General features: G+C 73.9%; 101 protein-coding genes and 4 tRNA genes. 50 read left to right on the top strand and 55 right to left on the bottom strand.

Annotated elements, in window-relative coordinates; genetic code table 11:
* The first annotated feature begins 279 nt into the window (after positions 1–279).
* The 3 genes from JE024_RS22145 to JE024_RS22155 all read left to right on the top strand — a co-directional run bounded on the left by JE024_RS22145 (position 280) and on the right by JE024_RS22155 (position 2,660).
* Positions 280–597 carry a DUF6412 domain-containing protein gene (locus JE024_RS22145; RefSeq protein WP_205375257.1) on the top strand — a complete coding sequence of 106 codons (318 nt, stop codon included), beginning with the start codon at positions 280–282 and terminating at the stop codon, positions 595–597.
* A 215-nt stretch (positions 598–812) separates the two neighbouring features.
* Positions 813–1,553 carry a YidC/Oxa1 family membrane protein insertase gene (locus JE024_RS22150; protein WP_205375258.1) on the top strand — a complete coding sequence of 247 codons (741 nt, stop codon included), beginning with the start codon at positions 813–815 and terminating at the stop codon, positions 1,551–1,553.
* Between the two features lie 240 nt (positions 1,554–1,793).
* A complete protein-coding gene (locus JE024_RS22155; protein ID WP_205375259.1) occupies positions 1,794–2,660 on the top strand; it encodes a fumarylacetoacetate hydrolase family protein in 867 nt (288 codons plus the stop codon).
* A gap of 184 nt (positions 2,661–2,844) precedes the next feature.
* Here JE024_RS22155 and JE024_RS22160 read toward each other — a convergent pair whose 3' ends face one another.
* Both JE024_RS22160 and JE024_RS22165 read right to left on the bottom strand, forming a co-directional pair.
* Positions 2,845–3,408, bottom strand: coding sequence for a heme-degrading domain-containing protein (locus tag JE024_RS22160; protein ID WP_205375260.1), 564 nt, complete (start codon positions 3,406–3,408; stop codon positions 2,845–2,847).
* Entirely contained in the window at positions 3,405–4,493 is a 1,089-nt protein-coding gene (locus JE024_RS22165; protein WP_205375261.1) for a Gfo/Idh/MocA family oxidoreductase, read from the bottom strand. The genes JE024_RS22160 and JE024_RS22165 overlap by 4 nt, the downstream gene beginning before the upstream one ends.
* A 55-nt stretch (positions 4,494–4,548) precedes the next feature.
* Here JE024_RS22165 and JE024_RS22170 point away from each other — a divergent pair, with 55 nt between their 5' ends.
* The 5 genes from JE024_RS22170 to JE024_RS22190 all read left to right on the top strand — a co-directional run bounded on the left by JE024_RS22170 (position 4,549) and on the right by JE024_RS22190 (position 9,448).
* Positions 4,549–6,033: an ROK family transcriptional regulator gene (locus JE024_RS22170; protein ID WP_372449825.1), complete on the top strand. Its 1,485-nt coding sequence runs from the start codon at positions 4,549–4,551 to the stop codon at positions 6,031–6,033.
* Positions 6,034–6,175: 142 nt separating this feature from the next.
* The gene (locus JE024_RS22175) at positions 6,176–7,078 is read left to right on the top strand and encodes a hypothetical protein (protein ID WP_205375263.1); all 903 of its coding nucleotides are present in this window, start codon (positions 6,176–6,178) and stop codon (positions 7,076–7,078) included.
* A 210-nt stretch (positions 7,079–7,288) separates the two neighbouring features.
* Positions 7,289–8,068, top strand: coding sequence for an HAD-IIA family hydrolase (locus JE024_RS22180; protein ID WP_205375264.1), 780 nt, complete (start codon positions 7,289–7,291; stop codon positions 8,066–8,068).
* A gap of 134 nt (positions 8,069–8,202) precedes the next feature.
* Positions 8,203–8,781, top strand: coding sequence for a hypothetical protein (locus JE024_RS22185; RefSeq protein WP_205375265.1), 579 nt, complete (start codon positions 8,203–8,205; stop codon positions 8,779–8,781).
* Between the two features lies 1 nt (position 8,782).
* Positions 8,783–9,448 (top strand): class F sortase, encoded by a 666-nt coding sequence (locus JE024_RS22190; RefSeq protein ID WP_205375266.1) that lies wholly within the window; start codon positions 8,783–8,785, stop codon positions 9,446–9,448.
* A 125-nt stretch (positions 9,449–9,573) separates the two neighbouring features.
* On the opposite strand, the gene JE024_RS22195 is transcribed toward JE024_RS22190, so the two are convergent.
* Positions 9,574–9,647 (bottom strand) — tRNA-Lys (locus JE024_RS22195).
* A 218-nt stretch (positions 9,648–9,865) separates the two neighbouring features.
* Here JE024_RS22195 and JE024_RS22200 point away from each other — a divergent pair.
* From JE024_RS22200 to JE024_RS22225, 6 genes are all read left to right on the top strand, one after another.
* On the top strand, positions 9,866–11,137 hold the full coding sequence (locus JE024_RS22200; protein WP_205376671.1) for a peptidoglycan-binding protein: 1,272 nt from the start codon (positions 9,866–9,868) through the stop codon (positions 11,135–11,137).
* A gap of 189 nt (positions 11,138–11,326) precedes the next feature.
* A complete protein-coding gene (locus tag JE024_RS22205; RefSeq protein WP_205375267.1) occupies positions 11,327–12,487 on the top strand; it encodes an SPFH domain-containing protein in 1,161 nt (386 codons plus the stop codon).
* Positions 12,488–12,605: 118 nt separating this feature from the next.
* Positions 12,606–13,193, top strand: a complete 588-nt coding sequence (locus JE024_RS22210) for a lytic polysaccharide monooxygenase auxiliary activity family 9 protein (RefSeq protein ID WP_205375268.1) — start codon at positions 12,606–12,608, stop codon at positions 13,191–13,193.
* Between the two features lie 154 nt (positions 13,194–13,347).
* Entirely contained in the window at positions 13,348–14,598 is a 1,251-nt protein-coding gene (locus JE024_RS22215; RefSeq protein WP_205375269.1) for a sensor histidine kinase, read from the top strand.
* A complete protein-coding gene (locus JE024_RS22220; RefSeq protein ID WP_205375270.1) occupies positions 14,583–15,233 on the top strand; it encodes a response regulator in 651 nt (216 codons plus the stop codon). Before JE024_RS22215 ends, JE024_RS22220 begins: the two co-directional genes overlap by 16 nt.
* Positions 15,234–15,438: 205 nt before the next feature.
* Positions 15,439–15,930 (top strand): phospholipase, encoded by a 492-nt coding sequence (locus JE024_RS22225; protein WP_205375271.1) that lies wholly within the window; start codon positions 15,439–15,441, stop codon positions 15,928–15,930.
* A gap of 72 nt (positions 15,931–16,002) precedes the next feature.
* On the opposite strand, the gene JE024_RS22230 is transcribed toward JE024_RS22225, so the two are convergent.
* The 6 genes from JE024_RS22230 to ehuB all read right to left on the bottom strand — a co-directional run bounded on the left by JE024_RS22230 (position 16,003) and on the right by ehuB (position 20,142).
* Positions 16,003–16,076, bottom strand: a tRNA-Lys gene (locus JE024_RS22230).
* A 135-nt stretch (positions 16,077–16,211) separates the two neighbouring features.
* Positions 16,212–16,970: an IclR family transcriptional regulator gene (locus JE024_RS22235; RefSeq protein ID WP_205375272.1), complete on the bottom strand. Its 759-nt coding sequence runs from the start codon at positions 16,968–16,970 to the stop codon at positions 16,212–16,214.
* A 167-nt stretch (positions 16,971–17,137) separates the two neighbouring features.
* On the bottom strand, positions 17,138–17,914 hold the full coding sequence (locus JE024_RS22240; RefSeq protein ID WP_205375273.1) for an amino acid ABC transporter ATP-binding protein: 777 nt from the start codon (positions 17,912–17,914) through the stop codon (positions 17,138–17,140).
* Positions 17,904–18,554 (bottom strand): ectoine/hydroxyectoine ABC transporter permease subunit EhuD, encoded by a 651-nt coding sequence (gene ehuD, locus JE024_RS22245; protein WP_205375274.1) that lies wholly within the window; start codon positions 18,552–18,554, stop codon positions 17,904–17,906. The genes JE024_RS22240 and ehuD overlap by 11 nt, the downstream gene beginning before the upstream one ends.
* Positions 18,551–19,288, bottom strand: coding sequence for an ectoine/hydroxyectoine ABC transporter permease subunit EhuC (gene ehuC, locus JE024_RS22250; RefSeq protein ID WP_205375275.1), 738 nt, complete (start codon positions 19,286–19,288; stop codon positions 18,551–18,553). The genes ehuD and ehuC overlap by 4 nt, the downstream gene beginning before the upstream one ends.
* Complete coding sequence (gene ehuB, locus JE024_RS22255; RefSeq protein ID WP_372449826.1) at positions 19,285–20,142, bottom strand: ectoine/hydroxyectoine ABC transporter substrate-binding protein EhuB; 858 nt, start codon at positions 20,140–20,142, stop codon at positions 19,285–19,287. Before ehuB ends, ehuC begins: the two co-directional genes overlap by 4 nt.
* A gap of 431 nt (positions 20,143–20,573) precedes the next feature.
* Here ehuB and JE024_RS22260 point away from each other — a divergent pair, with 431 nt between their 5' ends.
* The 4 genes from JE024_RS22260 (at position 20,574) to JE024_RS22275 (ending at position 25,377) form a co-directional block, all read left to right on the top strand.
* Positions 20,574–21,200, top strand: coding sequence for a hypothetical protein (locus JE024_RS22260; RefSeq protein ID WP_205375276.1), 627 nt, complete (start codon positions 20,574–20,576; stop codon positions 21,198–21,200).
* A gap of 248 nt (positions 21,201–21,448) precedes the next feature.
* Positions 21,449–22,168 (top strand): maleate cis-trans isomerase family protein, encoded by a 720-nt coding sequence (locus tag JE024_RS22265; protein WP_205375277.1) that lies wholly within the window; start codon positions 21,449–21,451, stop codon positions 22,166–22,168.
* Between the two features lie 123 nt (positions 22,169–22,291).
* On the top strand, positions 22,292–23,437 hold the full coding sequence (locus JE024_RS22270; protein ID WP_205375278.1) for an LLM class flavin-dependent oxidoreductase: 1,146 nt from the start codon (positions 22,292–22,294) through the stop codon (positions 23,435–23,437).
* Between the two features lie 257 nt (positions 23,438–23,694).
* Positions 23,695–25,377 carry a glycosyl hydrolase family 18 protein gene (locus tag JE024_RS22275; RefSeq protein WP_372449827.1) on the top strand — a complete coding sequence of 561 codons (1,683 nt, stop codon included), beginning with the start codon at positions 23,695–23,697 and terminating at the stop codon, positions 25,375–25,377.
* 90 nt (positions 25,378–25,467) lie between these two features.
* Here JE024_RS22275 and JE024_RS22280 read toward each other — a convergent pair whose 3' ends face one another.
* Positions 25,468–27,228 (bottom strand): putative bifunctional diguanylate cyclase/phosphodiesterase, encoded by a 1,761-nt coding sequence (locus JE024_RS22280; RefSeq protein ID WP_205375279.1) that lies wholly within the window; start codon positions 27,226–27,228, stop codon positions 25,468–25,470.
* Positions 27,229–27,757: 529 nt separating this feature from the next.
* On the opposite strand from JE024_RS22280, the gene JE024_RS22285 reads away from it, so the two are divergent.
* Positions 27,758–28,966 (top strand): M6 family metalloprotease domain-containing protein, encoded by a 1,209-nt coding sequence (locus tag JE024_RS22285; protein ID WP_205376674.1) that lies wholly within the window; start codon positions 27,758–27,760, stop codon positions 28,964–28,966.
* A gap of 55 nt (positions 28,967–29,021) precedes the next feature.
* On the opposite strand, the gene JE024_RS22290 is transcribed toward JE024_RS22285, so the two are convergent.
* The 7 genes from JE024_RS22290 to JE024_RS22320 form a co-directional block, all read right to left on the bottom strand.
* Positions 29,022–29,095 (bottom strand) — tRNA-Lys (locus JE024_RS22290).
* Positions 29,086–29,727 carry a bifunctional DNA primase/polymerase gene (locus JE024_RS22295; RefSeq protein ID WP_205375280.1) on the bottom strand — a complete coding sequence of 214 codons (642 nt, stop codon included), beginning with the start codon at positions 29,725–29,727 and terminating at the stop codon, positions 29,086–29,088. Before JE024_RS22295 ends, JE024_RS22290 begins: the two co-directional genes overlap by 10 nt.
* Before the next feature lie 200 nt (positions 29,728–29,927).
* Positions 29,928–30,269: a DUF8844 domain-containing protein gene (locus tag JE024_RS22300; RefSeq protein WP_205375281.1), complete on the bottom strand. Its 342-nt coding sequence runs from the start codon at positions 30,267–30,269 to the stop codon at positions 29,928–29,930.
* Between the two features lie 100 nt (positions 30,270–30,369).
* Positions 30,370–31,737 (bottom strand): AAA family ATPase, encoded by a 1,368-nt coding sequence (locus JE024_RS22305; protein WP_205375282.1) that lies wholly within the window; start codon positions 31,735–31,737, stop codon positions 30,370–30,372.
* Positions 31,734–33,323 carry a hypothetical protein gene (locus JE024_RS22310; RefSeq protein WP_205375283.1) on the bottom strand — a complete coding sequence of 530 codons (1,590 nt, stop codon included), beginning with the start codon at positions 33,321–33,323 and terminating at the stop codon, positions 31,734–31,736. The genes JE024_RS22305 and JE024_RS22310 overlap by 4 nt, the downstream gene beginning before the upstream one ends.
* Positions 33,314–34,480 carry a hypothetical protein gene (locus JE024_RS22315; protein ID WP_205375284.1) on the bottom strand — a complete coding sequence of 389 codons (1,167 nt, stop codon included), beginning with the start codon at positions 34,478–34,480 and terminating at the stop codon, positions 33,314–33,316. Before JE024_RS22315 ends, JE024_RS22310 begins: the two co-directional genes overlap by 10 nt.
* Positions 34,410–35,309 (bottom strand): phosphatase PAP2 family protein, encoded by a 900-nt coding sequence (locus tag JE024_RS22320; RefSeq protein ID WP_205375285.1) that lies wholly within the window; start codon positions 35,307–35,309, stop codon positions 34,410–34,412. The genes JE024_RS22315 and JE024_RS22320 overlap by 71 nt, the downstream gene beginning before the upstream one ends.
* A 252-nt stretch (positions 35,310–35,561) precedes the next feature.
* Between JE024_RS22320 and JE024_RS22325 the strand changes: the two genes are divergently transcribed.
* A complete protein-coding gene (locus JE024_RS22325) occupies positions 35,562–36,158 on the top strand; it encodes a histidine phosphatase family protein (RefSeq protein ID WP_205375286.1) in 597 nt (198 codons plus the stop codon).
* A gap of 138 nt (positions 36,159–36,296) precedes the next feature.
* On the opposite strand, the gene JE024_RS22330 is transcribed toward JE024_RS22325, so the two are convergent.
* Complete coding sequence (locus JE024_RS22330; RefSeq protein ID WP_205375287.1) at positions 36,297–37,757, bottom strand: NsdA family TPR-like regulatory protein; 1,461 nt, start codon at positions 37,755–37,757, stop codon at positions 36,297–36,299.
* 343 nt (positions 37,758–38,100) lie between these two features.
* On the opposite strand from JE024_RS22330, the gene JE024_RS22335 reads away from it, so the two are divergent.
* Positions 38,101–38,508 carry a hypothetical protein gene (locus JE024_RS22335; protein WP_205376675.1) on the top strand — a complete coding sequence of 136 codons (408 nt, stop codon included), beginning with the start codon at positions 38,101–38,103 and terminating at the stop codon, positions 38,506–38,508.
* Positions 38,509–38,900: 392 nt separating this feature from the next.
* Positions 38,901–39,764 (top strand): spermidine synthase, encoded by an 864-nt coding sequence (locus tag JE024_RS22340; protein ID WP_205375288.1) that lies wholly within the window; start codon positions 38,901–38,903, stop codon positions 39,762–39,764.
* Positions 39,765–39,780: 16 nt separating this feature from the next.
* Here the strand turns inward: JE024_RS22340 and JE024_RS22345 are convergent, their stop codons facing one another.
* Positions 39,781–40,329 carry a hypothetical protein gene (locus tag JE024_RS22345; RefSeq protein WP_205375289.1) on the bottom strand — a complete coding sequence of 183 codons (549 nt, stop codon included), beginning with the start codon at positions 40,327–40,329 and terminating at the stop codon, positions 39,781–39,783.
* A 79-nt stretch (positions 40,330–40,408) separates the two neighbouring features.
* On the opposite strand from JE024_RS22345, the gene JE024_RS22350 reads away from it, so the two are divergent.
* The 3 genes from JE024_RS22350 (at position 40,409) to JE024_RS22360 (ending at position 44,145) form a co-directional block, all read left to right on the top strand.
* A complete protein-coding gene (locus JE024_RS22350) occupies positions 40,409–41,110 on the top strand; it encodes a response regulator transcription factor (protein WP_205375290.1) in 702 nt (233 codons plus the stop codon).
* Positions 41,107–42,504, top strand: a complete 1,398-nt coding sequence (locus JE024_RS22355) for a sensor histidine kinase (RefSeq protein ID WP_205375291.1) — start codon at positions 41,107–41,109, stop codon at positions 42,502–42,504. The genes JE024_RS22350 and JE024_RS22355 overlap by 4 nt, the downstream gene beginning before the upstream one ends.
* 183 nt (positions 42,505–42,687) lie before the next feature.
* Entirely contained in the window at positions 42,688–44,145 is a 1,458-nt protein-coding gene (locus tag JE024_RS22360; protein ID WP_205375292.1) for a glycoside hydrolase family 18 protein, read from the top strand.
* Positions 44,146–44,228: 83 nt separating this feature from the next.
* Here the strand turns inward: JE024_RS22360 and JE024_RS22365 are convergent, their stop codons facing one another.
* Genes JE024_RS22365 through JE024_RS22375 form a run of 3 tightly spaced genes read right to left on the bottom strand, consistent with a single transcriptional unit; the run spans position 44,229 to position 47,332 of the window.
* Positions 44,229–45,074, bottom strand: coding sequence for a carbohydrate ABC transporter permease (locus tag JE024_RS22365; protein WP_205375293.1), 846 nt, complete (start codon positions 45,072–45,074; stop codon positions 44,229–44,231).
* 11 nt (positions 45,075–45,085) lie between these two features.
* The gene (locus JE024_RS22370) at positions 45,086–46,012 is read right to left on the bottom strand and encodes a carbohydrate ABC transporter permease (protein ID WP_205375294.1); all 927 of its coding nucleotides are present in this window, start codon (positions 46,010–46,012) and stop codon (positions 45,086–45,088) included.
* Positions 46,013–46,015: 3 nt separating this feature from the next.
* Positions 46,016–47,332 (bottom strand): ABC transporter substrate-binding protein, encoded by a 1,317-nt coding sequence (locus JE024_RS22375; protein ID WP_205375295.1) that lies wholly within the window; start codon positions 47,330–47,332, stop codon positions 46,016–46,018.
* Positions 47,333–47,543: 211 nt separating this feature from the next.
* On the opposite strand from JE024_RS22375, the gene JE024_RS22380 reads away from it, so the two are divergent.
* A complete protein-coding gene (locus tag JE024_RS22380; RefSeq protein WP_205375296.1) occupies positions 47,544–48,596 on the top strand; it encodes a LacI family DNA-binding transcriptional regulator in 1,053 nt (350 codons plus the stop codon).
* Positions 48,597–48,676: 80 nt separating this feature from the next.
* On the opposite strand, the gene JE024_RS22385 is transcribed toward JE024_RS22380, so the two are convergent.
* From JE024_RS22385 to JE024_RS22400, 4 genes are all read right to left on the bottom strand, one after another.
* Positions 48,677–48,749, bottom strand: a tRNA-His gene (locus JE024_RS22385).
* A 103-nt stretch (positions 48,750–48,852) separates the two neighbouring features.
* Positions 48,853–49,464, bottom strand: a complete 612-nt coding sequence (gene orn / locus JE024_RS22390) for an oligoribonuclease (RefSeq protein ID WP_205375297.1) — start codon at positions 49,462–49,464, stop codon at positions 48,853–48,855.
* A gap of 172 nt (positions 49,465–49,636) precedes the next feature.
* Positions 49,637–50,839 carry a helix-turn-helix domain-containing protein gene (locus tag JE024_RS22395; RefSeq protein WP_205375298.1) on the bottom strand — a complete coding sequence of 401 codons (1,203 nt, stop codon included), beginning with the start codon at positions 50,837–50,839 and terminating at the stop codon, positions 49,637–49,639.
* Positions 50,840–51,226: 387 nt separating this feature from the next.
* Complete coding sequence (locus JE024_RS22400) at positions 51,227–51,571, bottom strand: hypothetical protein (protein WP_205376779.1); 345 nt, start codon at positions 51,569–51,571, stop codon at positions 51,227–51,229.
* Positions 51,572–51,876: 305 nt separating this feature from the next.
* On the opposite strand from JE024_RS22400, the gene JE024_RS22405 reads away from it, so the two are divergent.
* Together JE024_RS22405 and JE024_RS22410 are read left to right on the top strand one after the other, a co-directional pair.
* On the top strand, positions 51,877–52,398 hold the full coding sequence (locus tag JE024_RS22405; RefSeq protein WP_147986602.1) for a universal stress protein: 522 nt from the start codon (positions 51,877–51,879) through the stop codon (positions 52,396–52,398).
* Positions 52,399–52,760: 362 nt separating this feature from the next.
* Positions 52,761–53,333, top strand: a complete 573-nt coding sequence (locus JE024_RS22410; RefSeq protein ID WP_205375299.1) for a GPR1/FUN34/YaaH family transporter — start codon at positions 52,761–52,763, stop codon at positions 53,331–53,333.
* Positions 53,334–53,432: 99 nt separating this feature from the next.
* Here JE024_RS22410 and glmS read toward each other — a convergent pair whose 3' ends face one another.
* The 3 genes from glmS to JE024_RS22425 all read right to left on the bottom strand — a co-directional run bounded on the left by glmS (position 53,433) and on the right by JE024_RS22425 (position 56,582).
* Positions 53,433–55,250 carry a glutamine--fructose-6-phosphate transaminase (isomerizing) gene (gene glmS, locus JE024_RS22415; protein WP_205375300.1) on the bottom strand — a complete coding sequence of 606 codons (1,818 nt, stop codon included), beginning with the start codon at positions 55,248–55,250 and terminating at the stop codon, positions 53,433–53,435.
* 55 nt (positions 55,251–55,305) lie between these two features.
* A complete protein-coding gene (locus tag JE024_RS22420) occupies positions 55,306–55,584 on the bottom strand; it encodes a hypothetical protein (RefSeq protein ID WP_147986599.1) in 279 nt (92 codons plus the stop codon).
* A 65-nt stretch (positions 55,585–55,649) separates the two neighbouring features.
* On the bottom strand, positions 55,650–56,582 hold the full coding sequence (locus tag JE024_RS22425; protein WP_205375301.1) for a DUF4429 domain-containing protein: 933 nt from the start codon (positions 56,580–56,582) through the stop codon (positions 55,650–55,652).
* A 127-nt stretch (positions 56,583–56,709) separates the two neighbouring features.
* Between JE024_RS22425 and JE024_RS22430 the strand changes: the two genes are divergently transcribed.
* A complete protein-coding gene (locus JE024_RS22430) occupies positions 56,710–58,371 on the top strand; it encodes a beta-N-acetylhexosaminidase (RefSeq protein ID WP_372449828.1) in 1,662 nt (553 codons plus the stop codon).
* A 509-nt stretch (positions 58,372–58,880) separates the two neighbouring features.
* Here JE024_RS22430 and JE024_RS22435 read toward each other — a convergent pair.
* The 10 genes from JE024_RS22435 to JE024_RS22480 all read right to left on the bottom strand — a co-directional run bounded on the left by JE024_RS22435 (position 58,881) and on the right by JE024_RS22480 (position 72,857).
* Positions 58,881–60,665, bottom strand: a complete 1,785-nt coding sequence (locus JE024_RS22435) for an IucA/IucC family protein (protein WP_205375302.1) — start codon at positions 60,663–60,665, stop codon at positions 58,881–58,883.
* A complete protein-coding gene (locus JE024_RS22440) occupies positions 60,662–61,210 on the bottom strand; it encodes a GNAT family N-acetyltransferase (protein WP_205375303.1) in 549 nt (182 codons plus the stop codon). The genes JE024_RS22435 and JE024_RS22440 overlap by 4 nt, the downstream gene beginning before the upstream one ends.
* Positions 61,207–62,499 carry a lysine N(6)-hydroxylase/L-ornithine N(5)-oxygenase family protein gene (locus JE024_RS22445; RefSeq protein ID WP_205375304.1) on the bottom strand — a complete coding sequence of 431 codons (1,293 nt, stop codon included), beginning with the start codon at positions 62,497–62,499 and terminating at the stop codon, positions 61,207–61,209. Before JE024_RS22445 ends, JE024_RS22440 begins: the two co-directional genes overlap by 4 nt.
* The gene (locus JE024_RS22450; protein WP_205375305.1) at positions 62,483–63,925 is read right to left on the bottom strand and encodes a pyridoxal phosphate-dependent decarboxylase family protein; all 1,443 of its coding nucleotides are present in this window, start codon (positions 63,923–63,925) and stop codon (positions 62,483–62,485) included. The genes JE024_RS22445 and JE024_RS22450 overlap by 17 nt, the downstream gene beginning before the upstream one ends.
* Positions 63,926–64,976: 1,051 nt before the next feature.
* Positions 64,977–65,813 (bottom strand): siderophore-interacting protein, encoded by an 837-nt coding sequence (locus JE024_RS22455; RefSeq protein WP_205375306.1) that lies wholly within the window; start codon positions 65,811–65,813, stop codon positions 64,977–64,979.
* Positions 65,814–65,815: 2 nt separating this feature from the next.
* Entirely contained in the window at positions 65,816–66,853 is a 1,038-nt protein-coding gene (locus JE024_RS22460) for an ABC transporter substrate-binding protein (protein ID WP_205375307.1), read from the bottom strand.
* Positions 66,854–67,131: 278 nt separating this feature from the next.
* Positions 67,132–68,292: an acyl-CoA dehydrogenase family protein gene (locus tag JE024_RS22465; RefSeq protein WP_205375308.1), complete on the bottom strand. Its 1,161-nt coding sequence runs from the start codon at positions 68,290–68,292 to the stop codon at positions 67,132–67,134.
* 8 nt (positions 68,293–68,300) lie between these two features.
* Positions 68,301–69,239, bottom strand: coding sequence for a hydroxymethylglutaryl-CoA lyase (locus JE024_RS22470; RefSeq protein WP_205375309.1), 939 nt, complete (start codon positions 69,237–69,239; stop codon positions 68,301–68,303).
* On the bottom strand, positions 69,236–71,221 hold the full coding sequence (locus JE024_RS22475; RefSeq protein ID WP_205376677.1) for an acetyl/propionyl/methylcrotonyl-CoA carboxylase subunit alpha: 1,986 nt from the start codon (positions 71,219–71,221) through the stop codon (positions 69,236–69,238). Before JE024_RS22475 ends, JE024_RS22470 begins: the two co-directional genes overlap by 4 nt.
* A gap of 19 nt (positions 71,222–71,240) precedes the next feature.
* Positions 71,241–72,857, bottom strand: a complete 1,617-nt coding sequence (locus JE024_RS22480) for a carboxyl transferase domain-containing protein (protein ID WP_205375310.1) — start codon at positions 72,855–72,857, stop codon at positions 71,241–71,243.
* 88 nt (positions 72,858–72,945) lie between these two features.
* Here JE024_RS22480 and JE024_RS22485 point away from each other — a divergent pair, with 88 nt between their 5' ends.
* The 5 genes from JE024_RS22485 to JE024_RS22500 all read left to right on the top strand — a co-directional run bounded on the left by JE024_RS22485 (position 72,946) and on the right by JE024_RS22500 (position 77,664).
* Positions 72,946–73,566 carry an SACE_7040 family transcriptional regulator gene (locus JE024_RS22485; protein WP_205375311.1) on the top strand — a complete coding sequence of 207 codons (621 nt, stop codon included), beginning with the start codon at positions 72,946–72,948 and terminating at the stop codon, positions 73,564–73,566.
* Positions 73,567–73,820: 254 nt separating this feature from the next.
* Positions 73,821–74,609, top strand: a complete 789-nt coding sequence (locus JE024_RS22490; RefSeq protein ID WP_205375312.1) for a phosphatase — start codon at positions 73,821–73,823, stop codon at positions 74,607–74,609.
* Positions 74,610–75,645: 1,036 nt separating this feature from the next.
* Positions 75,646–76,056 (top strand): response regulator, encoded by a 411-nt coding sequence (locus JE024_RS41205; RefSeq protein WP_244883029.1) that lies wholly within the window; start codon positions 75,646–75,648, stop codon positions 76,054–76,056.
* Positions 76,044–76,208: a response regulator transcription factor gene (locus JE024_RS41210; RefSeq protein WP_244883030.1), complete on the top strand. Its 165-nt coding sequence runs from the start codon at positions 76,044–76,046 to the stop codon at positions 76,206–76,208. The genes JE024_RS41205 and JE024_RS41210 overlap by 13 nt, the downstream gene beginning before the upstream one ends.
* 430 nt (positions 76,209–76,638) lie before the next feature.
* Positions 76,639–77,664, top strand: a complete 1,026-nt coding sequence (locus tag JE024_RS22500; protein WP_205375313.1) for a sensor histidine kinase — start codon at positions 76,639–76,641, stop codon at positions 77,662–77,664.
* 109 nt (positions 77,665–77,773) lie between these two features.
* On the opposite strand, the gene JE024_RS22505 is transcribed toward JE024_RS22500, so the two are convergent.
* The 3 genes from JE024_RS22505 to JE024_RS22515 form a co-directional block, all read right to left on the bottom strand.
* Complete coding sequence (locus JE024_RS22505; protein WP_205375314.1) at positions 77,774–78,865, bottom strand: cation diffusion facilitator family transporter; 1,092 nt, start codon at positions 78,863–78,865, stop codon at positions 77,774–77,776.
* Between the two features lie 70 nt (positions 78,866–78,935).
* The gene (tesB, locus tag JE024_RS22510) at positions 78,936–79,808 is read right to left on the bottom strand and encodes an acyl-CoA thioesterase II (protein WP_205375315.1); all 873 of its coding nucleotides are present in this window, start codon (positions 79,806–79,808) and stop codon (positions 78,936–78,938) included.
* Between the two features lie 13 nt (positions 79,809–79,821).
* Positions 79,822–80,979, bottom strand: a complete 1,158-nt coding sequence (locus tag JE024_RS22515) for an acyl-CoA dehydrogenase family protein (RefSeq protein ID WP_205375316.1) — start codon at positions 80,977–80,979, stop codon at positions 79,822–79,824.
* A gap of 338 nt (positions 80,980–81,317) precedes the next feature.
* Between JE024_RS22515 and JE024_RS22520 the strand changes: the two genes are divergently transcribed.
* Complete coding sequence (locus tag JE024_RS22520) at positions 81,318–83,129, top strand: FAD-binding dehydrogenase (RefSeq protein WP_205375317.1); 1,812 nt, start codon at positions 81,318–81,320, stop codon at positions 83,127–83,129.
* A gap of 215 nt (positions 83,130–83,344) precedes the next feature.
* Here the strand turns inward: JE024_RS22520 and JE024_RS22525 are convergent, their stop codons facing one another.
* The gene (locus JE024_RS22525) at positions 83,345–83,566 is read right to left on the bottom strand and encodes a DUF397 domain-containing protein (protein WP_205375318.1); all 222 of its coding nucleotides are present in this window, start codon (positions 83,564–83,566) and stop codon (positions 83,345–83,347) included.
* A complete protein-coding gene (locus JE024_RS22530) occupies positions 83,559–84,353 on the bottom strand; it encodes a helix-turn-helix domain-containing protein (protein WP_205375319.1) in 795 nt (264 codons plus the stop codon). Before JE024_RS22530 ends, JE024_RS22525 begins: the two co-directional genes overlap by 8 nt.
* A gap of 135 nt (positions 84,354–84,488) precedes the next feature.
* On the opposite strand from JE024_RS22530, the gene JE024_RS22535 reads away from it, so the two are divergent.
* The 8 genes from JE024_RS22535 (at position 84,489) to JE024_RS22570 (ending at position 90,848) form a co-directional block, all read left to right on the top strand.
* Positions 84,489–84,842, top strand: a complete 354-nt coding sequence (locus tag JE024_RS22535) for a hypothetical protein (protein ID WP_205376780.1) — start codon at positions 84,489–84,491, stop codon at positions 84,840–84,842.
* Positions 84,839–85,177, top strand: a complete 339-nt coding sequence (locus JE024_RS22540; RefSeq protein WP_244883031.1) for a hypothetical protein — start codon at positions 84,839–84,841, stop codon at positions 85,175–85,177. The genes JE024_RS22535 and JE024_RS22540 overlap by 4 nt, the downstream gene beginning before the upstream one ends.
* 102 nt (positions 85,178–85,279) lie before the next feature.
* The gene (locus tag JE024_RS22545; RefSeq protein WP_244883032.1) at positions 85,280–85,906 is read left to right on the top strand and encodes a hypothetical protein; all 627 of its coding nucleotides are present in this window, start codon (positions 85,280–85,282) and stop codon (positions 85,904–85,906) included.
* Positions 85,907–86,093: 187 nt separating this feature from the next.
* The gene (locus JE024_RS22550; RefSeq protein ID WP_205375320.1) at positions 86,094–86,513 is read left to right on the top strand and encodes a hypothetical protein; all 420 of its coding nucleotides are present in this window, start codon (positions 86,094–86,096) and stop codon (positions 86,511–86,513) included.
* Positions 86,514–86,532: 19 nt separating this feature from the next.
* Complete coding sequence (locus tag JE024_RS22555; RefSeq protein ID WP_205375321.1) at positions 86,533–88,890, top strand: hypothetical protein; 2,358 nt, start codon at positions 86,533–86,535, stop codon at positions 88,888–88,890.
* Positions 88,891–89,095: 205 nt separating this feature from the next.
* Positions 89,096–89,572: a hypothetical protein gene (locus JE024_RS22560; RefSeq protein WP_205375322.1), complete on the top strand. Its 477-nt coding sequence runs from the start codon at positions 89,096–89,098 to the stop codon at positions 89,570–89,572.
* Positions 89,573–89,756: 184 nt separating this feature from the next.
* On the top strand, positions 89,757–90,281 hold the full coding sequence (locus JE024_RS22565; protein WP_205375323.1) for a hypothetical protein: 525 nt from the start codon (positions 89,757–89,759) through the stop codon (positions 90,279–90,281).
* Positions 90,282–90,311: 30 nt separating this feature from the next.
* Positions 90,312–90,848, top strand: coding sequence for an MBL fold metallo-hydrolase (locus tag JE024_RS22570; protein WP_244883033.1), 537 nt, complete (start codon positions 90,312–90,314; stop codon positions 90,846–90,848).
* Between the two features lie 12 nt (positions 90,849–90,860).
* Here JE024_RS22570 and JE024_RS22575 read toward each other — a convergent pair whose 3' ends face one another.
* On the bottom strand, positions 90,861–92,291 hold the full coding sequence (locus JE024_RS22575) for a PucR family transcriptional regulator (RefSeq protein ID WP_205375324.1): 1,431 nt from the start codon (positions 92,289–92,291) through the stop codon (positions 90,861–90,863).
* A gap of 132 nt (positions 92,292–92,423) precedes the next feature.
* Between JE024_RS22575 and JE024_RS22580 the strand changes: the two genes are divergently transcribed.
* The 3 genes from JE024_RS22580 (at position 92,424) to JE024_RS22590 (ending at position 96,759) form a co-directional block, all read left to right on the top strand.
* Positions 92,424–93,911 (top strand): sodium:solute symporter family protein, encoded by a 1,488-nt coding sequence (locus JE024_RS22580; protein ID WP_205375325.1) that lies wholly within the window; start codon positions 92,424–92,426, stop codon positions 93,909–93,911.
* A 197-nt stretch (positions 93,912–94,108) separates the two neighbouring features.
* Positions 94,109–95,080 carry an agmatinase gene (gene speB, locus JE024_RS22585; RefSeq protein ID WP_205375326.1) on the top strand — a complete coding sequence of 324 codons (972 nt, stop codon included), beginning with the start codon at positions 94,109–94,111 and terminating at the stop codon, positions 95,078–95,080.
* Positions 95,077–96,759 carry a thiamine pyrophosphate-binding protein gene (locus tag JE024_RS22590; RefSeq protein ID WP_205375327.1) on the top strand — a complete coding sequence of 561 codons (1,683 nt, stop codon included), beginning with the start codon at positions 95,077–95,079 and terminating at the stop codon, positions 96,757–96,759. Before speB ends, JE024_RS22590 begins: the two co-directional genes overlap by 4 nt.
* Before the next feature lie 272 nt (positions 96,760–97,031).
* Here JE024_RS22590 and JE024_RS22595 read toward each other — a convergent pair whose 3' ends face one another.
* From JE024_RS22595 to JE024_RS22625, 7 genes are all read right to left on the bottom strand, one after another.
* Positions 97,032–97,448 (bottom strand): YybH family protein, encoded by a 417-nt coding sequence (locus JE024_RS22595; protein ID WP_205375328.1) that lies wholly within the window; start codon positions 97,446–97,448, stop codon positions 97,032–97,034.
* Between the two features lie 53 nt (positions 97,449–97,501).
* A complete protein-coding gene (locus tag JE024_RS22600; protein WP_205375329.1) occupies positions 97,502–97,945 on the bottom strand; it encodes a DUF4259 domain-containing protein in 444 nt (147 codons plus the stop codon).
* 133 nt (positions 97,946–98,078) lie between these two features.
* Positions 98,079–98,519, bottom strand: a complete 441-nt coding sequence (locus tag JE024_RS22605) for a peptidase inhibitor family I36 protein (RefSeq protein ID WP_205375330.1) — start codon at positions 98,517–98,519, stop codon at positions 98,079–98,081.
* A gap of 312 nt (positions 98,520–98,831) precedes the next feature.
* Complete coding sequence (locus JE024_RS22610) at positions 98,832–99,767, bottom strand: hypothetical protein (protein WP_205375331.1); 936 nt, start codon at positions 99,765–99,767, stop codon at positions 98,832–98,834.
* Between the two features lie 825 nt (positions 99,768–100,592).
* Positions 100,593–101,459, bottom strand: coding sequence for an RICIN domain-containing protein (locus JE024_RS22615; protein WP_205375332.1), 867 nt, complete (start codon positions 101,457–101,459; stop codon positions 100,593–100,595).
* A gap of 202 nt (positions 101,460–101,661) precedes the next feature.
* A complete protein-coding gene (locus JE024_RS22620; protein ID WP_205375333.1) occupies positions 101,662–102,312 on the bottom strand; it encodes a response regulator transcription factor in 651 nt (216 codons plus the stop codon).
* Positions 102,313–102,492: 180 nt separating this feature from the next.
* Positions 102,493–103,698 carry a sensor histidine kinase gene (locus tag JE024_RS22625; protein WP_205375334.1) on the bottom strand — a complete coding sequence of 402 codons (1,206 nt, stop codon included), beginning with the start codon at positions 103,696–103,698 and terminating at the stop codon, positions 102,493–102,495.
* Between the two features lie 108 nt (positions 103,699–103,806).
* Here JE024_RS22625 and JE024_RS22630 point away from each other — a divergent pair, with 108 nt between their 5' ends.
* Positions 103,807–104,742 carry an ABC transporter ATP-binding protein gene (locus JE024_RS22630; protein ID WP_205375335.1) on the top strand — a complete coding sequence of 312 codons (936 nt, stop codon included), beginning with the start codon at positions 103,807–103,809 and terminating at the stop codon, positions 104,740–104,742.
* Positions 104,743–104,745: 3 nt separating this feature from the next.
* The gene (locus JE024_RS22635; RefSeq protein WP_205375336.1) at positions 104,746–105,498 is read left to right on the top strand and encodes an ABC-2 transporter permease; all 753 of its coding nucleotides are present in this window, start codon (positions 104,746–104,748) and stop codon (positions 105,496–105,498) included.
* 118 nt (positions 105,499–105,616) lie between these two features.
* On the opposite strand, the gene JE024_RS22640 is transcribed toward JE024_RS22635, so the two are convergent.
* The 3 genes from JE024_RS22640 to JE024_RS22650 all read right to left on the bottom strand — a co-directional run bounded on the left by JE024_RS22640 (position 105,617) and on the right by JE024_RS22650 (position 108,674).
* Positions 105,617–106,105, bottom strand: coding sequence for a nuclear transport factor 2 family protein (locus JE024_RS22640; protein WP_205375337.1), 489 nt, complete (start codon positions 106,103–106,105; stop codon positions 105,617–105,619).
* Positions 106,106–106,175: 70 nt separating this feature from the next.
* Positions 106,176–108,239, bottom strand: a complete 2,064-nt coding sequence (locus tag JE024_RS22645; RefSeq protein WP_205375338.1) for a TerD family protein — start codon at positions 108,237–108,239, stop codon at positions 106,176–106,178.
* Positions 108,240–108,422: 183 nt separating this feature from the next.
* On the bottom strand, positions 108,423–108,674 hold the full coding sequence (locus JE024_RS22650; RefSeq protein ID WP_244883034.1) for an NUDIX domain-containing protein: 252 nt from the start codon (positions 108,672–108,674) through the stop codon (positions 108,423–108,425).
* 190 nt (positions 108,675–108,864) lie between these two features.
* On the opposite strand from JE024_RS22650, the gene JE024_RS22655 reads away from it, so the two are divergent.
* Both JE024_RS22655 and JE024_RS22660 read left to right on the top strand, forming a co-directional pair.
* Positions 108,865–112,671 (top strand): ABC transporter ATP-binding protein, encoded by a 3,807-nt coding sequence (locus JE024_RS22655; RefSeq protein ID WP_205375339.1) that lies wholly within the window; start codon positions 108,865–108,867, stop codon positions 112,669–112,671.
* A gap of 173 nt (positions 112,672–112,844) precedes the next feature.
* Positions 112,845–113,258: a hypothetical protein gene (locus tag JE024_RS22660; RefSeq protein WP_205375340.1), complete on the top strand. Its 414-nt coding sequence runs from the start codon at positions 112,845–112,847 to the stop codon at positions 113,256–113,258.
* The last annotated feature ends 235 nt before the right edge of the window (positions 113,259–113,493 follow it).

Here is a 113,493-nt window from a genome sequence, read left to right on the forward strand (position 1 = left end):
AAGTTTTTTCGCCGGGGAGGGCGCAGGGGACGCGCGGGGGACGCCGCCGGGGACGTCCCCGGCGACGGCGCGGGGCGTGGGCCGGAGGGCAACCGTTTCGCTGGGCCGTTCGTGTATAACGGCAGAGGGACGAATCCGGGCCGCGGCACCCGCGCGGCGCACTCCGGGCACGCACCCGGACCACGACGCGGCACACGAATCACGCCGCGGCACGGCAACCACGACGCGGCACACCGACCCGGACACCGGGCGCACGACACAGGACGGAGGGCGTACGCGATGTTCAGCGGCACCCCCCGCCTCGCCCGGCTCACCGGGCTGCTGTTCTTCCTCCTCGTCGAGTTCGCCCTGATCGACGGCGACGGCCTCGTCACCGCCGTCGCGCTCGCCGCCACGGCGACCGCCGCCGCCGGTTCCGCGCTCGTCGTCTGCTCGGTCATCAGCGCACGCTGCGCCCCCGCCGTCCCGCGGACCCGGGTCAGAACGGCCCTGCGCGACCGTGAGAAGCGCACCGCCTTCCTCCCGCAGCGCGATCCGGACGCCCGCGGGCGCCGGCGCCCCCGAGCCCCCGGCCGTCTCCTCCTGACGGCTTCGTAGGGAACCGCTCGTTCCGAGCCGGGGGTCCTCCCGACCCCCCCGCCGGCGCCGAGCCGGGAGTCCGGCCGGCCCTCCGCTCGCCCCGAGCCGGGAGTGCCCCGACCCCACCGCACCCGCCCCCTCGGGCCGTCATGCCGCCACGTCACTCAGCGACGTCCTCGTCACTCAGCGACGTCCTCGTTCCCGGCACGACGAGACCCCCGGAGGGCTCACCCATGTCCGTTTTCGCCACGCTGGTCGAGCGGCTCGCCGACCTGCTCCAGCCGCTGTTCGCCGCCTCGGCCACGGCCGCCGCCATCGTCGTCTTCACCGCCCTCGTGCGGCTCGCGGTCCACCCCCTCTCCCGCGCCGCGGCCCGGGGCGCCAAGGCGCGTACCCGGCTCGCGCCGCAGCTCGCGGAGCTGCGCACCAAGCACGGCAAGAATCAGGAGCGCCTGCAGAAGGCGACGATGGAGCTGTACGCGAAGGAGAAGGTGTCGCCGTTCTCCGGCTGCCTGCCCTCGCTGCTCCAGCTCCCGGCGTTCTTCGTGCTCTACCACCTGTTCTCGAACACGAGCATCGGCGGCGAGCCCAACGGGCTCCTGGACCACGACCTCTTCGCCGCCCCGCTCGGCGGGCGCTGGGCGGACGCGCTCGCGGACGGCGGGGTGTTCGGCGGGGCCGGGCTCGTGTACCTGGGGCTGTTCGCGCTGGTCGCGGCGGTGGCCACGTTCAACTTCCGGCGCACCAAGCGGCAGATGGCGGCCGCTCCGGCGCCCACGGGGGACGCGGTGCCCGGGATGGGCGCGATGCTGAAGTTCATGCCGCTGATGTCCTTCGCGACGCTGATCACCGTCGCCGTCGTGCCGCTGGCGGCCGCGCTGTACGTGGTCACCAGCACCACCTGGAGCGCGGTGGAGCGGGTGTTCCTCTACCGGGACATGCCGGTGGCGGGCGCCCTCGCGGCGACGACCTGAGGCAGGGGACGAGCTGAGGTGCCCCGGGGACGGTGGCCCGGGGAGGGTGGCCCAGGGACGGTGGCGCGACGGCTGCGACCCGGGGGCCGCGGCCCTCGAAAGCTACCGACCCGTAAAGGTCCAGGTTGTGAACAGGGTCTTGCGGAGTGGTCGGTGGGCTTGGAGGATCGACCAACCCTCCGATCCTCCGACGGCCGCACCTGTCGGTCCGGGGTCGGCAGCGACCAGGGGAGACAAACGATGAAACTGCTGCGTGTCGGTACGGCGGGCTCCGAGCGCCCCGCACTGCTCGACGGTGACGGCGACCGGGCCACCCTGCGTGACCTGTCCGGACTCGTCCCCGACATCGACGCCGCGCTGCTCGCGGACGGCGCCGCGCTCGACCGGATACGGGCCGCGGCCGCCGCGGGCGAGCTGCCCGAGCTGGACGCCACCGGGCTGCGCGTCGGCCCGCCGCTGGCCCGGGTGGGCAAGGTCGTGTGCATCGGGCTGAACTACCACGGCCATGCGGCGGAGACCGGCGCCGAGCCCCCGGCCGAGCCGGTCGTCTTCCTCAAGGCGGCGGACACGGTCGTGGGCCCGGACGACGTGGTGCTGGTGCCGCGCGGCAGCCGCAAGACCGACTGGGAGGTCGAGCTGGCGGTGGTCATCGGGCGCACCGCCCGCTACATCGCCGACGACGAGGACCCGCTGGCCTACGTGGCCGGGTACGCCGTCTCCCACGACGTCTCCGAGCGCGAGTTCCAGATCGAGCGCGGCGGCACCTGGGACAAGGGCAAGAACTGCGAGACGTTCAACCCGCTGGGCCCCTGGCTGGTGACCGCCGACGAGGTGCCCGACCCGCAGGCCCTCGGCCTGCGGCTGTGGGTGAACGGCGAGCTCAAGCAGGACGGCGGCACGGCCGACCAGATCTTCCCGGTGGCCGAGGTCGTCCGGTACCTCAGCCGCTTCATGACGCTCTACCCGGGCGACGTCGTCAACACGGGCACCCCGGCCGGGGTCGCCATGGGGCAGCCCGAGCCCAAGCCGTACCTGCGCGCCGGCGACGTGGTGGAGCTGGAGATCGACGGGCTCGGCCGCCAGCGCCAGGAGCTCAAGGACGCCTGACCGGGCGGCCCGCCGGGAGCCGAAGCCGACGGCCCCGCCCCGTCCGGGGCGGGGCCGTCGGCGCCGCGGGCTCGGCGCCCGCGGTGTGCCGCCACGCCCTCGGGGCGCTGGGCCGGGGGTGCCGCACGCCCTCAGGACTCAGGGCGCCACGCCCTCAGGTCTCAGGGCCGCCGGCGACGCGGGCTCAGGAGGGCGGGCCCGCGACCCCGCTGCCGCCGTCCTGGTGGGCGGCGAAACGCTCCAGCGCCTCGACCACCATCGCGTGGTCCTCGGCCTGCGGCAGACCGGACACCGTCACACAGCCGATGACGCCGACGCCCTCGACGGCGATCGGGAACGACCCGCCGTGGGCCGCGTACACGTCGGGGTCGAGCCGCGACGACTCCTCGAACGTCGTCCCCTTGGCCCGGTGGCGCGCCCCCACCAGGTACGAGCTGACGCCGTACCGCTCGACGACCCGGCGCTTGCGGTCGATCCAGGCGTCGTTGTCCGCGCTCGATCCGGGCAGCGCGCAGTGGAAGAGCTGCTGCGGGCCGCGGCGGATGTCGATCGCGACCGGCGCCTCGCGCAGATGGCCCATCTCGACCAGCAGGCTGCCGAGCTTCCAGGCGTCGCCGTTCGAGAAGCGGCTCAGGGTCAGGCGGTGTTCCTGCTCCTCGATCTCGGCGACCGAGAGGTGCGCGCCGGGAGCGGACGCCCCGGGAGCGGCGGGGGTGGTGTCGGGGCCGGTGGTGCTGTCGTCGCTCATGCGCTGATCTCCACACTCACGCCGTCCCGCGCGGAACGGCGGGCGGCTTCCAGGACGTCGAGGGCGGCTGCCGCCTCCAGGGCGGTCACCGGCACGGGGCCTTCACCGCGCACGGCGGCGGCGACCGCCGCGTAGTACGCCGGGTAGTCGCCGGGCACGCTCTCGACGGGGGTGCCCCCGCCGGTCACGGGGGACTCCCCGGCGCCGAGACGGCCCCACAGCTCCCGGGGCTCCACACCCCACGGGGCGCCGGCGGCCGGCAGCCGTCCGTCGCGCAGGTCGGCCTCCTGGGGGTCGAGTCCGTACTTCACGTACCCGGCCTTCGAGCCGAGTACCCGGAAACGGGGGCCGAGCTGTGCCGTCGTCGCGCTGACGTACAGATGGGAGCGGACGCCGCCCTCGTGGGTGATGGCGATGAAGGTGTCGTCGTCCGCCGCCGCGCCGGGGCGGCGGACATCGGACTCCGCGTACACCCGGACGGCCGGGCCGAAGAGCGTCAGGGCCTGGTCGACGACATGGCTGCCCAGGTCGTACAGCAGCCCGCCGATCTCGGCCGGGTCGCCCGACTCCCGCCAGCCGCCCTTGGGCTGCGGGCGCCAGCGCTCGAAACGGGACTCGAAGCGCTGGACGTCGCCGAGCTCGCCGTCCGCGACGAGCCGCCGCAGGGTGAGGAAGTCGTTGTCCCAGCGGCGGTTCTGGAAGACGGAGAGCACCTGGCCCCGCTCCTCGGCGAGGGCGGCGAGCTCGCGCGCCTCGGCGGCGGTGCCGGCGAGCGGCTTGTCCACGACCACGGCCAGGCCGGCCCGGAGTGCGGCGGCGGCGATCGGGACGTGTGTCCTGTTCGGCGAGGCGACCACGATCAGGTCCAGGTCACCGGCCCGCTCCCACAGCTCGTCCGGCGACGCGGCGAAGCGGACGCCGTCGCCGAGGGCGGCGCGCGCCTCGGCCCTGCGCTCCTCGCGCGAGGTGACCACCGTGTCGACGACGAGGCCGTCGGTGGTGGAGATCAGCGGTGCGTGGAAGACGGAGCCCGCCAGGCCGTAGCCCACGAGTCCGACGCGGAGGGGGGTGCCGGGACCAGTCATGGGCCCACTTAAGCAACGCTGTTGCCAAAGTGCAAGCGGGCCCGACAATAGGGGGGTGACGCGTCCCGATCCCCATGCCCCGCACGCCCCCGACGCCCCGCCGGCCGCCCGGCGCGCGGCACCGGCGGGCGGAGTCAACCTGCCCGCGCTGCGCAGCCACAACGCGGCGCTCGTGCTCGACCTGCTGCGCGGCGCGGGGGAGGCCGGCATCAGCCGGATCGAGCTGGCGGAGGGCACGGGGCTGACCCCGCAGGCCGTCAGCAAGATCGTCGCCCGGCTGCGGGCCGAGGGCATGGCCGCCGAGGCGGGACGGCGCGCCTCCACCGGCGGCAAGCCGCGCACCGTGCTGCGGCTGGTCCCCTCGGCCGGGTACGCGGTGGGGCTCCACCTGGACCGCGACGAGCTGACGGCCGTCCTCCTCGACCTGGCCGGCACCCGTGTCGCGACCCACCGGGCGCCCCTCGACCTGGGCGCCCCTGCGGCGAGGGTGGTGGCGGCCGCCGCCACCCAGGTCGCGGCGCTCCTCGCCCGTGCGGCCCCGCCCGGGGCGGGGCCGCACGGGGGCGGCGGCAGCCGCGTCCCGGCCGCCCGGCACGCACCGGGCCGAGCCGCCCGGGCGTACGGCGCCCGTGGATCCGGCCACTGCCTCGGCCCGGCACGTGCCCGCCGGACCGACCACTGCCCCGGCCGCCGGCTCGCCCGGCCGTACGGCGCCTGCGGGGTCGGCCGCCGCCCGCACCGGCGCGCGGTGCCCGCGGCACCGGCCGCGGCGCGGACCTCCGGGGGCGCGCCCGCCCCGGCCGCGGACCTGCCCGCCCCCGCACCGCCCGCCCCCGGCGCACACCTGCCCGCCCCCGGCGGGCCCGCCCCGTGGCCGCGGGTGCTCGGGGCCGGGGTGGCGATGCCCGGGCCGCTGGACCACACCCGGGGCGTCCCGCACCGGGTCACCGGGCACCCCCACTGGGACGGCTACCCGCTGCGGGACGCGCTCGCCGCGCGCCTCGGCCTGCCGGTCGTGCTCGACAAGGACACCAACGCCGCCGCCCTCGGTCTCGCGCTGCGCGGCCCGGGCGACTCCTTCGCCTACCTCCACCTCGGCACCGGGCTCGGCGCCGGGCTGGTGCTCGGCGGGGCGCTGCACCGGGGCGCGCGCACCGGGGCGGGGGAGTTCGGGCACCAGGTGCTCCAGCTCGACGGCCCCGTCTGCGGCTGCGGCGAACGCGGCTGCGTCGAGGTGCTGTGCCTGGCCGCCGTCGCCCGCGGCGACGTCGCCGAGGCCGCCCGGGTGCTCGGCACGGCCGCCGGCAACCTCGTCGGGCTGCTCGACATCGACCGGGTGCTGCTCGGCGGACGGGTCGTCGCCGCGGCCGAGGAGGCGTTCGTGCGCGGGGTCGCCGAGGTCGTCGCGCGCCGCGGCCCGGTGCCCGTGGCGCCCGCGCCGGGCGGTCCGCACACGGTCGCCGAGGGGGCGGCGCAACTGGTGCTGGCGCCGGTCTTCGGCCGGGCCCCGGCCGCGCCCGCCGCCGACCCGGCAGGGTGAACTTGTGCCGCCGGGACCGGGGGCGCGCCGCTGTTCGGCCCTACCGCGCCGTTCGCCGACGGTCTGCCGGGGCAACGATGGCAGGGTCCCGGGGGCCACGGTCCGGGTGGCCCGGCAGCACGAGAGCAAGCAAAGGCCACCCATGCGACTGCGCAACGCCCTCGCCCTCACCGCCGGTACGGCGACCACCGCCGTGATCACCGCAGGGGTGCTGGCGCTCCCCGCCCTCGCCGACGACGCCCGCCCGGTGGACGGCCGGGGCTCCGGCGACCAGGGCGTGTCCCGGCCGGCGGACCAGCAGCCGACCTGCGGCAAGGAGTCGGACCCGGAGTTCCCCATCCGGACCCGTGTCCACGGCGGGCCCGCCTCCGTCCGCCCCGGCTCCGGGTTCCAGGGCTGGCGGCTCGACCTCACCAACACCACCCCGGAGCTGTGCCACCACATCCACCCGGTCGTGATCCTCACGGACCGGGCCGGGGCGCTCGCCGCCGACCGGGTCGCCGTCGAGTTCCACGACCCCGACGCGGGGCGCTGGCGTGCGGTCTCCCTGGAGCGGACGGGCGAGGACGAGCTGGTCGGCGCGGTCGACGACGGCTTCCAGGGCTTCGTCGTCCCGGCCGGCCGGACGGTCACCGTCGAGGCCCGGCTCTCGTTCGCCGCGGGCACCGCCCCCGGCGACGTCACCGTCAACACCGCCGTCGTCCAGCGCAAGGGCGACGACGGGGACTGGGTCGGCGAGTCCGGCGACTGGCACCTCGCGGTGACCGGCGCGGCGTCGCCGGGGACGCGTGAGCCCGCGGACCCCGCCCGCCCGACCGGGGCCCCGGAGCCGTCCGGCACGGCGACGGCTGCCGGGACCGCCGAGCCCCCAGGAGCCTCGGAACAGCCGTCGTCCCCGCGACCGCAGGAGCCCGACCGGCCCGACCAGCTCGCCTCCACCGGCTCCGGGACCGCGGCGCGGATCGCCGCCGTCGCCGCCGTGATCGCGGCGGGCGCCGGCATCGTCCTCCTGACGGTCCGCCGCTCCCGCCTCCGCCGCCGCTGAACGGCCCGGCGCTCCCGTCTCCGCCGCCGCTGAAGGGCCCGCCGGAACGCGAGACGGGGAGAGTGGCCGGGGCGCTCCCGGGGCAGTGGATCAGCAGGTGAACGGCGGGGTCGGGATCCGGACTTCCTGACTACGCTGGGGGCCGTCGCCACAGCGCAGTCGCGGCGCCCCCAGCACGCACGCACACATGCACGGCAGGAGTCCGCCCCAATGGCAGAGCGCAAGCCGATCGAATCCTGGCTGACCGACATGGACGGCGTCCTCATCCACGAGGGCGTACCGGTCCCCGGCGCGGACGCCTTCATCAGGAAGCTCCGGGAGACCGGCAAGCCCTTCCTCGTGCTGACGAACAACTCCATCTACACCGCCCGTGATCTGCACGCCCGCCTCGCGCGCATGGGGCTGGACGTCCCGGTGGAGAACATCTGGACCTCCGCGCTGGCCACCGCCCAGTTCCTGGACGACCAGCGGCCCGGCGGCACGGCGTACGTCATCGGCGAGGCCGGGCTGACGACCGCGCTGCACGACATCGGGTACGTGCTCACCGACCACGAGCCGGACTACGTGGTGCTCGGCGAGACCCGCACCTACAGCTTCGAGTCGCTGACCAAGGCGATCCGCCTGATCAACGACGGCGCCCGGTTCATCTGCACCAACCCCGACAACACCGGCCCCTCCACCGAGGGCCCGCTCCCGGCGACCGGTTCGGTGGCCGCGCTGATCACCAAGGCGACCGGCAAGGACCCGTACTTCGCGGGCAAGCCCAACCCCCTGATGATGCGGACCGGGCTCAACGCCATCGGCGCCCACTCCGAGACCAGCGCCATGATCGGCGACCGGATGGACACCGATGTGCTCGCGGGTCTGGAGGCCGGGATGCAGACCTTCCTGGTGCTGACCGGTTCCACCACGCCCGCCCTGGTGGACCGCTACCCCTTCCGGCCGTCCAAGGTCGTGGACTCCATCGCGGATCTCGTCGACCGCATCTGAGCCGCCCGCCCCGCACGGGCCCGACGCCCCGGACCGCTCTGGTCCGGGGCGTTCGCACTGGTCACGGGCGTGTGCCGGCTCCCCGGATGCGGAAACGCGCCGAACGCGTGAGTCTCGGTAGCAGGAGGTTCACGATGTGTGCAGGTTCCCTCGCTCTCCGTACCGCCGGGCTGGTCACCGTGCTCGTGCTGGCGCCCGCGGCGGCCGCCGCCGCCGATGACCGGGCCGTGCTGCTGACGCCGTCGGAGGCCGCCCCGGGCGGTGCGGTCCGCATCGCGGCGGACGGCTGTCCGGGCACGGCGGTGGCCCGCTCGGACGCCTTCGCCGCGGACGCGGAGCTCACCGCGGCCCCCGGGGCGGACGGCCCGGCCGGTGCGGCACGGGTCAGGACCGACGCGCAGGCCGGCACCTTCACCGTGCGTCTCGCCTGCGACGGGCGCCCTCACGCCCGGGCCGAGCTGACCGTCCGGCCCGCGGGGGCCCGCCCCGCCGCGGCCGAACCGGCCGCCCGGGCGCATGCCTCACCGGTGGCGCCGGTGCGCGCGGGCGGCGGCGGAGCCGTGGCGATCGCGGCCCCGGTCGCGGCCGTGGATTCGGAGGACGCGGGCCCGAGCGCGCGGCAGGCCGTGGCCGGCCTGGTGCTCGCCGGTGTCGCCGCGGTGGTGTTCGCCGTCCGGGGCGCCCGCCGCCGCGGCAGGACGAGGTCCGACTGAGATGCGGGCCCTCGCGGGGTCCGTGCGCGGCACCGGGCGTGCCGTGGTCGGCGTGGTCTGGGCGTTCCTCGTCCTCGTGCTGTGGCTGTGGGGCGGCGGCGCGCCCGGCGGAGCGGCCGGCAGCTCGGCCCCGACCACCGGCGACATGGCGGCCGTGGGGCGCCCGCCGGGCGTCCCGATGCCCGCCGCGCACCCGCCGCTCACCGGCGCCCGTCCGCAGCGGGTCGCGGTGCCCGCGCTCGGCATCTCCGCGCCCGTCGTGGTGCGCGGCCTCGACGCCCGGGGCGCAATCGACCCGCCGTCCTACGCGGCGGCCGACCGGGTCGGCTGGTACGGCGCCGGAGCGCGGCCGGGGGAGCCGGGGGCGGCGCTGTTCGTCGGGCACGTCGACACCGACACCCGCCCGGCGGTCTTCTACGACCTCTCCACGGTGCGGCCGGGGGAGCGCATCGAGGTGACGGACGAGGACGGGCGGACGACCGTGTTCACCGTCGACGACGTCCGGGTCCTCGACCGCGACCGGTTCGACGCCCGCCTGGTCTACGGCCCCCGCGAGGCCGGGCGCGCGGAGCTGCGGCTGATCACCTGCGGGGGAGTGTTCGACCGGGCGAGCGGCAGCTACACCGCGAACGTGGTGGTCTCCGCGTATCTCACCGGGGCCGCCTGAGGCCGCCGGCGCGACAAGGGCGCGACACGGCACGACACGGCGCGGGGAGACGAGCGACAACCAGCGGGAACCGGCGAAAACGAGCGAGGCCCTCTCATCGGAATGAGAGGGCCTCGCTCTGTGCGTGCGCCGCCAGGGACTCGAACCCCGGACCCGCTGATTAAGAGTCAGCTGCTCTAACCAACTGAGCTAGCGGCGCCTGCTGACCTGGAGAACTCTACCGGATGCCGAGGGGTGCTCCGCGCACCCCGGAGCGGTGAGCCGCCGCGCCCGGACCGGTCGGATCGTTGTATTTGACTTTTCATCCGTCAAAATGCGTTTTGTCCATGCGATGGAGACACTGCGTTCGTGAAACATCGTCAGAAGATCTTGTCGAGCGTGAACGGCTTGTCGACTGCGAATGGGGAGGCGACGCGTATGGCCCTGCCGGTCTTCGAGGAGTACGAGCCCGACGGCGACTGCGACTGCGCCGGATGTGCCGCACGGCGACGCGCGCTGGCCGCCGGATCCCACCCCTCGGCCCGCGGCTGCCGCCGCGCCCTGGTGGCGGTGACCGCGGCGAGCGCCGTGATCGGCGGCGGGGGAGCGGCGGCTGCCGTCGCCCCCGGGACGGGCGCCGTGCAGGCGCGGCTCCCGGCCGCCGACACCGAGCCGCCGACCGAACAGGGCAGGACCGGCCCGCTGCACGGCCCGTCCGGGAAGCCCGCCGCCGGCGCCCCGCTGCGCAGCACGACCCGCGCCGAGATCATCGACCGGGCCAAGAAGTGGGTCGCCGCGAAGGTGCCGTACAGCATGACCAAGTACTGGAGCGACGGCTACCGGCAGGACTGCTCCGGCTACGTCTCGATGGCGTGGGACCTGCCGGGCAACGAGTGGACCGGCACCCTCGCCTCGTTCGCCGACCGGATCCGGCGGGAGGACCTCCAGCCCGGCGACATCCTGCTCTTCCACAACCCCGCCGACCCGACCTCGGGCTCGCACGTCACGATCTTCGGCGGCTGGACCGACTACACCCACTCGCACTACGTGGCCTACGAGCAGACCAAGCCGCAGACCCGCAAGCAGTCCACGCCCATGGCGTACTGGAACAACTCCGCCTCGTACGTGGCCTACCGCTACAAGGGCCTGACGACCGCGGCCGGCGGCGGCACCAGCACCGCGGACCCCTTCCCGGGGGCGGCCTCCTTCGGGCCGGGCGCGAACAACGCGCAGGTGACCCGGCTCGGGCAGATGCTCGTCGAGCGCGGCGGGCGCCGCTTCTACCGCGAGGGGCCGGGGCCGCGCTGGACGGACGCCGACCGGCGGGCCACCCAGGCGTTCCAGCTCGCCCAGGGCTGGCGGGGCGCCGAGGCCGACGGGCGGCCGGGCCCGCACACCTGGCGGCTGCTGACCGGGAAGACCGGCCGGGACATCCCCGCCGCGACGACCGGCGGCTCCACCGCCCGGCCGGCGTTCCCCGGCGCCGCCCACTTCCGGCCGGGCGCGAACAACGCGCACGTCACCCGGCTCGGCCGGCAGCTCGTGCAGCGCGGATTCGGCAGGCACTACGCCACCGGTCCCGGGCCGCGGTGGACGGAGGCGGACCGGCGCAACGTCCAGGACTTCCAGCGCGCCCTGGGCTGGCGGGGCGCGGAGGCCGACGGTTACCCGGGCCCCGACACCTGGCGGCGGCTCTTCGCCGCCCGCTGACCCACCGGCCGCCCCGCACCCGGGGGACCGGCCCCCGCCCCGCACCCGGCCCCCGTGCCGCGGCCGCCCCGCCCCGCGGGCGGCCCGGAAGCAGGCCGCGCGGCCGGCGGCAGGACCGGCCGGACGCGGAGCCCGGCCGGACGCAGACCCCGGACAGGTACAGAGCAACCGAACGAAAGCCGAGGTGCCATGAACACCACGACGTCGGAGCCGGAGGGCGGCGTCCCGTCCGACCCCCCGCGGCGCCAGATGGTCATCGCGAGCGAGACGACCACGGAGATCCCCGTCCACCTGCTCTTCCGGGACGACGCCGGTCCGCAGACGCTGCCGACGGGGCTGCGGCCCGCCGTGATCTCCCGGCGGCAGGGCACCGGCGAGCAGCCCCGGGTGACCGGCCGCGGCACCCCCGCGGCCACCGCCCCGGAGCGTCCGGCGCCGCCCGTCGACCCCCGGCTCGCGGAGCGGCCGGGCCCGGTGCTGCCCGGCTGGACGGGTCTGGTCGCGGGCGGCTGCTCGCTGGCCGGCATCGGCGCCCTGCTGTGGGGGACCGGCGCGGTGCCCGGGATGGTGGGCCGGGTGCTCGGTGTGACCCCGCCGCCGTACCAGGGCATCGGCATCCTCGTCTGGTGCCTGCTCGCCCTCGGGGTGCTGCTCGCGCTCTTCGGGCTCGGCGGCCTGGGGCTCGGCCGGGTCGGCCACGCCTGGGTGCTCACCCTGTGCGGGGACTACCGCGGCAGCGTGCGGCGGACGGGTCTGGTGTGGGTGAGCCCGCTCGTGCTGCGCCAGCGGATCGAGGTCCGGCTGCGGCACTGGCGGAGCGAGGCGATGCCCGTCCACGACGCCGAGGGCACGGCGCTGCGGGTGACCGTGCTCGTGGTGTGGCGGGTGGAGGACACCGCGCGGGCGGCGCTGGGCGTGGCGAACCACGAGACCTATCTGGCCGAGCAGGTCGAGGCGGCGACCGCGCGGGTGTTCTCGCAGCTCCCGGCCGACGGCTTCGGCGAGGCCGTGCCGACCCTGCGCGACGCCGAGGCCGTGGGGGCCCGGCTGACGAGGACGCTGGCCGCCGAGTGCGCCCCGGCCGGGATCGAGATCTTCACGGCCCAGCCGACGGTGGTCGACTACGCGCCCGAGGTGGCCGACTCGATGCGCCGCAGGAAGGTCGCCGCCATCGACGCCCGGCACCGCGACTCCGTGCTCGCCGCCGTCGTCGACGCGGTCGACGACACCGTCGGCCGGCTGACCGAGCGAGGGCTCGTCGAGGCGGACGACTACGAGCGCAAGGCTCTGGTCAAGGACCTCACCATCGCCTTCTACACCGGTCGGGCGGGCGCCGCAGAGGGTCAGTGATTGGTCTGGACATGTTCAAGTTCCGTCAATACATTGGGACTTGGTCTAGACCGGAAGAAGTGCTACCGCACGCGTGCAGCACGATCAGGAAACCCCCACGTTCTCCCTGGAGCCAAGCATGCGAAAGAAGATAGGCGCGGCCGTCGTCGGCCTCGCAGTGGCGGGCACCACGCTGCTCGCCACCGGCAGCGCGAGCAGCCACGGTTACACCGACTCCCCCATCAGCCGGCAGAAGCTCTGTGCCAACCAGACGGTCACCAACTGCGGCAACATCCAGTGGGAGCCGCAGAGCGTCGAGGGCCCCAAGGGCTTCCCGGCGGCCGGACCGGCCAACGGCCAGATCTGCGCCGGCGGCAACGGCCAGTTCGCCCAGCTCGACAACCCGCGCGGCGGCGCCTGGCCCACCACCAAGGTGAACTCCGGCCAGAACTACACGTTCCGCTGGCAGTTCACCGCGCGCCACCGCACAACGGACTTCAAGTACTACATCACCAAGAACGGCTGGAACCCGAGCAACCCGCTCACCCGGGCCGACCTGGACCCGCAGCCGTTCCTGACCATCCCCTACGGCGGCCAGCAGCCGCCGGCCACCCTGTCCCACTCCGGCAACCTGCCGGCGAAGTCGGGCCGCCACCTGATCCTCGCGGTCTGGACGGTGCACGACACGGCCAACGCGTTCTACGCCTGCTCCGACGTCCAGTTCTGATCCCCGGCCGGACACCGGAGCACGAAGCACAGCGTCCCCGGGCAACACCGACGGGCCCCGGGGGCGCTGCGCCGCGGGGGTGGGGCCTGCCCCACCCCCGCGGCACCCACAGGGCCCATCGCCCCGCCCGCGCGCGCCGCCTAGCGTGTGCGCCATGGACCGAGCGAACACCCTCCTGCGGGCACTGACCAGGCGCGACTTCCTGCTGTCCGCCTGGCCCTGGCGGGCCGCCGGCTATCTGGCGAGCAGTGCCGTCACCGGGGTCCTCGCCCTCACCGGCCTGCTGGTGCTCGCCGGTTTCTCGCTGCTGCTCGTCGGCCTGCCCCTGCTGGTGCTCGCCGGCACCGGTCTCGCCGCCGTCGAACGCCGCAGGCTGCGCCTCGTCGACCCCGAGCCCGCCCCCGGGCCGCACCGCACACCGGGGGAGCCCGGCCTCGCCGCCTGGCTGCGGCTGCGCCTCACCGAGCAGGCGACCTGGCGGGAGTTCGCGTACGGGCTGCTGTACGCGCTCGTGCTCTGGCCGCTCGACGTGCTGGCCGTCGCCGTGGCCGTCGCTCTGCCGCTGGCCGCGACCGCCGCCCCCGTGCAACTCGCCCTGGACGGCGAGGAGGCGCGGGTCGTCAAGACCGTCCTCGTCACCACCTGGCCGGGAGCCCTCGCCGCGGCTGCCGCCGGGCTGGCCCTGCTGTGCCTGCTGCTGTACCCGCTCGCCGTGTTCGCCGGCGCGCGCGCCCAGCTCACGCGGCTGCTGCTCGCCCCGCGCGAGGGCGAACTGCGGGAGCGGCTGGGCGAGGTGACCCGCTCCCGGGCCAGGCTGGTCGCCGCCTTCGAGGCGGAGCGCCGGCGGATCGAGCGCGATCTCCACGACGGCGCCCAGCAGCGGCTCGTCGCCCTCACCATGACCCTCGGCCTGGCCCGCCTCGACGCACCCGAGGGGCCGCTCGCGGACCGGATCGCGGCGGCCCACGAGGAGACCGGACGCGTCCTGGAAGAGCTGCGGGAGCTGATCCGCGGCATCCACCCCCAGGTCCTCGCCGACTACGGCCTCGCCGCCGCCCTCGACGACGCCGCCGACCGCTCCGCCGTCCCCGTCGACACCGACGTCGAACTGCCCCGGCTGGACACCTCGGTGGAGAGCGCCGCCTACTTCGCCGTCTGCGAGGCGCTGACCAACGCGGCCCGGCACGGCGGCGCCCGCCGGATCCGCCTCACCGCCCGCCACACCGGCGCCCTGCTCGCCGTGGACGTCCACGACGACGGCCGCGGCGGAGCCGACCCCCGGGGCGGCTCCGGACTGACCGGGCTCGCCGACCGGCTCGCCGTCCTCGATGGCACACTGACCGTCGACAGCCCGGAGGGCGGGCCGACCCTGCTGAGAGTGGAGATCCCGTGCCGAGCGCGCTGAGGGTGGTCCTGGCCGAGGACGGGGTCCTGCTGCGCGAGGGTCTGACGGCCCTGCTGGAACGGTTCGGCCACCAGGTCGTCGCGGCCGTCGGGGACGCGACCGCGCTGCGCGAGGCGGTCGCCGCCCACGAGCCGGACGTCGTCGTCACCGATGTGCGCATGCCGCCCGGCTTCCAGGACGAGGGGCTGCGCGCGGCGATCGCCCTGCGCGCCGAACGGCCCTCGCTGCCGGTGCTGGTGCTCAGCCAGTACGTCCAGCGGGAGTACGCCGCCGAGTTGCTGGACACCGGCGACGGCACGGGCGTCGGCTACCTGCTCAAGGACCGGGTCGGCCAGGTCGAGGAGTTCGTCGCCGCGCTGGCCCGGGTGGCGGGCGGCGGCACGGTCGTCGACCCTGAGGTCGTCCGGCAGCTCCTGCGGCGCCGGCGCGATCCGCTCGCCGCCCTGACACCGCGTGAGCGCGAGGTGCTGGCGCTGGTCGCCGAGGGCCGGTCCAACGCCGCCGTCGCCCGCGAACTCACCGTCACCGAGGCGGCGGTCGGCAAGCACATCGGCAACATCCTCGCCAAGCTCGGGCTGCCTCCGGCGGAGGACACCCACCGGCGGGTGCTCGCCGTGCTCACCTACCTCCGCTGACACAGGAGCCCCAGAGGCCGGGGCGCGTGCGCGGGGGCGCCCGAAGCCGCGGGGCCGCTCCCGCGGGGCGGGTCGTTCACAACCGATTCACTCTTCCGTCGGTACGAAACCCGTGCAGGACGCGCGTTGAGTCGGCATGCTGTACCCGCCGTGGAAAGACCCCACGGGTGAGCACCAACTCCCCTGCACCGCACGGAGGTTACGCATGCGCCACAGAATGGTCGTCCCCCTCGCCGCCGCCGCGCTCGCGCTGCCCGCCGCGCTGCTCACCGCCGGCAGCGCCCAGGCAGCCCCCGCCGACAAGCCCCAGGTGCTCAGTTCCTGGACGCAGACCAGCGCGTCCAGCTACAACGCCTGGGCGGCCGCTCGTGCCAACCAGGGCGCCTGGAGCGCCTACGGGTTCAACTGGTCGACGGACTACTGCTCCTCGTCGCCCGACAACCCCTTCGGCTTCCCGTTCCAGATGTCCTGTGCCCGCCATGACTTCGGTTACCGCAACTACAAGGCGGCCGGGACCTTCAGCGCCCACAAGTCCCGTCTGGACTCGGCGTTCTACGAGGACCTCAAGCGGGTCTGCGGCCGGTACTCGGGAGCCACCCGCACGTCCTGCAACGGCACCGCGTGGACGTACTACCAGGCCGTGAAGGCGTTCGGCGTCGCCCCCGCCGGCGCGCCCGCCGCCGCGCCCGCGGCGTGACGGCCGGACACTGACGGACCGGGCCGGTACGCGAGCAGGCCCCCCGCTGTCGCGAGGGGCCTGCTTCGTCTGTGCGCCGCCAGGGACTCGAACCCCGGACCCGCTGATTAAGAGTCAGCTGCTCTAACCAACTGAGCTAGCGGCGCGTGACCCACCGGCCGCTCGGCGGCCGACGGGTTAATAGTACCTGGTCCGCGGGGGTGCCATCGACCGGAATGAATCGGACCCCGGGGGCGGGACCAAGTGGGGCGAAAGGCGCGTACCGCCCCCCGCGGAGCTCCCTAGATCGCCAGCGAGAGCACCACCGGCGCCGCCCTGCGGTTGAGCGTGTCCGCGGCCTGGCGCAGGCGGTGGGCGTGCTCGATCGGCAGGGAGAGCGCCAGGCAGCCCACGGCCGAGCCGGCCGTCAGCGGGACGGCCGCGCAGACCGTGCCCACCGCGTACTCCTGGAGGTCCAGGACGGGGACCGTCGGCGGCTGGGAGTCCAGCTTGGAGAAGAGGAGCTGCTCGCTGGTGATCGTCCGCGAGGTGAGCCGGGCGATCTTGTGGCGGGACAGGTGGTCGCGGCGGCCGTTCACGTCGAGCTGGGTGAGCAGGCACTTGCCGACGGCGCTGGCGTGGGCCGCGGAGCGGAAGTCCACCCACTCGTTGACCTTGGGTGTGCGGGGGCCGTCCGCGAACTGGGTGATCTTGACCTCGCCGTCGATGTAACGGCTGATGTAGACGGCGGCGCCCACCGAGTCGCGCAGCTCGGTGAGGGTCTCCTGGAGCTTGGCCTCCAGCGCCTCCTTGCGGGTGACGCCGGAGCCGAGGAGGACCAGGGAGTCCCCGGTCACATAGGCGCCGTCGGAGAGCTGCTCCACGTAGCCCTCACGGCGGAGCATGGCGAGCATCGGGGCGAGATGGCCGGTGGGCAGCCCGGTCTCGCGTGCGATCTGGGCGTCGGTGACTCCGCCACCGTGCTTGGAGACCGTCTCCAGGACTCGCAGGACGTATTGCACCGAATGGAACGGCGCGGTCGGCTCGGGCTTCAGCGCCACGGTTTCCCCCTGTCAGGTTGTGACCGCAAGCTTCCGTACCACGATAGCCGCCAAGGCCCGGCCGAGGGTGGGGTGTTGGCGCAAATGATGTGGCGCCCCAGCGGGCTGCGCTGGGGCGCATCACCATGGCATATGCCCTCGTCATGAATGGTGCGGGGAAGGCGTGGTCAGAGCACCGCGCCGAGGAACTCCCGGGTCCGCGCCTGCTCCGGATCCGAGAAGATTTTTTCCGGCGGACCGGACTCGATGACCTTGCCGGAATCGAACATCAGGACCTCGTCGGAGATGTCCCGCGCGAAGTTCATCTCGTGCGTCACGCAGACCATGGTGATGTCCGTCGTCCGCGCGATGTCCCGCAGCAGGTCCAGCACACCCGCCACCAGTTCGGGGTCGAGTGCCGAGGTCACCTCGTCGAGCAGCAGCACCTGCGGCTCCATCGCCAGCGCGCGGGCGATGGCCACCCGCTGCTGCTGGCCGCCGGAGAGCTGGGAGGGCTTCGCCCCGCAGCGGTCGCCGAGACCGACCAGGTCCAGCAGTTCCTTCGCCCGCGCCTCGGCCTCCTCCTTCGGCCGGCCGAGCACCCGCACCGGGGCCTCGGTGATGTTGCGCAGCACGGACATGTTGGGGAAGAGGTTGAACTGCTGGAAGACCATGCCGATCTTCTTGCGCGCCTCGCGGCGCTCCTTCTCCGGCGCGGGGAACAGTCGCTTCCCGGCCACGGTGATGGTGCCCTCGTCGGGCTTCTCCAGCGTCATCAGCAGACGCAGGATCGTCGTCTTGCCGGAGCCGGACGGGCCGATCAGCGTGACGTGCTTGCCGGGGCGGACGGAGAAGCAGAGGTCGTCCAGGACGGTGTTGTCCCCGAATCTCTTGGTGACGTCGTCGAACCGGATCAGCGGCTCGGCCGCACCGGCGGGTGTGTCGAGGGGCGTGTCAGCGGACAAGGCGGCGCTCCAGGGATCGGACGAGCAGAGAAGCCGGGTAGGCGATGAGGATGAAGGCGATGCCGATCACGGTGAGCGGCTCGGTGTACTGGAACGTCGACGCGCTCTCCAGTCGCGACTGCTGGAGCAGCTCCAGCACGCCGATCGCGGCGAGCAGCGGGGTGTCCTTCAGCATCGCGATGACGTAGTTGCCGAGCGCGGGCGTGATCCGGCGGATCGCCTGCGGCAGGATCACCGCGGACCAGGTGCGGTGGGCGGGCAGGCTCAGGGCCTTGGCCGCCTCCCACTGGCCGCGCGGCACCGCGTCGATGCCGGCCCGGTAGACCTGCGCGGTGTACGTCGAGTAGTGCAGCCCGATCGCGATGGTGCCCGTGGTCAGGGCGGAGAACTGCACACCCCACTCCGGCAGGACGAAGTAGAGGAAGAACAACTGCACCAGGAGGGGGGTGGTGCGGACGAACTCCGTGAAGACGTGCACCGGCCAGCGCACGAAACGGCTCGGCGCCCGGAAGGCGAGGGCCCACACCAGGCCGAGCGAGAACGAGATGAGCGAGCCGAGCACCAGCACCTGGAGGGTGACGAGCACCCCGTCCCAGAAGCGGGGCATGAAGTCGGCCACGGCGGACCAGTCCCACGTCACTTCGACGCACCCCCCGCCACCTCGGTGCCGGCGGCGGACGCGGAGCGGCGGCCGAACACGCCGCCGAACAGCGCCGGTTCCGGCTCGATGCCGATGTTCCGCTTGGTCCTGCGCTCCAGCGCCTTCATCGACCGGGTCACCACCATCGCCAGCACGAAGTAGATCACCAGGCTGATCGTGTAGATCTGGGCGCTCTCCTGGGTGGCGAGCCGCACCAGGTACGCGGCGAACGAGACGTCGCCGACGCCGAGCAGCGACACCAGCGCGGTGCCCTTCAGCAGCTCGACGAGCAGATTGCAGAACGGCGGCATCATCTCGGGCACCGCCTGGGGCAGGAGGATCAGCCGCATCCGCTGCCAGGGCGAGAAGCTGAGCGCGGTGCCCGCCTCACGCTGGGAGCGGGCGACCGAGTTCAGCGCGCCGCGGACGATCTCGGCGCCGTACGCGCCGTAGGAGAGGCCGAGGGCGAGGACGGCCGCCCACATCGGGACGAGCTGCCAGCCCATCAGCGGGGGCACCACGAAGAAGAGCCAGAACATCAGCACCAGGGCCGAGGTGCCGCGGAAGATCTCCGTGTAGAGGCCGGCCAGGAAGCGGACGGCGCGTGAGCGGTGGGTGCGGGCCATGCCGACGGCGAAGGCGGTGACCGCGGCCAGGACGGCGCTGTAGACCAGCAGCTGGACCGTGATCCATATGCCGGGCAGCACCCAGTTCTGCCAGAGTCCGGCTGTCATTTCCTGCACAGCTCCTCGGCGGTCAGGGTGGTCATCTCGGACTCCGTGAAGCCGAACGGCTTCAGGATCCGGAACAACTCGCCGCTCTTCTTCATCTTGTGGATCTCGGTGTTGAACGCGTCGCGCAGCGCGGTGTCGGTGGGGCGGAAGGCGAAGCCTCCGCCGTCGATCTGCTTCTTGCCGTCGACGACCGCCGCGAACGGCTCGGTGGCCTCCGCCCGGCTGCTCTTGCGGACCACCTCGCGGGCGGTCAGCGCGGTGCCGGCGAAGACGTCGACCCGCCCGGACTCGACCGCGTTCAGCCCGGCCACCTGGTCCTGGAGGATCACGATCTCCTTCTCGGGTATGCCGGCGGCGATCGCGTAGCCGATCTCGGCGTAGCCCGTGCCGGTGGCCAGCTTCGCCTTGGCCCGCACCACGTCCTCGTAGCTGCGCAGGTTCTTGGGGTTGCCCTTGCGCACGATGAAGGAGTCGAGCATCTGGTACTCGGGGTCGGCGAAGATGACCTGGGCGCAGCGGTCCTTGTTGATGTACATACCGGCCGAGACCACGTCGAACTGCTGGGAGTTCAGGCCGGGTATGAGGGAGGCGAAGTCGGTGGCGACCGGCTGGACGCTGTCGATGCCCAGGCGCTTGAAGACGACCCGGGCCAGCTCGGGGGCCTCGCCCGTGAACTCCCCCTGTTCGTCCACGTAGCCGTACGGCACCTCACCGGCGATGCCGAGGCGTACCGTCCCCTGGGTCTTCAGCCGGGCGAGGACGTCCCCGGACGGCACCCTGCTGCAGCCCGCCGTGGCGGCGACCGCGAACGCGCCCGCGCCGGCGGTCCCGAGCATCAGGGCACGTCTGCTCATCGATGGTGGTTCTGGTGTTCGAGCCATGGGCGCGCGGCTACCCGGACCGTCCGCGGGTATGCGTGTGCGACGGCCGACCGATATCCGACTGTGTCCTGCGGGCGGGCGCCCGGCAGTGCGGGCGTCCGTCCTCCTCGGCGGCGGCATGCCGGCCGCACGGCACCGCCGTCGGGGCGTGTACCACGCGACGGGCCGTCGAAACGGGCCCGTTGAGGCGTGGCCGGTCCTCGTCCCCGTACGGGCGCGCCCATGTGGCGCCCCGTCACCCGCGCCGGCCGGTCCCGGTCGCCTCCGGGGCGGATCCGGGTCACCGCCGCCGGGGGCCCTGGTACCGGGCGGGGAGCGCCGTGAGACTGGGATCCGGCGGGGCGCGCGGCCGGCGGGCACAGGGCCCCGCCGGCCCGGCCCACGGGGGAGAGGCGGGTCTCGTCATGGCCGGATGGTTCCTCGGTCTGTTCGTCCCGAAGGGCGCCTTCGGGCCGCCGGACGCCGCGGTGCGGACCGCCGGGGCGCTGCGGGGCGTGCTGCTCCTGCTGATCGTGCTCTTCCCCTTCGAGCTCGCCCTGCCCGACTTCACGACGGCCTGGCGCCACGGGCTGACGAGCTTCTACGCGCTCGCGGTCGCGCTGCCGCTCGCCTGTCTGCTGCTGGTGGCCGCGGCGCCCCCGGGGGAGCGGGGGTGGACGGCGCGGTGCGCCGGGCGGCCGCTGGGCTCCCTCGGGGTCGCGGCGGCTGTCGTACTGGCCGCCGTGCTGGCCACCGAGGATCCGGCAAGTCCGTTCGTCGGGGTGATCACCGGGCTCTTCTTCATCGTGGTCCTCGGCCTCGTCCTGCTCGTCGGCTACTACCACCACTTCCGTGCGGCCGACGGCCATCCGCTGCTGCCCGCCCTGGTCGCCCCGTGGCCCGTGTGGGCGGTCGCGCTGGAGGATCCGTCCGGGCCGGGCGCCCTGGCCGTCTACGGCCCCGCCGTGATCACCACGTGCGTCTCCGTCTGGGAGATCACCCATCTCCACCGGCGCGGTCTGCCGCTGACCGCCGGGGCTCCCCGCGCGTAGGGGCGTCCCGGGCCGGGCCGGGCGGGCCCGGGCTGTTTTGCCCGCTGTGCGGCGGGCACGCGCACTCACAGGAGGTGCCGGCCCCGCACGGGAGCGCGGTCTGCGCCAACCAGGTCACGCTGGGGCGGGCCCTGCGCGCCATCGGCGCCACGGCGGCCGGGCCCCAGCAGGCTCTGCTGACGGGCCGTCGGGCCCGTCGGGCGGGCGGCGGCGTCCGCGGCCGGGCCGGAAGGACAGGAGGGCGTGAGATGACGACGGTGGGACTGCTGTACCCGGGGCATGCGGCGGAGGACGACTATCCCCGCATCGAGACACTGCTGACCGGGGTCAACGTGCCGGTGGTGCACACGGAGGCGGGCGAGGACGCGCACACCTCGGACGCGCTGCTGGACAGCGGCTCCGCGGAGCGGCTGGCGGCGGGCGTCGAGGAGCTGCGGCTGTCGGGCGCCGAATCGGTGGTGTGGGCGAGTACCGGCGGGTCGTTCGTCCACGGGTGGGACGGCGCCCACGGGCAGACCCGCGCGCTCGCGGTGACCGCCGGGCTCCCGGCGTCGAGCACGTCGTTCGCGTTCGTGCGCGCGGCCCGCGAGGTCGGGGCCGCCCGGGTGGCGGTGGCCGCCGCCTATCCGGAGGACGTGTCGGAGCAGTTCGCCCAGTTCCTCGGCGGCGCCGGGATCGAGGTGGTCGCGGTGGCGGCGGCCCAGGTCGCCTCGCGCTCCGCGGCGGCGGCGTGGGAGCGGGCGCAGGTGCTGGACCTGGTGCGCCGGGCGGACCACGAGCGGGCCGAGGCGGTGCTGGTGCCGGGCACCGCGCTGCACACGGTGGCGCTGCTGCCGGAGCTGGAGGAGGCGGTGGGCAAGCCGGTGCTCACGGCGAACCAGGTGACCGTCTGGGAGGGGCTGCGGCTGGCGGACCGGCACGGCGCCTGGTCGGACGACCTGGGCACGCTGTTCGCCCGCAAGGACTGAGGTCCGGGCCCGCGGGACGGCCCCGGACGGAGCGTCCGGGGAGAGGGCGGGCGGGCCGGGAATAAACGGAGAGTGCCTCCTGTTGTGCGGCGGAGTACGTACGACCACTCAGGAGGATCACCGGTGAACGCAAGGGACGCGGCAGGCGACGAGATCCGGGGAGTCACGGCCGGCTCCGCACCCGTACCGCTGTCGGTGCTCGACCTGGTCACCGTCGGCAGCGGCCGCACCGCCTCCGACGCCCTGCGCACCAGTGTGGCGCTCGCCCGGCTCGCCGAGAGCCGCGGGTACCACCGGCACTGGGTGGCCGAGCACCACTCGATGCCCGGTGTGGCCTCCTCGTCGCCCGCCGTGATCCTGGCGCACCTCGCCGCCCACACCGAGCGCATCCGCCTCGGCTCGGGCGGCGTGATGCTGCCCAACCACGCCCCGCTGGTGATCGCCGAGCAGTTCGGCACCCTGGAGGCGCTCGCGCCGGGCCGGGTCGACCTCGGTCTGGGCCGCGCGCCCGGCACCGACGGCGCCACCGCGGCGGCGCTGCGCCGCACCGAGAACCTCCACGAGGGCGCGGACGACTTCCCGCAGCAGCTCGCCGAGCTGACCCGCTTCCTCGACGACGACTTCCCCGACGGGCACCCCTACGCGCGGATCCACGCGGTGCCCGGACCGGTGCAGGCGAACGCGCCCGGCGGTGTGCAGTCCCCGGCCCGCCCGCCGATCTGGCTGCTGGGCTCCTCCGGCTTCAGTGCCCGGCTCGCCGGTGTGCTCGGGCTGCCGTTCGCCTTCGCCCATCACTTCTCGGCGCACAACACCGTGCCGGCGCTGGAGCTGTACCGGGAGAGCTTCCGGCCCTCGGCGGTGCTGGACGCGCCCTACGCGCTGATCGGCGTCGCCGCGCTGGCCGCCGAGGACGAGCGGGAGGCCCGCCGGCAGGTGCTGACGGGCGCGCTGTCGATGCTGCATCTGCGCAGCGGCCGGCCGGGGCTGATCCCGACGCCGAAGGAGGCGGAGGCGTACCCGTTCACCGCCATGGAGCGGGAGTTCGCCGACGGCTGGCTGAAGAACATCGTGTACGGCACCCCCGACGCCGTCCGCTCGGGTCTCGACGCGCTGCGCGAGCGCACCGGGGCCGACGAGCTGATGATCACCGCCAACGCCCACGGCGGCGATGTGCGGCTGCGCAGCTACGAGCTGATCGCGGACGCCTACGGGCTTCCGGTGCTCCCGCCGGGGGCGGACAGCTCCGCTCCGGTCGGCCGCGCCGGGTAAAACCTGGGTTTCGGCGGCCCGGGTGGTTCATGCGTCAACCGCCCGGGCCCGGCCCCTTAACTCATCCTTAAACCGCTCGTCACCGCTGTGACGGGCGGTGTTTTTCGTTCAACGCACGTCGCTGACAAGGGGTTTCGCGACCAAAATGGTCTAGTCCTCATTTGGTTCGGACCATTGACGCGGGGTTGGCCGGATCGCTTCACTGCTCCTGCCCGACCGCTCCACCCCCGTTCCGCACACCCCCCCGGAGGCTGCACGTGCGCTCCCGCAGACCGTTGCTCGCGGCATTCACGACCGCCGCGCTCGCCGCAGGCGCCCTGGCCGGATTCGCCGGACTCGGCACCGCGCAGGCGAACGACACCACCCAGGCCGCCGCCTCCTCGGGCGGAATCAAGATCGCCTACTACGACCAGTGGAGCGTCTACGGCAACGCCTTCTACCCGAAGCACCTCGACTCCCGGGGCATCGCCGCCAAGCTCGACGTCATCAACTACTCGTTCGGCAACATCCACCCGACCGACCTGACCTGCTTCATGGCCAACAAGGCGGCGGGGGACGACAACAACCCCAACGCCGGTGACGGCGCGGGCGACTCGTACGCCGACTACCAGAAGTCCTTCGGCGCGGCCGACAGCGTGGACGGCGTCGCGGACACCTGGAACCAGCCGATCACGGGCGTCTTCAACCAGTTCAAGGAACTGAAGGCGAAGCACCCCCACCTGAAGATCAACATCTCGCTGGGCGGCTGGACGTACTCCAAGTACTTCCACGACGCGGCCAAGACGGACGCGAGCCGCAAGAAGCTCGTCTCGTCCTGCATCAAGCAGTACATCCAGGGCGACCTGCCGGTCGAGGGCGGCTTCGGCGGCCCCGGCACCGCTGCCGGGATCTTCGACGGCATCGACATCGACTGGGAGTACCCGGGCTCGTCCGGCGGCCACCTCGGCAACCACTACGGACCCGAGGACAAGCAGAACTTCACGCTGCTGCTCGCCGAGTTCCGCAAGCAGCTCGACGCCTACGGCACGGCCAACGGCGGCAAGAAGTACATGCTGACCGCCGCGCTCCCGGCCGGCCAGGACAAGATCAAGTACCTGGAGACCGACAAGATCGGCGCGTACCTCGACTACGCGAACATCATGACGTACGACATGCACGGCGCCTGGGACGGCGACGGCCCCGCCTACCACCAGTCCCCGCTGTACTCGCCGGCGTCGGACCCGACCGACCCGATCGCCCCCGGCACCGAGAAGTACTCGGTCGACGGCGCCATCGACGCCTACATCGACGGCAACGCGGCCTACGGCATCACCGGCGGCTTCCCGGCGAACAAGCTGACCCTCGGCTACGAGTTCTACTACCGCGGCTGGAAGGGCGTCCCGGCGGCCAACAACGGCCTCGGCGGCAGCGCCACCGGCGGCTCGGCGGCCCGCCCGCTCAGCCAGCAGGCCGGCATCGCCCACTACAAGGAGCTCGGCGGCATCGTCGACAACCCGGCGACCACCTTCTGGGACGACGCGGCCAAGGCCTCGTACTTCTACAAGGACGGCGAGTTCTTCACCGGCCTCGACAAGCGGGCGATCCAGGCCCGCGCCGACTACGCCAAGCAGCGCGGCCTCGGCGGCGCGATGATGTACTCCCTGCTCGGCCTCGACGCGAACACCACCCTGCTCAACGAGATCGTGGCCGCGGTCGGCGGCACGCCCACCACCCCGCCGACGACGACCCCGCCCACCACCCCGCCGCCCACCACGACGCCTCCGACCACCCCGCCGGCCGGCAGCTGCACCGCGGCCGCGTGGGCCAAGGCGACGGCGTACACCGGCAACGCCCAGGTCTCCCACAACGGCCGCACCTGGAAGGCCAAGTGGTGGACCCAGGGCGAGGAGCCCGGAACCACGGGTGAGTGGGGCGTCTGGCAGGACCTCGGAGCCTGCTGACACCGACCCCTGCGCCCCCCACAGGCCACCGCCCCCGCCCGGTAACCAACCCGAGCGGGGGCGGTCGGCATTCGCGCCGCGCGCCGGGCGTCAGCCCGCCGTGGCCGCGTGCCGGGGGAGCCCGCCCAGCATCTCGGTGATCCGCTCCGGCGCCACGGCCCGCGAGTACAGCCACCCCTGGCCGGTGTCGCAGCCGATCCGCCGCAGCCGGGACGCCTGCCCCGAGGTCTCGACGCACTCGGCGGTGACCGTCAGGCCCAGCCGGTGCGCCAGCTCCACCATCGCCTCGACGATCGTCTCGTCGGCCGGGTTCGCGTGCGCCTCGTCCTGGAAGCCCCGCACGAACGTTCCGTCCAGCTTCAGCGCGGAGACCGGCAGCCGGCTGAGGTAGGCCAGGTTGGAGTACCCCGTCCCGAAGTCGTCGATGGCGATCCGCACGCCCATGTCGCTCAGCGCGCGCAGCGTCTGCAGCGGCCGGCCCGCCGAGCCCATCACGGCGGACTCGGTGAGTTCGAGCTGGAGCAGCCGCGGCGGCAGCCCCGTCTCCGCGAGGATCTCCGCCACATCGGCGACCAGGTCCGAGTCCCACACCTGCCGCACCGCCACGTTGACGGACACGAACAGCGGCTCCACCTCCGGGTGGTCGAGCTGCCACCGCCGCGCCTGACGGCACGCCGTGCGCAGCACCCACCGCCCGAGCTGGACGATCGAGCCCTCCTCCTCGGCGATCGCGACGAACCGATTCGGCGTCAGCGTGCCGAACCGCGGATGGTTCCAGCGCACCAGCGCCTCGACGCCCCGGGTCACCTCGTCGGCCAGACCGACGAGCGGCTGGTACTCCAGCGAGAACTCGCCGCGCTCCACGGCCGGCCGGAGGGTGGAGGCCAGCGCCTGACGGGTCATCCGGGTCGCGTTGCGCTCCGGGTCGAACAGGGTCCAGCGCGAACGGCCGTCCTCCTTGGCCCAGTACAGGGTCGTGTCCGCGGCCTGCATCAGGCAGGTGGCGCTGGCGTCCGCCACCGCCCGCTCCACCACACCGATCGACGCGGAGACCGACAGCCGCTCCCCGGCGAGGTCGAACGGCCGCTGGAGCGCGGCGAGCACGGCGCGGGCGAGGTCGGCGAGCTGCTCGGTGCCGGTGGAGTCCTCGACGAGGATCGCGAACTCGTCCCCGCCGAGCCGGGCCACCAGGTGCCCTCCGCCGTGCGTCCCGCCGGCCTCGGCGCACTCGGTCAGCCGCTCCGCGACGGCGGCCAGCAGCCGGTCCCCGACCCGGTGGCCCAGGGTGTCGTTGACCGCCTTGAAGCCGTCCAGGTCCAGGTAGCACAGCCCGATCCGGCCGGTGGCCCCCTCGCCGTACGGCGAGGACTCCAGCGAGGCCGTCAGCCGTTCGAAGAACAGCGCCCGGTTGGGCAGCCGGGTCACCGGGTCGTGCAGTTGCAGATGACGGAGCCTGGCGTGCAGTTCGCGACGGTCGCTGACGTCCGCGACGGTGAGCAGGACGTCACCGGTGTCCGGCACCGGCGCGACGGTGACCTCCGCCCACAGGGTGCGCCCGTCGGGCTGCTTCAGCCGCCGGGTGCAGCGCAGCCGCGCGCGGTCGCCCCGCAGGACCTCGCGGTAGGCGTCCCAGGTGCGGCTGTCGGAGGAGAGGCCCACGAGATCGGCCGCGGGCCGCCGGCGCAGCTCGGCGGGCCGGACGCCGAGCAGGACGCCGAGGGCGTCGTTGGAGCAGACCACGAGTCCTTCGGCGTCCACCACGGCCATGGCGACCTGGGCCGCGTTGAAGGCGGCGCGGTAGTCGCGCAGTTCCGCCGGACTCAGGGCCTGAAGGTGACCGTGGGTAGTCATCGGGCGGAGGCCCTGAGGGACGGAGACGCCCGCGGGCCCTGCTCCGTCGGAGGTTCCGGTCACCGCTCACTCCCGGGATGCGTGTGTCGTACAAGGTCGTACACAAGTGGTCGGGGGATGGTCACCCGAGGCGCTCGGCGGAGAAAAACCGGAAGAAACTCGGGGAAAGTGTGCCGATCATAGAGGCTGCCGAGCCGACCGTTCCAGCGTGCTCCCCCGTCGGGGGCGGGGCATCCGGGGTGCTCGATCGTTTCTGCGCGGGTCATGACCGGGGTCGGTCCCGGCGCGACCGAATGTGACGTTCCGTGAGTCGTCGGAGTGTCGCCGCCGCGCCGCCGTGCCGCGGGTCCGGTCACCCGAGTGGGGCACCGGAACAAGGCGAAACCCTGCAAAACGTCACAAGGTGGGTTGGGCATCCAGCATTGCCGAGCCGGAGGTCCATGTGGAGCGTCAGCAGGCGTCCGACGGAACACCCGAGAGAGTGGAACGGGTGCGCCCGAGCAGTGCCGCCGCCGCGCTCACCTCCCTGATGGCCTTCGCCGCGACCTCCCTCGTCGCCGGTCCCGCGATCGCGGACTCCGCCGCCGGCCCCTGCGCCCTGCCGCGCACCGCCGCCCACCACTCCCTCGGTCTGGACACCTGGAACACCGCCTACCCCAAGCCGGTCGCCGGGCTCGACGCGGTGATGATCTTCCTCTCGTTCCCGGACTCCGTACCGCTGAACACGCCGGAGGAGCTGGCCGCCGACCATTTCCCCGCCACCAGCGACTTCTTCCACCGCGCCTCCTACGGCACGTTCTCGCTGCGCGCCCACCCGCAGACGGAGTGGATCCGGATGCCCGAGGCGTCCGTCACCTACGACATACGGCGTGACTGGGAGCCGGACCGGCGGACCGCCTACCTCAAGGACGCCATCGCGGCCGCCGACGACCGGGTCGACTTCTCCCGCTACGACATCGTCTACCTGGTCGCCGACCCGGACGCCCCCGGCGTCGACTCCGACGCCACCAAGGTCGTCAACTTCGACCGCCCGCTCACCGCCGACGGCACCGACATCCGGCGGGTGGTCACCGTCTTCGAGCGCCACCCCCCGGACCGCAACGTGCTCGCCCACGAGACCGGCCATGTCTTCGACCTGCCCGACCTGTACCACCGCCCGGTGGACGGCGACGGCGACTGGGACACCCATGTCGGCGACTGGGACGTCATGGGCAGCCAGTTCGGGCTCGCCCCCGACCTCTTCGGCTGGCACAAGTGGAAACTCGGCTGGCTCGGCCCCGCCGAGGTCCGCTGCGTCAACGGCGACGTCTCGGCCCGCGTCCCCGCCGGACCGCCGGGCAGCGGGGAGATCGTCACGCTGGAACCGCTCGCCGCCGCGCCCGTGCGCGGCGGCAGCGTCGGTACCCGGCTCGCGGTCGTCCGCACCGGCCCGGACAGCGCCCTCGCCGTCGAGGCGCGCTCCGCCGTCGGCAACGACGAGTACACCTGCACCGAGGGCGTGCTGCTCTACCGGGTGGAGGGCGACTCCGCCTCCGGCGGCGGACCCGTCGAGGTGGTCGACACCCACCCGGAGACCGAGGCGTGCGGGGACCGGTCCGTCTACCCGCCCCTGGCCGACGCGCCGCTGCGGGTGGGGGAGACCTTCACCCTGCGGGGCGACGGCGGCGGGCGCACCCGGGTCGAGGTGGCGGACCGCACGGCGACGGGGGCGTGGACGGTCAAGATCACGACGGAGTGACCCTCGCGCGGACACGAAAAAGCCCCTCGCTCTCGCGAGGGGCTTTCTCCGTCTGTGCGCCGCCAGGGACTCGAACCCCGGACCCGCTGATTAAGAGTCAGCTGCTCTAACCAACTGAGCTAGCGGCGCCTGCTGACGTCGTAGACATTAGCACCCTGATCGGCGGGAGGAAAAATCGATACCCGCACCACGGGGCGTTCATGCGTACGGGCCGCCCTGACGCAGGCCCAGAGCAGTACCTCGGGCCCCGGCAGCCACGGATGGCGGGTGTCCGGCGCCACCAGCCAGCGCGGCGCGGTGCCCGAATCCGAGGGGGTCAGCGGGGGGACCGTCACCGCGTCGCCGGCGCCGTGGCAGATGAGCGGCGGGACGGCGTCGCCCCACTCCTCCCAGTGCAGCAGCGACGGCAGCCGCTGCGCCGTGCCGGGCGTCGCGAAGAGCATCATCCGCCCCCGGTGCATCGCCACCGGGCCGGAGCCCGGGCCCTCGCCCCACAGCCGGTCGAGCATCCGCCGCCCGAAGGTGGAGGGCACGTTCACCACGTCGAAGACGCTGCCGCAGGGGAGCACGGCGGGCGCCGCGGGCCGGTTCTCCCACTGCGCGAGCGCCGAGCGCGGAAACGTCTCTGCGGAGGCGAGCCAGCCCGCCCCCGGTGGGGTCACCGCGGCGGCGTGCTCCTGCCCGGCGTCCGCCTCCTCCCGCAGCAGCGCGAAGATGTCCGTGTCCGTCCTCTGGTCCCGGTCCCGCAGCCATGCGCTCATGTCCACCAGGTGTACCCGGGGTAATGGGACGGTTCCGCAGAGTTCCGGGAAACGGGGACGCGGGGGCCGGCGGAGGAGTAACGTGGACGGCTTTGCCGCCGGGGCCGTCAGAGGGGCCGCGTCCGGGCAGCCGTGTCCCCCGGGAGCTCGTGCCGGCTCGTGCCCTGCGGGGCTGCCGTGTCCTCAGGGGGCCGTGTATCTCAGGAGGCCGTGTCCTTCAGGAGGTCGTGGCCGAAGGCGATCATCTTCTTCGCGTAGTCCTCCGTCCAGCCCGCGCGTTCGCCGATGTCCGCCGGGGTCAGGCGGTCGAAGCGGCGGGGGTCGGCGAGCTGGGCGGCCGCGACGGCCTGGTACTCGGTGGCGCGGTCGGCGGCCGCGCGGAAGGCCAGCGTCAGCTCCGTCGCGCGGGCGAGCAGCTCCCTGGGGTCCTCCATGGACTCCAGGTCGAAGAAGTGCTCGGGGTCGGCGGCGGCCTCGGAGGGCTCGAAGAGCAGCGGGGCCGGCCGCATCCTGCGCTCGGTCGTCCGCTCGGGGTCCGCCATGTCCGTACTCCTCCTCGCGTCACGGTCCGGGGAACGCCCCCGGACCGAAGTCCATTGTCCCGCGCCCCGCAAGAGGGCCCGGGCCGAGCGCCCGGAGGGCCTACGGCCGCCAGGACACCCGGTGCTCGGCCAGATGGGAGAGGACCGCGTGGTTCGCCTCCCAGCCGTCCGGGAACTTGATGGAGACGCCCAGCTGCACCGGCTCCGTCGAAGGGTGCTCGTCCAGCAGCTCGGCGACACCCTCCCGGCACACCACGATGCAGGCGTGCCGGTGGCGGGAGGCCAGCACGCACAGCCGGCCGGTCTCCAGATGGAAGGCCGTGGCGTCGGGGCGGCCCGAGAGCGGGTGCAGGATCACCGTCACGTCGTACTCGCGGCCCTGGAGCCGGTTCGCCGTGTCCACCGTGACGTCCGTGACCCCGAGCCCGGCGAGCGCCGCCCGCACCGCCGCCGCCTGGTCGCGGTGGGCCGTGCCGACGGCGATCCGGCCCGCGGTGAGCGGCGCCGGGTCGGCCGAGAGCTCCGAGTGGGTGACACCGCCCCGGTCCAGCAGCCGCCGCACCACCCGGGCCACCGCCCCGACGGCCTCCGGATCGGTGCGCGGGGTGTGGCGGGCGGGCAGCTCCAGCAGGCCCCAGCCCGCCTCGGCCGCCTCGTCGATGACCCGGTCGGGCCCGGAGCCGTCCGCGGGCACCCCGAAGGAGAGCCGCCGGTCCCCGTGTCCCGTCCCGCTGCGGAACGGCGTGTACGGGTAGAACGCGTCGGACACCAGGGGCGCGGCCGACGCCGGGAGCCGCCAGGAGACCGGCAGCCGGTGCTGCGGAAGGCCGGGGTTGTGCGCGAGGAGCGTGGAGACCGCGCTCGCCGAGGGGTCGTACGACAGGCCCGCCCACTGCTCGGACCCGACGATCGAGAACGGGTCGAGCTGGCCCGGGTCGCCCACGAACAGCGCCCGCTCGAAGAGGCCGGCCACGGCCAGCAGGGCGTCGGAGCGCATCTGGTACGCCTCGTCGACGATGGCGTGGCCCCACGGCTCCACGCCCTGCACATGGGCCCACTTCGCGGCCGTGGAGATGACGATGTCCAGGCCCGCCAGATCGGCCGCCTTCGCCGACGTACGGACGTTGTCCAGGGCGTCGAGCGCCCGGTCGTAGGGGGCGGTCCCGTCGCCCGAGTGGGAGTGCAGCCGCCCGACCGGCAGCTCCGGGTCCTTGGCCGCCAGCCGCAGCACCAGGTCGTCGACCTGGGCGTTGGTCTGGGCGACCACCATCAGCGGGCGCCCGGCCGCGGCCAGCTCCCGGGCGGCGCGCACCACCAGGGTCGACTTGCCCGCGCCCGGGGGCGAGTCGACGACCACGCCCCGGGCGTCGCCGTGCAGGGTGTCGTGCAGGATCCGGTCCGTGGCCCGGCCCGCCTCGGCGGACGGGTCGAACACGGCGGCCTCGGAAGCGGCGGGGGCGGGCGTCACAGCAGGTCCTCCGGGGTGACGGTGTCGGGGCTCTCGGCGGTGTCGGAACGCGGCGGGCCGCCGTGGGTCCACGGCGTCTCCTCGGGGTCGGGCAGCTTGGGGCCGCCCCGCTGGTCGTGCTCGAAGAGCGTCCAGGCGATCCGGTCGCCCTTGGCCGGGACGGAACCCTCGGCCGGCTCCTTCGAGCGGCCCATCCGGTCGGTGAGCCGCAGCACCAGCACGCCCTCCGCCTCGGCCCGGACGAACTCGGCCGTCTGCGGCCTGCCGTCCAGCGAGCGGTAGACCTTCATCCGCTCGCCGAGCTGCGGCCGGTCGTCGGTGGCCACGGTGACCAGCGGGCGGGGCGTCGGCCGCTTCGACTCCGACCAGGCCATCTCGACGTCGAGCACCTCGGCGGTGAACGCCTCGCCCCGCAGCCGGAACGACGCCAGCACCAGCGGGTCGTCCAGCGCCTCCTGGGCGTCGAGCTGGGCCTGGGCCGTCTCCCGGGCGGCGAGCTTCTGCGCGGCCGTCACCGCGTCGTCGCGCCGCGGCTGCGGCGGCTCGCCCGCGCGGACCCGGTCGCGGTGGGCGGTGAACGACCAGCGGTCGCGGGTCCACCGGTCCGCGGCGCGGGCGCCCTCCGGCAGCTCCCGCAGCAGCTCCAGCGAGCGCCACACCGCGTCCCAGGTCGGCCGGAGCTGGGACGCGATCAGCCGCCGGATCTCCCGCTCGGCGCGGTGCAGGTCGCCGAGGCGGTCGTCGGCGCTGGCGCCGTCCTCCGCGGCCGCCAGGAGCTGGCGGGCGCGGTCGAAGCGCTCCGTCGCCGGGGCGAGCAGCCGGTTGTCGAAGGCCGGATCGGTGGCCGGGCCGGCCGGCGGGCACAGCAACTGGCCCTCGGCGTCCCGCGCCAGCTCGGCCCGCAGGGCCGCCTCGGCACCCGACAGACCCGCCGGCGCGTCGACCCAGGCGAGCAGGGCGCCCAGATGCTGGTCCTCCAGCGAGGACTGCCCGGTGGCCCAGTGCCGGTTCAGCAGATCCGTCGCGGCGAGCAGCAGCGAGGACCCCGGGACCCGGGACCGCTCCGCGTAGTGGGTGAACCAGCGGCCGAGCAGCGGCACCCGGGCCGGCGCCGGGTACGGGGTGTCCGGATCCTGCTCGGCGGTGCGCCGGAAACGCATGGAACGGCCCAGCAGCCGGACGTACTCCACGCCCGCCCGGCTGGGCACGACCAACTGCGGCGCGTCGGCGCACAGTTCCACCTCGACCTTGACCCGCTTGCCGGACTCCGGGTCGGTCTCGGAACGCTCGGCGGGCTCGACGTCGTCGGCGTACCCCTCCAGATGCGGCAGGACCGCCTCGGCGAGGTCGGCCAGGAACGCGGAGCGCAGGTCCCGGTCCCGGGGCTGCGGGACGACCAGCAGCCGGGGCTCCGCCGGATCCGTGCCCACCAGGGCGCCCAGCGGGGCACCCGCCTCACCCGCGGTCGTCAGCGGGACGAGCACCAGCGGACGGTCCGACAGCCGGCGGTGCCGGACCGTGGCGAGCGGCTGGGCCCGCCCCGACTCGACCGCCTCCAGCCGCGCGAGGGTCGCGATCAGCGACATGCGGCGCCCTCCCGCTCCCCGGCCTCCCGCGCGGCCGGCACGGCGGCGGCGTGGAGCGCCTCGGCGCGCAGCGCGCCCGCCCTGCGCAGCGCGGCGACCGCCGGATCCCCGGGATCCCCGGCCTCCCCGCGGGCGGCGGCCAGCACGGCGCCGATGGTCGTCAGCCCGCCCAGCTCGCCGCGCACCCCGCGGCCCAGCGCCTCCACGGCGCCCGCCAGCCGGGCCCGCTCCCGGCAGTGGAAGGCCAGCTCGCAGGCGGCCAGGCACTCGGGCGCGTAGGCGTGCGGGACCTGCTCCACGGCGGCCGTCAGCTCGGCGGGCGAGCACGTCTCGACGTCGAAGGTCAGGCCCTCGGGCAGCTCGGCGGCGATGTCCTCGACGCGGGCCAGCCGGGCGAGCTGCCTGCGGGTCACCGCGAGCTGCTTGCGCACGTCCACCACGGACGCGGTGGGCAGGTTGGAGAAGTCCTTGGGGCAGACCAGCAGCACGCTGTGCGCCACCGACGCGCCCGCGGTGCGCTCGGCGACCCGCTCCAGCGCCAGCACGTACACCGCGGCCTGGCGGGCGGCGGCGCCCACCTTCGCCGCGTCCGCCGACGCGTCGATCATCGGGAACGACTTGATCTCGACGACCGTCCACCGGCCGTCGGGGTGCACCACCACCGCGTCGGGCTCCAGATACGCGGGGGAGCCCGCCACCTCCAGCACCAGCAGCGGATGGTCGAGCAGGGTGAATCCCCCCGCCTCGACGGCCTCGCGCAGCGCCAGGGCGGTGCGCGCCGCCCGGCCCTCGGGGCCCGGGGCGGCGAGGTCGGGCACCCGGACCCGGCCCGGGTCGTCCAGACCGAGCAGCCGCATCAGCTCCTTGCCGCCGTCGGCCTTCACCCGGGCCTCGAAGGCGTTGCCCCGCATGAACGCGAACTGCGACTGACCGAGACCGGCGGGCGAACCGAGCGCCGCGGCCAGCGCCGACTTGTCCACACCCGCGCCGTCCAGCAGGGCGCGGCGGCGGCAGCCGGGGTTGGCGGCGAGGGCCGCGAGGGCGCGGGCGTCCAGCGGATGCGGCTGTGCGGCCGGTCCGCGCAGCTCAGCGAGCCGCTGCCTGAGTGCTGTCGTCGGCGCCTTCGGGGGAGGTGCGCTGTCCGGGGATTCGCTCACCCGCGGAAGTCTTGCATCCGCCACCGACAACGGGGGCGGGAACGGCCGCGGGCCGTGGCCCCGGGAAGCCCGTGAGGCCGGTGAAGCGCCGCCCGGCGGCGTCGGCGAGGCGCATGGCGTGCGGCGCGAGCAGCAGCCCGGCGCCCATCACCGCGGCCCCGGCGACGGCGTCGAGGAAGTAGTGGTTGGCGGTGCCCATCACGACGACGGTGGTGAGCAGCGGGTACAGCACGCCGAGGGCCTTCGCGGCGGGCGTGCGCCCGTGGCGCCACAGCATCACACCGCACCACAGCGCCCAGCCGACGTGGAGGCTCGGCATCGCCGCGTACTGGTTGGTCATGCCGCCGAGGCCGCGCGGGGCGCTCGCCTCGCCGCCCCACCAGCCGTAGGAGCTGTACTGGGCCATCGTGTCGACGAAGCCGTGCGCCGCGTCCAGCAGCCGGGGCGGGCAGGTCGGCATCAGCGTGAAGCCGACGAGGCCGAGCAGGGTGGAGACCATCAGCCAGGTGCGGGCGGCCCGGTAGTGCGCGGGCCGGCGGCGGAACAGCCAGACCAGGATCAGGGGGGTGACCAGGTAGTGCAGGGTCGCGTACACGAAGTCGGCGGGTATGCCGATCTCCGGCGTCTCGGTGAAGAGACGGTTCAGCGGATGTTCGGCGTTGAGCGAGAGTGCCTTCTCGGCCCGGAGTATCGCGAGGCCGTTGTCCACCGCCGTCGACACATCGCCCCGTGCCAGCAGGCGTCCGGCGGAGTACGCGGCGTAGACGACGGCGAGCAGCATCAGCTCGGTCCACCATCGGGGCCGGTGGTGCTGTACGGCATGCGGCATCCGGGCGGCTCCGTCTCCGGTCGGTGTCTTCGGTGTCTTCGGTGTTGTCGGTGGTGTCGGTGTCACTGGTGTCGTCTGTCCCCGGTCGGGTTCCCCGTGTGGGACGCGGAGATCGTCCCGCAGGTTGCCTCCTCATGTGGTGCGGGATGATGGAAAAGGACGGCGTCGTGAATTGTGCGCACCCCGCCTCGCGGAGCGGTCCGTGTCCCCGTGACACCCGTGCACCATCGTGAAACCCCAGGAGAACCTTTCATGGCACCGCGGATACTGCTCGCCCGCCACGGCCAGACCGAGTGGTCGCTGAGCGGCCGGCACACCGGCAGGACCGACATCCCGCTGCTGGAGGAGGGCCGCCGCGGCGCCAAGCTGCTGGGCGAGCGGCTGCACCGCGCGCCGTGGTCGGGGCTGGAGGGCGTCGAGGTGCGCACCAGCCCGCTGGTGCGGGCCGCGGAGACCTGCGCGCTCGCCGGGTTCGGCGACCGCGCCGAGCCGTGGGACGCCCTGATGGAGTACGACTACGGCGCCTACGAGGGGATGACCCCGGCCCAGATCCACGCCGAGCGCCCCGGCTGGGTGCTGTGGCACGACGGCGTCCCGGACGGGGAGACCCTCGCCGAGGTGTCCGCCCGCGCGGACGAGGTCGTCGCCTGGGCGCGCTCGGCCGACCGCGACGTGCTCGTCTTCGCGCACGGCCACATCCTGCGCGCGATCGGCGCGCGCTGGCTGGGCCAGGACATCGTCTTCGGCGCGCGCATCCGGCTCGACCCGACCAGCCTGTCGGTCCTGTCGTGGGCGTACGGGGAGCCCGCGGTGGAGCGCTGGAACGACACGGGGCACATGGAGGTCTGAGCGCGGGTGGGGGTGCGGTGCTTCGGCTCGGGCGCTCGGGTGGGTCGGCTCGGGCGCTCGGGTGGTTCGGGTGCTTCGGCGGGGGTGCTCGGGTGCTCGGGTGGTCTGTGCGCTTCGGCGGGGGTGTGCCGAGGGGTGTCAGGCCCGGTGGGCGGCTCCCTCGTAGCGTTCCAGGAACCCGCCGACCCCGGATGCCGCCCGGTGCGGACGCAGCGCCGCCGCGGTGTCGGCGAGCATCGCGTGGATCCGGGACGACCGCACGTGCCCCAGCAGCGCGAGGACCTCGTCGCCGGCGGCCGCCGCCTCGTCGGGCGCGCCCGCCCGGGCGAGGTCGCACGCCAGCTCCGCGCGGTAGAGCGCGAGGTTGCGGGTGAAGCGGTGGTCCTGGAGCGTGGCCGCGCGGCGGGCGTGCCGGGCGGCGCGGGCCCACTCGCCGAGCGCGGACCAGCACTGCGCCTGGAGCGCCTCCAGCTCCGGCTCGGCGAAGAAGGACATCCACTCCGGGTCGGTCCCCGCGGGCCCCCGGGCGAAGTGCCCGTGCGCACGGGCCAGCGACTGCTCGCAGCTCGAACGGTCCCCGAGCCCGGCCCAGCCGCCCGCCTCCCGCAGCGCCAGCAGTGCCAGCAGCCGGGGCGAGCGCACCTCGCGCGCCGCCTGCTGGCCCGCCTGCGCCGTGCGCACCGCCTCCCGGTGCCGGCCGGCGTCCCGGGCCAGGAACGAGCTGTTGCAGAACGCGTGGGCCTCCAGGCCCGGATCGCCTGCGACCCGGGCGGTGGCCAGGGCCTCCGCGTAGTGGGAGCGGGCTTCGTCGAACCGCCCGGAGTCATGGGCCAGCCAGCCCACGGAGATGGCCAGTTCGCCCGCGCCGGCGTGCAGCCGGTGCGCGGTCGACGCGCGGGCCGCGGTGCCCGAGTCGAGCAGCGCGTAGGCGGCGCGCAGCGGCTGCGCGGCCTGCTGATAGAGGCCGTCGCCGCCGTGCCGGTCGTCGAGCAGCCGGATCCGCCGGACGGCCTCCTCGACGGCCGCGACCTCGGCGTCGCCGACGCGGCGCCTGCGCTGGGCGGGCACGGAATCCGGTCCGTGCCCGAGGGCCGCGGCCGCCGTGACGGGGCCGCCGATCATGAACGCGCGACGCAGCACGTCGCTCTCCTCGTCGATGTCGCTGTGGGGGCGGGGGGTGCTGAGGGGCTCGGGAGCGCCGGGGGTGCCGGCGGTGCCGGCGGTGCCGGGGGGCCGGGGAGCGCCGGGGGTGCCGGCGGGCAGGGGGGCGTCGTGGGGGGTGTCCGCCGGAGCCGGTCTGCGGCCCCGGCCGCGGACGTCCTCCCGGGCGGCGAAGCCCAGATCGGTGAGCGTCCGGCCGGGGAACATGTGCAGGAAGACGCGCTCGTAGGCGTAGTTCGGGCAGCGGATCTCACCCGACTCGACCCTGCCGATGTAGCGGGCGTCGCACGAGACCTGCTCCCCGATCTCACGGGCGGCCCGCCGCACGGCCGTCGCGAACTCGCCCGGCGACCGCGAGCCGCGCAGACGGCGGAAGACCGGGTTGGGGTGTGCGGGGCGGGCGCTCGGTGCGCCCGGTGTGCGAGACGACGACGCCATGGCCGTTCCCTCTCTTGTGCAGCCGTGGTCCGGCGGGGCATGAACGTACCTGCTGTGAGAGGCGTCTCACACGCGGTTTGGCAACAAAAGCGGACAACTCGCCGTCGATCTGCCATGAACCGCCATCCTTTGCGGCGGCGTGCCGCCGTAGCCCTTGACGCCGGGCGGCGTTGAACCTCACGGAGGCCCCGTACGTGCCTCTGTACGGGACTCGGCTGAGGAGGGGATCCCAGTGGTGGAGGTCTACGAGGCCGGCGGCGCGCCCGGTGCCGGTGCGGGAGCCGGTGGCGTGGGCTGCTGCGGGGCGGCGGGCGTGGGCCACGCCGCGACGCCCGCGACCACGGTGGGCCACCGGCCCACGGCCGACAGCAGCGTCCCGCCCGCCGCACCCTGCGACCTGGTGACGGTGCCGGCCCGCCAGGGCCTGGAGGCCGTCGACATCCTGCGGCGCGCCCCGGCGGCGCCCGGGGTGGGGCCGGTGCTGCACGACGGGGCGTGCGACACCCTCGGGTTCCTCGTGCCGCCGGGCACGGCCGACGGATGGGACGTGCCGGGCTCGGCCTGCACCCGCACCTCGGGGCGGGGGCTGCGGCTGCCGGGCGTCCCGGCGGAGCCGCCGGTGAGCGGCTCCGGATGGCTGCTCCCGCCGGGGGTGGACCCGGCGGCGGCCCCGGTCACGGACCCGGCGGTGCTGCGGGAGGCGCTGGGGGAGGCCGCGCGGCTGATCGAGGCGGCGGACAGCTGTCGCTGAGGGGGGTTCCTCGCGGGGGCTTTGCGGGGGCTTGTGCAGGTGGGGGCCTCGGCGGTGGGGCTGCCGACCGTCGCGTCGCGCGCACCACGCTGCGCGCGGTGTCCTCGAACGCCGGACGGGCTGGGGATGCCGGGGTCGGCGTTTTTCGGGTGGGGTGCCGGAGGCGGGCTTTCTTGAGCCCCGCCGGCGATTGAGGCGCGGGGTGCGGGGCGGGGCCCCGCCGGTGGGGATGCGTGCGCGGGGCCGGTTGCCGGGTGGTGGTGGCGGCACCACGCTGCGCGCGGTGTCCTCAAACGCCGGACGGGCTGGAGATGCCGGGTCGGCGTTGGCCGGGTGAGGAATGCCGGGCGGGCTGGAAATGTCTGGAGCGCCGGGGTGGGGATAATGGGCGGATGGGCAGGCGGAAGAGGGCGGGGGGCGGGCACGGGGACGCGGTCGTCGAGGTGGTGGACGGCGGGACGGCCGAGCTCGTGGTGGATCCGGAGCGGGCCCGGGCGTGGACGCTGCTGATCGACGGGGCGCCCCAGTCGCACGTGGATCTCGACGACCCCGCGTACCTCTCCTTCGAGTACCAGCGCCGCCTCGGGCACGTGATCGACGTGGTCGCCCCGCCGGGGCGCCCGTTGCGGGTGGTCCACCTCGGCGGGGGCGCCTTCACGCTCGCGCGGTACGTCGCGGCCACCCGGCCCCGGTCGACCCAGCAGGTCGTCGAGCGGGACGAGGCCCTGGTGCGGATGGTGCGCACCCGGCTGCCGCTGGACCCGGCGGCGCGGATACGGGTCCGGACGGCCGACGCGCGGGCCGGGCTCGCGAAGGTGGCCGACGGCTGGGCGGACCTGGTGATCGCGGACGTGTTCAGCGGGGCCCGCACACCGGCGCACCTCACCAGCGGGGAGTTCCTCGCCGAGGTCACCAGGGCGCTGCGCCCCGGCGGCCACTACGCCGCCAACCTCGCCGACGGCCCCCCGCTCGCGCATGTGCGCGCCCAGGTCGCCACCGCGGCGACCGCGTTCGCCCACCTCGCGCTGGCCGCCGATCCGACGGTGCTGCGCGGGCGGCGGTTCGGCAACGCGGTGCTGCTGGCGTCGGACACGGAGCTGCCGGTCGCCGAGCTGACCCGGCGGATCGCCGGCGACCCCTTCGCGGGCCGGGTCGAACACGGGCGCGCGCTGGCCGACTTCACCGGGGGCGCGGCCCCCGTCAGCGACGCGAGCGCCAAGGACTCGCCCGCGCCGCCCGCCGAGGTCTTCAGGTGAGCGGGCCGGCCACGGGTCAGCGTTCGTCGAACTGGACCATCGGGGGATGGTCGTTCCAGGTGCAGAAGACGGAGACCTCGCGCCCTTCCTGAGTGAAGGTCACCCGGATCCAGCTCGGCTGCTTCCACACCTGCATCTGCCAGCCGGACTCCGGTGTGGCGGAGACCAGTTCGGCGGAGCTCGCCCCGATGTCGAACACCACCCGGCCGCCGTCGACGGTGTAGCCCTTGACGTTCCCCGGCGCCGGCGAGGGGGCCGGGGGCGTGGGCGACGGGGGCGGGGCGGGCGTCCTGGACGGGCTCGGGGAGCCGCGGTCGGGCGCGGAGGGCGAAGGCTTCGGCGACGGCGAGGCGCTGGGGCCCGGCGGCGGCCGGTGGGTCGAGGACTGCTGCGGCGGCGCCGGTGAGGCCGTGGCCGTCTGCGCCGTGATGGGCAGCGCCCGGGGCCGGTCGTAGGCCGTTCCAGCCATGACGGTGTGCACTCCCCACCAGGACAGCGTCACCGCGGCGCCGGTGGACAGCGACCACGCGAGTGCATGCACGAGTCCTCTGCTCATCGGGCTCATAGTGCACCACGCCGGCGGTGCGTGTCCCGATCACCCGCCCGGGGGACCGGTGTACTCCGGATGGCGTACGGTGCCGCCCATGGCAAGTGTGCTCGTCGTCGAGGACGACCAGTTCGTGCGCTCCGCCCTCATCCGGCACCTGACCGAGGCATCCCACACGGTGCGGAGCGTCGGCACGGCTCTGGAGGCGCTGCGCGAGGTCGCCCATGTCCGGTTCGACGTGGTCGTGCTGGACCTCGGTCTGCCCGATCTGGACGGGGCCGAGGCCCTGAAGATGCTGCGCGGGATCACCGACGTGCCGGTCATCATCGCGACCGCCCGCGACGACGAGGCGGAGATCGTCCGGCTGCTCAACGACGGCGCCGACGACTACCTCACCAAGCCGTTCTCGGTGGAGCACCTCTCCGCGCGGATGGCGGCGGTGCTGCGCCGCGCCCGCACGGCCGCCGGCGACCTCCCGCCCGGCCGGGGCATCCAGGTCGGCGGGCTGTCCATCGACCCGCTGCGCCGCCAGGCCGAACTGGACGGCGCGCCGCTGGACCTGACCCGCCGGGAGTTCGACCTGCTGGCCTATCTCGCCGGGCGCCCCGGTGTCGTCGTCCCGCGCCGGGAACTGCTCGCCGAGGTGTGGCAGCAGAGCTACGGCGACGACCAGACCATCGACGTCCATCTGAGCTGGCTGCGCCGCAAGCTGGGCGAGACGGCGGCGCGCCCCCGGTATCTGCACACCCTGCGCGGGGTCGGGGTCAAGCTGGAGCCGCCGCACGGACTGCCGTCATGAGGTGGGCGCTGGTCCGGGTGTCCCTCGCGGTCACCGTCATGGTCGTGCTGGCCTTCGCCCTGCCGCTGGGCATGGTCATCAAGGAGATGGCGCGCGACCGCGCGTTCTCCAACGCCGAGCGCCAGGCGGCCACCATCGGGCCCACGCTCACCGTGACCACCGAGCGCAAGATGCTGGAGCGGGCGGTCGAGTCGACCCCCGCGGGCGCCGTCGGGCGGATGGCCGTGCACATCCCCGCCTCCGGCGAACTGGGCAGTGTGCCGCTGGAGATCGGCATCCGCCGGGCCGCCGCCCGTGACCTCGCCACCGTCCAGGCCATCGGCCGCGCCTCGATCACCGAGGTCTCCGGGGGCTCCGCGCTGCTCCAGCCGACCGCCATCGGCACCGGGCAGATCGCGGTCGTCGAGATCTTCGTGCCCGAGGGCGAGGTGTCCAACGGCGTGGGCACCGCCTGGCTGGTGCTGGCCGGCGTCGGACTCGCCCTGATCGTCGGGTCGGTGGCCGTCGCCGACCGGCTCGGCATCCGCATGGTGCAGCCCGCCCAGCGGCTCGCGGGCGCCGCCCACGAACTGGGCGAGGGACGGCTCGGCGCCCGGGTGCCGGAGGAGGGGCCGCCCGAACTGCGGTCCGCCGCCGTCGCGTTCAACTCGATGGCCGACCAGGTGGTGCAGCTCCTCGCCAACGAGCGCGAGCTCGCCGCCGACCTCTCGCACCGGCTGCGCACCCCGCTGACCGTGCTCCGGCTCAACGCCGCGTCGCTCGGCGAGAGCGCCGCCGCCGAGCAGACCCGGGCCGCCGTCGCCCAGTTGGAGCGGGAGGTCGACACCATCATCCGCACGGCCAGGCAGTCCAAGCCGCAGACCTCGGCGACCGGCCCCGGCGCGGGGTGCGACGTCTCCGAGGTGGTCCGCGAGCGCATGGCGTTCTGGTCGGCGCTTGCCGAGGACGAGGGCCGCAAGGTGCGTCTGGCGGGCGTCGACGGCCCCGTGCGCATCCCGGTGGCCCGGCCCGAACTGACCGCCGCGCTCGACGCGCTGCTCGGCAACGTGTTCCGGCACACGGCCGAGGGCACCGCGTTCTCCGTCGACGTCCACAACGGCGACGACGCCGTCATCGTGCTCGTGTCGGACGCCGGACCGGGCATCGCCGACCCCGCCGCCGCCCTCGCGCGCGGCAACAGCGGGGCACGGGTGGGCTCGACGGGCCTCGGGCTGGACATCGTCCGCAGGGTCGCCGAGTCGACCGGCGGGGACGTGCGGATCGGCCGCTCCGTGCTCGGAGGCACCGAGGTGCGCGTCTGGATCGGTCTCGACCCGCGGGAGGCGGCCCGCGGGGACCGCCGCCGGGGGACCCGCGGCGGGGTGCGGCGCAGGCGGAAGACCGCCGCCCGCTGAGCGGCCCGCCGGGCCCCGCCGGGCATCCCGAGCATTCCGCGGAGAAGGATTAATCGCCGCCGATGCCTTCCTTAAGCGCTCCCTAAGGAAACCGGCCGCCGCCCGGGATCGACGGAATGTCCGTTCCCGCCTCGCTAGCGTCTGCGACACCCCCCGGATCCACGACGCAGAGGCAGGCACGCGATGGGCACCACCAGGCACCGGCGCACGACGGTCCGGACCAAGGCGGTCGGCGCGATCGTCGCCGCGGCCGTCGTCGGCGGCGCGGCGTTCGCCCTCGCGGGCACGGCCCAGGCGGCGGCGGTCGGCGCCGCGTACACCAGGACCAGTGCCTGGGACGGCGGCTACACCGGCCAGTACGTGGTGACCAACGAGAGCGGCACCGCCCGCTCCGGCTGGACCCTGGAGTTCGACCTGCCCGCCGGCACCGCCATCGGGTCCCTGTGGAACGGCGAGCACACCGTGGAGGGCCGGCACGTCACCGTGAAGCCCGCGAGCTGGAACGCCCGGCTCGCCCCCGGCGCCTCGGTCACCGTCGGCTTCGTGACCACCTCGGCGGCAACGGCGGCCGACCCGGAGTCCTGCCGCATCGACGGCGCCGCCTGCTCGGCCGGCGGCGGGACGACCCCCGAGCCGACCGGCCGCCCCACCGGGCAGCCCACGACCGCGCCCACCCCCACGCCCACCCCGTCCGCGTCCACGCCCGCCCCCACCGCGACCCCGGCTCCCACGCCGACCGCGCCCGGCGGCGGCGGGCGGTTCGCGCCCTACGTCGACACCTCGCTCCACCCGGCGTACGACCTGCTGGACACCGCCGCGCGGACCGGCGTCGACGAGTTCACCCTCGCCTTCGTCACCTCCGGCGGCGGCTGCGCCCCGCTGTGGGGCGGGGTCACCCCGCTCGGCGAGGACAAGGTCGCCGCGCAGATCCCCGCGCTGCGGGCGAAGGGCGGCGACGTCCGGGTCTCCTTCGGCGGCGCGGCCGGCCGTGAGCTCGCCCTCAACTGCTCCTCGGCCGGGGAGCTGGCCCGGGCGTACGGGGCCGTCGTCGACACCTACCGGCTCACCGAGGTCGACTTCGACGTGGAGGGCGCCGCCCTGTCCGACACCGCGGCCAACACCCGCCGCTCGCAGGCCATCGCCCTGCTCCAGAAGTCCCACCCGGGCCTGGACGTCTCCTTCACCCTGCCCGTCATGCCCGAGGGCCTCACCCAGCCCGGCGTCGACCTGCTCGCCGACGCGAAGCGCTCCGGCGTGCGCGTCGGCGCGGTCAACATCATGGCCATGGACTACGGGCCCGCCTACAGCGGTGACATGGGCGGGTACGCGATCTCCGCGGCGACGGCCACCCAGGCCCAGCTCAAGGGCGTGCTGGGGCTCGGGGACACCGAGGCGTGGCAGACGGTCGCCGTCACCCCGATGATCGGCGTCAACGACGTGGTGACGGAGGTCTTCACCGTCGAGGACGCGGCCGAGCTGGTGCGGTTCGCCGCGTCGAAGGACCTGGCGTGGCTGGCCATGTGGTCCGGCACCCGGGACAAGCAGTGCCCGGAAGGGGCGAAGCCGGCCGCAGACGCGACCTGCAGCTCCGTCCTCCAGGAGCCGCTGGCCTTCACCAAGGCGTTCGCCGCCTACCGGTAGCCCCCTCCGAGCCACCCGCCGCCACCCCCCTCGCGCCCCGGTCGGACCCCCACCCGGCCGGGGCGCGCCCGCGGCCCCGGGCGTCAGCCCTTGACGGCGCCCTGCATGATGCCGCCGACGATCTGCCGGCCGAAGAGCACGAACGCCAGCAGCAGCGGCAGCGTGCCGAGCAGCGCGCCGGCCATGATGACCGACTGGTCGGGCACGTAGCCCCGGCCGAGGCCGGTCAGGGCGACCTGCACCGTCGGATTGCCGCTCTGGGTGAGGGCGACGACGGGCCAGAAGAAGTCGTTCCACGCCATCACGAACGTCAGCATCCCGAGCACCGCCATCGCGGGCCGCGCGGCCGGGAAGACGATGTGCCACACCACCCTCAGGCTGCTCGCCCCGTCCACCCGGGCCGCCTCGATCAGCTCGCCGGGCAGCGCCTCCATCAGGTACTGGCGCATGAAGAACACCCCGAACGCGCTGACCAGGCCCGGCAGGATCACGGCCTGGAGCTGGTCGGTCCAGCGCAGTTCGGCGATCAGCATGTACAGCGGCACCACGCTGAGCTGGGGCGGCACCATCATCGTGCCGACGACCAGGACGAGCAGGGTGTTCTTCAGCCGGAAGCGCAGCTTGGCGAAGGCGAACCCGGCGAGCGTGGCGAACAGCACCGTGCCGGCGGCGGTGCAGGAGGCCACCACCGTCGTGTTGAGGAGGGCGCTGCCCAGGTTGGCGTCCTGCCAGGCGATCTCCAGGTTCCCGAGCAGGTTCCTGCCGAACCACAGCGGCGGCGGGGTCTGGGCGAGGCGGGTGTTGTTGCGGGAGGCGGCGATCGCCGTCCACACCAGCGGGAACAGGGACCCGGCGGTGAACAGGACCAGGACGGCGGTGGCGATCCTGCCGCCGCGCGGACGCCGTCCGGCGCGGGAGGCGTCGGTCATGGTGCGGCCCTTCATGTGCTCTTGCCCAGACGGCGGGCGATCAGCCAGTTCACGGCGCCGACCACCAGCAGGAGGAGGAACATCGCCCAGGCGATGGCCGACGCCCGCCCCAGGTGCAGATTCACCCAGCCCTGCTCGTACAGGTACAGGCCGAGCGTCTGGTACTGGTGGTCCGCGCCGCCCGTCGCGCCGGCGGCGCCGTTGAACAGCAGCGGCTCGCCGAAGAGCTGGGTGGCGCCGATGGTCGAGACGACGCAGGTGAACAGGATCGTGTGGCGCAGCGAGGGCACCGTCACATGCAGGAACTGCCGCAGCCGGGACGCACCGTCGAGCTCGGCCGACTCGTAGAGGTCGCGCGGGATCGCCTGCATCGCGGCGAGGTAGATCAGCGCGTTGTAGCCGGTCCAGCGCCAGATCACGATGGTGGACACGGCGAGCTGCGAGGTCCACTGCCCGTTCTGCCAGTCGACGGCGTCGAACCCGGCGAGCCCGAGGACCCAGTTGATCATTCCGTAGTCACGCCCGAAGAGCAGCGCGAAGACGAGCGTGGCCGCGGCGACCGAGGTCGCGTACGGGGTCAGCACCGCGACCCGGAAGAACGCCGAGCCGCGCAGCCGGTGGTGGAGCAGATGGGCGAGGCCGAGGGCGATCAGCAACTGCGGCACGGTCGACATCAGCCCGATGGTGACCGTGTTGCGCAGCGCGTTCCAGAAGAAGTCGTCGTGCAGCAGGCGGGAGAAGTTGCGCAGCCCGACCCACTCCATCTCGGTCGGCGCGGTCAGCTCCACCCGGTGCAGGGAGGCCCAGCCGGTGTACAGCAGCGGGAAGAGGCCGAAGGCGAGGAAGAACACGAAGAACGGGGCGACGAAGGCGTACGGGCTCCACCTGAGGTCGCGTCGGTGGCGGCGCGAACGCCGCTCGGTGGCATGGCTCGTCACGGGTCACAGGTCCAGGGCGTTGTCGATGGTCTTCACGGCCGCGTCCCAGCCCTGCCGGGGCGTGCGGCCCTTCTGGTCGACCTGGAGCATGCCGACGTCGGACAGGTTCTGCTGGATGATCAGGTCCTTGGGGCCCACGGTCTGCACGGGGACGTCCCGGGCGGCCCGGGAGTAGATCCGGCCGATGGGCGCGTCGCCGAAGTACGGGTGGGTGGCGCCGGCCACGGCCGGCAGGCCGTAGGCCGCGCCCGCGCTCGGGAAGCTGCCGCGTTCGGCGAACAGCCGGGCCTGCTGGGCGGGCGCGGTCAGCCAGGCGGCCAGCTTCGCGGCCTCCCGGGGGTGGGCGCCCGCCTTGGGCACGACGAGGAACGAGCCGCCCCAGTTGCCGGGCCGCGGCGCGGCGGCCACGTCCCACTTGTCCTCGCCGGCCCGGCCCGCCTTGTCCTGGATGTAGCCGAGCATCCACGCCGGGCAGGACACGGTGGCGAACCTGCCGTTGGCGAAGCCCTGGTCCCAGGCCGGGGTGAACTGCTGGAGCCGCGCGGTGAGCCGCTCGCCCGCGAAGGAGGCGGCCAGGTCCCAGGCGTCGCGGACGGCCGGGTTGGTCTTGTAGACGACCTCGCCGTCCTCGTCGTAGAAGCGCACCGGGCTGCTGCCCAGCACCGCGTTGAGCACCCCGGACGCGGAGTCGGTGAAGACGGTGCCCTCCGGCGCGTGCTCGCGGTAGCGCTTCCCCGCCTCCAGGTACTTCGCCCAGTCGCCCGCCCAGAGCCTGCCGACGGCCTCGCGGTCGGTGGGCAGCCCGGCCTTCGCGTACAGGTCCTTGCGGTAGCAGATGCCCTGCGGTCCGATGTCGGTGCCGAGGCCGACCGTCCGCCCGTCGCCGGTGGTGGCCTGGGCCCACTTCCAGTCCAGGAAGTCCGCCCGGCGCACGCCGTCGGTCCGGGACAGGTCCACCAGCCGGTCCGCCTGGGTGGCGGTGATCTCGGCGATGTTGTTGACCTCGACCGCCTGGATGTCGGCGAGGCCGCTGCCGCTGCCGAGGTGGGTCAGGAGCTGGGGGTAGTAGTTCTCGTTCCGCTGGATCGAGGTCTGCCGGATGTGGATGCCGGGGTTCTGGCGCATGTACTCGTCGTAGAGGCCGGCCTCCTGGAGACCGAAGGCGCCGTAGACGCCGACCGTGATCACGGTCTTCCCCTCGGCGTTCCCGCCACCGGTGTGGGCGCGTGCCCGCGGGGGCTCGGCGGGGTCGTCGGCGCAGCCGGACAGGAGTCCGGCGGTGAGTGCGGCGACGGCCACGAGGACGGCGGCCCTGCGCATGCGGCCTCCCCATTTCCTGAACGGTGCTGCGCCCCGGGCCCGGCCCGCGCGTCGGCGGGGGCGGGTGCCACGAGGGGCGGTGATGTACGAACGAACGCGTATGAGTATGTACCGAAAGGTTGGGAGCGCTCCCATTCGTCCCGGCGCGTGGCTCCGCACCCCCGACACGTTATGTTCTCGGCCTGGGAAGTCTGGGGGAGGGGCGGACACGATGGCTGTGACGAACAGGACGGGTCACGCCGGGCGCGGCACCGGCAGGCCCACGCTGGAGCAGGTGGCCGCCCACGCGGGCGTCGGCCGGGGCACGGTCTCGCGGGTGATCAACGGCTCCCCCCGGGTGAGCGAGGAGACCCGCAGTCTGGTCGAGGCGGCCATCGCCGAGCTGGGCTACGTGCCGAACCGGGCGGCCCGCGCCCTCGCCGCGAACCGCACGGACGCCGTCGCGCTGGTGGTGCCCGAGTCGCAGGACCGGTTCTTCTCCGAGCCGTACTTCTCGCACATCGTGCGCGGGGCCGGGGCGGGGCTGGCCGGCACCGGGATGCAGCTCCTGCTGACGCTGGCGCCCCAGGGGCGTGAGCGGGACACGCTGGCCCAGTACCTGGCCGCCGACCGGGTGGACGGCGTGCTGCTCGTCTCCGTGCACGCGGGCGACCCGCTCCCGGACCAGCTCGCAGCGCTGTCGGTGCCGGTGGTGATCAGCGGCCGCCGCTCGGCGGACGAGCCCCTCGCCGCGGTCGACTCCGACAACTTCGAGGGCGCCCGCGAGGCCGTCGCCCATCTCGCCGCCCGGGGCCGGCGCACCGTCGCCACGATCACCGGTCCGCTGGACGTGTACGGCGCGCAGCGCCGGCTGGACGGCTACCGCTCGGCCGTCGCCGGGGCCGGCCTCGACGCCGACCCCCGGCTGACCGCCGAGGCCGACTTCTCCGAGGAGGGCGGGCGCCGGGCCATGCGCGCCCTGCTCGACGGCCGGCCCGACCTGGACGCCGTCTTCGCCGCCTCCGACGTGATGGCGGCCGGCGCCCGCGCCACGCTGCGCGAGGCGGGCCGCCGGGTGCCCGAGGACGTGGCGCTGGTGGGCTTCGACGACTCGGCGGTGGCGCGGCACATGGACCCGCCGCTGACGAGCGTGCGGCAGCCGATCGAGGAGATGGGCCGCACCATGGCGCGGGTGCTGCTCGACGAGATCGCGACGCCGTCGGCCCCGCCGCGGCGTCCGCGGATCGTGCTGCCGACCCGGCTGGTGGTGCGGGAGTCGTCCTGAGGCGCGGCGCCCGGCCGCCCGGGGCGGCCCCGCACGCGTCGAAGGCCGGTCCGCGGTGCGGACCGGCCTTCGACGATCAGGGTGAGTGACGGGACTCGAACCCGCGGCATCCTGGACCACAACCAGGTGCTCTACCAGCTGAGCTACACCCACCATGACCGGTCGTTTTCCCGACCGGCCGAGAAAAAGTGTACAGGCTTCCGAGGGGTGCTCGCGCCACGGTTTCGCCGCGGGGGTCCGAGGGGGCCGGGAGGCCCTACGACGCGGGCTCCGCGGGGAGGACGTGCTTGGCCGCGATGGCCCGGGCGGTCTCGGTGTCCGGGCCGGGCTGGGGCACGAAGACCGCCTCGCGGTAGTAGCGCAGCTCGGCGATGGACTCGCGGATGTCGGCGAGCGCGCGGTGGTTGCCGCTCTTCTCCGGGCTGTTGAAGTAGGCCCTCGGGTACCAGCGGCGCGACAGCTCCTTGATCGAGGAGACGTCGACGATCCGGTAGTGGAGATGGCCCTCCAGGCCGGGCATGTCCCGGGCGAGGAAGCCGCGGTCGGTGCCGACCGAGTTCCCGCAGAGCGGCGCCTTGCCGGGCTCCTTGACGTGCTCGCGGATGTACGCCAGCACCTGGGCCTCCGCGTCGGCGAGCGTGGTGCCGCCCGCGAGCTCGTCGAGGAGGCCGGACGAGGTGTGCATCTGCCGCACCACCTCGGGCATCGTCTCCAGGGCGGCGTCCGGCGGGCGGATCACCACGTCGACACCGTCGCCGAGTACGTTCAGTTCCGAGTCGGTGACCAGCGCGGCCACCTCGATGAGTGCGTCGTCCGTCAGCGAGAGCCCGGTCATCTCGCAGTCGATCCACACCATGCGATCGTTCATGCGCCCTACCTTAGAAGGTGTTCTCCCCGCCCCGACCCGATCCGGCGGGGTGTGTGCGGGGCCGGCGGCCTCTCGCACGGCGCGGCGGGGTGTCTTCCCGCGGGGCCGGACGCGCGACGGGCCGGGGTCCGTGGGACCCCGGCCCGTCATCGAGCTGTGCGCGCGCCGCCGCCTACGGCAGGCTCCGCTGCCCGGGCAGACCCGGACGCAGGTGGCCGCCCGTGTAGTACTCCTGGCCCGGCTTGCCCGGCTCCAGGTGTCCGCCGCCCGGCCCCGGCACTCCCACACCGGCCGGCGTGCGCCGCATGCCGGCCTGGGCCGGCACGACCGCCTCGGCGATCGGCGCGTGGCCCGGGTCGCCCTGCGGCCGCCGCGCCCGGTAGGCCGCCCGGTAGGCGGCCGGGGAGGACCCGAGCTGCCGGCGGAAGTGGCCGCGCAGCGCGACGGGGGAGCGGAAGCCGCAGCGGCCCGCCACCTCGTCGACCGAGTAGTCGGAGGTCTCCAGCAGCCGCTGTGCCTGGAGCACCCGCTGGGTGATCAGCCACTGGAGCGGAGCCGAACCCGTCAGGGAGCGGAACCGGCGGTCGAACGTCCGGCGGCTCATGTAGGCGCGAGCCGCCAGGGTCTCCACGTCGAACTGCTCGTGGAGGTGCTCCAGTGCCCACGAGACCACCTCGGCCAGCGGGTCGGAGCCGATTTCCTCTGGTAAAGACCTGTCGAGGTAGCGCTCCTGACCGCCACTGCGACGCGGGGGGACGACCAGTCTGCGGGCGAGTGCGCCGGCTGCTTCCGTGCCGTGGTCGGTGCGCACTATGTGCAGACAGAGGTCGATGCCCGCCGCGGTGCCCGCCGAGGTGAGGACGTCCCCGTCGTCGACGAACAGCTCACGCGGGTCCACGTGGACGGACGGGTAACGCTTGGCCAGCGTCGGCGCGTACATCCAGTGGGTGGTCGCGGGGCGGCCGTCGAGCAGGCCCGCGGCGGCGAGGACGAACGCCCCCGTGCACAGGCCGACGATGCGGGCGCCCTCCTCGTGTGCCCGGCGCAGCGCTTCGAGCGCCTCGGGCGGTGGCGGCGAGGTGATCGACCGCCAGGCCGGCACCACGACGGTGCCCGCTCTGCTGATCGCCTCCAGGCCGTACGGTGCCGTGAGTTCCAATCCGCCCGTGGTCCTGAGCGGACCCTCCTCGCCACCGCACACCAGCAGGCGGTAGCGGGGAACTCCGGCGTCCTGACGGTCGATTCCGAACACCGAGAGCGGGATGGAACTTTCGAAAATAGGGCCGCCGCTGAACAGCAGCACGGCGACGACCTCCCGGCGCCGGCGGCCGGAGAGTTTCCGTGCTGCCTCCGGTGCGGCGGAGTCCTGACTCATGACGCTAAGCCCCCCTCGAAGTGCGCGTCTCCCCGTTCGTTTCGGGCCTTTCGCTCCTGCACGTTTCCCCTCGGTTCTGCACGAGTCCCCCGGCCTTCGATACCCATGATCGAATCTACTGCGTCCCGTGGCACCCTTGTGGCAAGTTCGGCATGCCCTGCTATGTCGACTTGGCAACTTGGCGCGATGCATTCGATCACGAAGCGTTGCACCCGTGGGGCCCGCAGGGAAGTGGATGGGACGGGCATGGCCCGTCCCCGTACGGCGCGAAACCGGCTCGCGGGCCCGTACTCCCTGGTGGCAAGGGGGTTGACCGGCCCTTTCCGCAAGAGGGCGGTAGGGGCGAGAAGTTGGCTGAAAACCGTCGGTTGTGAGGGTGCGAATCCGTCAGACGTGCGGCGCCCCGCCCGCCCCCCTGCGCGCCCCCTCGCGCGGGTGCGCCCGGGCGGTGTCCTCCCTCTTCCGGGACTGGTGCAGCAGCAGCCGGCAGGCGCACGTCACGGCCGCCAGGCCCAGCCACGCCGTCGCCGCGCCGCCCGCCGACGTCCCGTACGCGGCGAGCGTCACCGGCACCAGCAGGCAGACGAACGCCGCCCAGCGCACCGCGCTTCCCGCGGCCGGGGTGCCCGGCGCACGGCGGGGGCCGGCGGCCGGCGTCCGCGGCGCGGGCCCGCGGGCCGGGGTGACGGGGGCGGGGCGGACCGGGGCGGCGGCGGGCTGACGTGCGGACACTCGGAGCTCCTGGGGCGCGACGGGTGGGCGACCGGCCAAACGACGGGCCCCGCGCCCGGTCACTGTGCGCAGCCGCCGGACAGCGGACAGGAAGCTGCATGGGCCACCTGCCATTGCCAGGGCGGGCGGTGCTCGTGCATGCTCCCTGGAACGCCGTGCATGAGGCAGTGGGACCTGGGCAGGAGAGGAGTGCCGCCGTACCCTTGGGGGTATGAGGCCGGGAAGACGTTTCCCGGACACCGCTCCGTCCCGTCCGCTCCGCACCTTCATTCCCTCACACGAGGACGTTCTTCGCCGAGACATCGATGGCCGGTCACGAGATCCCCGAACCCGCGGACCGCAAGCAGGTCGCCGACCCCCTGTCGGACCTGCGAGCGGCAGAAGAGTCATGTCACTCCTGCGATCCCGCCTTCCAGCACGGAGTAGTCGTCGGCTTCGACGGCTCGACCTCCAGTGAGCGGGCGCTCGCCTACGCCATCGGCATGGCCTGCCGGTCGGGCTCCGGCCTGATCATCGTCCATGTCGCCAACCGGCTGCCGACCACCGTCTGGGCGGGCTGCGAGCCGCCCGTCTTCGTGGACGTCCCGGACCACCGCACCGAGGTGCTCGGTCTCGAACTCGCCTGCGCGGACTACCTGAGCGAGGTCCCCTGGATCCTCGTGGAGCGCGGCGGCGACATCTGCCACGAACTGGAGGAGGTCGGCCGGGAGTACTCGGCCGACGCGATCGTGGTCGGCTCCACGCACGGCCTCGTGGGGCGGATCTTCGGCTCGGTCGCGGGCCGCCTCGCCCGGCGCGCGAAGCGCCCGGTGATCGTCATCCCGTAGCGCACCGCGCCGCGTTCCGCCGTACCGCGTTCCGTGCTGTCGCCGCTGTCGCCGCTGTCGTCGTGCCGCGCTTCCTGCTGCCGCGTTCCGTGTTGCCCTCCGCCGTGCGTCCCCCTGCCGCGCCCCGTGCCCCGCGCCGCCCTCCGCGTACCTCGCGCGCGTGCCGCGGGGTGTCACTCCCGTCCCGTTGCCGCTGTCCCTTCCCGCTGGTGACGGCACGTCAACTCGCCCTGGAAACAGTTGAATCCGGATGCTTCCGCGAGGTTGGTTGTGCGCTTGTGAAGGGTACATATCGGTCGCTGGGTCCACAGCACTTGGCAGCACGGTGCAGCACGACTGCACGGACAGGAAGGGAGCCCGCCGTGGACAACGACGTCTCTGCGGGAAGCGCCGGATCGACCGCGATCCTCGGCCGTCTCGCACTCGGACTGACTCTGCTGGCGTTCGGCGCCGGCGCGACCGGAGTGATCGACAACGTGGGGGCGACCGACGCCGCGGCCCTCGCGACCTGGGTCGGCGGAGTCACCCTCTTCGTCGTCGGACTGCTCGAATTCCGGGCGGGCGACGGCGCGTCGGGGACGGCGTACGCCGGCCTCGGGGCGTTCTGGTTCACCTGGGGCACGGGAGTGGGCTCCGAGGTGTCCGCCGAGGCGGCGGGCCTGTTCCTGCTGCTGTGGGCGCTGCTGGCGCTGACGCTGACGGCCGCCTCGTCGGGCACCGGCGTGCTGGGCCAGGGCGTCTACGGGCTGCTGTGCCTGTCCCTGCTGCTCGGCGGCGCGGCCGCCTTCGCGGGCAACGAGGCGCTCGCGAAGGCGGGCGGCTGGGTCGGCGCCGTCGCGGGCCTGCTGGCCTGGTACGGAGCGACCGCCGCGCTCGCCAAGTGGCCCACGTTCACCGGACGCGCCGCCGGCCGGGGGGTGACGGCCACCGGCTGAGCGGCCTGAGGGCCGGCGCGAGGGGTTGCGCGCCGGCGGCACGGAGAACGCCCCCTGCGTCGAGGCAGGGGGCGTTCTCCGTGTCCGGCCGGTGCCGTCCTACTCGACGGTGACGGACTTCGCCAGGTTGCGCGGCTTGTCGATGTCCCGGCCGAGGGCCAGGGCCGTGTGGTAGGCGAGGAGCTGGAGCGGGATGCCCATCAGGATCGGGTCCAGCTCGTCCTCGTTCTTCGGCACCACGATGGTGTGGTCGGCCTTCTCCTGCTCGCGGTGGGCGACGGCCAGTATCCGGCCGGAGCGGGCCTTGATCTCCTCCATCGCCGCGCGGTTCTTCTCCAGCAGCTCGTCGTCCGGCACGATCGCGACGGTCGGCAGCGCGGGCTCGATCAGGGCGAGCGGGCCGTGCTTGAGCTCGGAGGCGGGGTAGGCCTCGGCGTGGATGTAGGAGATCTCCTTGAGCTTCAGGGAGGCCTCCAGCGCGACCGGGTAGCCGCGCACCCGGCCGATGAACATCATCGACTTGGCGTCCGCGTACTGCTCGGCCAGCTTCTTGATCTCGCCCTCGGTCTCCAGGATCTCGCTGATCTGGCCGGGCAGCTTGCGCAGGCCCTCGATGATCCGGCGGCCCTCGGCGACGGACAGGTCCCGGATGCGGCCGAGGTGCAGGGCGATCAGCGCGAAGGCGACGACCGTGTTGGTGAAGCACTTGGTGGAGACGACGCAGACCTCGGGGCCGGCGTGCACGTACGTGCCGCCGTCCGCCTCGCGGGCGATCGCCGAGCCGACGACGTTGACGACGCCGAGCACCCGGCCGCCCTTGCGCTTGAGCTCCTGGACGGCCGCGAGGACGTCGTAGGTCTCACCGGACTGGGAGACGGCGATGTAGAGGGTGTCCGGGTCCACCACCGGGTTGCGGTAGCGGAACTCGGAGGCCGGCTCGGCGTCCGCGGGGATGCGGGCCAGGGACTCGATGAGCCCGGCGCCGATCAGGCCGGCGTGGTACGAGGTGCCGCAGCCGAGGATCTTCACCCGGCGGATGCCGCGGGCCTCGCGCGGGTCCAGGTTCAGGCCGCCCAGGTGCACGGTGTTGAACCGGTCGTCGATGCGGCCGCGCAGCACGCGGTCGACCGCGTCGGGCTGCTCGCTGATCTCCTTGTGCATGTACGTGTCGTGGCCGCCCATGTCGTAGGAGGCGGCCTCCCACTCCACGGTCTCCGGGGTGGCGGTGGTCGTCGCGCCGGAGGTCGTGTACGTGCGGAAGTCGTCGGCCTTGAGGGTGGCCATCTCGCCGTCGTCGAGGGTGACGATCTGGCGGGTGTGGGCGACCAGGGCGGCGATGTCGGAGGCGACGAACATCTCCTTGTCGCCGATGCCGAGGACGACCGGGGAGCCGTTGCGGGCGACCACGATGCGGTCGGGGAAGTCGGCGTGCATGACGGCGACGCCGTAGGTGCCCTCGATCGCCTTGACGGCCTCGCGGACCTTCTCCTCCAGGGTGGTGGCCTGGGAGCGGGCGATCAGGTGGGTGATGACCTCGGTGTCCGTCTCCGAGAGGAAGACGATGCCGTCGGACTCCAGCTTCGCGCGCAGCTCGGCGGCGTTGTCCACGATGCCGTTGTGGACGACGGCGACCTTGTTGTCGGCGTCGAGGTGCGGGTGCGAGTTGATGTCGCTCGGGGCGCCGTGGGTGGCCCAGCGGGTGTGGGCGATGCCGGTGGTGCCGGAGAAGCGCTTGGGGACGCGGGCCTCCAGGTCGCGGACCCGGCCCTTGGCCTTGACCATCTTCAGCGCGGCGGCCTTGGGGCTGTTGATCACCACGCCCGCCGAGTCGTACCCCCGGTACTCCAGGCGCTGCAGCCCTTCCAGCAGCAGCGGAGCCACGTCACGCTTGCCGATGTAACCGACAATTCCGCACATAGAGTCTTGCCCCTCCGTAGTTCAGTGGTGTGCTCGCCCGCGACGACGGGCCGCGTCAGCCGTAGACCATGCGGCGGAGCTGCCGGAGCGAGAGCTCCGGCGGCGCCACGGCGCGGTGCGGCAGTTCCGCCGCGATGCGCTCGAAGATCTCGGCGTTCACCGCGCCGCCGGACTGGAGCTCGCGGTGGCGGCGGCGGACGAACTCCTCCGTCGTCTCGTCGAAGTACGCCAGCACGTCGAGCACCACCCGGGCCGCTTCGCCGCGCTGGAGCGCGGTGCTGCGCACCAGGTGATCGACGAGGTCGTCGTGGGACGACGGGCGGTGTTCGAGCACCCGTAGATATTGGAGGGAAAGGAGGCGCCTTCGCAAGAATCCTGCCCGATATCGGGCAGGGTGTGTCACATCCTTCGCAGTACGGCCTGTTTCGCGGTGGCGAACTCCTCGTCGGTCAGGATCCCCGCGCTGTACAGCTCGCCCAGTTCGCGCAGTCGGCGCAGCAGGGCGTCGTGATCGTGGCCGCCCTCCTCGCCCGGGGGCGTCGCGGAGGGGCCGGCGGTCACCTGCGCGGCCGGCTCCGGCGCGGGAGCCGGGGGCAGCGCCGCGGCGGCCGCCCCGTTCCCGGACGCCGCGCGCGGGTGCGGCATCCGGGCCACCACGGCCGCGCCGACCAGCGCCATCAGCGGGTCGTTGCGGAAACCCCACAGCTCGACCGCGTACGGGTCGTACTTCGGCTCCTGCCGGCCCGGGCCCGTCCAGGGGCCGCTGAACCGCAGGAAGCCGTTCTCCAGGGAGGCCGAGGGCATCCACTCCACGGCGCTCACCTCGGCCAGCGCCAGGGTGCGCGGGCCGCCCGACAGCTTGGCCTCCTCCGCCTGCCACTTGAACTCCAGCCGGATCCGCTCCCCGTCGAAGGAGACCGTGGCGTCCCCCGCGGAGACGGTGATGGGCACCGCCGGCCCGGGCAGCAGATAGCCGTCGGCGGGCCCCTGGGGCACCTGCTCCAGCAGCAGCGCGGTGCGCACCTCGTCCACCAGGTACTCGGCGACGCCCGAGCGGTCGTTGTCGACCTTCAGCCGGTAGGGGTCCGACGCGTCGTCCAGGCTCCCGCCGGTGATCTGCGCCAGCGGGTCGGCGCCGTCGCGCAGCCGCAGCCGCAGCCGCCCGGCCTTCTTGCCCGGTTCGTAGGAGAGGCCGGCCACCGCCCGCAGCGGGACGCCGATCTCCCCCAGGGTGCGGCGCAGCCTGCTGACGCCCTTGTCGCTGCCGGGCACGATGCGGACCGTGTCGCCGTCGAACGACCAGGTTCCGTCCTTCTGGATGATTTCTGCCACGACGCCGATTGTTCCATCTCTCCCGCGGCAAGTGGTCTGGACCTTGACCGCAGTTGGGGCGCGCGCTACGCATGAGCCGAGACCGGTTGCCGAACGCACGGACGACGCCCCCGCCGAAGGGAACCCTGTGAGTCAGCCCAGACCGAGTGTCCGCGCCCTGAGCCCTCTCCGATCCGCCCGGCCGCCCCGGTTCCCGCGGCTGCTGGCCGCGGTGCTGCTGCTGACCGCCGTCACGGCCTCCGGCGCCTCGGCCGCGGGCGGCCCGGCGGCCGAGGAGCCCGCCGTCCGCCCGCTCGGGCGGATCGTCCCCGTCCCCGCCTCGGTGCGGCCCGGCGGCGCCCCCTTCGCGCTGACGCCCTCGACGCGCATCAGCACCGACGGCTCCCGCCAGGCGCGGGCCGTCGCCGAGCAGCTCGCCCGGGTGCTGCGCCCGTCCACCGGCTACGCGCTGCCCGTCACCGACCGCCCCTCGCCGGGCGCCGTCCGGCTGCGGCTCGACGCCGGGGAACGGGCGCTCGGCGAGGAGGGCTACCGGCTGCACTCCGCGCCCGGCGGTCTGACCCTCACCGCGTACCGCGAGGCCGGCCTCTTCCGCGGCGTGCAGACGCTGCGCCAGCAACTGCCGTCCCGGGTGGAGCGGGACACCGTGCAGCCCGGCCCCTGGCAGGTCGCGGGCGGCACCGTCACGGACACCCCGCGGTTCGCCTGGCGCGGCGCGATGCTCGACGTCTCACGCCACTTCCTGGAGGCCGCGCAGGTCAAGCGCTACATCGACCACATCGCCCTCTACAGGATGAACACCCTGCACCTCCACCTCTCCGACGACCAGGGCTGGCGCATCGCCGTCGACTCCTGGCCGCGCCTCGCGGAGTACGGCGGTTCGACGGAGGTCGGCGGCGGCCCGGGCGGCCACTACACCAAGGCCCAGTACCGCGACATCGTCCGCTACGCGGCGGCCCGGCACATCGAGGTGGTGCCGGAGATCGACCTGCCGGGCCACACCAACGCGGCCCTCGCCTCCTACGCCGAGCTCAACTGCGACGGCGTCGCCCCGCCGCTCTACACGGGCACCTCGGTCGGCTTCAGCTCGCTGTGCGTGCCGAAGGAGGTCACCTACGACTTCGTGGAGGACGTGATCGGCGAGATCGCCGCGCTCACCCCCGGCCGGTACCTGCACATCGGCGGTGACGAGGCGCACTCCACCAGCCACGAGGACTACGCGGCGTTCATGGCGCGGGTGCAGCCCGTGGTCGCGCGCCACGGCAAGACCGTCGTCGGCTGGCACCAGCTCACGGGGGCGACGCCCGCCGAGGGGGCCGTCGCGCAGTACTGGGGACTCGACCGCACGAGCGCGGCGGAGAAGGAGCGGGTGGCCGCGGCGGCCCGGGCCGGCACCCGGCTCGTGCTCTCCCCGGCCGACCGGACCTACCTCGACATGAAGTACGACGAGAACACCCGGCTCGGCCTCTCCTGGGCGGGCTACGTCGAGGTCCGGCGCTCCTACGACTGGGACCCGGGCAGCTATCTGGCGGGAGCGCCCGCGAGCGCGATCGCCGGTGTGGAGGCGCCGCTGTGGACGGAGACCCTCTCCTCGGACGAGGACCTCGACCGGATGGCGTTCCCGCGGCTGCCCGGGGTGGCCGAGCTGGGCTGGTCGCCGGCCCGGGCGCACGACTGGGAGGACTACCGGCTCCGCCTCGCGGCGCAGGGGCCCCGGATGGAGGCGCTCGGCATCGGCTTCCACCGCTCGCCCCAGGTGCCGTGGCCGGCGGCCGGGAGCGGTGACTGACGGGTGCCGGGCGTGGGCGGTGACCGGGGGAGCGGCGCGGTGATTGAGCGGTGCCGGGCGTGGGCGGTGTCCGTGGCCGCCGGAGCGGCGCGGTGATTGAGCGGTGCCGGGCGTGGGCGTGGGCGGTGACCGGGGGAGCGGCGCGGTGATTGAGCGGTGCCGGGCGTGGGCGGTGTCCGTGGCCGCCGGCGCGGCGCGGTGACGGAGGGGCGCCGAAGAGGTACGGGCGCCCCCGGGGACCGTACCCGGGGGCGCCCGTGGCCGATACGGCCCCGCGTCCGGGCCCCGCGGGCTCGCGTACCCGCGGGGGCCCGGACGACGGGGCCCGGGGGCCCGCCGCCGGGCGGCGGCGGGCGGCCCGTGCACCGGACCCGGCGGTCGGGACCATGATCCGCCGGGCCCGGCCGCCCGGTGCCCCGGACCGTACGGCCCGGGGACACGGGAGACCGGACCGTCCCGCGTCCGGTGCGCGGCGGGCGGACCCGCCGGAACCGCACGCGGGACGGCCGTTACGCGGCGAACCGCGCGATCGGGTTCTCCAGGGTGCCGACGAACTGGAGGGCCGCCGACGGGTCGGCCAGGTCCACCATCTGCTGGTTGTTGCGCAGCTGGAGCCGGTTGAGGCAGGACAGCGCGAACTCCCCGGCGAACATGTCGTACTGGGCGAACCTGTCCGCGAGCTGCGGCACCGACTCCTGGTAGCCCCGCACACAGGCGGCGACCGTGCCCCAGAAGGCGTCCTCGTCCATGACGTCCTCGGCGGCGAGCGTGGCGCCGAGGAAGCGCAGGAAGCAGTCGAAGACATCGGTGAAGACGGACAGCAGTTTGGTCTCGTCCGGCACGTCGACCCTGATGCGTTCCACGGCCGGCGGCAGCACCGCGTCCGGGTCCATCACCGCGATCTCCTCGGCGATGTCCTTGAAGATCGCCCGGTCGACCGCGCCCTTCTCGTCGAGGACCAGGATCACGTTCTCGCCGTGCGGCATGAACACCAGGTCGTAGGCGTAGAAGGTGTGCAGCACCGGCAGCAGGTAGGCGTCCAGGTAGCGCCGCAGCCACTCGGCCGGGGTCAGCCCGGAGCCGGCGATCAGCGCGCCCGCGAAGGACGCCCCCTCGTGGTCGGTGTGCAGCAGCGCCGCCATGGTCGTCACCCGCTGCCCCTCGCCGAGCGTGGGGACGGGGCTCTCGCGCCACAGCGCGGCGAGCATCTTGCGGTACGGGGAGTACCGGTCGGTGGCGGCCTCGTACTCCAGGTGCCGGTAGCCGACCGCGGCGCACTCCCGGATGATCGAGAAGCGTGCCGACCTCAGCACGTCGTCCCCGTCGATGAGCTGGGCCAGCCAGTCGTTGATGGCGGGCGTGGCCTCCATGTAGGCGGCCGAGAGGCCCCGCATGAAGCCCATGTTCAGCACGGACATGGCCGTCTTCACATAGTGCTTCGCCGGGTCGCTGGTGTTGAAGAAGGTGCGGATCGACTGCTGTGCGAGATAGGTGTCGTCGCCCGTGCCGAGGTAGACCAGGCGCTGCTGGGCGATCTCGGCGGCGAAGGTGACCGACAGCTTGTTCCACCACTGCCAGGGGTGGACGGGCATCAGCAGGTAGTCGTCCAGGTCCAGGCCCTGGTCGGCGAGGGTCTTGGCGAAGCCGTCGACGCATCCGTCGCCGAGCTCGGCGCGCACGAACGCCTCGTACGCGATGCCCGCGCCCGCGGTGAAGGTGGCCCGGTCGCGGTGGGCGGCGAGCCACACCAGGTGGATGCCGGACGCCGCCTCGGGGGCGTAGGCGTGGTACTCGTCGATGCCGAAGCCCAGCCGGCCGTTGTTGGCGACGAAGCAGGGGTGGCCCTCGGTCATCCCGGTCTCGATCGCCTGGAAGTCCGCCCGCGCCAGTTCGGCGGCGCTGACCTCGGGCTTGGCGGACTTGTACGCGGTGCCGGAGAGGGTGGAGGAGATCTCCTCCAGGTAGACCGGCAGGATCGCGTCGCTCAGACCGAGCGCGCCGCGCATCTCGATGACGAACCGGAGCGCGTCGAGCGGCAGTTCCCCGCCGTCGCGGTGGCGGGTGATCGAGGCGGCCTCCACCTGCCAGTGGTCGAGGGCGTAGCGCTCGGCACGGAAGCGGTACTCGGTCGCGCCGTCGTCGCTGAACACCCGCCAGCCGTCACCGGCCGGTTCCGGGGTCAGCAGCCGTTCGTGGGCGAACTCGGCGAGGGCCTTGCGCACCAACTGGCGGTTGGCGTCGGCCCAGCGGGCCGGGGTGAGGTGGGCGACGGGGCTGAAGGCGGCAGGGTTCATACGGCGACTCCCGTGGCGGCGGCGAACTGGGCGCGGGTGCAGAAGCTCAGCAGGGCCTCCTTCTCGGGTTTGACGATCTTGTCGGCGGCGACGAATCCGACGGCCTCGTTGAGCCGGTGCACGGCCGTGTTGGAGACGTCGGGCTCCACGACCACCCGCCGCGCGGCGGGATCGGCGAACAGCTCCCGCATCACCGCGGTGATCACCGCCAGGGTGAAGCCGCGCACGGGCGTGTCGGTGGGGGCGACCAGGAAGTGCATCCCCACGTCGCCGGGCTCGGGCTCGTACAGGCCGGGGAGCTCCACGTACCGGGGGTCGTAGCTCTCCATCAGGAAGACGGGCTCGCCGTCGTGCAGGCCGATGAAGGCGTGGTGGTGCTCATGGGCGGCGATGCGCATGTACTCGCGCTCGACGTCCTCCAGTTTCGCGTCCTGCATCATCCAGAACGCGGCTTTCGGGTGGGTGACCCAGCGGTGCAGCAGCTCCGCGTCGGCCAGCGGGTCGAGCGGCCGGACGGTGAAGGCGCCGGGGACGGCGGTGCTCATACGGAGAACTCCTGGAAGGCGATGGACTTCTCCACCGCGTAGTACTCGCTGCCGAGCAGCTCGCGGATGATGTACGCGTTGCGGTACGGGCCCATGCCCAGGTCGGGCGAGGTGATCGAGTGGGTGTGCACGCCGGCGTTCTGGAGGAAGATCTCCCGGCCGGCGGTGTCGATCGAGTAGTTGCGGGCCACGTCGAAGCGTCCCTGGCCGTCGAGCCGGATGCGGTCGGCGACCGGCTCCAGGAACTCGGGGGTGGCGTACTTGTAGCCGGTGGCCAGCACCAGGCCCTGGGTGTCCAGGGTGTAGTCCTTGCCCTGCTCCTCCTGCCGCAGGCCGAGGGTGTAGGTGCCGTCCTCGTACGCCACGGTGTGCAGCGCGGAGTTGGTGAGCAGCCGGGTGGACACCGGGCCGGAGAGGTTCTTCTGGTAGAGCAGGTCGAAGATCGCGTCGATCAGCTCCGAGTCGATGCCCTTGAAGAGGCCCTTCTGCTGGGCCTCCAGCCGGTAGCGGGTGGCCTCCGGCAGCGCGTGGAAGTAGTCGATGTACTCCGGGGAGGTCATCTCCAGCGTGAGCTTGGTGTACTCCAGCGGGAAGAACCGCGGCGAACGGGTGACCCAGTTCAGCCGGTAGCCGTGGACGTCGATCTCCGACAGCAGGTCGTAGTAGATCTCGGCGGCGCTCTGGCCGCTGCCCACCAGGGTGATGGAGTCCTTCTTCTGGAGGGACTCCTTGTGCTCCATGTACCGCGAGTTGTGCAGCAGGTCGCCGCCCACGCCCCGGCAGGACTCGGGCAGGTACGGCGGGGTGCCGGTGCCGAGCACGATGCGGCGGGCGGTGAATGCGTCGTCGGCGGTGCGCACCACGTACACCTCGCCCTCGGCGTCGTACTCGACGGAGGTGACGGTCGTGCCGAAGCGGATGCTGCTCAGCTTCGCGGCGGCCCAGCGGCAGTAGTCGTTGTACTCGACGCGCAGCGGATAGAAGTTCTCGCGGATGTAGAACGAGTACAGCCGGCCCTTCTCCTTCAGGTAGTTGAGGAAGGAGTACGGCGAGGTCGGGTCGGCGAGCGTGACCAGGTCCGACATGAACGGCGTCTGGAGGTGGGCGCCGTCGAGGAACATGCCCGAGTGCCACTCGAAGTCCGGCTTGGACTCCAGGAACAGGCCGTTCAGGGTGTCGATCGGCTCGGTCAGGCAGGCGAGGCCGAGATTGAAGGGACCGAGCCCGATCCCGATGAAGTCGTAACTCTCGCGGGCGTGCGTCCCACGGGCGTCAGGAAGCGTGGACAAGGTTCTCTCCAAGGAACTGCTCGGCGTGGCCGGCTATCAGGTCGAGCACGGCGGCGATGTCGCCGGTGGTGGTCTCGGGGTTGAGCAGGGTGAACTTCAGGTACTGGCGGCCCGCCACCTTGGTGCCCGCGACCACGGCCTCGCCGGAGGCGAAGAGGGCCTTGCGGGCGTGCAGGTTGGCCTGGTCGATCAGGACCGGGCTGGTGACGGACTCCGGGATGTAGCGGTAGACCAGGGTGGAGAGCTGGGGCTGGACGACGACGTCGTAGCGCGGGTCGGCGGCGAGCAGCTCCCAGCCGGCGGCCGCCAGGTCGCACACCTCGTCGAAGAGCCCGCCGATGCCCTCGGCGCCCATCACCCGCAGCGTCATCCACAGCTTGAGCGCGTCGAAGCGGCGGGTGGTCTGGAGGGACTTGTCGACCTGGTTGGGGATCTTCTCCTCCAGCGTCCGGCGCGGGTTGAGGTACTCGGCGTGGTAGGTCGCGTGGCGCAGCGTGGCGGCGTCGCGGACCAGCAGCGCGGAGGAACTGACCGGCTGGAAGAAGGACTTGTGGAAGTCGACGGTGACGGAGTCGGCCCGCTCGATGCCGTCGAGGAGACCGCGCCGGGTGGGGGAGACCAGCAGTCCGCAGCCGTAGGCGGCGTCCACGTGCATCCAGGTCTCGTACTGCCGGGCGAGCGCGGCGATCTCGGGCAGCGGGTCGATGGAGCCGAAGTCGGTGGTGCCGGCGGTCGCGACGATCGCCATGGGCACCAGGCCCTCGCTGACGCAGCCCATGAGCTCGGCTTCGAGGGCGACGGTCTGCATGCGCTTGGTGCGGTCGACGGGGACGGAGACGACGGCCTCCGGGCCGAGGCCGAGCAGGGTGGCGGACTTCTGGACGCTGAAGTGGCTGCACTCGGAGGCGAAGATGCGCAGTTTCGACAGGTCGGTGGTCTTCGCCTCCTGGCGGGCGAGCAGCAGCGCCTGGAGGTTGGACTGGGTGCCGCCGGAGGTGAAGACGCCGTCGGCGGCGGGGCCGAGACCGGCGCGGGCGCACGTCCAGTCGATGAGCTTGCGCTCGATCAGGGTGCCGCCGGCGCTCTGGTCCCAGGTGTCCAGCGAGGAGTTGACCGCGGAGAGGACCGCCTCGCCGAGCACGGCGGGGATGACGACCGGGCAGTTGAGGTGGGCGAGGTAGCGCGGGCTGTGGAAGTAGACCGCGTCGCGCAGGTACACCTCCTCCAGCTCGTCGAGGGCGGCGGAGGCGTCCGCGAGCGGGGTGTCCAGGTCGACGGCGGCGACGACCGGGGCGAGCCGGTCGGGGGTGACGCCGGTGAACGGGCGCTGGGTGGAGGCGAGTTTGGCCGCGACGCGCTCGACCCCTTCGGTCACGGAGCGCCGGTAGTGCTCCGCCGTCGTGTCGTTGAGCAGGTGCGAGCGCATGCAATGCCCTCCCGGGTGCGGGGACGTGGTCGCCTCTCGGGGACAGGAGCGGGGGGTGAGGGGCGATTAACTTAGGTTAGCCTAACCTAAGTTCGATCTCGTCTCATCCCCGGGCCGGGGAGGCGGGTGTGCCGTTGTTCACACACCGGGGCACCGGTCAAGTCGGCCCGGGCCGACGGGGGTTGGGCCCGTGGGGCCGCGCCCTGCCGTGGCCCCCGGCCGCCGGGCCGCCCCCGGCGCGCCGCCCCGCAGGCCTTCGGTCGTGCAGGGCGCGCCTGTGCGGCGCACTCCGGAGCCCGCACCCGAGGGGCGGGCGGGCCGGCGCAACCGCGGAGCCGGTTGCACCCGGCCGGGGTGCTCCCGGACGGTCGCACCCGGCCGGGGTGCTCCCGGACGGTCGCGCCCTGCCGGGGTGCTGCCGTACGGCCGCACCTGCTGGTGTGCTGCCGCCCGCCCGCACCCTGCCGGGTCGCTTCGGGACGGCCGCGCCCTGCCGGTTGCGCCCGGCCGGGGTGCTCCCGGACGGTCGCGCCCTGCCGGGGTGCTGCCGTACGGCCGCACCTGCTGGTGTGCTGCCGCCCGCCCGCACCCTGCCGGGTCGCTCCGGGACGGCCGCGCCCTGCCGGTCGCGTCCGCCGGGGTGCTCCCGGATGGCCGCGCTCGGCCGGTCGCGCCTGCCGGGTTGCCCCCGGACGGCCACACCCTGCCGGTTGTGCCCGGAAGGTCGCGTCCGCCGGGGTGCTCCTTGGTCGCGCTCGGCCGGTCGCGCCTGCCGGTTGCGCCCGCTGGCTGCGTCCTGCTGGTTGCGTCCGCCGGGGTGCTCCCGGATGGCTGCGCCCTGCTGGTTGCGTCCGCCGGTTTGCTCCCGGACGGCCGCGCCCTGCCGGTCGCGTCCGCCGGGGTGCCCCCGGACGGCCGCGTCCGGATGGCCGCGCCCGTCGGAGTGCTGCGGGACGGCTGCACCCTGCCCGGTCGCGCCCGCCAGGGCGACACCCCGGCGGGCGCGCCCCCGGGTCGGGCCGGTCGCGCCGTGCGGGCGGGGCGGAGCGGGTCAGTCGGAGTCCGGCTGGGCGCGCAGGCCGTCCTCGGTCAGGCCCTGCTTCCAGTAGCCGACGAAGGTGACCCGCCGCCGGTCGATGCCGCGGTCGTTCACCAGGTGCCGCCGCAGTGCCTTCACGCTGCCCGACTCGCCGGCGATCCAGGCGTACGGGACGCCCTCGGGGAGCTCGGCGGCGGAGACCGCCGCCAGGGCGGACGGCGCGCCCGCGTCCCGGACGAGCCAGGTGATCTCCGCGTCCGCGCGGGTCGCGAGGTCGAGCCGGTCGTCCGCGTGCGGGACCTCCAGCCACACCTTGGCGCGCATGCCCTCCGGCAGCCACTCCAGGATCGCCGCCGCGGCCGGCAGGGCGGTCTCGTCGCCCCACATCAGCACCCAGTCGGTGTCCTCGGGCGGGCGGCAGCGCACCGCCGTGTTGTCGGCGACGGCCGGGCCCAGCACCGTGACCCGGTCGCCCGGGGCGGCGGCGAGCGCCCAGCGGCACGCGGGGCCGCCGTCCTCGTGCACGGCGAAGTCGATGTCCATCTCGCCGTCCGCGGGCCGCTGTTCGCGGACCGTGTACGAGCGCATCACCGCGCGCTCGCCGTCCGGCAGCGCCCGCCAGGCGCCCAGGATCGCGTACATGTCGCCCGCGTCCGTGGGGACGACCGGCGCCGGCTGCCCGGGGTGGGGGAGGAACAGCGACAGGGACTGGTCGCGGCCGCCCGCGGCGAAGCCCGCGAGCTCCTCACCGGTGAAGGTGACCCGGACCAGCGACGGGCCGAGCCGCCGCGTCCGGGCGACCTCGATGCCGAAGAAGCGGAACGGGGCGGTCTCGGCCTGTGTCGTCATGGTCAGGCGACCTTCTTCGCGTTCTCGATCGCCTCGGCCAGGTCCTCCAGCAGCGGGGCGCACTTGGCGTAGGAGTAGACCGGCTCGGTGACCCGGGCGGCGACCTGGCCGGCCTTGACGGCGGGCAGCTGCGCCCAGGTGGGCTTGGCCTTCTTGAGGTCGGCGTCCTGCAGCGTGCCGGTGCGGTTGTCGAGGATGATCAGGTCGGCCTCGTACTTGCCGACGTTCTCCCAGCTCAGCTCCTCGAAGAAGCCCTGCGCGTTCGGCTTGGGCTCGACGAACTTCACGCCCAGCTCCTGGAAGTAGAGCGTGTCGGCGGACATCTTCGGCACCGAGACGTAGAAGAGGTCCTGCGAGCCGGAGCCGATGAGCACCTTGAGCTCGGGCTTGGCCTTCGCCGCCTTGCGCAGCCGCTCGGCGGCGGCCTCGAAGCGGGCCTTGGCGTCGGTGACCTTCTTGTCCTTCAGGTCGGCGCCCAGGGACTCGGCCAGCTCGGCGCGGCGGGCGAGCGCCTGCGGCATGGTGGTCTCGGCGGCCCACAGGGCGACGCTCGGGGCGAGGCCGAGGATCTTGTCCTTGGACTCGTCCGGCACGTACCAGAGGGCGCCCTTCTGCCACATGTCGGTGATCAGCAGCTCGGGCGCGAGACCCGCGTACTTCTCGACGTTGAACTCTCCCCAGACGTTGCCGAGGATCTCCAGCTTGTCGATGTTCATGTCGCCGGCCTGCACATCGGCCTTGCCGTCGGCGGTCTTGGTCGGGCCGAACACGCCCTTGACCTGGATGCCGTAGTCGTACAGGGCGGCGGCGGTGCCGGTGAACGCCACGATGTTCTTCGGGACGGACTTCTGCTCGGCGGTCTGGCCGCGGTCGTCCTTGAAGCTCCACGGGCCCGACGACTTGGCGGCGCCGGTGTCCGTGCCGCCGCCCTCCTTGGCGTCGTCCTTGCCGCACGCGGCGAGCGCGACGCCCAGCCCGAGGGCGCCGCCGGCGGCGAGCAGGCCGCGGCGAGTGAGGTGGGAAGCTCGGGCGTTGGGCATGATGGTGTCCGCTTTCGTGCGTGCTGTTCCGGCCAGGGGGCCAGGTCCGAACGTAGGTTAGCCTAACCTCAGTGTCTGTCCAGGGGTTGGCCCCCGCCGTCCTCGGTGACCTGGCGTGATCTTGGCCACCCGCCCCGCCCGGCACCGCGGCGCGCCGGAGCGGCCACCGCCGGCCGCCCCGGCGCCGGTTGTTTCCGGACACGCCGGAGCGCGCGGCCCGTGCCGTACCGGGTCGCGCGCGGAGGGCGGCGCCCGGACCGTCGGCCCGGGCGCAGGGGTCAGCCGGTCAGGCCCAACTCCCGGGCGATCAGCATCCGCTGGACCTCGCTGGTGCCCTCGCCGATCTCCAGGATCTTGGAGTCGCGCCACATCCGGGCCACCGGGTACTCGTTCATGAAGCCGTAGCCGCCGTGGATCTGGGTGGCCTCCCGGGCGTTGTCCACCGCCACCGTCGACGAGTACAGCTTCGCCAGCGCGGCCTCCTTCTTGAACGGCTCGCCCAGGACCAGCCGGGACGCCGCGTCACGCCAGCCGACCCGCGCCATGTGGGCCCGCATCTCCATGTCCGCGATCTTGAACTGGATGGCCTGGTTGTCGCCGATCGGCCGCCCGAAGGCGTGGCGCTCCCGGGCGTAGCGGACCGACTCGTCGACACAGCCCTGCGCCAGACCGGTCGCCAGCGCCGAGATCGCGATCCGGCCCTCGTCGAGGATCCGCAGGAACTGGGCGTACCCGCGGCCCTCCTCGCCCAGCAGGTTCGCCAGCGGCACCCGGACGTCGGAGAACGAGAGCTCACGGGTGTCGGAGGCGTTCCAGCCGACCTTGGAGTAGGGCGCCGCCACCGTGAAGCCGGGGGTGCCGGACGGCACGATGATCGAGGAGATCTCCGGGCGGCCGTCCGCCTTGCGGCCGGTGACCGCGGTGACGGTGACCAGGCCCGTGATGTCGGTGCCGGAGTTGGTGATGAAGCACTTGCTGCCGTTGATCACCCACGCGTCGCCGTCGCGCACCGCCGTCGTCCGGGTGCCGCCCGCGTCGGAGCCGCAGTCCGGCTCGGTCAGGCCGAACGCGCCCAGCATCTCGCCGGAGCACAGCCGCGGCAGCCACTCCCGCTTCTGCTCCTCGGTGCCGAAGCGGAACACCGGCATGGCGCCCAGCGAGACGCCCGCCTCCAGGGTGATGGCCACGGACGAGTCCACCCGGGCCAGCTCCTCCAGGGCGATCCCGAGGGCCAGGTAGTCGCCGCCCATGCCGCCGTACTCCTCCGGGAACGGCAGCCCGAACAGGCCCATGCGGCCCATCTCGCGGACGATCTCGTAGGGGAACTCGTGGCGCTCGTAGAAGTCGCCGATCTTGGGGGCGACGACGTCGTGCGCGAACTCCTCGACCGTACGGCGGAGTTCCTCGTGCTCGGCGGAGAGCCGATGGTCCAGGGACATGGGGACGTTCACTCCTTGTGGGAGAGGGCGCGGACGGTACGGGAGGGGCTGGGGCGCCCCAGCTGTTCGGCCATCCACACGCTCGTGGCGGTGAGCCGGCCGAGGTCGACCCCGGTCTCGATGCCGAGGCCGTCGAGCATCCACACGAGATCCTCGGTGGCCAGATTTCCGGTGGCGCTCTTCGCGTACGGGCAGCCGCCGAGGCCGCCCGCCGAGGCGTCCACCACGGACACGCCGTGGCGCAGCGCGGCCAGGGTGTTGGAGAGCGCCTGGCCGTAGGTGTCGTGGAAGTGGACGGCGAGACGGGACGTGGGCACGCCCGCGTCGTTCAGCGCGGTGAGCAGCGCCGTCACATGGCCCGGCGTGGCGACGCCGATGGTGTCGCCGAGGCTCAGCTCGTCGCAGCCCATCTCCGCGAGCCGGCGGCACACCGCGGCGACCTGGGCGAGGGGCACGGCGCCCTCCCACGGGTCGCCGAAGCACATCGACACATAGCCGCGCACCCGCAGCCCGTGCTCGACGGCCCGGGTGACCACGGGCTCGAACATCGCGAGCGCCTCGTCGACCGTGCGGTTGAGGTTGGCCTTCGCGAAGGACTCGGTGGCGCTGGCGAACACCGCGACCTCACGGGCCCCGAGGCTCAGCGCCCGGTCCAGCCCGCGGTCGTTGGGCACCAGCACCGGCAGCCGCACCCCGGCCAGATCGCTCACCATCGGGAACAGCCGCTCGGCGTCGGCGAGCTGGGGGACCCACTTCGGGTGGACGAAGCTGGTCGCCTCGACCGTGGTGAGCCCCGCCCCGGCCAGCCGGCGGACGAACTCCGCCTTGGTCTCCACCGGGACGACGGCGGACTCGTTCTGCAGGCCGTCGCGGGGGCCGACCTCGTGGATGCGGACCCGTGCGGGCAGGCCCGGGTCGGGCACGGTCATCGGCAGCGCCGTCGTCATCGTGCCTCCCCCTCGCCCCCGGCGGTGCCTGCGCCGTCGCCTTCGGTACCGGCGTCGTCGGGGAGGACGACGGCCAGCACCTGGTCCATGGCGACCGTCGAACCGGCGACCACGTCCAGCTCGGTGACGGTGCCCGCGTGCGGGGCGGAGATGACGTGCTCCATCTTCATCGCCTCCACCACCAGCAGGCTCTGGCCCGCGGCGACCGCGTCGCCCACGGCGACCTTGACGACCGTCACCGTGCCGGGCATCGGCGCCGCGAGGGTGTCCGCCCCGGCGTGCGCGGCCCCGCTCAGGGACGCCTCGACCGGGTCGTGGTCCAGGACCTGCCAGCAGTCGCCGTCCCGGCCGAGCCAGGAGCCGGCGCGGTGGAACGTGTGGGTGACGCCGTGCAGCTCCACGGAGATCGCGTGCTCGCCCACCCGCCGGGCGGCGTCCGGGTGCGCGGCCCGGGTCACCGGGTCGTGCCCCGGCACCCGCAGCGGGAAGGCGAGCGGCGCGGGCCGGCCGCCCATCCGCCAGCCGTTCGGCACCGAGAACGGGTCCGTCCAGCCGCCGGGGCGGGGCGCGAGCGCCTCGGCCCGCGCGGCCGCGGCCGCCTCGTACACCTCGTCCGGCACCCCCTCCGGGACCAGCGAGGGCGCCTCGCGCTCCACCAGCCCGGTGTCCATCTCGCCCGACACGACCGCCGGGTGCGCCAGCAGGCGGCGCAGGAAGCCGGCGTTGGTCGGGACGCCCAGGGTGACGGTGTCGGCGAGCGCCGCGCGCAGCCTGCGCAGCGCGGTGGCCCGGTCCGGGCCGTAGGCGATGACCTTGGAGAGCATCGGGTCGTACAGGCTGCCGACCTCGGTGCCCTCGGTCAGGCCCGAGTCGGTGCGCACACCGTCGCCCGACGGCTCGCGCAGGCGCAGCACCGTGCCGCCGGACGGCAGGAAGCCGCGCGACGGGTCCTCGGCGCAGATCCGGGCCTCCACGGCGTGGCCGGTCAGGGTGATGTCGTCCTGGGCGAAGCCCAGCGGCTCGCCCGCCGCCACCCGCAGCTGCCACTCCACCAGGTCGAGGCCGGTGACGAGCTCGGTGACGGGGTGCTCGACCTGGAGACGGGTGTTCATCTCCATGAAGTAGTACTGGGACGGGTCGGTGCCCGGGACGATGAACTCCACCGTGCCCGCGCCCCGGTAGCCGCAGGAACGTGCCGCCTGGACGGCGGCCTCGCCCATCGCGGCCCGCGTCGCCTCGTCCAGCAGGACGGACGGCGCCTCCTCGATGATCTTCTGGTGGCGGCGCTGGAGCGAGCACTCGCGCTCGCCGAGGTGCACCACGTTGCCGTGGCCGTCCGCCAGCACCTGGATCTCGATGTGCCGGGGGCGGTCGATCCACCGCTCCACCAGGAGGGTGTCGTCGCCGAAGGAGGCCCGCGCCTCACGCCGGGCCGCCGCGATCTCCTCCATCAGCGCCGACTCGGCGCGGACCAGCCGCATGCCCTTGCCGCCGCCGCCCGCCGAGGGCTTGAGGAGCACCGGCATGCCGATCTCCCGGGCGGACGCGGCGAGTTCCTCGTCGCCGAGCCCGCTGCCGGACGAGCCGGGGACCACCGGCACCCCGGCCGCGCGCACCGTCTCCTTGGCCCGGATCTTGTCGCCCATCAGCGAGATCGCCGGCGCCGGCGGGCCGATGAAGACCAGCCCGGCCTCCTCGCACGCCGCGGCGAAGCCCGCGTTCTCCGCGAGGAAGCCGTAGCCCGGGTGGACGGCCTGGGCGCCGGTGCGGGTGGCCGCGTCGAGCAGCCGGTCCACGGACAGGTAGCTCTCGGCGGCGGACGGCGGGCCGATGCGCACGGCGGTGTCGGCCTCGCGGACATGGCGGGCGTCGGCGTCCGCGTCGCTGAAGACGGCCACCGAGCGCACCCCCATGGCGCGCAGGGTGCGGATCACCCGGACCGCGATCTCGCCGCGGTTGGCCACCAGAACGGTGTCGAACATCGTCATCGTGGAAGGTCCCTCACATCCGGAAGACGCCGAAACCGGCGTCGCCCAACGGCGCGTTGGCGCAGGCGGTCAGGGCCAGGCCCAGCACCTGACGGGTGTCCACGGGGTCGATGACCCCGTCGTCCCACAGCCGGGCCGTCGCGTAGTAGGCGTTGCCCTGGGTCTCGTACTGGGTGCGGATCGGAGCCTTGAAGGACTCCTCCTCCTCGCCCGTCCACTGCTCGCCGCGGCCCTCGATCTGGTCGCGCTTGACGGTGGCCAGCACGGAGGCCGCCTGCTCGCCGCCCATGACGGAGATCTTGGCGTTGGGCCACATCCACAGGAAGCGGGGGCCGTAGGCCCGGCCGCACATCGAGTAGTTGCCCGCGCCGTAGGAGCCGCCGACCACGACCGTCAGCTTCGGCACCCGGGTGCACGCCACGGCCGTGACCATCTTGGCGCCGTGCTTGGCGATGCCGCCGGCCTCGTAGTCCTTGCCGACCATGAAGCCGGAGATGTTCTGGAGGAACAGCAGCGGGATGCCGCGCTGGTCGCACAGCTCGATGAAGTGCGCGCCCTTCTGGGCGGACTCGGCGAACAGGATGCCGTTGTTGGCGACGATGCCGACCGGGTGGCCGTGGATCCGGGCGAAGCCGGTGACCAGGGTCTGCCCGTACTCGGACTTGAACTCCTGGAACCGCGAGGCGTCCGCGATCCGCGCGATGACCTCGCGCACGTCGTACGGGGTCCGCGAGTCGACCGGGACGGCGCCGTACAGGCCCGCCGGGTCGGCCTTGGGCTCCTCGGCCGGCTCGACCGACCAGGGGAGCGGGCCGCGCTCCGGGAGGGTGGCGACGATGTTGCGGACGATGCGCAGGGCGTGGGCGTCGTCCTCGGCGAGGTGGTCGGTGACACCGGAGACCCGCGAGTGCACCTCGCCGCCGCCCAGCTCCTCCGCCGTGACGACCTCGCCCGTGGCGGCCTTCACCAGCGGCGGGCCGCCGAGGAAGATCGTGCCCTGGCCCCGCACGATCACGGCCTCGTCGCTCATGGCCGGGACGTACGCCCCGCCGGCCGTGCAGGAGCCGAGCACGGCGGCGATCTGGGGGATGCCCGCACCGGACATCCGCGCCTGGTTGTAGAAGATCCGGCCGAAGTGCTCCCGGTCGGGGAAGACCTCGTCCTGCATCGGCAGGAAGGCGCCGCCCGAATCCACCAGGTAGACGCAGGGGAGCCGGTTCTCCAGGGCGACCTCCTGCGCGCGCAGGTGCTTCTTGACCGTCATCGGGTAGTAGGTGCCGCCCTTGACCGTCGCGTCGTTGGCGACGACGACGACCTCGCGGCCGCTGACCCGGCCGATGCCGGCGATCACCCCGGCCGCCGGGGCCTGCCCCTCGTACATCCCCTCGGCCGCGAGCGGCGCGAGCTCCAGGAACGGGGATCCCGGATCGAGGAGGGTGTCCACCCGGTCCCTCGGCAGCAGCTTGCCGCGCGCGGTGTGCCGGGCGCGCGCCTTCTCGCCGCCGCCGAGGCGGGCCGCCGCGAGACGGGACCGCAGACCGTCGGCGAGCTCCTGGTGGGCCGCCTCGTTCGTCTGCCAGGCCTCGGAGGCCGGATCCGCGGCGCTCGCCAGCACTGGTGCCTGCTGCATCGCTCGAGCTCCCTTGCTCGGTTAATGAGCGTTAACGTGTTGCGTTCAGGTTAACGACCGCTAACCGCCCTGTCTAGAATGAATGTTCATGAGCACCAGGACGTCGGCACCCACGCGCCGCGAGCAGATCCTCAGGGAGGCCGCCCGCCTCTTCGCCGAGCGCGGCTTCCACGGTGTCGGCGTGGACGAGATAGGCGCAGCGGTGGGCATCAGCGGCCCCGGTCTGTACCGGCACTTCCCCGGCAAGGACGCGATGCTGGCCGAGCTGCTCGTGGGCATCAGCGAACGCCTCCTCAGCGGTGGGCAGCGCCGGGTGGCGGAGACGGGTGGCGACTGCGGGGCGCTGCTCGCGGCGCTCATCGACGGGCACATCGACTTCGCGCTCAACGACCGCCCGCTGATCACCCTGCACGACCGGGAACTCGACCGCCTGCGGGACGCGGACCGGCGCCGGGTGCGCCGGCTCCAGCGCCGGTACGTCGAGCTGTGGGTCGCCGTCGTGCGTGAGCTGCACCCCGAGGTCGCCGAGGCCGAGGCGCGCGCGGCGGTCCACGCGGTCTTCGGGCTGCTCAACTCGACCCCCCATATGGGGGTGAACGGCTCCGGCCCGCTCGGCCGCCCCGGCACCGAGGAGCTGCTCCGGCGCCTCGCCCACGGCGCCTTCGCCTCCCTCGGCACCCCGGCCGCCCCGGGACCGGCCCCGGCGTAGGCGCGGGGGCCCGCGGCGAGGGCTCGCGCGGCGCGCGGGGGCTGCCGCGGGCGCCCGCGCACGGGGGCGCGCCGGCCCGGCCGCGGGTGCGCGCGGGGGCTTTTGCACGCGCGGCGCGAGGTCACCGTGGGCGTCCGCGCGGCTCCGGGCGCGGGTGTGCGCGGGCGTGCGGGTGCGGTCGCGCCCGGGCGCCCGCCCTGTCCATCGCGCAAGACGGTGCACACGCTCCGCGCACCCCACGGCACAATGGGCTCATGCCGATACCCAGCCGTGCCGCCCTCGTCGACCACCTCGTCCGCTCACGTATCGCTGGAGACGTCGCCACGCCGCGCGACAACAACCTCTCCCACTACCGCAAGCTCGCCAACGGCGACCGGCACTACTGGCTCGGCCTGGAGCTCGGCGACCGCTGGACCGACGAGCAGGACGTCCTCGCCGTCATGGCCGAGCGCTGCGGCGTCAACGACGACCCGTCCCACCGGCAGGGCCAGGACACCATCGACCCCGAGCTGACGGTCGACGCGCTGGAGCGGATGGCCGCGCGGCTGCGCAAGGCCGCCGCTGACGGCGAGCGCGTGCTCTTCGCGACCGGCCACCCCGGCGGCCTGCTCGACGTCCACCGCCAGACCGCCGCGGCGCTGCGGGCGGCCGGCTGCGAGATCGTGCGGATCCCGGGCGGGCTGTTCGCGGACGAGGGCATGGTCTTCCAGTTCGCGGACGTGGCGATGCTGGAGCGCGGCGCGACCCTGTGGCACACCCACTCGCCCGCGCCGATGGCCGCCATCCTGGACTGCTTCGAGCACCAGGGCACGCCGCTGCCCGACCTGGTGGTCGCCGACCACGGGTGGGCGGGCTGCGCCGGGCAGCGCGGGCTCGACGCCGTCGGCTACGCGGACTGCAACGACCCGGCCCTGTTCATCGCCGAGGCCGAGGGCACCCTCCAGGTGACCGTCCCGCTCGACGACCACGTCACGGACCCGCGCTTCTACGACCCGATGACGGCCTACCTGCTCGACGCGGCCGGCCTCGACGTCCCGGCGTGAGCCGCGCGGCCCGGGGCCGCGCACGGGGTTGCGTGCCGGCCGCGTGCCGTACGGCGGCGGGCCGGTGGCCCCGGGCGGAGCATCGTGGCGCATGGGGGACGCCGCGAGGGACCGCCCGGGGCGGCTCTGCCGGTCTCCGGTCCGTGCGGAGCCGCCGCTCCGCACGGACCGGACCGCCGGGGAGGTCCGGACCGCTCGGGCCTCCTCCGGGGACGGACGGCCTCCCGTGCCTGCGGGGCCGTCGCCTGGACGTGGTGCGAACGCTTCGGGACGCCTGTCACGCCCGCTCGCCGCGTCGCCGGGTCGGGTCGGGCCCGGTACGCGGACGAGGTCCGCGCCACGCCCCTCGGGCGGACGGCGACGGTGCGCCGGCCGGCCCTGGTCGCGGGTGGTGATGGTGTTCCGGTTCGCCTTGGCCGTGGACGGTGCCGGTGCCCGGGCGGCCCTGGTCGCGGGTGGTGCTCCAGTGGGAGCCGGTCCGCCCCGGTCATGGGTGGTGCCGGTGCGCCGGTCCGCCCCGGTCGCGAAGGCCGGCGCGCCGCGCGGCGGTCTTCGCCCGGCGGCATCAGGGACATCGCGGCGCGCAGGGCCGGGTCCCCGGGACCGGCACGGCCCCGGCGGCGATCCACAGCATGCGCTCGCCGCGCGGGGCGCGTGCCCGTCGTGCGGGCCCGCGAGCCGCGCCGGGCGTCGTGTCGCCGCCCGGCGGTTCCTCCTCGGCACGGACCTCGGCGCTCACGGATGCCGTTCCTCTCGTCGGTCGGTCGGCCCGGCGGCCGGAACGGCTTCCGGGGTGCGCGCAGTCCCGGGGCGCGGTCGGGGCCTGCGGCCCTCGTGCCCCGGCCGATCCGGACGGCCGTTCGTGGCGGCCTAGGATCTGCATCCAGGTTCGCAGCCGCGGCCCCGTGAGGATTCCGACCACAGGACGACCTTTGCCCTACGACTCCAGGCCGGTGCGGGTCCTCGTCGTCGACGACGAGGAACTCGTCCGTGCCGCGCTCCGAGCGTCCTCGACCACGACGAGCGGCTGCACGTCGTGGGGGCCTGCGACGGCCCGGAGGCCGTCGACGCGGCCCGGGAGCTCGCCCCCGACCTGGTGCTCCTGGACGTCGACATGCCCGGCGCACACGGCATCGGCGTCGTGCTGCCCGCGCTGCGCGCCCTGCCCCGCCCGCCCGCCGTCGCCATGCTCACCGCGCTCGACACCCCCGACCACCTGGAGCACGCCCTGCGGCAGGGCGCGTCCGGCTTCCTGCTCAAGACGATGGAGCCCCGGATGTTCACCGACGCCGTGCGGCTGCTCGCCGCGGGCGGGGTGGTCTGCACCCCGCCCGGCAGCGCCGCCGTGGTCGGGGGCTGGACGGCCCGGGCCCCGCACCGCCCCCGGCCGCGGACCCGGGGCGGCTCGACGTCCTCACCGACCGCGAGCGCGAGGTGCTCACCCTGATCGCGGCCGGCCTGCCGAACGCGGACATCGCCGCCTGCCTCGGCATGGGCGTGACCACCGTGAAGACCCACATCGGCGCGATGAAGCGCAAGCTCGGCGCCGACAGCCGCGTCGCCCTCGCCGCCGTCCTCCACCGGACGGCGGCGCCGTGACCGGGCAGCCGGGGGCCCGCCCGGGCGCGGGGTGTGCCGCAGCCCGGGGACCGTCAAGCCTCGTGCCCGCCCGCGCGCGGGGTGTGCCGCAGCCGGGTGGGGCCGGAGGGCCGGAGTCCGGTGGCCGGCCCTCGGCGGCGCCCGGGTCACAGGTGCCCGCGGCCGGGGGCGTGGCCGTGCCGGGTGGTACGTCCTCGCCGTGCCCGCCCGCGCGCGGGGGTGTGCCGCAGCCGGGTGGGGCCGGGAGGTCGGAGGTGCCCGCGGCCCGGGGCGTCCGCGGGGCCGGCGGGGTGCCCGCCGGGGCGCGGCAGCCCTCCGGCCCGCCCGGGCCGGGGAGCCCCGCCCCGGGGCGGCGCCGGCGAGCGGCGCGCGCGGGCGGGAGCCGTGGTTCCGGCCGCGGGGCGGGCGGGCGTACGCCGTGGAGGGGCTGGTGGTCACGGCGTGCGTCGCCGAGGCCCTGGCGACCCGGGTCGCGCTGACCGGCTGGATGCTCCCGACGGCCCTCGTCGTCGCCTGTCTGCTGCCGCTGCGGTGGCGCTTCCCCCGCTGCGTGCTGCTGCTCGCGCTCCCCACGCTCGTCACCGGCGAGCTGTGGCTGCCCGCGATGGCCGCGCTGCACGCCCTCGCCGCCTCCGAGCGCTCGCGCCGGATCGCGGCGGCCGGGGCCGCGGCGGTCGCCGTGGTGTCCTTCGTGCCCTGGCGGGCACCGGGCGACTACGTGTGGACGGTGCCCGAGACCGTGCTGGGCGTCCTGCTCTCCGGGCTGCTCGCCGTCGCTCCCGCCGCCCTCGGGCGGCTCGCCCGGGCCCGCCGCGAACTGGCCGCCCGCCTCGGCGAACTCGCGCTCTCCCAGGAACGCGAACGCCGCCACGCCGCCGAACAGGCGGCCCTGCGCGAGCGGGAGCGCCTCGCCCGCAACGTCCACGACACCGCGGCCCACCACCTCAGCCTGATCAGCCTGCGCAGCGCCGAACTCGCGGCGGCGGCCGGCTCCGAGGAGTACCGGCGGCAGGCCGAGGCCCTGGGCGAGCTCAGCCGCCGGGCGGCGGCCGACCTGCGCGACACCGTCCACCACCTCGGCCCCGGGCTCGACCGGCTGCACGAACTCCTCGGCCCCGCGGGCGCGGTGGCCGTCCGGCTGGAGGCGGAGGGGTGCCCCGCGGACGTCGGGCACGCCGCGTACCGGATCGTCCAGGAGGCGCTCACCAACGCCCGCCGCCACGCCCCCGGTGCCCCCGCCGTGGTCGACATCGGCCCCGCGGCCGGCGCCTTGCGCGTCGTCGTCCGCAACGGCCCGTCCGCCCTGCCCGCACCCCGGCCCGAACCCGGCGGCGGCCAGGGGCTCCTGGGCCTCCACGCCCGCGCCGCGAGCCTCGGCGGCACCCTGACCGCGGCCTCCACCCCGGACGGCGGCTTCCAGGTCGAGGCCACCCTCCCGGTGCCGGGCCGCGCCTGACGCTCCCCGGCCTCCGGGCGGACGGACCCCGGGCGTATCCCGCGCGCACCGGCCGAGCGCCCCCGAGCCCGCGCGCCCCCGCCGGGGGTTGGGTGCCCAGTGCGCCGGGCTACCCGCCGGTGCCGGCCGCCCCCGCCGGGGGTTGGGTGCCGAGGCCGGGAGTGGGGTCGAGGTAGACGCGGCGAATGGAGGGCCAGCGTTCCCGCAGTTGCTGTTCCGCCTCCTCGCAGGCCCACTCGACCTGGCGGGCGCTGGACGCGTCGCGGAAGTCGACCTTCGCGGCGACGAGGATCTCGCGGGGGCCCTGGATGAGGGTGGTCAGCTCCAGCACGTCCACGATGTGGGGCACCGAGAGGATCTCCTCGCGCACGCTCGCGCGCAGACGGGCGGGGAGCGGACGGCCGATCAGGAGCTGGGCGTTGCTGCGGCCCAGGACCCAGGCGACGTAGACCAGCAGCACCCCGATCAGCAGCGAGGCGATGCCGTCCCAGACGCCGGAACCGGTGAGCTGGCCGCCGAGCAGGCCGCCCGCCGCGAGCAGCAGGCCGACCAGCGCGGCCGAGTCCTCCATCACCACCGCCTTCACCGCCGTGTCCGGGGTGCGGCGCAGATAGCGGCCGAAGCCGTAGTGCAGCAGCCGTGCCTCCGCGCGCGCCTGGTGGACACCGGTGCGCAGCGAGTACGACTCCAGCACGAAGGCGATGGCGAGCACGATGTACGCGAGCAGCGGATCGCCCGGCTCCGCGTCATGGGTGAGGGAGTGGATGCCGTCGTAGAAGGAGAAGACCGCGCCGCCGACGAAGGTCGCGACCGAGGCCAGCAGCGCCCAGATGTAGCGCTCGGGGCCGTGCCCGAGCGGGTGGTCCTCGTCGGCCGGCCGGTCGCCGCGCTTCACGGCCGCGAGCAGCATCACCTCGGTGACGGTGTCGGCCAGCGAATGCGCGGCCTCGGACAGCATCGCGCTCGATCCGCTGACCAGCCCCGCCACCAGCTTCGCCGCGGCGATCCCCAGATTGGCGATCGCCGCGACGATCACGGTGAAGGCGCTCTCGGGCTCGTCCTCCCGCGCGGACCCCTGCTCCCGCAGGTCCTGCCCGTCCGCATCGCCCGGTTCCTTCGCCTCGCGCGTCGCGCCGGGTTCCTTCGCCTCGCCCGTCCCGCCCGGTTCCTTCGCCTCGCCCGTCTCGTTCGACTCGCTCATGCGACGGACGGTATGCCCGATTCGCGGCAGGTTGGGGGACCGGCTCGGCGGCGCCCGGCGGCGCCCCGCGTCAGCGGGGGACCCGGACGACGCCCTCCTGGATGACGGTGATCGCCAGCCGCCCGTCCTGGGTGTGGATGCGGGCCTGGCCGAGGCCCCGCCCGCCGGAGGCGGACGGCGACTCCTGGTCGTACAGCAGCCATTCGTCGGCGCGGAACGGCCGGTGGAACCACATCGCGTGGTCCAGCGACGCGCCCACCACGTCACCGACCGCCCAGCCGCCCCGGCCGTGCGCCAGCAGCACCGAGTCGAGCAGGGTCATGTCCGAGACGTAGGTGGCCAGGCAGACGTGCAGCAGCGGGTCGTCGGCGAGCTTGCCGACGGTGCGGAACCAGACCTGCGAGCGCGGCTCGCGGGGCCGGCCGACCGTGCCGTACGGCGGCTCGTCGACGTAGCGCAGGTCGACCGCCGCCCGGGCCTCCAGGAAGCGCTCCACGACCCGCCCGTCCACGAACCGGTCCGCGTAGCGCGGCAGCAGCTCGGCCGCCGTGGGCAGCGTCTCGGGGTCGGGGGCGGCGGGCATCTCCGCCTGGTGCTCCAGCCCCTCCTCGTACGTCTGGAAGGACGCCGAGAGGTGGAAGATCGGCTGCCCGTGCTGCACGGCGACGACCCGCCGGGTGGTGAAGGACCGGCCGTCGCGGATGCGGTCGACCGTGTACACGATCGGCGCGCCCGGGTCGCCCATGCGCAGGAAGTACGAGTGGAGCGAGTGCGCCGTACGGTCCGCGGGGACGGTACGGCCCGCGGCGACCAGCGCCTGGGCCGCCACCTGTCCCCCGAAGACCCGGGGGACGACGGCGGACCGGGAGCTGCCGCGGAAGATGTTCTGCTCGATCTGCTCCAGGTCGAGCAGATCGAGCAGATCGTCGAGTGCAGGGCTCATGGGCTGACGGTACTTACAGACCCATGTCCTTGGCGATGATCATCTTCATGACCTCGCTGGTGCCGCCGTAGATGCGGTTGACGCGGTTGTCCGCGTACAGGCGGGCGATCGGGTACTCGTTCATGAAGCCGTAGCCGCCGTGGAGCTGGAGGCAGCGGTCGATGACGCGGTGCGCGACCTCGGTGCAGAACAGCTTGGCGGAGGCGGCCTCGGCGGCCGTCAGCTCGCCGGCGTCCAGGGCCTCCAGGGCGCGGTCGGCGACGGCCTCGGCCGCGTCCACCTCGGCCTGGCAGGCGGCCAGCTCGAACTTGGTGTTCTGGAAGGAGGCGACGGTCTTGCCGAAGACCGTGCGGTCCTGCACGTACTCCTTGGCGAACCGGACGGCGGCCTTGGCCTGCGCGTAGGCGCCGAAGGCGATGCCCCAGCGCTCGGAGGGCAGGTTGGAGCCGAGGTAGTAGAAGCCCTTGTTCTCCTCGCCGAGCAGGTCGTCGACGGGGACCTTCACGTCGACGAACGCCAGCTCGGCGGTGTCGGAGGTGCGCAGGCCGAGCTTGTCCAGCTTGCGGCCGATGGAGTAGCCCTCCGCCTTGGTGTCGACGGCGAAGAGGGAGATGCCGTGGCGGCGGTCCTCGGCGGTCGGGGCGTCGGTGCGGGCGCAGACGATCACGCGGTCGGCGTGGACGCCGCCGGTGATGAAGGTCTTGGAGCCGTTGAGGACGTAGTGGGTGCCGTCCTCGGAGAGCTTGGCGGTGGTCTTCATGCCCGCGAGGTCGGAGCCGGTGCCGGGCTCGGTCATCGCGAGCGCCCACATCTCCTCGCCGGAGACGAACTTGGGCAGGAAGCGCTTCTTCTGCTCGTCGGTCGCGAGGGACTTGATGTAGGGGAGGGCGAGCAGCACGTGCACGCCGGAGCCGCCGAACTGGACGCCCGCGCGGGCGGTCTCCTCGTAGAGGACCGCCTCGAACTTGTGGGAGTCCAGGCCCGCGCCGCCGAACTCCTCGGGCACGTTGATGCCGAAGATGCCCAGCTCGCCGAGCTGGTGGTAGAACTCGCGCGGCGCCTGACCGGCCGCGAACCACTCCTCGTAGACGGGGACGACCTCGGCCTCGATGAAGGCGCGGATCGTGTCCCGGAACGCCTCGTGGTCCTCGTTGAAAACGGTACGGCGCACGGACGCCTCCCTCGTAGTGGTCACACGGATGTGTCACGGATATATCTAAGCGCTTGCTCAGTCCAAGTTACCGGGCGGTTGTTGAAACTGTCCAGAGTGACATCGGGCACGGCGGGCCGGCGTCTCGGCGGAGGTGTCGGCCGGCGCCTTCGGCGGGCCCCCTCCGGAGTGGGGTCGAACCCGCCGGTAATAAGGCGCTGCACGCCTCTGGCTGCCCCCTTCCGCCATGGGCTACCGTCGGTAACCCTTGCCGCCCCGGCAGTCTCCTCCGCACCTCTCACCCCCCTCCCGCGGGTGTGCCCAGCCGTGCCCGCGGCCGTCCTGGAAGGCAGTCACTGGTGGAGAGCTCCAGCGCAGACAGCGGATCGCAGACCGGTCCCGACACCCCCTCCGGCGTCACCCGCCGCCACGCCCTGACCGTCGCGGGCGGCGCGTTCGCCGCCGCCGCGGTCGCCTCGGCCGCCCCCGCCTTCGGCGCGGAACCGCAGTCCGCCGACGCGATCGTCGTCGGCCACGGACTCGCCGGACTCGTCGCCACCATGGAACTGGCCGCGGCGGGACGCAAGGTCCTGCTGCTCGACCAGGAACCCGAGGCGAGCCTCGGCGGCCAGGCGTTCTGGTCCTTCGGCGGCCTCTTCTTCGTGGACTCCCACGAACAGCGCCTGATGGGGGTCAAGGACTCCAAGGACCTCGCCTGGCAGGACTGGCTCGGCACCGCGCGCTTCGACCGCGGCGTGGACGACCCGGCCGGCCAGGACCACTGGGCGCGCAAGTGGGCCGAGGCGTACGTCGACTTCGCGGCGGGGGAGAAGCGGTCCTGGCTCGCCGGGCTCGGCATGCAGTGGTTCCCGATCGTCGGCTGGGCCGAGCGCGGCGGCGGCCTCGCCGACGGACACGGCAACTCGGTGCCCCGCTTCCACATCACCTGGGGCACCGGACCCGCCGTCGTGGAGCCCTTCGAGAAGAAGGTCCGCCAGGCGGTCGCGGCGGGCAAGGTGACGTTCCGCTTCCGGCACCGGGTCGACGAGCTGATCACCAGCGGCGGCGCCGTCACCGGTGTGCGGGGCGCCGTCCTGGAGCCGAGCGGCGTCGCACGCGGCAAGCCCAGCTCGCGGACGGTCGTCGGCGACTTCGAACTCCGCGCGCCGGTCGTCGTGGTGACCTCCGGCGGCATCGGCGCCGACCACGACCTGGTGCGCCGCAACTGGCCGGCCCGTCTCGGCACCCCGCCCAAGACCATGATCACCGGCGTCCCGGCCCATGTGGACGGCCGGATGCTCGGCATCACCGAACGCGCGGGCGGCCGGATCGTCAACCCCGACCGGATGTGGCACTACACCGAGGGCCTGCGCAACTACGACCCCATCTGGCCCGGCCACGGCATCCGCATCCTGCCCGGCCCGTCCTCGATGTGGTTCGACGCCACCGGCAAGCGCTTCGGCGCCCCCGACCTCCCCGGCTACGACACCCTCCACACCCTGAAGTCGATCACCGCCAGCGGCCACGACTACTCGTGGTTCGTCACCACGCAGAAGATCATCGCCAAGGAGTTCGCCCTCTCCGGCTCGGAGCAGAACCCCGACCTCACCAAGAAGGACCTGCTGATGCTGCTCTCCCGCATCTGGCAGACGCCCGAACCGATCGAGCGCTTCAAGAAGTACGGGGAGGACTTCGTCGTCGCCTCCTCCCTCCCCGAGCTGGTGCACGGCATGAACCGGCTCACCGGCGACAACCTGATCGACCTCGCCGACCTCCGGCGCCAGATCGAGGCGCGCGACCGGGAGATCACCAACCCGTACACCAAGGACCTCCAGGTCATGGGCATCCGCAACGCCCTCGCCTACCCGGGCGACACCCTCAGCCGGACCGCCTCCGTCCACCGCATCCTCGACCCGGACGCGGCCCCGCTGATCGCCGTCCGCCTCAACGTCCTGACCCGCAAGACCCTCGGCGGCCTGCAGACCGACCTCTCCGGCCGCGTCCTGAACGCCGCCGGGCAGCCGATCCCCGGCCTCTACGCCGCCGGCGAGGTCGCCGGCTTCGGCGGCGGCGGCGTCCACGGCTACGGCTCCCTGGAGGGCACCTTCCTCGGCGGCTGCCTCTTCTCCGGCCGCGTCGCGGGGAGGGCGGCGGCGGCCGCGACGGGGTGACGCGGGCCGGTCCGCGCGCGGCGCGGCAGATGTGACAGGGGCCCCGTCACACCGGGCGGGGCCGACCGCACCGCCCGCGCGCCCGTGCGGGGGCGGTGTCCGCCGTGACGACTGACGAGGACCAGCGAGACCCGTACACGGACGTGTACGAGCTCGTCGAGAAGGGCCTGAGGGTCACCGGCTACTGACGCGCCTCCGTCGGGAAGGCAGAGGTGTCAGCCCCCGAGCGCGCCGCTGCGGACCGCCGTGACGAAGGCCGTCCAGCCGGGCGCCGGGAACACGAGGGCGGGTCCGTCGGGGACCTTCGAGTCCCGGACGGGGACGCCGGCCGGGTGGGCGTCGACGACCTCGACGCAGCTGCCGGCGTCCGACCCGCTGTAGGACGACGCGCGCCAGCCGGCGAGCCGGGACGCGTCCGGGATGGTGGGCTCAGCCATGGCGATCGAACTCCTCCGCTGCCGCTCTCATGAGGGCGATCGACTCCCTGAGGGGGAGTGCGTCGCTCAGAGCGAGATCGTAGTGAGCCTGCAACTGTTCGACCACGGCCGGGGCGTCGTGGACGCGGCCGATGTGCATGCCTTCGGTGTAGGCGACGGGTGGCTGGTCGTCGAACCACATCAAGGACAACATGCTCTGGAGCAGCGGGTGGTAGCCGAGCCGCATCGGCAGGATGTGCACCCGCACGCGCTGTGACTCGGCCAGTCCCACGAGATGCCGGAGCTGCCCCGCCATGACCGCGGCCCCGCCGACCGGGCGCCGCAGCACGGACTCGTCCAGGAGGGCCCACACGGTGGGCTGGACGGGATCGGCCAGGACGGCTGCTCGCTGAAGTCGTGTGACAACGGCCCTGTCACAGTCCTCTTCACTCCTGGGAGGGAAGGCGGAGCCGAGGACGGCACGGGCGTAGGCCTCCGTCTGGAGGATGCCGGGCACGAACGCGAGGGCGAACTCACGGATGGACCGCGCCTGTTGTTCGAGGTGCATCGCCGCGGCGAAATGGTCCGCGACCGCGACGTCCTCCTGGGGGAGGAAGCTGCTCAGCACGTTCCCCGTGTTCAGAGCCCGGTCCAGGCGGCGGGCGTCCTCCTTCGAGGGGATGCGGCGGCCCGCCTCGATATGGGCGATGTGCGAACGCGTCATGATCGCCGCGTCCGCCAGTTCCTGCTGGGTGAGCCCGGCCGCGTCCCGCTGCGCCTTCAGCCACTCCCCATACATGTTGCTCACCGTGAACTCCTTTGTGACAAAGGGCCTGTCACACCGAACCCCCTGGTCAGCGTAGGCACCCCGGCTCCACTGTGTGAGGCGATCGCCACAGAGCGACACCTTCGTGGCACCTTCCCCTCCGAGGAGTTGAGGACGATGCGGCTTCGCCCTGCCCGTCTGCCGGCCCGTCTGCTGCACGCACTTCTGGACGGACTGCGGCGCCTGCTGCCCGACCGCCTGCCGCGCGGGTCCCGTCCCGGCGAGGCCCGTCCCCGGTCAGCCGGCCCGGCGCCGGGTGCGCCCTCGCCGTCCGGGCCGCCGCCGAGGCCGGTCCCGCACACCGCACCCCTGAGGGGGGAGGACTCCGCACTCGTACGGCCCTACCTCGTCGCGCACGAGCGCGAGCAGGAGGACCGTCGGCAGCGCGCGCGGCGCCTGGAACTGTGGCTCGCCCTGTACGGGGTCGAGTTCGGGCCGCGGGTGATCCACGGAGTGGAGGTCACGGCGTGAGCGGCGTGCGGCTGCTGCCGTGGAACGGGCCCGAGGGGAAGCCGTGCTACCTCGTCGGCGACGGCACCGGCACCGTGTCCCGGCTCGCCGACACCATCGAGAGCGTGCAGCTCGGTATGGCCGCCGACCTGCTGGAGCACGTGGACGATCTCGCCGCGGACCGGGGCGCCACCACCGACCAGCTGCGGTACGCCGTGGCCCGGCTCGCCGAGGCGCTGCGCGACGTCCACCGGATTGCCGTGGCCCGGGGCGGCGGCCCCCGCCCTCCCGCGAGCGCTTTGCCGATTTGTGACGAAGTGGCGGGACAACCTTCCGCGGGCTCCGTTGTCCCTTGAAGCGGAGAGCTGACCGGTCCGCGTGGCGGCCGGCGCCGGTGGCGTGGAGAGAGGCCGATGGGGATGCGTCGTAGCAGGTGGCGTGTGTTCTTCTGTGCGGCGATGGCCGGCCCGTTCGTGCTCACGGCCTGCGGCGCCGCGAGCGGCGCGGCCGACGCGGCGGAGGCCGGGATCTCCGTGGAGGCCGAACGCCTCTGCGGCGGCGCGGCGGTGTCGGCGAGGGCGGGCGCCGCGCTCGAAGTGATCACGGGCGCGGCCCTGTTCGCCGCGTCCGGCGAGAAGGCCACGGTCCAGGCCGCCGCGCGGGAGCTCGTCCGGATGGGCGCGTCCACCGCGATCGGCAACGGCGACATCTGCCGGATCCATCCGCCCGCCGGCTCCTCGGTCGAGGAGGTCCGCGTCACCTGGGAGATGTCCGCCGACGAGCCCCAGGGGGCCGGGGCGCCCCGGTTCACGCCGCTGCCGATGGGCGAGCGGGCCGGCGCCGCCACGGACGGCGCGTACGTCGCCTTCGCCTGCACCGGCGGAGACCTGCCGGGCGACTCCACCCGGCATCTGCGGGTCGTCGTGCAGAAGGGCGGCATGCCCGTCGTGCCCGACGGCGACGAGCGCGGACTCCGCGAGGCGTACGCGACGGTGGCCCACTCCTTCGCGCGCGCCCTGGCGGGGGAGATCGGCTGCCGGGGCGCGGAGCTGCCGGCCGAGCCGTCGCTGGCACCGGGGCGGTAGGAGGGCGCTCGCGCGACCGGGTGATCCCCCTTGGCCGTGTACGCCGGGAAATTCACTTTCTGCATGGCCGAAACGGTCTTGAGCTCCACAGGGATCGCGGGTTCGCGGCGATACGGTGCGCGAAGGCGTGACAGCGCTCCGTGGCCGGCGTTCCGTGGTCACGGCGACCGGTGCTCATGGGGGATGCATGTCGTTCGACGAGGAATGGGCCGAACTTCGCGCGACGGCCGCGCAGCGCAACGCCACGCGGCTCAACGGTGTCCCCGCCCAAGGCGGCGAAGGCGGCGATCTGGTGGTGCGGAGGGATGATCTCGGCCGAATCGGCGGGGACGCCTACGGTCTGCGCACCCGTCTGGCCAAGGACGGGGACCACGCCCGGCCCGCCACGTTCGAGGCCGCGAACGCGCTCGTCAACGGTGACTTCACCTGCGGCTCGGCGCTGCTCAAGGTGCACGACCGCTGGAACACCCATCTGAGGACGCTGCTCGACGCCTGCGGTCAGATCTCCGATCACCTCGACTACACCAAGGCGCTCCACTCCAAGGACGACGCGAAGATCGAGGGGAATCTGGCCTCGATCTCCAGGCTCACGGAGTACATGGAGTAGGGGTCGGGGGATCATTCGCATGCTGACGTACGAGGACATCGTCAACGCGCCGCTGGACAAACTGAAGACGGCCGCCGACGACTGGTCCGAGATGACGGGGAAGCTGGAGAAGCTCGCCGAGGACGCCACGGACGGCATGAAGGCACGGGCGGACAAGGCTGTCTGGGAGGGCGTCAACGCCGGTGTCACCAAGGCGTTCGTCGCCAAGACGGCCAAGGAGTTCAAGGACGCCGCCGCCGAGGCCAAGGGCGTCGGGCGGATCGTCGAGGAGGGGTACGCGGCCTTCAAGAAGGCCAGGGACGAGCTGATCCGCATCCGGGACCACGAGGCTCCTGCGGCCCTTCTCCATGTGGACGCGAAGGGCAAGGTCACCCCGCGTCACCCGGTGGCGGACATGCCTCGGGACCAGCGCCTCCACGATCCGGAGGCCCGTGACTACACGGGGATGCTGCGGCGGGAGAAGGAGAACATCGCCGCCTGGCAGGCGAGGATCGACCTGCTCGTCGACAACTGCAACGACACGGATGTGACCGTCAGGAACTCGCTGGAAGCCAACGTCACCGAGGGCAAGGACTTCAGCGCCCCGAAGTACTCGACAACGGACCAGGAGGAGGTCTCGCGTGCGGTCGTCCTGGCTGCCAAAGGGCGCGACCTCACGGACACCGAACTCGCCGCGCTCAACGAGCTCCTGAGGGACAACAGCCAGTCCCCGGACTTCGCGAAGGGCTTCTACGAAAAGCTCGGCCCGGAGAAGTCACTCGCGTTCTTCGGCCAGCTCTCCACGGACACCTACGACTACGGCGAGGTCGACAAGGCGCGTCTCAAGGGTGTCCAGGAGCTGCAGAGGAACCTGGGCCTCAACCTGGCCACGGCCTCCCACGACAAGGCTTTCACCGCCGAATGGGGCCCCGAACTGCGCAAGCTCGGGACGGAGCGCATCCCGCTCGGCAAGCACGACTACAGCGGGCCCTTCGGGTACCAGCTGCTCGGCGGCATCATGCGGTACGGGAACTACGACGCGAAGTTCCTCAACCCGATCGCCGAGCACGTGGCGCAGCTCCACCAGAAGGACCCGAACCTTTTCGCCGAGACGAAGGCGGTGAACGGTGTCGTCAAGAACCCGTTCAACCCCTCAGGTGTCGGTGGTGCGGGCTACGACCCGACCACGGCGATGCTGGAAGCCCTCGGCAACAGCCCGGAGGCGGCGAAGCGGTTCTTCACCGACCCGCCGACCGCGTACAACGAGGACGGCTCGGTCGACCGGGGAGCCACGGCCGACCTGGGTAAGTCCGGAGGCGTCCCGATCGACAACTACCTCGACTTCTTCAGCAACGAGAAGTGGGAGAACTTCGGCGACGTCAACTCCACGGCCGGCAAGGAGTGGGAGGAGTCGCGCAACCACATCCCCGACGCTCTGGGCAGGGCCTTGGAGGCGGCGACCCTCGGCTACCCGGCCGGCCGGCCGGAGGGCGGCGAGGTCCGGGACGCGGAGAACGCAGCGATCATGCGCCAGGTCATGGAGAAGTACGGCCCGGACGCGGGGCTGCTCAAGAAGCACGAGGCCCTGGCGGACAGCCTGGGGAGCATGGGCGCCGGATACATCAACGACATCAACTGGGCGTTGCATGGCAACGACAGCAAGAGCCCCTTCGCGGCCGGCGCGAACCCGGAGGGGCGCCTCGATTTCGAGGACCTGCCCGACAAGAGCGGAAAGCACCTCGTCCGGGACTTCCTCAGCTCCCTCGGCCAGCACCCGGACGCCTACGCGACGCTCTCCGCCGCGGAGCAGGTCTACACCCGCAGCGTTCTGGAGGCCCAGATCGACGAGCGCGGGCAGCCGGAGCATGGGCCAGCTGCATGGGCTGTGCAGACCGCGGCGGAGTTTCAGGGAATGCTCGACCAGTCACGTGCTGACCAAGTCGAGGCAACAAACATGAAGACGCATGAGGACTACGAGAAGGCTGTGGCCAAGCGGTCCGGGTGGGTCCAGTTCGGTGCGACGGTGGGTGTGGCAGCAGGTGTCGCCTTCCTTCCTGTTACCGCGGCCGTGGGCACGGCCGCGGTCCTGGTCCCTCTGGCGACCGACACCGCGAGCGGCGCTGTCGGGCAGGTGATCGGCCAGACAATCGGTGAAATCTCCGGCCAGTCGGTGGACCAGCACAAGGGGAGGGTCGAAGACGTGATCGGTGATGAGAGGAGGGCGATTTACAGGGCCGGCGAGTCGATGATTCAGCTGCCGCTTGATGAGTTTCTGCGCCGGCACGAAATCGACCCACAGAGTGTTGAGGCGCGCGATCTCAGGATGGCCATGGGGCTTGGCTACGTTCAGGGAAACACCCGCGAGAATCACATGGGAAATCGTCCCGAGACGGGTTGAGGAAGGACTCTCGATGGTTACCAGGCGTGAGGGTGCCCGCATGTCTCTGTGCGTTGGCGTAACAGCATGCCTTGCCTTCTCGGTGGCGGGGTGTGGTGGCGGCGGCGATCGGAGAGGGCAAGGGCCTGCTTCGCCGTCCGCTGTCCAGCGGCTCTGCGGTGACGCATCGGTGTCTTCAAGGGCCCCCGAGGCCCTTGAAGTGATCATGGGTGCGAAGCGAGCGGATGTGGTTCAGGGCGGCTTGGCGCTGGCCGATGCCGTCGAGGAGTTGGATCAAAGACGTCAATCGACCACGAGGGGGCACGGGGAGATCTGTCGGATCTATGCGTCCGGTACTTCTGGCGTCGACGAACTAACGATCAGTTGGCACCTGACTGACAAAGTAAGGACGCCTGCTCCTGACTTCATCAAGTTGCCCATGGGGGAACAGGCGGGTGCCGCGTGGGACACCGGCTATGTCATCTTCGCCTGCGCTGACGACACTGGCGCGCCCGGTGCCTCGCCTGACCACGTGGGTGTTTTCGTCGAGTCGAACACTCCGGTCCCGGAGCCTTTGGGGGAAGCGAAGGCGCTGAGGAACGCGTATGCCACCATGGCGCACTCCTTTGCGCTCTCCATGGCGAAGGGGCTGGGCTGTGCCGACTCCGCCGGGCTTCCGGCAAAGCCGGTGCTGATCCCGTAGGGATATGGAAGCGATGGGGAGGGGAAGCATGGTGACGCATCGCCAGTGGCCGCGTGGGGTTCGCGGTGTGGGCGTGGTGGGGTGCCTGGCCGTCGTGCTGGCGGGGTGCGGTGGCGGAGACGGGGGAGGCGGGAAGGCTTCGGCTTCCTCTCCGGCCGTCGAACGGCTCTGTGGCGAGGCGTCGGTGCCCGCGCACGCCGGTGAGGCCCTTGAGCTGATCCTGGACGCGAAGCGCGTGGACATCCGGGACGACGCTTCGACGCTCACGGACGCCGTCGAGGAGGCGGACAGCAGCCGCCCGTACACCACGATCGACGGCGGGCAGATCTGCGCCCTCTCGTCGTCCCCTGCCTCCGGCGGCGAGCGGGTGAGCGTCTTCTGGGCCCTGACGGCCAAGCCGAAGGAAGCGCTCGAACCGAAGTTCACCGTGCTGCCCATGGGCGAACAGGCAGGTGCCGCCTGGGACTCCGCCCGTCTCACCTTCGGCTGCGCCGACGACGGTGACGCGCCCGGTGCCTCGCCCGACCACGTCACCGTCTCCGTCAGGACCGAGACCGACTACATCGAGCCGAGCGAGAAGACGAAGGTGCTCGCGCTGAAGAACGCGTACGCCACCGTGGCCCACACCTTCGCGCTGGCCATGGCGAAGGCGATGGGCTGTCGCGACGACGCCGGGCTGCCCGCCGAGCCGGTGCTGAAGCCGGCGTAGGGGGGACCCGTGCCGAGGAGGGATCCATCCGTGGACGCGCAGTCGACGAGGAACGCTGCTCGTGCGGCCGGGCGCGGGGGTGTGCTGTGTCTGCTGGTGACCGGCCTGTCGGCGTGCACGCTGACGGCTCCGGATCCGCCGGACCACGGTTTCCGGACGGAGGGTGCGGACCTCGTCGTCGCGTACCCGCTCTGCCCCTCGGAGGAGGTGCACGGTGCGTCCATCGCGGTGAGCCGTGACGAGGGCGGGTTCGAGACGCTGTGGCGGGCGACGGGTCCTCGGGACGCGGCTGTGCGCGGGGGCGAGTTCGTCGTCGGCAGCGACCGGAGTTTCGCGGCCGAGGACAAGGGCCTGGCGGGCAGCCTGCCCGACGAGTTCTTCGTCGAGACCGTGGTCACGATCGACGGCGGAGTCGAGACGGGTGACGACGGCTCCGTCGATCTGCGCAAGCTGCGCGGTGCCGAACTCGGCCCCGGTGAGTACATGACGTGGTCGGGCGAGGTCATGACCCGCGCCGAGATCAACGCCCAGCGGCGGTGCGGCGCCGCGAGCCCTTCCGGGGGCTGAGCCGGAAGCGTGTCACCCCTCCCGCAGCGCGAACCACAGCTCCATCCGGACGTCGACGTCGTCGAGGTCCGCGTCGAGGAGGCCGGCGCAGCGGGTGATGCGCTGGCGGACGGTGTTGCGGTGGATGCCGAGGGCGGTGGCCGTGCGGTCCCAGCTTCCGTGGAGGGAGAGCCAGGTGCGCAGGGTGTCGGTGAGGGCGGGGGAGTCCGTCAGCGGGGCCAGGCGGCGGCGGGCCTCGGTGAGGAGGTCGGGGGCGGTCTCGCGGTGGCGGACCAGGGGCTTGCGGGTGGACGTCGCGCGGCGCAGGGCGCGGGCCGCGTGGGCGTCCGCGGCGGGGAGGTCCGCGGCGTCGGCGGGGGTGCTGGCGCCCAGGGTCCAGCCGGGCTGGGCGGCGAGGGCGCCGGCCTCCGGGAGGAGGACGCGTACCGTGCCGTCCTCGCCCGTGTCGACGAGCGGGCTCCCGAGGGCGGTGCCGAGCGCCGTCGCCGCGAACGGGGTGCCGTCGCCGCCGCGGGCGTGGACCACCGTCCAGGGGCCGGGCCCGAGCAGCGGGGCGGTCTCCGCGGGGGTGCCGCCGAGCAGCAGGCGCACCAGGGCCGAGAAGCGGCTCGCCGCGTCGGCGCCCCGGTGGCGGGCGGTCAGCAGCGACAGCAGGACCACCGCGACGCCCGCCACGGTGTGGTCGCCGCTCTCCCGGGCCGGTGCGGCGACGCCGAGGACCAGGCCCCGCCCGCCGCCGAGGGCGAACGCGGAGAGATGGGAGCCGTCGGGGGCGGTGTCGCTCGCCGACGCGGCGGCGGGACGGGCCGAGGTCCCGGGAGTGACCACCCCGGCGAGGCGCACCAGGGTCGCGACCGTCCCGGGGGACGGCTCGCGGCCCGCCGCGTGCAGCGGATGCCCGTCCGGGCCGTGGAGCACGGCCCAGCCCTCCAGCCGCAGGGCGAGCTGCTGGAGCACGGCGGGGACGGGGTCGGGCCGGGCGGCGGCCGCGGCCAGCCCCTGCTGCGCCTGGGTCACCCGGCGCAGCTCGCGGTGGCGCGATTCCGCCATCAGCCGCCACACGGACCGCGCCACCGCCGAGAACGTGGTGCGCGGCGGCACCTCCAGCAGCGGCAGTCCGTGCCGGTCGCACGCCTCGGCGAGCCCCGGCGGCACGGTGTCGTAGACGGGGGTCACCCCGAAGCCGAGCGCCGCCGCGCCCGCCTCGACGACCCGGGCGACGTAGCGGTCCGGGTCGTCGAGCTGCACCCCCGCGCTCAGCAGCAGCTCGCCGCCGAGGAGGTACGGGTAGGGGTCGGCCATCTCGGAGGTGTGGACCATGTGCACGGCCGTGGCGGCGGTCGCGGACGGCCCGGCGACCTGGCGCAGCCCGAGCGCCTCGTCGGCGAGGAGGGCGGCCAGGGCGACCGGCGGGGTGGGAGGCGCCGCTGAGGGGTCCGGCATGGACGTTCCATCCATCTGGGGCGGTTCGAATGGAGGAAACGTACACTTCTTCGGCGCTTTCCGGCCACCTACCGTCAATGCTCAGCGCGCACTCCACTGACCGTTCCGGGGGACGACACGGAAGGAAAGCCGATGGCTGTCGACTATGCAGTGATCGTCGTCTATCTGGCCGGCATGCTCGGCATGGGCTGGTGGGGCATGCGCCGCGCCAAGTCCAAGAGCGAGTTCCTGGTCGCGGGCCGGCGACTCGGTCCCGGTATGTACTCCGGGACCATGGCCGCGATCGTCCTCGGCGGCGCGTCCACCATCGGCGGCGTCGGCCTCGGCTACAAGCACGGTCTGTCGGGCGCGTGGATGGTCCTCACCATCGGATTCGGGCTGCTCGCCCTGTCCGTCTTCTTCTCCGCGCGCATCGCCCGGCTGAAGGTCTACACCGTCTCCGAGATGCTCGACCTGCGCTACGGCGGCCGGGCCGGCCTGATCACCGGACTGGTGATGTGGGCGTACACGCTGATGCTGGCGGTCACCTCCACCATCGCCTACGCCACGATCTTCGACGTCCTCTTCGACGTGAACCGCACGGTGTCGATCATCCTCGGCGGCGCGATCGTGGTCGCGTACTCCACGCTCGGCGGCATGTGGTCGATCACCATCACCGACATGGTGCAGTTCGTCGTCAAGACGATCGGCGTCCTGCTGCTCCTGCTGCCCATCGCGGTGGTCAAGGCCGGCGGCTTCGCCGAGATGAAGGCCCAGCTCCCGAACGAGTACTTCGCCCCGCTCGGCATCGGCGGCGAGACGATCTTCACCTACGTGCTGATCTACACCTTCGGCATGCTGATCGGACAGGACATCTGGCAGCGGGTGTTCACCGCCCGCAGCGACAAGGTCGCCCGCTGGGGCGGCACGATCGCCGGCACCTACTGCCTCGTCTACGCCATCGCCGGCGCCGTGATCGGCACCGCGGCCAAGGTGCTCTACCCGGACCTGGCCAGCGCCGACGACGCCTTCGCCACCATCGTCACCGACGAGCTCCCCATGGGCGTGCGGGGCCTGGTGCTCGCCGCCGCGCTGGCGGCCGTCATGTCCACCTCGTCCGGCGCGCTGATCGCCTGCGCCACCGTCGCCAACAACGACATCTGGTCCCGGCTGCGCGGCCGGAGCGGCGCGGGCGGGCAGGACCACGACGAGGTCAAGGGCAACCGCGCCTTCATCCTGGCCATGGGCATCGCGACCATCTGCATCGCCATCGCCCTCAACGACGTGGTCGAGGCGCTCACCGTCGCCTACAACCTGCTCGTCGGCGGGCTGCTCGTCCCGATCCTCGGCGGCCTGCTGTGGAAGCGCGGCACCGTCCAGGGCGCGCTGGCCGCCGTCGCCGCGGGCGGCCTGTCGGTCGTCGGCCTCATGGCGGCCTACGGCATCCTCGCCAACCAGCCCATCTACTACGGCCTGCTCGCCTCGCTCGCCACCTACGTGGTGGTCAGCCTCGCCACCAAGCCGACCGACCCGGCCGTCCTCGCCCACTGGCGCGAGCGGCTCGCGGGTCGCGGCGCCCCGGACGAGGACGAGGCCGCCGCACCGGAGCCCCCGGCCCCGGAGCCCGCAGCGGCCCGCTGAGCCCCGCGTCCGGCCGCGGCGGGCACCCGCCCGCCGCGGCCGGACGTCCCCGTACCGTCGACGACGGCACGACCCCGAACCACACCCCCAGCCGCGCGGTCACACCACACGAGTGACCGCGGGCGGCAGCCGGCAGCGGCGACCACCAGACCCGCCACCCGCGAACCGCGACCCAGCGCAGGAAAGAAGGAACAGACATGAGCAGCACCGAGCAGCCGCGCGGCCCGATCGACTCCTCCCGCGTCCCGCGGTACGCCGGGCCCGCCACGTTCGCCCGGCTGCCCCGGCTCGACGAGGTCGGCACCACCGACGTCGCCGTGGTCGGCGTCCCCTTCGACACCGGCGTCTCCTACCGCCCCGGCGCGCGCTTCGGCGGCAACGCCATCCGCGAGGCGTCGCGGCTCCTGCGCCCCTACAACCCGGCACAGGACGCCTCGCCCTTCGCGCTCGCCCAGGTCGCCGACGCGGGCGACATCGCGGCCAACCCGTTCAACATCAACGAGGCCGTCGAGACCATCGAGGCCGCCGCCGACGACCTGCTCGGCACCGGCGCGCGGCTGATGACCCTCGGCGGCGACCACACCATCGCGCTGCCGCTGCTGCGCTCGGTCGCCAAGAAGCACGGCCCCGTCGCCCTGCTCCACTTCGACGCCCACCTCGACACCTGGGACACCTACTTCGGCGCCGAGTACACCCACGGCACGCCGTTCCGCCGGGCCGTCGAGGAGGGCATCCTCGACACCTCCGCCCTCTCCCACGTCGGCACCCGCGGCCCGCTGTACGGCAAGCAGGACCTCACCGACGACGAGAAGATGGGCTTCGGCATCGTCACCTCGGCCGACATCTACCGCCGGGGCGCCGACGAGGTCGCCGACCAGCTCCGGCAGCGCATCGGCGACCGGCCGCTCTACATCTCGATCGACATCGACTGCCTCGACCCGGCCCACGCCCCCGGCACCGGCACGCCCGAGGCAGGCGGCATGACCTCCCGCGAACTCCTGGAGATCCTGCGCGGACTCGCCTCCTGCAACCTCGTCTCCGCGGACGTCGTCGAGGTCGCCCCGGCGTACGATCACGCGGAGATCACCGCCGTCGCGGCATCGCACACGGCGTACGAACTGACGACGATCATGACCCGCCAGATCGCCGAGGCAAGGAACGGCAAGTGACCCACGACCACGACCTGGTGCTGCGCCCCACCGCGGCCCAGACCGAGGCCGCCCTCAACCCGCCCGCCGGGCGCAACGGGGGCGACCTCGTCGTCGAGACCCTCACCGGTCTCGGCGCGACGACCGTCTTCGGCCTGCCCGGACAGCACGCCCTGGGCATGTTCGACGCCCTGCGCCGCTCCGACCTGACCTACGTGGGCCTGCGCGTCGAGAACAACGCCGGCTTCGCCGCCGACGCCTACGGCCGCATCACCGGCGAGGCCGCGCCCCTGCTGCTGTCCACCGGACCCGGCGCGCTGATGTCGCTCGCCGCGCTCCAGGAGGCGGCCGCCGCCTCCGCGCCGGTGCTCGCCATCGGCAGCCAGGTCCCGGCCGCCGGGCTCGGCGGCGGACGCCACGGCTACCTCCACGAACTGCGCGACCAGCAGGCGTCGTTCCGCGACATCGTGAAGTCGGTGCACATGGTGCGCACGGCCTCCCAGATCCCGTCGGCGATCGCCGCGGCCTGGGAGTCGGCGCTCACCGCGCCGCACGGACCGGTCTGGGTCGAGATCCCGCAGGACGTGCTGCTCGCGGAGACGGTGCTGCCCGTCGTCACCGCCATGGACGCCGGCCCCGAGGAGCTCGCGCCGCGGCCCGAACTCACCGCCGTCGCCGCCGACCTGCTCTCCCGCGCCGGGCGGCCGGTGATCGTCGCCGGCGGCGGAGTGGTGCGCTCCGACGCCTCCGGCAAGCTGCGCGCCCTCGCCGAGAAGCTCGACGCCCCCGTGGTGACCACCTTCGGCGGCAAGGGCGCCTTCCCCTGGGAGCACCCGCTCTCCCTCCAGTCCTGGCTGGAGGACCGGCACACCACCGACTACCTGGAGTCGGCCGACGTCCTGCTCGTCGTCGGCTCCGGGCTCGGCGAACTCTCCTCGAACTACCACACGTTCGCCCCGCGCGGCCGGATGATCCAGATCGAGGCGGACGCCGGGAAGCTGGAGTCCAACCACCCCGGCATCGGCATCCACGCGGACGCCCGGCTCGGCCTCCAGGCCCTGCTGGAGACCGTGACGGAACGCCGCGACCCGACGGCCGCCGACTCCGTGCGCGACGTCCTCGCCGCCGTCCGCGCACGGATCGACGCGCAGGAACTCACCCTGGAGCAGGAACTGCTGGCCGCCGTGCGGCAGGCCCTGCCCGACGAGGCGCCCAGCTTCTGGGACATGACGATCCTTGCCTACTGGGCCTGGTCCGCCTTCGACGCCCGCCGGCCGAACACGATGCACTCGGCCCAGGGCGCCGGCGGCCTCGGCTACGCCTTCCCGGCGGCCATCGGCGCGGCCTCGGCCGACCGGACGGGGCCGGTACTCGCGGTCTCCGGCGACGGCGGCGCGATGTACTCGATCGCCGAACTCGCGACGGCCCGCCAGTACGACCTCCCGGTCACCTGGCTGATCGTGGACGACGGCGGCTACGGCATCCTCCGCGAGTACATGACCGACGCCTTCGGCGAGGCGACGGGAACGGAGCTGGCCCGCCCCGACTTCACGGCCCTCGCCGAGTCGTTCGGCGTGCCCGCGGTGCGCACGTCACCGGCGACGCTCGCACAGGACCTGGCGAAGGCGCTGGCCGCACCGGGGCCGTCCGTCGTGGTGCTGCCCGCCCGGCTGAGGATGTTCGCGCCGACGCATCTGTGAGGTAGCCCCGGTGGCTGTGGCTGTGGCTGTGGCCGTGGCGGTGGCTGTAGGGGTGGCCGTGGTGGTGCCGGCTCCGGTACGGACCCCCGTCCCGTACCGGAGCCGGCCGCTTTCCCCGCCCGCCCCCGCCCCGGCGGCGTAACGCCTCCGAGCCCCCCGCCCCGGCCGCGTGACGCCTCCGAGCCCCCCGCCCCGGCCGCGTGACGCCTCCGAGCCCCCGGGCCGGGCGACGGCCTCCGAGCCGCCCGCCCCCTCCCGGCGGCTCGGACGTGTCAGGGCGCGGGGGCGTCCACCGTCGTGTCGGCGAACGAGTGGTGCTCGTGGGCGACCACCCAGCGGCCCGCTTCCCGGCGCAGCCCGACCGTCAGCCGCAGCCTGGTCTCCGGGTGCGCGGTCAGCTCCTCGGGCGTGCCGCAGCGCAGCAGCGCGTGGGCGAAGGCCGCGTCGCCCCCGGCCGTGACGTCGAGCGACACGATCTCGAACGACGCCCCCTGCGCCTGCCAGGCGAAGAACGGCGGCCAGGTCTCGCGGTAGGCCCCGATCCCCCGGACCCCGTCGTGCGGCGGCGGGACGTCGAACATCACGATGTCGTCCGCGTGCGCCTCCAGCACGGCGGGGAGATCGCCGCGGTGCACGGCGTCGGCCCACCGCGTGATCAGATCGCGGATCTCGGATTCGTCGTCGGTCATGACCCCTCGCTCCTGGTGCGCTCGTGCTCGTGAGGGCTTGAGCCCTCGTGGGACTACACCAGGGCAGACTCCCCGCCCGCGCCCGGCACGTCTCCGGCCGAGGCCAGTACCTCACGCAGTCGGACCACGCCCTCCCGCCAGGCAGGCCCGGATCCGGACTCCTCCCAGAGCTCCAGCAGCTCCGACGGCTCGCGCAGCGTCCGGTCGAGCGCGGTCACGGCGAGCGCCCGCAGATCCGACGGCAGCGCCGGTATCGGCTCGTCGGGGCCGTACGCCGTGGTCACCGGCTCGCCGCCGGGACACTGGGCGGCGACCAGTGCCGCCGCGGCCACCGCCTCCACCGCCTCGTCGCTGTCCAGGTACTCCTCCGTACCGGCGACGCGCAGCAGCGTCTCGCGCAGGATGCCGGGGCGGTCGGCCTCGGCCGCGTCGTCCAGCGATCCCGAGAAGTCCGCGGCCGTGTCGTTGTCGAAGTGCCCGATGTCCCAGGTGCCCATGGTGAAGTCCCCCGTCGTGCCGTGTGCGTGAAGCCGCCCGATGGAGACTTCAGTCTTGCAGCGACCACTGACAACGGGCCCCGGTGAGGGCCGGCCCGGCGGGGAAGGGCCGGGCCGGCCGTGTGAGGGTGCGTCAGCAGGCGTCGACCCAGGTGTGGGAGGAGATCGAGTCGTTGACCGACGTCCCCTGCCCGTGGCCCGAGCCGAACCACTTCAGACCGGAGGCGCCGAGATCCGGAATGGAGTGGCCCTGGTGCAGGCAGACCCAGGACTCCGTCCACTCACGCCCGTTGTAGAGCCGGACGTCCTCCCTGCGACCGGGGAAGCCGTTGTTCCAGACGTCGGAGACCTTGTCGCTGCACCCGGCCCAGTTCGCGTTGTCCGCGTTCCACTTGCAGTGGGCGCCGCCCGCGTGGGCGTGCTCCCAGGCGTAGAGGAACCCGTCGGGTGCCGCTGCGGCCGCCGCCGCCGGTGCGGCCGGCGCGGTGGACCCCGCCTCGGCGACGGGGACGGTGAGCGTGGCCAGGGCCAGGGCGGCGAGACCGGTGGTCAGGGCGTGCTTCATGAACGGCATGGTGTGCTCCTCTGCGAGGGTGGTTCGTGCGACGTCCGGACGGACGCCGCCGGTACGGGCCGTGCGGGCGGTTGCCGCGCGGCCGTGGCCGTCGCCGCCCGGACCGGGCGGCGACGGAGTCGATGGGCGGGGCGTGCGCCCCGCGGGGGCGCCCCGGGTGCGGGAGCGCCGGGGTCGGGCGGTGCCGCGGCCTGTGCGGCGCGGCACCGGGGCGCCTGCGCCCGGAGAGGCGCCCCGTGTGGGGGATGGCGTCCTGCGGGAGGCGCCTCGTGTGTGGGGGGCGTGCTGCGTGTACGCGGGGGTTTCGGAGGGTCAGGGGGCGCCGTGGGCGCGCAGGATCTGGCGGGCGCGGGTCAGCGCACGCGCCCGGAGCCGGTCGCGGGTGTCGACGTCCGCCCGGTACTCGGCGCGCAGCGCCGCTCCGTGGCGCGCGTCCAGCCGCCGTGCGGTGGCGCCGAGACCCGACGAGGCCGCGCAGGCTGCCTCGGCCAGGGCGAGGGCGACCTCGCGGTCGCGCGGCAGCGGGTGCTTCGGCCCGGTCGCCGCCGCGCGGGCGGCGACCGGGGTCGTGTAGGAGTGGCCGGCCTTGCGCATGCACCGGCTCCACGCCCGCAGCCCCGCCCCGTACGCCGGTTCGGCCGCCACCCTGCCCCTGCGGATCCGGTCCAGCGCGTCGACCCGCGCCGAGGCGCGGAACCAGGCGCCGTGGTCCCCGTAGAGGCTCCGCTCGGCCTCGGCCACGCACCCCCGGTCGCTGCGCCGCAGCTCCCCGCCGCCCGGCAGACGGACCGACAGCCCTTGCGGCGACGGCCCGTTGGACACCACCAGCGCCCGCGCCCTGCGGTCGGGCGGCAGACTCGCGAAGTAGGCGCGGTTCGGGTCGCCGGCGGCGAGGCGCGCCGCCCGTCGGGCGAGGTCGCCGCCGTAGCCGTGACGGCGGGCCCAGTCGGCGTCGTCGACCACGTACGGGAAGCGGACCGCGGCGGACTCCTCGTCGAGGGGGAAGACGGTGTAGGCGAAGCCGTGCCGCCGCATGCAGTCGCGCAGCAGGATCTGCTGCGCGTCGTGCAGCGGTCCGGCGTCCCCCGCCGACGGCGGCGAGGCCGCCGTCGCCGCGGGCGGTCCCGATCCGGGCGACGGATCGCCCGAGCAGGAGGTGACCAGCGACGCGCTCAGCGCGGCGGCGAGGGCGAGCAGCGGCATCCGCAGGGGACGCCGGCGGGCGGTGGTGCTGGGCCTGCTGGGCATGACGGCTCCATCGGTGGGTGGGGGGCTCGCCCCGGACGGGCGCTGTGCGGACGGCGGGTGTCCGGCCCGCGCCGCCGTCCGGGCAGCGCGGGGCACGGGACCGTGCACGGTGGGGTGTCCGGTGCGGAGCCGCCGTGACGACGTGGCCTTCGCTGCCGGACGACCGGAGTCTGTGCCGGGCGCCGAGCGGGCCGCAAGCGTGTCCCGGGCACTTCGCCCGTCTCGGGATTCCCACCCCTCCGACCTGCGAGGACGCCCTTGTCCCGGGACCCGGTGAAGCCGCCGGGACAGGCGTGGGTCACCTGTTCGGCCCCGTCAGGGGGGGGGAGGCTGCGGAGGGGGGTTGGTGTGCGTGCCGGGGCCCGCGAGGAGAGCCGGCCCGGGGCTCTGCTCGCGGGGCGGGAGGTACGTTCCGGAGGGCGTGGCGCCCGCCGGAAGCGGCCCCCGGAGCGGGCCGGCACTCAGCGCGGATCTCGCGCCGCGCGGGGGCGGGGGCGGCCGGGCCGCCGACCGGTCCCCCGGTGGAGGCGGGCGGCCCGGACGAGGCGCGTGTGGCGGACCTGCGGCGCCCAGGGGCGGCCCGCGTGAGGTGGACGGCATCGGGGCGGCCCGCGTGAGGTGGACGGCACCGGGGCGGGGCGTCCGTGGACGTTCCCGAGGGGCGTGCGCCGGTTCGCGACAGGGTGCGTCGGCCGCCGAGGGGCGCGCGCCGGTCGCCGCGGGCGGGGGCCCCGGCCCCGGGCGCGGGGTCGCGTGGGGGTGCCCCGGCCGTGGCGGGGCCGCGTCGGTCAGGGGCCGTCGGTCAGGGGCCGGGCCGGCGGTCGGTCAGGCCCACATCTGGCGCGTCGCGCGGGTGCACGGCAGCACGCGGAGGTCCGTCGTGTCGGCGTCCAGGCAGTGCCGGGACTCGGCGTTCCTGACCTCGACGGCGCCCTCGTCCCGGGGAACCAGCGTCCAGCGCTGGGTCGCCGAGGAACCGCAGACCGCCGCGTGGAGACCGGCGTCGTGGTCCAGGCAGCGGCCCGTCGCGTGGTTCCTGAGCTGGACGCCGTCGCCCGGCATCTCGCGGACCGTCCACCGCTGGTAGGGCAGGCCGTTGCACTCGTAGGCGCGCAGCCCCCTGTCCAGGCTGCTGTCCAGACAGGCCCCGGTCGACCGGCTGACGAAGATCCGTCCGTCGGGCGGACCGGCCTGGCTGCCGAGCGCCGTGCTTCCGGCGTCGCCGGCCGGCTGCGCCGGCCACGCCCAGGCCGTCAGCGCGGCTCCCAGCGCCACACCGACGGCGACGCCCGCCGCCGCCCAGGCCGTGCGCCCGCGCGGTGAAGTGCGCGGGCGTGCCCCGGCGCGGGCCGGGTCGGGCTCGGGCGGGGCGGCCGGGGCGGCCGGGCCGGGGGACACCGGTGCGCCGGGGAGCGGGCCGGCGGACGCCGCCGGTGCGCAGGCCGCCCGGTCGGCGGCCTCCCACAGGACGCGGAACTCCGCCGGGTCGCCGCCGAGCGCCCGGCACAGGTCCCGGACGGTCGGCCACGGCGGGACGGTCGTGCCCCGGAAGTACCGCGACAGGGACGAGTCGCTGATGCGGACGCGGGACTCCAGGGAGCGCAGGGTGCACCCCGAACGCTGCTGGAGTTCGCGCAGCGCCCGGCCGAGCGCGAGGGCGGGGTTCTCTTCGGTCGGCCGTTCGACGGCCATGCGGGCGTCCTTCTGCTCGGGCCGCGCATGCTGCTGCGGTCGGCGCGCCGGTTGCGGGACGGAAGGGTCCCAGCAGGTCAGAACCTTAGGATGCGGACAACTCGGAGGCAATCGGGACAGCCCGCAGGAGTGGGCGGCGGCACCGGAGTTGACGTCGCGTCATCCGTCCGGCGCCGCGCCGGGGGCCCGCGGCAGGCCGTGTTCAGGCCGGTGCGACGAACCCCGACTCGTACGCCGCGATCACCGCCTGGGTGCGGTCGCGGGCGCCGAGCTTCGACAGCACCGCGCTCACATGGGACTTGACCGTCTCGGTGCCGACGACGAGCCGGGCGGCGATCTCGGCGTTGGACAGCCCGCGGGCCATCAGCCGCAGCACGGCCGCCTCCCGTTCGGTGAGCGCCGCACGTTCCATCAGGGCACGCGCACGGGAGTTGCCGTACTCGGCGGCGAGCGAGCGCACGGCGGCTGGGAAGAGGAGGGACTCGCCCTCGGCCACCACCCGCACGGCGTTGACGATCTCCGCCGGCCGGGCGCGCTTCAGCAGGAAGCCGTCGGCACCGGCGCGCAGCGCCTCGTAGACGTACTCGTCGTTCTCGAACGTCGTGACGACCAGGATCTTCGGGGGTTCCGGCACGGTGCGCAGGACCGCGCGGGTCGCCTCGATGCCGTCGAGCAGCGGCATCCGCACGTCCATCGCCACCACGTCCGGCCGCAGTTGCCGCACCAGCGGGATCACCGCGGCGCCGTCGGCCGCCTCGCCGACCACCTCGATGTCCGGCTGAGCCTCCAGCACGGCGCGCAGCCCGGCCCGTACGAGGGGTTCGTCGTCGACGAGGAGAACGGTGATCGGCACCCGCCCAGCCTAGGCCGCCCCGTCGCGCTGCCCAGGCCCTGGGCTCGTCGCGCTGCCCACGCCCCGGGCTCGTCGCGCTGCGCGTGCCCTGGGCTCGTCGCGCTGCGCGTGCGCCGGGACGGTCTTCCCCCCGCCGCCGGGACGGTCCCACCGCGAACCCCGCCCCCGGGCGGCGCCTCCTCACCGCGGGCCGTCGAGCGGCAGCCCCACCGTCACCCGCCATTCGTCGCCGTGCGGGCCGGCCGCGGCCTCCCCGCCCAGGAGCGCCGCCCGTTCACGTATCCCGCGCAGACCGCTGCCCTTGCCGTTGCTGTTGCCGCCGACGCCGTTCCCGCGCACGGCCGCGGCGCCCTCGGTGATCGGGTTGCGCACGTCCAGCTCCAGCCGGCCGGCCGCGACGGCGATCCTGACCCGGGTCGGCACGGGGCCCGCGTGGCGCAGCACATTGGTCAGCGCCTCCTGCACGATGCGGTAGCCCTCCCGGGAGACGGGCCCCGGGACCTGCGCCAGCGGCCCGGACAGTTCGGCGTCCAGTGCGGCGCCCGAGGCCCGGGCGGACTCCAGCAGCCGGTCCGCGTCGGCGAGCGTCGGCCGCCCGCCTGCGGGGCGCTGCCCGGACTCGCGCAGCACCAGCAGCACGCGCTCCAGGTCCTCCAGCGCGGCCCGGCCGGTCTCCTCGATGGCCGCGAGCGCCCGCTCGGTGAACTCCGGGCTGCCCGCCGCCCGCGCCGCGCCCGCCTGTACGACCGCCACGGTCAGGGCGTGGCCGATCGAGTCGTGGAGCTCCCGGGCGATGCGGTTGCGTTCCAGGAGCTGTTCGGTGCGCTCCTCCAGGGCGGCGAGGCGCTCGTCCGCCGAGGGGCCGAGCAGCCGGCGCGCGAGCAGGGTCATCAGTTCGCCGAGCCCGACGACCGCGGCGAGCAGCAGCGCGACCGGCAGGGGCACGAGCAGCGCGTACCACCAGTGGCCGCCCGGGAGGGGGACGAGGGAGTCCGGGGCGGGGCCGTCGCCGCCGGCCGCCGAGGCGAGATCGGTCGCGAGGCCGAGCAGGACGACCGTGATCCGGCCGGTCAACAGGCCGAGACCGAGGCGCAGTTCCAGCCACAGCACCGTCCGCCAGCGGTCCGCCCAGGTGGCCGAGGAGGTGACCGCGATGCCGGAGGCGTCGTCCTTGTACCCGTGCGGCGACAGCAGCACCCGCGCCTGGAGGCCCTCGACCATGCGCATCGCCGGGAGGAAGCCCAGCAGCCCGAGGGCGATCACCGGGATGTACAGGTCCCCTTCCGAGATGAAGAGCCAGATGCCGAACACGAAGGTGCCGATGAACAGATGGAGCCAGCGGGTCCAGGTGACCCGGCGGCCCAGGGGGCGCAGGAGGCGGAGCATTCCGCCATCGTGCCAGCGGCCCCCGGGCGGCGGCTCCCCCGCACGGGGGAGAAGCTCTCCACCGGCGGGGGAGGCCCGGGCGCACCCCGTCCGGCCAGGCTGAGGGCCATGACCAGCATCGAGATCAGAGACCTCACCAAGGAGTACGGCAGCCGGCGTGCGCTGGACGGGGTGACGTTCACCGTGCGGCCGGGCCGGGTCACCGGCTTCCTCGGGCCGAACGGCGCCGGGAAGTCGACCACCATGCGTCTGGTGCTCGGCCTGGACCGCCCGACCTCGGGCGCGGCCACCATCGGCGGGCGGCCCTACGCCGCCCTCGACGAGCCCGTGCGGCACGTCGGCGCGCTCCTCGACGCCGGGGCCGCCCACGGTGCGCGGACCGCCCGCGACCATCTGCGGTCGCTCGCCGCGGCGGGCCGGATCCCGCGCGGCCGGGTGGACGAGGTGCTGGAGATCACCGGGATCGCGTCCGTGGCGGGACGGCGGATCCGCACGTTCTCGCTGGGCATGCGCCAGCGGCTGGGGATCGCGGCGGCCCTGCTCGGGGACCCGCGGGTGCTCCTGCTGGACGAGCCGTCGAACGGCCTCGACCCCCAGGGCATCATCTGGATCCGCGAGCTGATGCGGGACCTGGCCCGGGAGGGCAGAGCCGTCCTGGTGTCGAGCCATCTGATGGGCGAGACGGCGGCCTTCGCGGACCATCTCGTCGTGCTGGGCCGGGGGCGGCTGCTCGCCGACACCGGGATGCGGGAGTTCGTCGACGGCTGGACGACCCCCCGGGTGCGCCTGCGCACGACGGAGGGGGACCGGCTGCGGGCCGTGCTCGCCGGTGCCGGGTTCACGCCCGTCGCCCAGGAGGACGGCCGCTGGAGCGTCGACGGCGCCCGGGTGGAGGACGTCGGGCCGCTCGCCGCGCGCGAGGGCATCCCGCTCCTCGAACTGGCCGCCGATGAGCCCTCGTTGGAGGAGGCGTATCTCGCCCTCACCGCCGAGGAGACCGAATACACGACCGTCCGGCCCGCCGCGGCCGTCCAGGAGGCATGAGCGATGACCCTCGCACCCGTGGTGCCCGTGCTCCACTCCGAGTGGATCAAGATCCGTTCCGTGCGGGGCCAGTGCGTCGCGCTCGCCGCGATCGTCGTGTCGACGGTCGCCTTCTCGGTCCTGATGTGCGCCACCCTCGGGCCCGAGGACACGGCCGAGGCCGGGTTCGACCCGGTGCGCGCCTCGTTCTTCGGCCTCAACTTCGGCCAGATCGCCGCGATCTGCTTCGGCGCGACCGCCGTGGCGGGCGAGTACCGGGGCGGGGCGGTCCGCGTCTCGCTCACGGCCGTCCCCCGCCGGGGCCTCTTCTACGCGGGCAAGCTCGCCGTCGTCGGTCTGCTGGCACTGGCCGCCGGGCTGCTGACCGGCGCGGTCTGCTTCTTCGCCGGGCAGGCGGCCCTCGGCGACCACGGTGTCGGCATCGGCGAGCCCGGCGCGCTGCGGGCCGTCGTGGGCTGCGGTCTCTACCTGGCGCTGATCACCCTGTTCGCCGCCGGGCTCTCGGCCCTGCTGCGCAGCGCGCCCGCCGTGATGGGCATCCTCATCCCCTTCCTTCTGATGCTGTCGTTCGTCCTCGGCGACGTCTCGGAGAGCAAGGGCTGGATCGACTTCCTGCCCGACCGGGCCGGCCAGCAGATCCTCCTCCAGGACCCGTCCGGACCTCTGGGTCCGTGGACCGGCATCGGCGTCCTGGCGCTCTGGGTGGGCGCGGTGGCGTGGGCGGGCTTCCACCGCCTCTCCCGCCGCGACGCCTGAACCGGCCGCCCCGCGCCGGCGCGGCGACGCCTGAATCGGCCGCCCCGCGCCGTTTCGCCCCCGCCGGCGCGGCCCCCCGGCCCCCGCTCGGCCCGGCCCCCGCCGACGGGGGCCGGGCTCAGCCCGCTCCCGCCGCCGTTCCCGCCCCCGCTTGCGTCGCGGGTGCCGGCGGCGTCCCGCGGGTCCACGCGATGCGCAGCGACTGGCGGGCGATGCGCCACCCGTCCGCCGTCCTGACCAGCTCGTTGTCCAGGTGCCCCGCCGAGACGAACAGCTCGCCGGTGCCGTCCGCGAGGACATGGGTGCTCAGCAGCGCGCCCCGCGTGCTCGCCCGGTCCCCGTCGACCTCCACGACGGTCCCCGTGGCCAGGTGCACCGTGGGCCCGAAGGGGGCCATCGCCTTCCGCACCAGCTCCAGCACGGCGCCGCGGCCGTGCAGGGTGCCCACGGGCCACTCGACGGCGACGTCCTCCGTGTGGAACGCCGCCGCCCACGTCTCGTCGAACCCCCGCTCGTCCAGCGACCGCGCGTACCGCCCCACGAGGTCCTCGATCCCGGCCCGGTCCGTGAGGGCACGCAGCTCGCGCCCCATCTCCGTGATGTCCATGACCGGCAGCCTGCTACCTCAAGCGCCCTTGAGGTCAAGGGGTGTTGAGGTCCGGCGTACGGGCAGGCGCTCACCCCGTGGGTACGGACTCCTTGCGGGGGCGGGGCGCGGAGCGCCTGTCGAGGGCGGTCACGCTGGTCACCACCGAGGCGTGGAAGCGGTCCACGGCCGCGTCGACGCTGCGGATGAAACCCGACTCGGCGTTGCCCCGCGCCAGGCCCATGCCCTTGAACAGGGAGAGACGGAACCCGGTGATGGGCGAGCCGTCCTTGGGCAGAAGGTCCCCCGGTTCGGGGCGGAGCCGTTCCAGCGTTCCACGCGGTCCCTTGCCGTCCGCGACGAGGGTCTCGACGTGGAGGTCGGCCGGAGCCTCGGCGAGCGCACGGATCAGGCGTTTGACGGTCGGCAGCGGATAGCTGCCCTGTGGGGCCTCGATCTCGATCGAGGTGCGCAGCTTTCCGGTGCGGAGATCGGCGGCGATGGCCAGGACCCCCGGTGTGCCTTCGATACGCAGTTCCGACGTCAGCCGCCCCTCCTCGCACAGTTGGTCCGCCAGGGACTCCCTGCGCTCGTGCGGCGCCACCCCGCGCCTGGTGCGCTGCACGGGCAGGGCCTTCTGGCCCAGCTCGCCACCCAGGCGCAGACAGACCTGGCGGACCAGCTGCTCCCAGCTGATGACCACGTCGAGGGCGCGCTCGTCACCCTGGCAGAGGGTCTCCGTCTCCACGCCGTTGCGCACGGGGACCCAGGCGGGACCCATGTTCTGGAAGCCGTGGCACCCCGAGTTCTCGTGCTGGAGGTAGTGGAGCAGCTCCTGCAGCAGCCAGGCGTGCGTCGAGTTGCCCACTCCTTCATGGCGGATGAGCATCTGGGCCTGGTGGGTGACCTCGGCCCACGACAGGTGCCAGAGGGCCACCTTGTGCTTCCGGCGGCCGTCCGTCTTCACCTCTACCAGCGGATGGCCGTCGAGTGCCACGTCGTTGGAGAGGGTGATGACCGCTTCGTATCCGCGCCGCGCGGCGATGTCCATGTAGCTCTGTACCTGCTCCGACCTGAGCGGGTTCCCGTTCGTCTTCGTCTCGACCAGCGCCGTCCAGAGCTTGCCCGCCCGTTCCACGCGGATCACGCCGTCCGGCCGCTTCGGTGCGTCGCCGTGGGGCAGAGCCACCTCGACGAACGTCTGCATGCGACCGGCCGGAGCCCCGAAGCCGGCGGTGAGGCGACGACCGAACTCGGGCACCTCGGCCATGACCGAGAGCAGCAGCGAAGTGGCCCGGACCTCGCGCTCCTTGTCGCTCTTGAGGGAGGTCGCGGGGAACAGCCGCGAAGGCCGCCATGCGTCGTTCTCCGCGAGCGTCGGCTTGGCCGTCTTCGGCAGGGTCACCTTCTTCTTCGCCGTCCTCGGTCCGCGAGCGCGCCGCGGCGTTACGGCATCCGCGGGCGGAGCGGCGGTCTCACCGGCTTGTTCGGCGGGTGCGGGTGCGGGTGCGGTGGCGTCGGCGGTCGGGGCGGAGGCCGTCCGTTGTCCGGGGACCTCCGGCGACGGTCCGGCCGGCTCCGCGAGCTGTTCGGGAGCGGGCTCATCGGTCTCTTCGTCCACCACGATGCCGAAATCCGTGGCGAGTCCCGCCAGGCCCGACTCGTAGCCCTGCCCGATCGCGCGGAACTTCCACTCCCCGCCTCGGCGGTACAGCTCGCCGAAGAGGATCGCGCTCTCGACTCCCGCGTCGGTGATCGTGAAGCCGAGCAACGCCTCCCCGGCCCTGTCCGAGACCGTGACCCGAAGGTCGTCGAGACTTCCGAAGACGGCCTCGCCGTACTGACTCGCGGCGATCACGATCCGCTCGACGCCGGAGGGCACGGCGGACAGGTCGATGCTGATGCGGTCCTCGCTGCCGCCGTCCGTCGGGTTCTTGCCGAGCAGCTGCACGCTTCCGTCGCGGGCCGCCGGGTTGTTGTAGAAGAAGAAGTCGGCGTCGCTGCGGACCTTGCCGTCGGCGTCCAGGAGCAGGACGGAGACATCCGCGTCTCCGTCGCCCGAGGCGCTGGTCCAGCGGAGACTGACCACGACCGCGTCGGTATCGGCGCTGAGCTCCGTCAGGCCGATGTTCGACCCCTTGGACATCTCTCGCATCGAGCCCCCCTGACTTCAGGACCGCATGCGGACACCCCGGCGCCGTATGCGTTCCGTGACGTAGTGCGTACATCCGGCGCGTACGGATGAACCGTAGCGCCGAAGACGGCGGTATGTGCAGGTGATGTGAAGAACGGGGAGCGGATCGCGTCGCACTGCCGCCGCCGGCTGGACGCGAGGCGCTCACCCGCCGGTCCCCGCGGCGTTCGCCACGTATCCGAGAGGTGCGCAGCAGCCGGCCGATCTCCAGCCCGGTCCAGCCCGTCTTCCCTGCAGCTCGCGCAGGGCGCCCCGGGCCGGGCTCTCGCCCCGGGCGGGTCCGCCGCCCGGCATGGCCCAGCGCACCCCCACCTCCTCGTTGTCGTAGCGGAGGAGGAAGACGGAGCCCTGGGGGCCGACGAGGGCGACGCGGGCCGCCCTGGGGGGAGTACGCATCCGGTCGTCCGGCCACGGGTCCTAGGACCGGCGACGGGGATTTGTTGCGGAGGGATGAAATCCGCTTCGGGCCGTGTTGCAGCCTTCCGGAAGATCAGGCCCTGACCGCGGCAGCCGGTCCGCGGTGGGGCCGCAGGTCCCGGCGCGGGTGCGGCCGGGAGACGACGGGGAAAGCGACGGGGAGGCCCACGTGGCGGCGGCGGAGCAAGGCTGGGCACGGAGACTGTCGGGGTACGCCTGGCGCTACCGGCGCAATGTGGTGCTGGCGCTCGGGTCGTCGCTCGGCGGCATGGCCGTCATGGCACTCGTCCCCCTGATCACCAAGGTCGTCATCGACGACGTGATCGGCGACGAGACCCGCTCGCTCGCGACCTGGACCGGGCTGCTGATCGCCGCGGCGGTCGTCGTCTACGTCCTCGCGTTCATCCGCCGCTACTACGGCGGACGGCTCGCGCTCGACGTGCAGCACGACCTGCGCACGGAGATGTACGCCACGATCACCCGGCTCGACGGGCGGCGCCAGGACGAGCTCTCCACCGGGCAGGTCGTCGGCCGCGCCACCAGCGACCTCCAGCTCATCCAGAGCCTGCTCTTCATGCTGCCGATGACCATCGGCAACTTCCTGCTCTTCGCGATCTCCCTCGCGGTCATGGCCTGGCTGTCCCTCCCGCTGACGCTGATCGCGCTCGCCGTCGCACCCGCCCTGTGGGTCATCGCCAAGCGCAGCCGCGTCAAGCTCCACCCCGCCACCTGGTACGCGCAGAGCCAGGCCGCGGCCGTCGCCGGGGTCGTGGACGGCGCGGTCAGCGGCGTGCGCGTGGTCAAGGGCTTCGGGCAGGAGGACCAGGAGGCCGGAAAGCTGCGCGAGGTCGGCCGGCGGCTGTTCGCCGGGCGGCTGCGCACGATCCGGCTGAACGCCAAGTACACCCCCGCTCTCCAGGCCGTCCCCGCGCTGGGACAGGTCGCGATGCTCGCGCTCGGCGGCTGGCTGGCCACCCGGGGCGAGATCACGCTCGGCACCTTCGTCGCCTTCTCCACGTACCTCGCCCAGCTCGTCGGGCCCGTGCGGATGCTCGCCATGGTGCTCACCGTGGGGCAGCAGGCGCGCGCCGGCGTCGAGCGGGTGCTGGAGCTGATCGACACCGAGCCTTCGATGCGGGAGGGCACCAAGGAGCTGCCCCCGCACGTCCCGGTCGGCGTCGAGTTCGACGACGTCGCCTTCGGCTACGCCGACGGCCGGCCCGTCCTGGACGGCTTCTCGCTGGAGATCGCCCCCGGGGAGACCGTCGCCCTGGTCGGCGCCTCCGGCAGCGGCAAGTCGACCGTGTCGCTGCTGCTGCCGCGCTTCTACGACGTCGGCCGCGGCGCCGTCCTCGTCGGCGGCCACGACGTGCGCGAGCTGACCTACGACTCGCTCCGCTCCGCCATCGGCCTGGTGCCCGAGGACAGCTTCCTCTTCTCCGACACCGTCCGCGCCAACCTCGCCTACGGGAAGCCCGACGCCACCCAGGAGGAGATCGAGCGGGCCGCGCACGCCGCGCAGGCGGACCGGTTCATCGACGAGCTGCCCGACGGCTACGACACCAAGGTCGGCGAGCACGGACTCACCCTCTCCGGCGGCCAGCGCCAGCGGCTCGCCCTCGCCCGAGCGATCCTCACCGACCCCCGGCTGCTCCTGCTGGACGACGCCACCTCCGCCGTCGACGCCCGCGTGGAGCACGAGATCCACGAGGCCCTGCGCCAGGTCATGGAGGGGCGCACCACCCTGCTCATCGCCCATCGGCGTTCCACCCTCGGCCTCGCCGACCGGATCGCCGTCCTCGACAACGGCCGCCTCGCGGACATCGGCACCCACGAGGAGCTGGAGCGCCGCTCCGCCCTCTACCGCAGGCTGCTCACCGACCCCGACGAGCTCGGCGGCGTCTCCCCGGGCCACGTCCCGGCCGAGGCGGCGCCCGAGCCGGACGAGGACCGCACGGTGCGGGCCGAGCTGGACGCCGAGTTCGACGCCGAACGCGGCATCACCCCCCACCTGTGGGCCCGCGACGAGCACGCGGACGAGACCCGCGAGGAGTCCGGCGCCACCCCGGAACTGCTGGCCCAGGTCGAGGCGCTGCCCCCGGCCACCGACACCCCCGACATCGACGAGGCCGCCGCCGAGCGCCCCGAGCCGGCCGACGCCCGCGCCGGCGAGGGCGGCCGGCTGCGCGCCGTGCTGCGCGGCTTCGGGCGGCCCCTGCTGATCAGCCTGCTGCTCGTCGCGGTCGACGCGGGCATGGGCCTGCTGCTGCCGGTGCTGATCCGGCACGGCATCGACGAAGGCGTGGAGCAGCTCGCGCTGGGCGCCGTGTGGGCGGCGTCCCTGCTGGCCCTGGCCTCGGTCCTGGTCCAGTGGGCCGCGCAGATCGGCGAGACCCGGATGACCGGGCGCACCGGCGAGCGGGTGCTGTACTCGCTGCGCCTGAAGATCTTCGCCCAGCTCCAGCGCCTCGGGCTCGACTACTACGAGCGCGAGCTCACCGGCCGGATCATGACCCGGATGACCACGGACGTCGACGCCCTGTCCACGTTCCTCCAGACCGGTCTGGTGACCGCGTTCGTCTCGGTCGTCACCTTCTTCGGCATCATGGTCGCCCTGCTGGTGATCGACGTGGAGCTGGCCCTGGTGGTCTTCGCGACGCTGCCGCCGCTGATCGTCGGCACGTACTTCTTCCGCAGGAAGAGCGTGAAGGCGTACGAGCTGGCGCGTGAGCGGATCGGCGTCGTCAACGCCGACCTCCAGGAGTCGGTGTCCGGGCTGCGGATCGTGCAGGCCTTCGGCCGCGAGGCGGCGGGCGTCGCGCACTACACGGCCCGCAGCGAGAGCTACCGCGCGGCGCGGGTGCGCGGCCAGTGGCTGATCTCCGTCTACTTCCCGTTCGTCCAGCTCCTGTCGTCGGTGGCGGCGGCGGCCGTGCTCATCGTCGGCGGGGCCCGGATCGAGGCCGCCACCCTCACCACGGGCGCGCTGGTCGCCTACCTCCTCTACATCGACCTGTTCTTCGCACCGGTGCAGCAGCTCTCCCAGGTCTTCGACGGCTACCAGCAGGCCGCCGTCTCCCTCGGCCGGGTGCAGGAGCTGCTGCGGGAGCCGACGTCGACGGCCGCCGCCGAGCGGCCGCGCGAGGTCCGCGCGCTGCGCGGGGACATCGCCTTCGAGAACGTGTCGTTCGCGTACGGCGCCGACGGCGACGAGGAGGCCCTGACCGGGGTCGACCTGCGCATCCCGGCCGGTCAGACGGTCGCCTTCGTCGGCGAGACCGGCGCGGGCAAGTCGACGCTGGTCAAGCTGGTGGCGCGGTTCTACGACCCGACCTCGGGGCGGGTCACCGTCACCCTGGCGGAGCCGGGCGACGCCGACGCCGACGGAGCGGTGGCCGCCGAGGGGCCCGGCGAGCCGCACGACCTGCGCGAGCTCGACCTGACCGCCTACCGGCATCGCCTCGGGGTGGTCCCGCAGGAGGCGTACCTCTTCTCCGGCACGGTCCGCGACGCCATCGCCTACGGCCGGCCCGGCGCGAGCGACGCCGAGGTCGAGGCCGCCGCCCGGGCCGTGGGCGCCCACGAGATGATCGCCACGCTGGACGGCGGCTACCTCCACGAGGTGTCCGAGCGCGGACGCAACCTCTCCGCCGGACAGCGCCAGCTCATCGCCCTCGCCCGCGCCGAGCTGGTCGACCCGGACGTGCTGCTCCTCGACGAGGCGACTGCCGCGCTCGATCTCGCGACGGAGGCGCAGGTCAACCAGGCCACGGACCGGCTGACCGGCCGCCGCACCACCCTGGTCGTCGCCCACCGCCTCACCACCGCGGCCCGGGCCGACCGTGTGGTCGTGATGGACCACGGCCGGGTCGCCGAGGACGGCACCCACGACGAGCTGCTCGCCCGGGACGGCCACTACGCGGCGCTGTGGCGGACCTTCGCCGGGATAGGGGAGGACGAGCCGGCCGCCGTGTGACGGCTCCCGGGCTCCGGAGCCGTGTGGCCGTGTGGCCGCGGGGAGGCGGGGGTCCGGGGTCACGGTGCGGAGCCACGGGGACGCGGGTCCGGGGACGGGTCTCGCAACCATCGGGGCGCCCACTGCGTCGTACGCATGTGCGGGGGAAGATCGCGTGGCGTGGAGGAGTGGTTGTGGACGACGGGGCGGGGCACCTCGGCGGTGGGCGGCCGGCACGGTCGCTGGGGCGCGCCGTGGCGGTGCTGACGGCCACGGCCGCGCTCCTGGTGACCGGCCCCGGCCTGGAGAGCGCCGCGGCCGCGGCCCCCTGCGCGGGGCGGCTCGCGAAGTCGGTCTCCTTCTCCAGCGGTGAGCTGCGGGTCTACCGCAGCGGCCAGCAGGTCTGCGCCGTCACCCTTGCCCGGAACCCGGGCATCCGCCGGACCATGTCGGTGTCGCTCCAGGCGCGGGGCGGCCGGGCGGAGGTCGACGAGGGCCGGTTCAGCCGCCAGGCGGGCCCGGTCACCGTCGCGCCGCGCGGGCGGTGCGTGCGCGCCACCGGGGCCGTCTCCGGCATCTCCCGTTCGACCGGCTGGATCCTCTGCTGACCGGGACGCGGGCCCCAGCGACCCCTGAGCGGTGCCGTCCCCTGCCTCGCGCCTGACGCCTGAAGCGGTGCCGCCCCGCCCGGCGGTTGACGTCTGAAGCGGTCCGGCCCCTGCCTCGCGCCTGAAGCGGCGCGGCCCCGCCCGGCGGCTGACGCCTGAAGCGGTCCGGCCCCTGCCTCACGCCTGAAGCGGCGCGGCCCCGCCCGGCGGCTGACGCCTGAAGCGGTCCGGCCCC

The organism is Streptomyces zhihengii (assembly GCF_016919245.1).
Lineage (GTDB): Bacteria > Actinomycetota > Actinomycetes > Streptomycetales > Streptomycetaceae > Streptomyces > Streptomyces zhihengii.

Coding starts and splice junctions, on each gene's coding strand:
- JE024_RS22545 (WP_244883032.1), top strand. CDS start 85,280: ATGGCCGGCCCGTTCGTGCTCACGGCCTGCGGCGCCGCGAGCGGCGCG.
- JE024_RS22450 (WP_205375305.1), bottom strand. CDS start 63,925: ATGCGCTCGCACCTGCTCAACGACACGACGGCGGAGCACTACCGGCGC.
- JE024_RS22155 (WP_205375259.1), top strand. CDS start 1,794: ATGAAACTGCTGCGTGTCGGTACGGCGGGCTCCGAGCGCCCCGCACTG.
- JE024_RS22380 (WP_205375296.1), top strand. CDS start 47,544: ATGGCTGTGACGAACAGGACGGGTCACGCCGGGCGCGGCACCGGCAGG.
- speB (WP_205375326.1), top strand. CDS start 94,109: ATGAGCAGCACCGAGCAGCCGCGCGGCCCGATCGACTCCTCCCGCGTC.
- JE024_RS22375 (WP_205375295.1), bottom strand. CDS start 47,332: ATGCGCAGGGCCGCCGTCCTCGTGGCCGTCGCCGCACTCACCGCCGGA.
- JE024_RS22310 (WP_205375283.1), bottom strand. CDS start 33,323: ATGTCGCTGATCGCGACCCTCGCGCGGCTGGAGGCGGTCGAGTCGGGG.
- JE024_RS22595 (WP_205375328.1), bottom strand. CDS start 97,448: ATGACCGACGACGAATCCGAGATCCGCGATCTGATCACGCGGTGGGCC.
- JE024_RS22175 (WP_205375263.1), top strand. CDS start 6,176: ATGCGACTGCGCAACGCCCTCGCCCTCACCGCCGGTACGGCGACCACC.
- JE024_RS22345 (WP_205375289.1), bottom strand. CDS start 40,329: ATGAGCCCGATGAGCAGAGGACTCGTGCATGCACTCGCGTGGTCGCTG.
- JE024_RS22265 (WP_205375277.1), top strand. CDS start 21,449: ATGACGACGGTGGGACTGCTGTACCCGGGGCATGCGGCGGAGGACGAC.
- JE024_RS22190 (WP_205375266.1), top strand. CDS start 8,783: ATGCGGGCCCTCGCGGGGTCCGTGCGCGGCACCGGGCGTGCCGTGGTC.
- JE024_RS22325 (WP_205375286.1), top strand. CDS start 35,562: ATGGCACCGCGGATACTGCTCGCCCGCCACGGCCAGACCGAGTGGTCG.
- JE024_RS22355 (WP_205375291.1), top strand. CDS start 41,107: ATGAGGTGGGCGCTGGTCCGGGTGTCCCTCGCGGTCACCGTCATGGTC.
- JE024_RS22150 (WP_205375258.1), top strand. CDS start 813: ATGTCCGTTTTCGCCACGCTGGTCGAGCGGCTCGCCGACCTGCTCCAG.
- JE024_RS22475 (WP_205376677.1), bottom strand. CDS start 71,221: ATGTTCGACACCGTTCTGGTGGCCAACCGCGGCGAGATCGCGGTCCGG.
- JE024_RS22645 (WP_205375338.1), bottom strand. CDS start 108,239: ATGCGAGAGATGTCCAAGGGGTCGAACATCGGCCTGACGGAGCTCAGC.
- JE024_RS22640 (WP_205375337.1), bottom strand. CDS start 106,105: ATGGACATCACGGAGATGGGGCGCGAGCTGCGTGCCCTCACGGACCGG.
- JE024_RS22600 (WP_205375329.1), bottom strand. CDS start 97,945: ATGGGCACCTGGGACATCGGGCACTTCGACAACGACACGGCCGCGGAC.
- ehuC (WP_205375275.1), bottom strand. CDS start 19,288: ATGACAGCCGGACTCTGGCAGAACTGGGTGCTGCCCGGCATATGGATC.
- JE024_RS22535 (WP_205376780.1), top strand. CDS start 84,489: ATGCGGCTTCGCCCTGCCCGTCTGCCGGCCCGTCTGCTGCACGCACTT.
- JE024_RS22365 (WP_205375293.1), bottom strand. CDS start 45,074: ATGACCGACGCCTCCCGCGCCGGACGGCGTCCGCGCGGCGGCAGGATC.
- JE024_RS22225 (WP_205375271.1), top strand. CDS start 15,439: ATGCGCCACAGAATGGTCGTCCCCCTCGCCGCCGCCGCGCTCGCGCTG.
- JE024_RS22200 (WP_205376671.1), top strand. CDS start 9,866: ATGGCCCTGCCGGTCTTCGAGGAGTACGAGCCCGACGGCGACTGCGAC.
- ehuB (WP_372449826.1), bottom strand. CDS start 20,142: ATGAGCAGACGTGCCCTGATGCTCGGGACCGCCGGCGCGGGCGCGTTC.
- JE024_RS22480 (WP_205375310.1), bottom strand. CDS start 72,857: ATGCAGCAGGCACCAGTGCTGGCGAGCGCCGCGGATCCGGCCTCCGAG.
- JE024_RS22330 (WP_205375287.1), bottom strand. CDS start 37,757: ATGGCGTCGTCGTCTCGCACACCGGGCGCACCGAGCGCCCGCCCCGCA.
- JE024_RS22360 (WP_205375292.1), top strand. CDS start 42,688: ATGGGCACCACCAGGCACCGGCGCACGACGGTCCGGACCAAGGCGGTC.
- JE024_RS22615 (WP_205375332.1), bottom strand. CDS start 101,459: ATGGCCGTCGAACGGCCGACCGAAGAGAACCCCGCCCTCGCGCTCGGC.
- JE024_RS22210 (WP_205375268.1), top strand. CDS start 12,606: ATGCGAAAGAAGATAGGCGCGGCCGTCGTCGGCCTCGCAGTGGCGGGC.
- JE024_RS22215 (WP_205375269.1), top strand. CDS start 13,348: ATGGACCGAGCGAACACCCTCCTGCGGGCACTGACCAGGCGCGACTTC.
- JE024_RS22300 (WP_205375281.1), bottom strand. CDS start 30,269: ATGGCGGACCCCGAGCGGACGACCGAGCGCAGGATGCGGCCGGCCCCG.
- JE024_RS22605 (WP_205375330.1), bottom strand. CDS start 98,519: ATGCCGTTCATGAAGCACGCCCTGACCACCGGTCTCGCCGCCCTGGCC.
- JE024_RS22205 (WP_205375267.1), top strand. CDS start 11,327: ATGAACACCACGACGTCGGAGCCGGAGGGCGGCGTCCCGTCCGACCCC.
- JE024_RS22340 (WP_205375288.1), top strand. CDS start 38,901: ATGGGCAGGCGGAAGAGGGCGGGGGGCGGGCACGGGGACGCGGTCGTC.
- JE024_RS22285 (WP_205376674.1), top strand. CDS start 27,758: ATGGCCTTCGCCGCGACCTCCCTCGTCGCCGGTCCCGCGATCGCGGAC.
- JE024_RS22455 (WP_205375306.1), bottom strand. CDS start 65,813: ATGACGACACAGGCCGAGACCGCCCCGTTCCGCTTCTTCGGCATCGAG.
- JE024_RS22575 (WP_205375324.1), bottom strand. CDS start 92,291: ATGCCGGACCCCTCAGCGGCGCCTCCCACCCCGCCGGTCGCCCTGGCC.
- JE024_RS22560 (WP_205375322.1), top strand. CDS start 89,096: ATGGGTGCGAAGCGAGCGGATGTGGTTCAGGGCGGCTTGGCGCTGGCC.
- JE024_RS22470 (WP_205375309.1), bottom strand. CDS start 69,239: ATGACGACGGCGCTGCCGATGACCGTGCCCGACCCGGGCCTGCCCGCA.
- JE024_RS22260 (WP_205375276.1), top strand. CDS start 20,574: ATGGCCGGATGGTTCCTCGGTCTGTTCGTCCCGAAGGGCGCCTTCGGG.
- JE024_RS22630 (WP_205375335.1), top strand. CDS start 103,807: ATGACCAGCATCGAGATCAGAGACCTCACCAAGGAGTACGGCAGCCGG.
- glmS (WP_205375300.1), bottom strand. CDS start 55,250: ATGTGCGGAATTGTCGGTTACATCGGCAAGCGTGACGTGGCTCCGCTG.
- JE024_RS22555 (WP_205375321.1), top strand. CDS start 86,533: ATGCTGACGTACGAGGACATCGTCAACGCGCCGCTGGACAAACTGAAG.
- JE024_RS22160 (WP_205375260.1), bottom strand. CDS start 3,408: ATGAGCGACGACAGCACCACCGGCCCCGACACCACCCCCGCCGCTCCC.
- JE024_RS22485 (WP_205375311.1), top strand. CDS start 72,946: ATGAGCACCAGGACGTCGGCACCCACGCGCCGCGAGCAGATCCTCAGG.
- JE024_RS22350 (WP_205375290.1), top strand. CDS start 40,409: ATGGCAAGTGTGCTCGTCGTCGAGGACGACCAGTTCGTGCGCTCCGCC.
- JE024_RS22525 (WP_205375318.1), bottom strand. CDS start 83,566: ATGGCTGAGCCCACCATCCCGGACGCGTCCCGGCTCGCCGGCTGGCGC.
- tesB (WP_205375315.1), bottom strand. CDS start 79,808: ATGAGCCCTGCACTCGACGATCTGCTCGATCTGCTCGACCTGGAGCAG.
- JE024_RS22465 (WP_205375308.1), bottom strand. CDS start 68,292: ATGTCCCTGGACCATCGGCTCTCCGCCGAGCACGAGGAACTCCGCCGT.
- JE024_RS22405 (WP_147986602.1), top strand. CDS start 51,877: ATGGCCGGTCACGAGATCCCCGAACCCGCGGACCGCAAGCAGGTCGCC.
- JE024_RS22650 (WP_244883034.1), bottom strand. CDS start 108,674: ATGCGTACTCCCCCCAGGGCGGCCCGCGTCGCCCTCGTCGGCCCCCAG.
- JE024_RS22625 (WP_205375334.1), bottom strand. CDS start 103,698: ATGCTCCGCCTCCTGCGCCCCCTGGGCCGCCGGGTCACCTGGACCCGC.
- JE024_RS22550 (WP_205375320.1), top strand. CDS start 86,094: ATGTCGTTCGACGAGGAATGGGCCGAACTTCGCGCGACGGCCGCGCAG.
- JE024_RS22490 (WP_205375312.1), top strand. CDS start 73,821: ATGCCGATACCCAGCCGTGCCGCCCTCGTCGACCACCTCGTCCGCTCA.
- JE024_RS22145 (WP_205375257.1), top strand. CDS start 280: ATGTTCAGCGGCACCCCCCGCCTCGCCCGGCTCACCGGGCTGCTGTTC.
- JE024_RS22320 (WP_205375285.1), bottom strand. CDS start 35,309: ATGCCGCATGCCGTACAGCACCACCGGCCCCGATGGTGGACCGAGCTG.
- JE024_RS22505 (WP_205375314.1), bottom strand. CDS start 78,865: ATGAGCGAGTCGAACGAGACGGGCGAGGCGAAGGAACCGGGCGGGACG.
- JE024_RS22185 (WP_205375265.1), top strand. CDS start 8,203: ATGTGTGCAGGTTCCCTCGCTCTCCGTACCGCCGGGCTGGTCACCGTG.
- JE024_RS22395 (WP_205375298.1), bottom strand. CDS start 50,839: ATGAGTCAGGACTCCGCCGCACCGGAGGCAGCACGGAAACTCTCCGGC.
- JE024_RS22180 (WP_205375264.1), top strand. CDS start 7,289: ATGGCAGAGCGCAAGCCGATCGAATCCTGGCTGACCGACATGGACGGC.
- JE024_RS22295 (WP_205375280.1), bottom strand. CDS start 29,727: ATGAGCGCATGGCTGCGGGACCGGGACCAGAGGACGGACACGGACATC.
- orn (WP_205375297.1), bottom strand. CDS start 49,464: ATGAACGATCGCATGGTGTGGATCGACTGCGAGATGACCGGGCTCTCG.
- JE024_RS22635 (WP_205375336.1), top strand. CDS start 104,746: ATGACCCTCGCACCCGTGGTGCCCGTGCTCCACTCCGAGTGGATCAAG.
- JE024_RS22580 (WP_205375325.1), top strand. CDS start 92,424: ATGGCTGTCGACTATGCAGTGATCGTCGTCTATCTGGCCGGCATGCTC.
- JE024_RS22280 (WP_205375279.1), bottom strand. CDS start 27,228: ATGACTACCCACGGTCACCTTCAGGCCCTGAGTCCGGCGGAACTGCGC.
- JE024_RS22440 (WP_205375303.1), bottom strand. CDS start 61,210: ATGAGCACCGCCGTCCCCGGCGCCTTCACCGTCCGGCCGCTCGACCCG.
- JE024_RS22610 (WP_205375331.1), bottom strand. CDS start 99,767: ATGCCCAGCAGGCCCAGCACCACCGCCCGCCGGCGTCCCCTGCGGATG.
- JE024_RS22460 (WP_205375307.1), bottom strand. CDS start 66,853: ATGCCCAACGCCCGAGCTTCCCACCTCACTCGCCGCGGCCTGCTCGCC.
- JE024_RS22165 (WP_205375261.1), bottom strand. CDS start 4,493: ATGACTGGTCCCGGCACCCCCCTCCGCGTCGGACTCGTGGGCTACGGC.
- JE024_RS22435 (WP_205375302.1), bottom strand. CDS start 60,665: ATGAACCCTGCCGCCTTCAGCCCCGTCGCCCACCTCACCCCGGCCCGC.